Source organism: Enterobacter sp. PL_is511, assembly GCF_055816065.1.
This window is the reverse complement of the sequence record NZ_JBVPGP010000024.1, coordinates 343,331-458,087: the sequence shown is the minus strand read 5'-3', so window position 1 is coordinate 458,087 and position 114,757 is coordinate 343,331. Positions and strand designations below refer to the sequence as shown.

General features: G+C 54.8%; 110 protein-coding genes and 11 tRNA genes (2 of these 121 cut by a window edge). 68 read left to right on the top strand and 53 right to left on the bottom strand.

Features of this window, described 5'->3' with window-relative positions; genetic code table 11:
* From galT to gpmA, 4 genes are all read left to right on the top strand, one after another.
* Positions 1 to 436 carry the 3' portion of a galactose-1-phosphate uridylyltransferase gene (gene galT, locus AC0TN7_RS17625; RefSeq protein WP_473702312.1) on the top strand. Its footprint begins 611 nt before the window's first position, so the window shows 436 of its 1,047 coding nt (coding positions 612–1,047); its start codon lies beyond the left edge, outside the window; the stop codon is at positions 434 to 436.
* A gap of 4 nt (positions 437 to 440) precedes the next feature.
* Entirely contained in the window at positions 441 to 1,589 is a 1,149-nt protein-coding gene (gene galK, locus AC0TN7_RS17620; RefSeq protein ID WP_157188783.1) for a galactokinase, read from the top strand.
* Positions 1,583 to 2,623, top strand: a complete 1,041-nt coding sequence (gene galM, locus AC0TN7_RS17615) for a galactose-1-epimerase (RefSeq protein WP_473702311.1) — start codon at positions 1,583 to 1,585, stop codon at positions 2,621 to 2,623. Before galK ends, galM begins: the two co-directional genes overlap by 7 nt.
* 206 nt (positions 2,624 to 2,829) lie before the next feature.
* Positions 2,830 to 3,582, top strand: a complete 753-nt coding sequence (gene gpmA / locus AC0TN7_RS17610; protein WP_023310804.1) for a 2,3-diphosphoglycerate-dependent phosphoglycerate mutase — start codon at positions 2,830 to 2,832, stop codon at positions 3,580 to 3,582.
* A gap of 61 nt (positions 3,583 to 3,643) precedes the next feature.
* Here the strand turns inward: gpmA and aroG are convergent, their stop codons facing one another.
* Positions 3,644 to 4,696: a 3-deoxy-7-phosphoheptulonate synthase AroG gene (gene aroG, locus AC0TN7_RS17605; RefSeq protein ID WP_128347827.1), complete on the bottom strand. Its 1,053-nt coding sequence runs from the start codon at positions 4,694 to 4,696 to the stop codon at positions 3,644 to 3,646.
* 304 nt (positions 4,697 to 5,000) lie between these two features.
* On the opposite strand from aroG, the gene AC0TN7_RS17600 reads away from it, so the two are divergent.
* Both AC0TN7_RS17600 and zitB read left to right on the top strand, forming a co-directional pair.
* Positions 5,001 to 5,381: a protein YbgS gene (locus AC0TN7_RS17600; RefSeq protein WP_032649499.1), complete on the top strand. Its 381-nt coding sequence runs from the start codon at positions 5,001 to 5,003 to the stop codon at positions 5,379 to 5,381.
* Positions 5,382 to 5,487: 106 nt separating this feature from the next.
* Positions 5,488 to 6,426 carry a CDF family zinc transporter ZitB gene (gene zitB / locus AC0TN7_RS17595; RefSeq protein WP_032649502.1) on the top strand — a complete coding sequence of 313 codons (939 nt, stop codon included), beginning with the start codon at positions 5,488 to 5,490 and terminating at the stop codon, positions 6,424 to 6,426.
* On the opposite strand, the gene pnuC is transcribed toward zitB, so the two are convergent.
* The 26 genes from pnuC to sdhC all read right to left on the bottom strand — a co-directional run bounded on the left by pnuC (position 6,423) and on the right by sdhC (position 28,473).
* On the bottom strand, positions 6,423 to 7,142 hold the full coding sequence (gene pnuC / locus AC0TN7_RS17590) for a nicotinamide riboside transporter PnuC (RefSeq protein WP_024908791.1): 720 nt from the start codon (positions 7,140 to 7,142) through the stop codon (positions 6,423 to 6,425). The two genes, zitB and pnuC, sit on opposite strands and share 4 nt — an antisense overlap.
* 22 nt (positions 7,143 to 7,164) lie before the next feature.
* Positions 7,165 to 8,208: a quinolinate synthase NadA gene (nadA, locus tag AC0TN7_RS17585; protein ID WP_008501105.1), complete on the bottom strand. Its 1,044-nt coding sequence runs from the start codon at positions 8,206 to 8,208 to the stop codon at positions 7,165 to 7,167.
* A 191-nt stretch (positions 8,209 to 8,399) separates the two neighbouring features.
* Positions 8,400 to 8,475, bottom strand: a tRNA-Lys gene (locus AC0TN7_RS17580).
* A gap of 24 nt (positions 8,476 to 8,499) precedes the next feature.
* Positions 8,500 to 8,575, bottom strand: a tRNA-Lys gene (locus tag AC0TN7_RS17575).
* 146 nt (positions 8,576 to 8,721) lie between these two features.
* Positions 8,722 to 8,797: transfer RNA gene (locus AC0TN7_RS17570), tRNA-Lys, on the bottom strand.
* Between the two features lie 3 nt (positions 8,798 to 8,800).
* Positions 8,801 to 8,876, bottom strand: a tRNA-Val gene (locus AC0TN7_RS17565).
* 26 nt (positions 8,877 to 8,902) lie between these two features.
* Positions 8,903 to 8,978: transfer RNA gene (locus AC0TN7_RS17560), tRNA-Lys, on the bottom strand.
* A gap of 161 nt (positions 8,979 to 9,139) precedes the next feature.
* Complete coding sequence (cpoB, locus tag AC0TN7_RS17555; protein WP_024908792.1) at positions 9,140 to 9,931, bottom strand: cell division protein CpoB; 792 nt, start codon at positions 9,929 to 9,931, stop codon at positions 9,140 to 9,142.
* Positions 9,932 to 9,940: 9 nt separating this feature from the next.
* Positions 9,941 to 10,462, bottom strand: a complete 522-nt coding sequence (gene pal, locus AC0TN7_RS17550; RefSeq protein WP_003858578.1) for a peptidoglycan-associated lipoprotein Pal — start codon at positions 10,460 to 10,462, stop codon at positions 9,941 to 9,943.
* A gap of 35 nt (positions 10,463 to 10,497) precedes the next feature.
* A complete protein-coding gene (gene tolB / locus AC0TN7_RS17545; RefSeq protein WP_032649508.1) occupies positions 10,498 to 11,790 on the bottom strand; it encodes a Tol-Pal system beta propeller repeat protein TolB in 1,293 nt (430 codons plus the stop codon).
* A gap of 134 nt (positions 11,791 to 11,924) precedes the next feature.
* Positions 11,925 to 13,226, bottom strand: a complete 1,302-nt coding sequence (tolA, locus tag AC0TN7_RS17540; RefSeq protein ID WP_048990051.1) for a cell envelope integrity protein TolA — start codon at positions 13,224 to 13,226, stop codon at positions 11,925 to 11,927.
* Between the two features lie 28 nt (positions 13,227 to 13,254).
* On the bottom strand, positions 13,255 to 13,683 hold the full coding sequence (tolR, locus tag AC0TN7_RS17535) for a colicin uptake protein TolR (RefSeq protein ID WP_003858589.1): 429 nt from the start codon (positions 13,681 to 13,683) through the stop codon (positions 13,255 to 13,257).
* A 3-nt stretch (positions 13,684 to 13,686) separates the two neighbouring features.
* Positions 13,687 to 14,379: a Tol-Pal system protein TolQ gene (gene tolQ, locus AC0TN7_RS17530; protein ID WP_008501101.1), complete on the bottom strand. Its 693-nt coding sequence runs from the start codon at positions 14,377 to 14,379 to the stop codon at positions 13,687 to 13,689.
* Entirely contained in the window at positions 14,376 to 14,780 is a 405-nt protein-coding gene (gene ybgC, locus AC0TN7_RS17525; RefSeq protein ID WP_003858593.1) for a tol-pal system-associated acyl-CoA thioesterase, read from the bottom strand. Before ybgC ends, tolQ begins: the two co-directional genes overlap by 4 nt.
* A 148-nt stretch (positions 14,781 to 14,928) precedes the next feature.
* Positions 14,929 to 15,219, bottom strand: a complete 291-nt coding sequence (gene ybgE / locus AC0TN7_RS17520) for a cyd operon protein YbgE (RefSeq protein WP_008501100.1) — start codon at positions 15,217 to 15,219, stop codon at positions 14,929 to 14,931.
* The gene (cydX, locus tag AC0TN7_RS17515; RefSeq protein WP_003858598.1) at positions 15,219 to 15,332 is read right to left on the bottom strand and encodes a cytochrome bd-I oxidase subunit CydX; all 114 of its coding nucleotides are present in this window, start codon (positions 15,330 to 15,332) and stop codon (positions 15,219 to 15,221) included. Before cydX ends, ybgE begins: the two co-directional genes overlap by 1 nt.
* Before the next feature lie 14 nt (positions 15,333 to 15,346).
* On the bottom strand, positions 15,347 to 16,486 hold the full coding sequence (cydB, locus tag AC0TN7_RS17510) for a cytochrome d ubiquinol oxidase subunit II (protein WP_023334940.1): 1,140 nt from the start codon (positions 16,484 to 16,486) through the stop codon (positions 15,347 to 15,349).
* 15 nt (positions 16,487 to 16,501) lie between these two features.
* On the bottom strand, positions 16,502 to 18,070 hold the full coding sequence (gene cydA, locus AC0TN7_RS17505; protein ID WP_048990050.1) for a cytochrome ubiquinol oxidase subunit I: 1,569 nt from the start codon (positions 18,068 to 18,070) through the stop codon (positions 16,502 to 16,504).
* A gap of 730 nt (positions 18,071 to 18,800) precedes the next feature.
* Positions 18,801 to 19,670, bottom strand: a complete 870-nt coding sequence (gene sucD, locus AC0TN7_RS17500; RefSeq protein ID WP_008501094.1) for a succinate--CoA ligase subunit alpha — start codon at positions 19,668 to 19,670, stop codon at positions 18,801 to 18,803.
* Positions 19,670 to 20,836: an ADP-forming succinate--CoA ligase subunit beta gene (sucC, locus tag AC0TN7_RS17495; RefSeq protein WP_006809579.1), complete on the bottom strand. Its 1,167-nt coding sequence runs from the start codon at positions 20,834 to 20,836 to the stop codon at positions 19,670 to 19,672. The genes sucD and sucC overlap by 1 nt, the downstream gene beginning before the upstream one ends.
* A gap of 117 nt (positions 20,837 to 20,953) precedes the next feature.
* Positions 20,954 to 22,174: a 2-oxoglutarate dehydrogenase complex dihydrolipoyllysine-residue succinyltransferase gene (odhB, locus tag AC0TN7_RS17490; protein WP_008501093.1), complete on the bottom strand. Its 1,221-nt coding sequence runs from the start codon at positions 22,172 to 22,174 to the stop codon at positions 20,954 to 20,956.
* A 14-nt stretch (positions 22,175 to 22,188) separates the two neighbouring features.
* Positions 22,189 to 24,996 carry a 2-oxoglutarate dehydrogenase E1 component gene (gene sucA / locus AC0TN7_RS17485; protein ID WP_032649515.1) on the bottom strand — a complete coding sequence of 936 codons (2,808 nt, stop codon included), beginning with the start codon at positions 24,994 to 24,996 and terminating at the stop codon, positions 22,189 to 22,191.
* A gap of 233 nt (positions 24,997 to 25,229) precedes the next feature.
* Positions 25,230 to 25,946 carry a succinate dehydrogenase iron-sulfur subunit SdhB gene (gene sdhB, locus AC0TN7_RS17480; RefSeq protein ID WP_008501090.1) on the bottom strand — a complete coding sequence of 239 codons (717 nt, stop codon included), beginning with the start codon at positions 25,944 to 25,946 and terminating at the stop codon, positions 25,230 to 25,232.
* A gap of 15 nt (positions 25,947 to 25,961) precedes the next feature.
* Entirely contained in the window at positions 25,962 to 27,728 is a 1,767-nt protein-coding gene (gene sdhA / locus AC0TN7_RS17475; protein ID WP_024908800.1) for a succinate dehydrogenase flavoprotein subunit, read from the bottom strand.
* Entirely contained in the window at positions 27,728 to 28,075 is a 348-nt protein-coding gene (sdhD, locus tag AC0TN7_RS17470; RefSeq protein WP_008501088.1) for a succinate dehydrogenase membrane anchor subunit, read from the bottom strand. Before sdhD ends, sdhA begins: the two co-directional genes overlap by 1 nt.
* Complete coding sequence (gene sdhC / locus AC0TN7_RS17465) at positions 28,069 to 28,473, bottom strand: succinate dehydrogenase cytochrome b556 subunit (protein ID WP_020684965.1); 405 nt, start codon at positions 28,471 to 28,473, stop codon at positions 28,069 to 28,071. The genes sdhD and sdhC overlap by 7 nt, the downstream gene beginning before the upstream one ends.
* A 639-nt stretch (positions 28,474 to 29,112) precedes the next feature.
* Between sdhC and AC0TN7_RS17460 the strand changes: the two genes are divergently transcribed.
* Positions 29,113 to 30,396, top strand: a complete 1,284-nt coding sequence (locus tag AC0TN7_RS17460) for a citrate synthase (protein WP_023334930.1) — start codon at positions 29,113 to 29,115, stop codon at positions 30,394 to 30,396.
* Between the two features lie 96 nt (positions 30,397 to 30,492).
* Here the strand turns inward: AC0TN7_RS17460 and nei are convergent, their stop codons facing one another.
* The 7 genes from nei to AC0TN7_RS17425 form a co-directional block, all read right to left on the bottom strand.
* Complete coding sequence (nei, locus tag AC0TN7_RS17455; RefSeq protein ID WP_463726959.1) at positions 30,493 to 31,284, bottom strand: endonuclease VIII; 792 nt, start codon at positions 31,282 to 31,284, stop codon at positions 30,493 to 30,495.
* Positions 31,285 to 31,302: 18 nt separating this feature from the next.
* On the bottom strand, positions 31,303 to 32,043 hold the full coding sequence (gene pxpA, locus AC0TN7_RS17450; protein WP_248163601.1) for a 5-oxoprolinase subunit PxpA: 741 nt from the start codon (positions 32,041 to 32,043) through the stop codon (positions 31,303 to 31,305).
* Complete coding sequence (gene pxpC, locus AC0TN7_RS17445; protein ID WP_024908804.1) at positions 32,030 to 32,962, bottom strand: 5-oxoprolinase subunit PxpC; 933 nt, start codon at positions 32,960 to 32,962, stop codon at positions 32,030 to 32,032. Before pxpC ends, pxpA begins: the two co-directional genes overlap by 14 nt.
* Positions 32,956 to 33,612, bottom strand: coding sequence for a 5-oxoprolinase subunit PxpB (pxpB, locus tag AC0TN7_RS17440; protein WP_417927096.1), 657 nt, complete (start codon positions 33,610 to 33,612; stop codon positions 32,956 to 32,958). The genes pxpC and pxpB overlap by 7 nt, the downstream gene beginning before the upstream one ends.
* Positions 33,613 to 33,626: 14 nt before the next feature.
* Entirely contained in the window at positions 33,627 to 34,370 is a 744-nt protein-coding gene (locus tag AC0TN7_RS17435; RefSeq protein ID WP_024908806.1) for a type 2 GTP cyclohydrolase I, read from the bottom strand.
* Positions 34,371 to 34,380: 10 nt separating this feature from the next.
* Positions 34,381 to 35,793, bottom strand: a complete 1,413-nt coding sequence (gene phrB / locus AC0TN7_RS17430) for a deoxyribodipyrimidine photo-lyase (RefSeq protein WP_463726960.1) — start codon at positions 35,791 to 35,793, stop codon at positions 34,381 to 34,383.
* A 593-nt stretch (positions 35,794 to 36,386) separates the two neighbouring features.
* Positions 36,387 to 36,593, bottom strand: coding sequence for a YbfA family protein (locus AC0TN7_RS17425; RefSeq protein ID WP_008501079.1), 207 nt, complete (start codon positions 36,591 to 36,593; stop codon positions 36,387 to 36,389).
* A gap of 309 nt (positions 36,594 to 36,902) precedes the next feature.
* Here AC0TN7_RS17425 and kdpF point away from each other — a divergent pair, with 309 nt between their 5' ends.
* The 9 genes from kdpF (at position 36,903) to potE (ending at position 48,834) form a co-directional block, all read left to right on the top strand.
* Entirely contained in the window at positions 36,903 to 36,992 is a 90-nt protein-coding gene (gene kdpF, locus AC0TN7_RS17420) for a K(+)-transporting ATPase subunit F (RefSeq protein ID WP_014069365.1), read from the top strand.
* Positions 36,992 to 38,671 carry a potassium-transporting ATPase subunit KdpA gene (gene kdpA, locus AC0TN7_RS17415; protein ID WP_463726961.1) on the top strand — a complete coding sequence of 560 codons (1,680 nt, stop codon included), beginning with the start codon at positions 36,992 to 36,994 and terminating at the stop codon, positions 38,669 to 38,671. Before kdpF ends, kdpA begins: the two co-directional genes overlap by 1 nt.
* Positions 38,672 to 38,689: 18 nt before the next feature.
* Positions 38,690 to 40,738, top strand: coding sequence for a potassium-transporting ATPase subunit KdpB (kdpB, locus tag AC0TN7_RS17410; protein ID WP_024908809.1), 2,049 nt, complete (start codon positions 38,690 to 38,692; stop codon positions 40,736 to 40,738).
* A 12-nt stretch (positions 40,739 to 40,750) separates the two neighbouring features.
* Positions 40,751 to 41,326: a potassium-transporting ATPase subunit KdpC gene (kdpC, locus tag AC0TN7_RS17405; protein ID WP_463726962.1), complete on the top strand. Its 576-nt coding sequence runs from the start codon at positions 40,751 to 40,753 to the stop codon at positions 41,324 to 41,326.
* Positions 41,327 to 44,014 (top strand): two-component system sensor histidine kinase KdpD, encoded by a 2,688-nt coding sequence (kdpD, locus tag AC0TN7_RS17400; protein ID WP_024908811.1) that lies wholly within the window; start codon positions 41,327 to 41,329, stop codon positions 44,012 to 44,014.
* Complete coding sequence (gene kdpE, locus AC0TN7_RS17395) at positions 44,011 to 44,688, top strand: two-component system response regulator KdpE (protein ID WP_024908812.1); 678 nt, start codon at positions 44,011 to 44,013, stop codon at positions 44,686 to 44,688. The genes kdpD and kdpE overlap by 4 nt, the downstream gene beginning before the upstream one ends.
* A gap of 278 nt (positions 44,689 to 44,966) precedes the next feature.
* The gene (gene speFL / locus AC0TN7_RS17390) at positions 44,967 to 45,071 is read left to right on the top strand and encodes a leader peptide SpeFL (RefSeq protein ID WP_003858645.1); all 105 of its coding nucleotides are present in this window, start codon (positions 44,967 to 44,969) and stop codon (positions 45,069 to 45,071) included.
* 254 nt (positions 45,072 to 45,325) lie between these two features.
* A complete protein-coding gene (speF, locus tag AC0TN7_RS17385) occupies positions 45,326 to 47,524 on the top strand; it encodes an ornithine decarboxylase SpeF (protein WP_463726963.1) in 2,199 nt (732 codons plus the stop codon).
* Complete coding sequence (potE, locus tag AC0TN7_RS17380; RefSeq protein WP_248163596.1) at positions 47,521 to 48,834, top strand: putrescine-ornithine antiporter; 1,314 nt, start codon at positions 47,521 to 47,523, stop codon at positions 48,832 to 48,834. The genes speF and potE overlap by 4 nt, the downstream gene beginning before the upstream one ends.
* 104 nt (positions 48,835 to 48,938) lie before the next feature.
* On the opposite strand, the gene pgm is transcribed toward potE, so the two are convergent.
* On the bottom strand, positions 48,939 to 50,579 hold the full coding sequence (pgm, locus tag AC0TN7_RS17375) for a phosphoglucomutase (alpha-D-glucose-1,6-bisphosphate-dependent) (protein ID WP_032649535.1): 1,641 nt from the start codon (positions 50,577 to 50,579) through the stop codon (positions 48,939 to 48,941).
* Positions 50,580 to 50,603: 24 nt separating this feature from the next.
* Positions 50,604 to 51,152 carry a replication initiation negative regulator SeqA gene (gene seqA / locus AC0TN7_RS17370; protein WP_008501070.1) on the bottom strand — a complete coding sequence of 183 codons (549 nt, stop codon included), beginning with the start codon at positions 51,150 to 51,152 and terminating at the stop codon, positions 50,604 to 50,606.
* Between the two features lie 183 nt (positions 51,153 to 51,335).
* Here seqA and ybfF point away from each other — a divergent pair, with 183 nt between their 5' ends.
* The 4 genes from ybfF to fur all read left to right on the top strand — a co-directional run bounded on the left by ybfF (position 51,336) and on the right by fur (position 53,948).
* Positions 51,336 to 52,109 (top strand): esterase, encoded by a 774-nt coding sequence (ybfF, locus tag AC0TN7_RS17365; RefSeq protein ID WP_024908815.1) that lies wholly within the window; start codon positions 51,336 to 51,338, stop codon positions 52,107 to 52,109.
* A gap of 128 nt (positions 52,110 to 52,237) precedes the next feature.
* A complete protein-coding gene (gene ybfE, locus AC0TN7_RS17360; protein ID WP_024908816.1) occupies positions 52,238 to 52,525 on the top strand; it encodes a LexA regulated protein in 288 nt (95 codons plus the stop codon).
* 155 nt (positions 52,526 to 52,680) lie between these two features.
* Positions 52,681 to 53,211 carry a flavodoxin FldA gene (gene fldA, locus AC0TN7_RS17355; protein WP_008501067.1) on the top strand — a complete coding sequence of 177 codons (531 nt, stop codon included), beginning with the start codon at positions 52,681 to 52,683 and terminating at the stop codon, positions 53,209 to 53,211.
* Positions 53,212 to 53,501: 290 nt separating this feature from the next.
* Entirely contained in the window at positions 53,502 to 53,948 is a 447-nt protein-coding gene (gene fur, locus AC0TN7_RS17350; protein ID WP_023310771.1) for a ferric iron uptake transcriptional regulator, read from the top strand.
* 96 nt (positions 53,949 to 54,044) lie between these two features.
* Here the strand turns inward: fur and chiQ are convergent, their stop codons facing one another.
* From chiQ to nagE, 4 genes are all read right to left on the bottom strand, one after another.
* Positions 54,045 to 54,374, bottom strand: coding sequence for a ChiQ/YbfN family lipoprotein (gene chiQ / locus AC0TN7_RS17345; protein ID WP_024908817.1), 330 nt, complete (start codon positions 54,372 to 54,374; stop codon positions 54,045 to 54,047).
* A 47-nt stretch (positions 54,375 to 54,421) separates the two neighbouring features.
* Positions 54,422 to 55,819 carry a chitoporin ChiP gene (gene chiP, locus AC0TN7_RS17340; RefSeq protein ID WP_032649540.1) on the bottom strand — a complete coding sequence of 466 codons (1,398 nt, stop codon included), beginning with the start codon at positions 55,817 to 55,819 and terminating at the stop codon, positions 54,422 to 54,424.
* 446 nt (positions 55,820 to 56,265) lie between these two features.
* Entirely contained in the window at positions 56,266 to 57,933 is a 1,668-nt protein-coding gene (gene glnS / locus AC0TN7_RS17335) for a glutamine--tRNA ligase (RefSeq protein WP_061715751.1), read from the bottom strand.
* A 169-nt stretch (positions 57,934 to 58,102) separates the two neighbouring features.
* Positions 58,103 to 60,124: an N-acetylglucosamine-specific PTS transporter subunit IIBC gene (gene nagE / locus AC0TN7_RS17330; RefSeq protein WP_024907027.1), complete on the bottom strand. Its 2,022-nt coding sequence runs from the start codon at positions 60,122 to 60,124 to the stop codon at positions 58,103 to 58,105.
* Between the two features lie 329 nt (positions 60,125 to 60,453).
* Between nagE and nagB the strand changes: the two genes are divergently transcribed.
* The 11 genes from nagB (at position 60,454) to AC0TN7_RS17275 (ending at position 67,215) form a co-directional block, all read left to right on the top strand.
* On the top strand, positions 60,454 to 61,254 hold the full coding sequence (gene nagB, locus AC0TN7_RS17325) for a glucosamine-6-phosphate deaminase (protein ID WP_248272875.1): 801 nt from the start codon (positions 60,454 to 60,456) through the stop codon (positions 61,252 to 61,254).
* Positions 61,255 to 61,309: 55 nt separating this feature from the next.
* Complete coding sequence (gene nagA / locus AC0TN7_RS17320) at positions 61,310 to 62,458, top strand: N-acetylglucosamine-6-phosphate deacetylase (RefSeq protein ID WP_048991079.1); 1,149 nt, start codon at positions 61,310 to 61,312, stop codon at positions 62,456 to 62,458.
* Between the two features lie 8 nt (positions 62,459 to 62,466).
* Positions 62,467 to 63,687, top strand: coding sequence for a DNA-binding transcriptional regulator NagC (gene nagC, locus AC0TN7_RS17315; RefSeq protein ID WP_024907025.1), 1,221 nt, complete (start codon positions 62,467 to 62,469; stop codon positions 63,685 to 63,687).
* A gap of 45 nt (positions 63,688 to 63,732) precedes the next feature.
* The gene (gene nagD / locus AC0TN7_RS17310) at positions 63,733 to 64,485 is read left to right on the top strand and encodes a ribonucleotide monophosphatase NagD (protein WP_023310763.1); all 753 of its coding nucleotides are present in this window, start codon (positions 63,733 to 63,735) and stop codon (positions 64,483 to 64,485) included.
* Positions 64,486 to 64,734: 249 nt separating this feature from the next.
* Positions 64,735 to 66,399 carry an asparagine synthase B gene (gene asnB / locus AC0TN7_RS17305; protein ID WP_014069343.1) on the top strand — a complete coding sequence of 555 codons (1,665 nt, stop codon included), beginning with the start codon at positions 64,735 to 64,737 and terminating at the stop codon, positions 66,397 to 66,399.
* A 226-nt stretch (positions 66,400 to 66,625) separates the two neighbouring features.
* Positions 66,626 to 66,702: transfer RNA gene (locus AC0TN7_RS17300), tRNA-Met, on the top strand.
* An 8-nt stretch (positions 66,703 to 66,710) separates the two neighbouring features.
* Positions 66,711 to 66,795 (top strand) — tRNA-Leu (locus tag AC0TN7_RS17295).
* Between the two features lie 23 nt (positions 66,796 to 66,818).
* Positions 66,819 to 66,893, top strand: a tRNA-Gln gene (locus AC0TN7_RS17290).
* Between the two features lie 17 nt (positions 66,894 to 66,910).
* A tRNA-Met gene (locus AC0TN7_RS17285) sits at positions 66,911 to 66,987 on the top strand.
* Between the two features lie 42 nt (positions 66,988 to 67,029).
* Positions 67,030 to 67,104 (top strand) — tRNA-Gln (locus tag AC0TN7_RS17280).
* 36 nt (positions 67,105 to 67,140) lie between these two features.
* Positions 67,141 to 67,215: transfer RNA gene (locus AC0TN7_RS17275), tRNA-Gln, on the top strand.
* Positions 67,216 to 67,320: 105 nt separating this feature from the next.
* On the opposite strand, the gene ubiF is transcribed toward AC0TN7_RS17275, so the two are convergent.
* Complete coding sequence (gene ubiF / locus AC0TN7_RS17270) at positions 67,321 to 68,496, bottom strand: 3-demethoxyubiquinol 3-hydroxylase (RefSeq protein ID WP_463726965.1); 1,176 nt, start codon at positions 68,494 to 68,496, stop codon at positions 67,321 to 67,323.
* Between the two features lie 135 nt (positions 68,497 to 68,631).
* On the opposite strand from ubiF, the gene miaB reads away from it, so the two are divergent.
* The 10 genes from miaB to rihA all read left to right on the top strand — a co-directional run bounded on the left by miaB (position 68,632) and on the right by rihA (position 78,907).
* Positions 68,632 to 70,056, top strand: coding sequence for a tRNA (N6-isopentenyl adenosine(37)-C2)-methylthiotransferase MiaB (miaB, locus tag AC0TN7_RS17265; RefSeq protein ID WP_024907023.1), 1,425 nt, complete (start codon positions 68,632 to 68,634; stop codon positions 70,054 to 70,056).
* Between the two features lie 163 nt (positions 70,057 to 70,219).
* Positions 70,220 to 71,266: a PhoH family protein gene (locus AC0TN7_RS17260; RefSeq protein ID WP_202772248.1), complete on the top strand. Its 1,047-nt coding sequence runs from the start codon at positions 70,220 to 70,222 to the stop codon at positions 71,264 to 71,266.
* On the top strand, positions 71,263 to 71,730 hold the full coding sequence (gene ybeY, locus AC0TN7_RS17255) for an rRNA maturation RNase YbeY (protein WP_032649547.1): 468 nt from the start codon (positions 71,263 to 71,265) through the stop codon (positions 71,728 to 71,730). Before AC0TN7_RS17260 ends, ybeY begins: the two co-directional genes overlap by 4 nt.
* Before the next feature lie 89 nt (positions 71,731 to 71,819).
* Complete coding sequence (gene corC, locus AC0TN7_RS17250) at positions 71,820 to 72,698, top strand: CNNM family magnesium/cobalt transport protein CorC (RefSeq protein ID WP_021242574.1); 879 nt, start codon at positions 71,820 to 71,822, stop codon at positions 72,696 to 72,698.
* Positions 72,699 to 72,703: 5 nt separating this feature from the next.
* Positions 72,704 to 74,242, top strand: coding sequence for an apolipoprotein N-acyltransferase (lnt, locus tag AC0TN7_RS17245; protein WP_473702310.1), 1,539 nt, complete (start codon positions 72,704 to 72,706; stop codon positions 74,240 to 74,242).
* A gap of 402 nt (positions 74,243 to 74,644) precedes the next feature.
* Positions 74,645 to 75,550, top strand: a complete 906-nt coding sequence (locus AC0TN7_RS17240; RefSeq protein ID WP_014883004.1) for an amino acid ABC transporter substrate-binding protein — start codon at positions 74,645 to 74,647, stop codon at positions 75,548 to 75,550.
* 155 nt (positions 75,551 to 75,705) lie between these two features.
* The gene (gene gltJ, locus AC0TN7_RS17235; protein WP_008501048.1) at positions 75,706 to 76,446 is read left to right on the top strand and encodes a glutamate/aspartate ABC transporter permease GltJ; all 741 of its coding nucleotides are present in this window, start codon (positions 75,706 to 75,708) and stop codon (positions 76,444 to 76,446) included.
* Positions 76,446 to 77,120, top strand: a complete 675-nt coding sequence (gene gltK, locus AC0TN7_RS17230) for a glutamate/aspartate ABC transporter permease GltK (protein ID WP_032649550.1) — start codon at positions 76,446 to 76,448, stop codon at positions 77,118 to 77,120. Before gltJ ends, gltK begins: the two co-directional genes overlap by 1 nt.
* Positions 77,120 to 77,845 carry an amino acid ABC transporter ATP-binding protein gene (locus tag AC0TN7_RS17225; protein ID WP_014883001.1) on the top strand — a complete coding sequence of 242 codons (726 nt, stop codon included), beginning with the start codon at positions 77,120 to 77,122 and terminating at the stop codon, positions 77,843 to 77,845. The genes gltK and AC0TN7_RS17225 overlap by 1 nt, the downstream gene beginning before the upstream one ends.
* A gap of 120 nt (positions 77,846 to 77,965) precedes the next feature.
* Positions 77,966 to 78,907 carry a pyrimidine-specific ribonucleoside hydrolase RihA gene (gene rihA / locus AC0TN7_RS17220; protein ID WP_024907020.1) on the top strand — a complete coding sequence of 314 codons (942 nt, stop codon included), beginning with the start codon at positions 77,966 to 77,968 and terminating at the stop codon, positions 78,905 to 78,907.
* Positions 78,908 to 79,054: 147 nt separating this feature from the next.
* Here rihA and AC0TN7_RS17215 read toward each other — a convergent pair whose 3' ends face one another.
* Positions 79,055 to 79,537, bottom strand: a complete 483-nt coding sequence (locus AC0TN7_RS17215) for a zinc ribbon-containing protein (RefSeq protein ID WP_023617134.1) — start codon at positions 79,535 to 79,537, stop codon at positions 79,055 to 79,057.
* A 214-nt stretch (positions 79,538 to 79,751) separates the two neighbouring features.
* Here AC0TN7_RS17215 and leuS point away from each other — a divergent pair, with 214 nt between their 5' ends.
* The 14 genes from leuS to lipA all read left to right on the top strand — a co-directional run bounded on the left by leuS (position 79,752) and on the right by lipA (position 94,715).
* Entirely contained in the window at positions 79,752 to 82,334 is a 2,583-nt protein-coding gene (gene leuS / locus AC0TN7_RS17210) for a leucine--tRNA ligase (protein WP_473702309.1), read from the top strand.
* Positions 82,335 to 82,348: 14 nt separating this feature from the next.
* Positions 82,349 to 82,918: an LPS assembly lipoprotein LptE gene (lptE, locus tag AC0TN7_RS17205; RefSeq protein ID WP_407859583.1), complete on the top strand. Its 570-nt coding sequence runs from the start codon at positions 82,349 to 82,351 to the stop codon at positions 82,916 to 82,918.
* Positions 82,918 to 83,949, top strand: coding sequence for a DNA polymerase III subunit delta (gene holA, locus AC0TN7_RS17200; protein WP_473702524.1), 1,032 nt, complete (start codon positions 82,918 to 82,920; stop codon positions 83,947 to 83,949). Before lptE ends, holA begins: the two co-directional genes overlap by 1 nt.
* Positions 83,942 to 84,607, top strand: coding sequence for a nicotinate-nucleotide adenylyltransferase (gene nadD / locus AC0TN7_RS17195; RefSeq protein ID WP_048989993.1), 666 nt, complete (start codon positions 83,942 to 83,944; stop codon positions 84,605 to 84,607). The genes holA and nadD overlap by 8 nt, the downstream gene beginning before the upstream one ends.
* A gap of 269 nt (positions 84,608 to 84,876) precedes the next feature.
* Positions 84,877 to 85,194 carry a ribosome silencing factor gene (rsfS, locus tag AC0TN7_RS17190; RefSeq protein WP_023334893.1) on the top strand — a complete coding sequence of 106 codons (318 nt, stop codon included), beginning with the start codon at positions 84,877 to 84,879 and terminating at the stop codon, positions 85,192 to 85,194.
* 3 nt (positions 85,195 to 85,197) lie between these two features.
* On the top strand, positions 85,198 to 85,665 hold the full coding sequence (gene rlmH / locus AC0TN7_RS17185; RefSeq protein WP_003858701.1) for a 23S rRNA (pseudouridine(1915)-N(3))-methyltransferase RlmH: 468 nt from the start codon (positions 85,198 to 85,200) through the stop codon (positions 85,663 to 85,665).
* 28 nt (positions 85,666 to 85,693) lie between these two features.
* Positions 85,694 to 87,595, top strand: coding sequence for a peptidoglycan DD-transpeptidase MrdA (gene mrdA / locus AC0TN7_RS17180; RefSeq protein ID WP_032649564.1), 1,902 nt, complete (start codon positions 85,694 to 85,696; stop codon positions 87,593 to 87,595).
* Between the two features lie 2 nt (positions 87,596 to 87,597).
* Positions 87,598 to 88,710 carry a peptidoglycan glycosyltransferase MrdB gene (mrdB, locus tag AC0TN7_RS17175; protein WP_008501037.1) on the top strand — a complete coding sequence of 371 codons (1,113 nt, stop codon included), beginning with the start codon at positions 87,598 to 87,600 and terminating at the stop codon, positions 88,708 to 88,710.
* Positions 88,711 to 88,726: 16 nt separating this feature from the next.
* Positions 88,727 to 89,839: an endolytic peptidoglycan transglycosylase RlpA gene (rlpA, locus tag AC0TN7_RS17170; protein ID WP_473702308.1), complete on the top strand. Its 1,113-nt coding sequence runs from the start codon at positions 88,727 to 88,729 to the stop codon at positions 89,837 to 89,839.
* Positions 89,840 to 89,978: 139 nt separating this feature from the next.
* Positions 89,979 to 91,190, top strand: coding sequence for a D-alanyl-D-alanine carboxypeptidase DacA (gene dacA / locus AC0TN7_RS17165; RefSeq protein WP_014069323.1), 1,212 nt, complete (start codon positions 89,979 to 89,981; stop codon positions 91,188 to 91,190).
* A gap of 106 nt (positions 91,191 to 91,296) precedes the next feature.
* Complete coding sequence (gene ybeD / locus AC0TN7_RS17160; RefSeq protein WP_003858718.1) at positions 91,297 to 91,560, top strand: DUF493 family protein YbeD; 264 nt, start codon at positions 91,297 to 91,299, stop codon at positions 91,558 to 91,560.
* A 95-nt stretch (positions 91,561 to 91,655) separates the two neighbouring features.
* Positions 91,656 to 92,297 carry a lipoyl(octanoyl) transferase LipB gene (gene lipB / locus AC0TN7_RS17155; RefSeq protein ID WP_024907014.1) on the top strand — a complete coding sequence of 214 codons (642 nt, stop codon included), beginning with the start codon at positions 91,656 to 91,658 and terminating at the stop codon, positions 92,295 to 92,297.
* Positions 92,298 to 92,588: 291 nt separating this feature from the next.
* Positions 92,589 to 93,542: a YbeF family transcriptional regulator gene (locus AC0TN7_RS17150; RefSeq protein WP_024907013.1), complete on the top strand. Its 954-nt coding sequence runs from the start codon at positions 92,589 to 92,591 to the stop codon at positions 93,540 to 93,542.
* A 207-nt stretch (positions 93,543 to 93,749) separates the two neighbouring features.
* Positions 93,750 to 94,715 carry a lipoyl synthase gene (gene lipA, locus AC0TN7_RS17145; protein ID WP_024907012.1) on the top strand — a complete coding sequence of 322 codons (966 nt, stop codon included), beginning with the start codon at positions 93,750 to 93,752 and terminating at the stop codon, positions 94,713 to 94,715.
* An 81-nt stretch (positions 94,716 to 94,796) separates the two neighbouring features.
* On the opposite strand, the gene tatE is transcribed toward lipA, so the two are convergent.
* Both tatE and AC0TN7_RS17135 read right to left on the bottom strand, forming a co-directional pair.
* Positions 94,797 to 95,000: a twin-arginine translocase subunit TatE gene (gene tatE / locus AC0TN7_RS17140; protein ID WP_023310742.1), complete on the bottom strand. Its 204-nt coding sequence runs from the start codon at positions 94,998 to 95,000 to the stop codon at positions 94,797 to 94,799.
* 125 nt (positions 95,001 to 95,125) lie between these two features.
* A complete protein-coding gene (locus AC0TN7_RS17135; RefSeq protein WP_248272881.1) occupies positions 95,126 to 95,914 on the bottom strand; it encodes a deaminated glutathione amidase in 789 nt (262 codons plus the stop codon).
* 67 nt (positions 95,915 to 95,981) lie between these two features.
* On the opposite strand from AC0TN7_RS17135, the gene crcB reads away from it, so the two are divergent.
* Entirely contained in the window at positions 95,982 to 96,365 is a 384-nt protein-coding gene (gene crcB / locus AC0TN7_RS17130) for a fluoride efflux transporter CrcB (RefSeq protein WP_024907010.1), read from the top strand.
* A 219-nt stretch (positions 96,366 to 96,584) separates the two neighbouring features.
* Here crcB and cspE read toward each other — a convergent pair whose 3' ends face one another.
* Positions 96,585 to 96,794, bottom strand: coding sequence for a transcription antiterminator/RNA stability regulator CspE (cspE, locus tag AC0TN7_RS17125; RefSeq protein WP_002439184.1), 210 nt, complete (start codon positions 96,792 to 96,794; stop codon positions 96,585 to 96,587).
* A gap of 190 nt (positions 96,795 to 96,984) precedes the next feature.
* Complete coding sequence (gene pagP, locus AC0TN7_RS17120; protein ID WP_080350496.1) at positions 96,985 to 97,602, bottom strand: lipid IV(A) palmitoyltransferase PagP; 618 nt, start codon at positions 97,600 to 97,602, stop codon at positions 96,985 to 96,987.
* Between the two features lie 393 nt (positions 97,603 to 97,995).
* Here pagP and dcuC point away from each other — a divergent pair, with 393 nt between their 5' ends.
* Both dcuC and rna read left to right on the top strand, forming a co-directional pair.
* A complete protein-coding gene (gene dcuC, locus AC0TN7_RS17115; RefSeq protein WP_032649567.1) occupies positions 97,996 to 99,363 on the top strand; it encodes an anaerobic C4-dicarboxylate transporter DcuC in 1,368 nt (455 codons plus the stop codon).
* A gap of 94 nt (positions 99,364 to 99,457) precedes the next feature.
* Complete coding sequence (gene rna / locus AC0TN7_RS17110; protein WP_024907007.1) at positions 99,458 to 100,267, top strand: ribonuclease I; 810 nt, start codon at positions 99,458 to 99,460, stop codon at positions 100,265 to 100,267.
* Here the strand turns inward: rna and AC0TN7_RS17105 are convergent.
* Entirely contained in the window at positions 100,261 to 100,878 is a 618-nt protein-coding gene (locus tag AC0TN7_RS17105; protein ID WP_148769598.1) for a flavin reductase family protein, read from the bottom strand. The genes rna and AC0TN7_RS17105 overlap by 7 nt on opposite strands.
* 246 nt (positions 100,879 to 101,124) lie before the next feature.
* Between AC0TN7_RS17105 and rnk the strand changes: the two genes are divergently transcribed.
* Both rnk and yldA read left to right on the top strand, forming a co-directional pair.
* Positions 101,125 to 101,535: a nucleoside diphosphate kinase regulator gene (gene rnk, locus AC0TN7_RS17100; protein ID WP_024907006.1), complete on the top strand. Its 411-nt coding sequence runs from the start codon at positions 101,125 to 101,127 to the stop codon at positions 101,533 to 101,535.
* Positions 101,536 to 101,674: 139 nt separating this feature from the next.
* Positions 101,675 to 101,764, top strand: coding sequence for a small membrane protein YldA (gene yldA / locus AC0TN7_RS17095; RefSeq protein WP_008501020.1), 90 nt, complete (start codon positions 101,675 to 101,677; stop codon positions 101,762 to 101,764).
* Between the two features lie 10 nt (positions 101,765 to 101,774).
* On the opposite strand, the gene AC0TN7_RS17090 is transcribed toward yldA, so the two are convergent.
* Positions 101,775 to 103,013 (bottom strand): zinc-dependent alcohol dehydrogenase, encoded by a 1,239-nt coding sequence (locus AC0TN7_RS17090; RefSeq protein WP_024907005.1) that lies wholly within the window; start codon positions 103,011 to 103,013, stop codon positions 101,775 to 101,777.
* 180 nt (positions 103,014 to 103,193) lie between these two features.
* Between AC0TN7_RS17090 and uspG the strand changes: the two genes are divergently transcribed.
* On the top strand, positions 103,194 to 103,622 hold the full coding sequence (gene uspG, locus AC0TN7_RS17085; protein WP_023310731.1) for a universal stress protein UspG: 429 nt from the start codon (positions 103,194 to 103,196) through the stop codon (positions 103,620 to 103,622).
* A gap of 60 nt (positions 103,623 to 103,682) precedes the next feature.
* Here the strand turns inward: uspG and ahpF are convergent, their stop codons facing one another.
* Together ahpF and ahpC are read right to left on the bottom strand one after the other, a co-directional pair.
* On the bottom strand, positions 103,683 to 105,248 hold the full coding sequence (ahpF, locus tag AC0TN7_RS17080; protein ID WP_024907003.1) for an alkyl hydroperoxide reductase subunit F: 1,566 nt from the start codon (positions 105,246 to 105,248) through the stop codon (positions 103,683 to 103,685).
* Between the two features lie 187 nt (positions 105,249 to 105,435).
* Positions 105,436 to 105,999 carry an alkyl hydroperoxide reductase subunit C gene (gene ahpC / locus AC0TN7_RS17075; RefSeq protein WP_008501015.1) on the bottom strand — a complete coding sequence of 188 codons (564 nt, stop codon included), beginning with the start codon at positions 105,997 to 105,999 and terminating at the stop codon, positions 105,436 to 105,438.
* A 622-nt stretch (positions 106,000 to 106,621) separates the two neighbouring features.
* Between ahpC and citR the strand changes: the two genes are divergently transcribed.
* The 3 genes from citR to AC0TN7_RS17060 all read left to right on the top strand — a co-directional run bounded on the left by citR (position 106,622) and on the right by AC0TN7_RS17060 (position 109,530).
* Positions 106,622 to 107,521 (top strand): DNA-binding transcriptional repressor CitR, encoded by a 900-nt coding sequence (citR, locus tag AC0TN7_RS17070; RefSeq protein ID WP_024907002.1) that lies wholly within the window; start codon positions 106,622 to 106,624, stop codon positions 107,519 to 107,521.
* 174 nt (positions 107,522 to 107,695) lie between these two features.
* Positions 107,696 to 108,919: a phosphoadenosine phosphosulfate reductase gene (locus AC0TN7_RS17065; RefSeq protein ID WP_473702307.1), complete on the top strand. Its 1,224-nt coding sequence runs from the start codon at positions 107,696 to 107,698 to the stop codon at positions 108,917 to 108,919.
* Entirely contained in the window at positions 108,904 to 109,530 is a 627-nt protein-coding gene (locus AC0TN7_RS17060) for an IbrB-like domain-containing protein (RefSeq protein ID WP_473702306.1), read from the top strand. Before AC0TN7_RS17065 ends, AC0TN7_RS17060 begins: the two co-directional genes overlap by 16 nt.
* Here AC0TN7_RS17060 and AC0TN7_RS17055 read toward each other — a convergent pair whose 3' ends face one another.
* On the bottom strand, positions 109,531 to 110,691 hold the full coding sequence (locus tag AC0TN7_RS17055; protein ID WP_473702305.1) for a pyridoxal phosphate-dependent aminotransferase: 1,161 nt from the start codon (positions 110,689 to 110,691) through the stop codon (positions 109,531 to 109,533). It lies immediately after the preceding gene.
* A gap of 123 nt (positions 110,692 to 110,814) precedes the next feature.
* On the opposite strand from AC0TN7_RS17055, the gene AC0TN7_RS17050 reads away from it, so the two are divergent.
* Genes AC0TN7_RS17050 through AC0TN7_RS17040 form a run of 3 tightly spaced genes read left to right on the top strand, consistent with a single transcriptional unit; the run spans position 110,815 to position 112,654 of the window.
* Complete coding sequence (locus tag AC0TN7_RS17050) at positions 110,815 to 111,429, top strand: methylthioribulose 1-phosphate dehydratase (protein ID WP_061715768.1); 615 nt, start codon at positions 110,815 to 110,817, stop codon at positions 111,427 to 111,429.
* Positions 111,426 to 112,115 carry an acireductone synthase gene (gene mtnC, locus AC0TN7_RS17045; protein WP_024906997.1) on the top strand — a complete coding sequence of 230 codons (690 nt, stop codon included), beginning with the start codon at positions 111,426 to 111,428 and terminating at the stop codon, positions 112,113 to 112,115. Before AC0TN7_RS17050 ends, mtnC begins: the two co-directional genes overlap by 4 nt.
* Positions 112,112 to 112,654, top strand: a complete 543-nt coding sequence (locus tag AC0TN7_RS17040) for a 1,2-dihydroxy-3-keto-5-methylthiopentene dioxygenase (protein ID WP_023315605.1) — start codon at positions 112,112 to 112,114, stop codon at positions 112,652 to 112,654. Before mtnC ends, AC0TN7_RS17040 begins: the two co-directional genes overlap by 4 nt.
* A 96-nt stretch (positions 112,655 to 112,750) precedes the next feature.
* On the opposite strand, the gene AC0TN7_RS17035 is transcribed toward AC0TN7_RS17040, so the two are convergent.
* Both AC0TN7_RS17035 and mtnA read right to left on the bottom strand, forming a co-directional pair.
* Entirely contained in the window at positions 112,751 to 113,221 is a 471-nt protein-coding gene (locus AC0TN7_RS17035; RefSeq protein WP_473702304.1) for an SRPBCC family protein, read from the bottom strand.
* 42 nt (positions 113,222 to 113,263) lie between these two features.
* Positions 113,264 to 114,280: an S-methyl-5-thioribose-1-phosphate isomerase gene (gene mtnA / locus AC0TN7_RS17030; RefSeq protein WP_048990025.1), complete on the bottom strand. Its 1,017-nt coding sequence runs from the start codon at positions 114,278 to 114,280 to the stop codon at positions 113,264 to 113,266.
* 103 nt (positions 114,281 to 114,383) lie between these two features.
* Here mtnA and mtnK point away from each other — a divergent pair, with 103 nt between their 5' ends.
* Positions 114,384 to 114,757, top strand: the 5' end (the start) of a protein-coding gene (mtnK, locus tag AC0TN7_RS17025; RefSeq protein WP_473702303.1) for an S-methyl-5-thioribose kinase. Its footprint extends 826 nt past the window's final position; only the first 374 of its 1,200 coding nucleotides appear in the window; the start codon lies at positions 114,384 to 114,386; its stop codon lies off the right edge, out of view.

Sequence of the window (114,757 nt, the reverse complement as noted above, 5' to 3'; positions counted from 1 at the left end):
TGAGCTGGCCGACGGCAGCCGCACCGTGGTGGAAACCGAACACTGGCTGGCCGTCGTGCCTTACTGGGCTGCCTGGCCGTTTGAAACGCTGCTGCTGCCGAAAGCGCACGTACAGCGCATCACCGATCTCAGCGACGCGCAGCGTGACGACCTTGCTCTGGCGCTGAAAAAGCTGACCAGCCGTTACGACAACCTGTTCCAGTGCTCCTTCCCGTACTCCATGGGCTGGCACGGCGCCCCGTTTAACGGCGAAGGGAATCTACACTGGCAGCTGCACGCCCATTTCTATCCGCCGCTGCTGCGCTCTGCGACGGTGCGTAAATTTATGGTGGGCTATGAAATGCTGGCGGAAACCCAGCGTGACCTGACGGCGGAACAGGCGGCAGAACGTCTGCGTGCCGTTAGCGACGTCCACTATCGCGAATCAGGAGTCTAAAAAAATGAGTCTGAAAGATAAAACACAATCCCTGTTTGCTGAAAAATTTGGCTACCCTGCCACCCACGTTATCCAGGCCCCTGGCCGCGTCAACCTGATTGGTGAACACACCGACTATAACGACGGTTTCGTCCTGCCGTGCGCCATCGATTACCAGACGGTGATCAGCTGTGCGAAGCGCGACGACCGCCAGGTTCGCGTGATTGCAGCGGATTACGGTAATGAGACGGACGCGTTTTCCCTCGATGCCCCAATCGTGACGCACGACAGCCAGCAGTGGTCAAACTACGTGCGCGGCGTGGTGAAGCATCTACAGAAGCGTAACAAAAACTTTGGCGGTGCGGATTTAGTGATCAGCGGCAACGTGCCGCAGGGCGCGGGCTTAAGCTCCTCTGCGTCTCTGGAAGTCGCGGTGGGTACCGTGTTCCAGCAGCTTTATCATTTACCGCTGGATGGCGCGCAAATCGCCCTGAATGGTCAGGAAGCGGAAAACCAGTTCGTGGGCTGTAACTGCGGCATTATGGACCAGCTGATCTCCGCACTGGGCAAAAAAGAACACGCGCTGCTGATCGACTGCCGCTCGCTGGGCACTAAAGCCGTTCCCCTGCCAAAAGGCGCGGCTGTGGTAATCATCAACAGCAACTTTAAGCGCACGCTGGTGGGCAGCGAGTACAACACCCGCCGCCAACAGTGCGAAACCGGTGCCCGCTTCTTCCAGCAGCCCGCCCTGCGCGACGTAACGCTCAATGAATTTAACAAAGTGGCGCACGAGCTGGATCCGGTCGTCGCCAGGCGCGTTCGTCACGTGCTGACGGAAAATGCCCGTACCGTTGAAGCCGCCTCCGCGCTGGCGAAAGGTGACCTGAAACGCATGGGTGAGCTGATGGCGGAATCTCACGCCTCCATGCGCGATGATTTTGAAATCACCGTTCCGCAAATCGATACCCTGGTGGACATCGTCAAAGCCACCATCGGCGACAAAGGTGGCGTGCGCATGACGGGCGGCGGTTTTGGCGGCTGCATCGTTGCGCTGGTGCCTGAAGAGCTGGTTCCTGCCGTACAGGATGCCGTGGCGAAGCAGTACGAAGCAAAAACGGGTATCAAAGAAACCTTCTATGTTTGCAAAGCATCACAAGGAGCCGGACAGTGCTAAACGAAACGCCTACCCTCGCACCGGATGGTCTGCCGTATCGCCTGTTAACCCTGCGCAACCGCGCAGGGATGGTCGTTACGGTGATGGACTGGGGTGCTACCCTTCTTTCTGCCCGCGTACCGATGCCTGACGGCAGCGTGCGCGAGACTCTGCTGGGCTGCGCCTCGCCTGAGCAGTACGTCAATCAGTCCGCCTATCTGGGCGCGTCCGTTGGGCGCTATGCTAACCGAATCGCGAAGAGCCGTTTTGAGCTCGACGGCGTGCAGTACGCCCTGCTTCCAAGCCAGGGTGAGAACCAGCTGCACGGCGGACCGGACGGGTTTGATAAACGCCGCTGGAAGATTGTTCGTCAAAACGACGGGGAAGTGCTGTTCTCGCTGGATTCGCCTGATGGGGATCAGGGGTTCCCGGGGAATCTTATCGCGTCCGCGCGCTTTACGCTGACCGACGACAACCGTATCGCCATTGAATACCGTGCGACGGTCGACAAGCCGTGTCCGGTCAACCTGACCAATCACGCGTACTTTAATCTGGACGGTAACCAGTGCGACGTGCGTAACCACAGGCTGCAGATCCTGGCGGATGCCTGGCTGCCGGTTGACGAGATGGGCATTCCGCATCAGGGCCTCAAAGACGTGAGCGGCACCAGCTTTGACTTCCGCAGCGCGAAAACGATCGCCCAGGATTTCCTGAGCGATGACGATCAGCGCAAGGTGAAAGGTTACGACCACGCGTTCCTGCTACAGGCCAAAGGTGATGTGAAACAACCTGCCGCGCAGGTCTGGTCTGCGGATGAGAAGCTGCAGATGACGGTGTATACCACTGCCCCTGCCCTGCAGTTCTACTCAGGTAACTATCTCGGCGGCACAACGGCGCGCGAACACGAAGAGTATAGCGACTGGCAAGGCCTGGCGCTGGAGAGCGAGTTCCTGCCGGACAGCCCGAACCATCCGGAATGGCCGCAGCCGGACTGCGTGCTGCGCCCGGGTAAAGAGTACGTTAGCGTCACAGAGTATCATTTTATTCCGCATTGATTTCCAGCCCTCCCATCGGAGGGCTTTTTTCTGCGCGCCTTGCTGAAAATAGCGCCGATCGCAGACAAAATCATAACCCTGGATTCACAAGCATCTTACACTCAGAGACTATTTTCGCTATGGTTAGGGTTAAGCGTTGCTGGTGGCACGGCCACGGCAATATAATGAGAATTGTTATCATTCTAAAAATGCTTGAGGAGTAAGAGATGGCTATAACTAAGCTGGTCCTGGTGCGTCACGGCGAAAGCCAGTGGAACAACGAAAACCGCTTTACCGGTTGGTACGACGTTGATCTGTCTGAGAAAGGCGTAAGCGAAGCAAAAGCAGCAGGTAAACTGCTGAAGGAAGAAGGCTTCAGCTTTGATTTTGCTTACACCTCTGTGCTGAAACGTGCCATCCACACCCTGTGGAACGTGCTGGACGAACTGGATCAGGCCTGGCTGCCGGTTGAGAAGTCCTGGAAACTGAACGAACGTCACTACGGTGCGCTGCAGGGCCTGAACAAAGCGGAAACCGCTGAGAAATACGGCGACGAGCAGGTTAAACAGTGGCGTCGCGGCTTCGCAATCACCCCGCCAGAGCTGACCAAAGATGACGAGCGCTACCCGGGCCACGACCCGCGTTACGCGAAGCTGACCGACGCTGAGCTGCCAACCACCGAGAGCCTGGCGCTGACCATCGACCGCGTTGTGCCTTACTGGAACGAAACCATTCTGCCACGCCTGAAAAGCGGCGAGCGCGTGATCATCGCTGCTCACGGTAACTCCCTGCGCGCGCTGGTGAAATACCTGGACAACATGGGTGAAGACGAAATTCTCGAACTGAACATCCCAACTGGCGTACCGCTGGTGTATGAGTTCGACGAAAACTTCAAGCCAATCAAACACTACTATCTGGGTAACGCGGAAGAGATCGCGGCGAAAGCAGCGGCTGTCGCGAACCAGGGTAAAGCGAAGTAATTTTCGCCAGACATAAAAAAAGCGCGGAGCCTTCCGCGCTTTTTTATTTGTGCCTGATAATTCAGCCGCGACGCGCTTTTACCGCATTCGCCAGCTGACGCAGGATGGTATCGGTATCCTCCCAGCCGATGCAGGCATCGGTCACGCTTTTGCCATACACCAGCGGTTCGCTGCCTTCCAGATTTTGGTTACCTTCAACCAGATGGCTTTCGATCATCACCCCAATCACCGCCTTCTCACCGCCGGCAATCTGCTGACAGACGTCTGCACCCACTTCCATCTGCTTTTTAAACTGCTTGCTGGAGTTGGCGTGGCTGAAATCGATCATCACCTGCGGTGGCAGCCCGGCTTTTTCCAGCCCGACCTTCACTTCTGCCACGTGTTTTGCGCTGTAGTTCGGCTCTTTGCCGCCGCGCAGAATGATATGGCAGTCGCCGTTACCGCTGGTGTTAACGATGGCGGAATGACCCCATTTGGTCACCGACAGGAAGCAGTGCGGTGCACCTGCAGCATTGATAGCGTCAATGGCGACCTTGATGGTGCCGTCAGTGCCGTTTTTGAAGCCCACCGGACAAGAGAGACCGGACGCCAGCTCGCGGTGCACCTGAGATTCAGTGGTACGGGCACCAATTGCGCCCCAGCTCATCAGGTCTGCCAGGTATTGTGGCGTAATCATGTCCAGGAATTCACCGGCTGCAGGCAGGCCGCTGTCGTTGATCTCCAGCAGCAGCTTGCGCGCAATGCGCAGACCGTCGTTGATCTGGAAGCTGTTATCCATGTGCGGATCGTTAATCAGCCCTTTCCAGCCCACAGTGGTGCGCGGTTTTTCAAAGTAGACGCGCATGACGATTTCAAGCTCGTCCTTCAGCTCTTCACGGAGGGTGAGCAGACGGGCTGCGTACTCTTTCGCGGCTGCAGGATCGTGAATGGAGCACGGGCCAATCACCACCAGAAGACGATCGTCATTACCTTTCAGGATCTTATGGATCGCTTTACGAGCATGAGAAACCGTGTTTGCGGCATTTTCAGTGGCGGGGAATTTCTCAAGGAGCGCTACAGGAGGTAATAACTCATTGATCTCTTTGATGCGTAAATCGTCGTTCTGATAATTCATTTTCTTTCCAGCTCTGCCATATCTTTAGTAATGAAAGCAATCCTTTCAATCTATCTTGTCGACCAGGAAGTGTAAACACGGTTTTACACTTCACGCAGATAATTCCTGGAATTCGCCTAAAAATCGCCACAAAATAGCGAAAAATGAGATCTAACCTAAGCTTTTTAACTGTAACAACCAATTTTACACGCTTAAACGCGATTCCCTACTGACGTAAGTCCGTAAGGCGGAATCTTTCGCCTCTGAAAAAGATGCACTGTTGGAGAATGTTATCCAGCGTAACGACAAGAACAGGAGCACCATGATGAAAATGACAAAACTGGCAACCCTCTTCCTGACCGCCACACTCACTCTGGCCAGCGGCAGCGTCCTGGCCGCGGAAACGGGCACATCAGACAGCAACGGGGATGCAAATGCGGCTGCGGCTGCAGGCCAGCCCGCCCCAGACGCGAAACAGAATATCGCCCCGAATAATGTCGACAACAACCAGATCAATACCGGGAACACCAACACCGGCGGCACGATGCTGCATCCCAACGGCAGCGGTTCCGGTACCATGAATCATGACAATATGAGTTCGGATGAGGTTCATAAGAACTCGATGTGTAAGGACGGCAAATGCCCGAACCCTAACGACAAAGTGGGTAACGACGCCAATACCAAAACTGATGGCACCACCCAGTAATTTGTTATGAACCGTCAGAAAAAGGAGAGCCCAGGCTCTCCTTTCTTTTTGGAGTAACCTATTAAAAACGCTACACTAAAAACAATAACACTTCAGGAAAGCAGACATGGCGCACTCCCATTCCCACTCGCATTCTCCCGGCAACGACAACGCTAAACGACTGATGCTGGCCTTTGGCGTCACGGCAACGTTTATGATTATCGAGGTCATTGGCGGCCTGGTTTCCGGCTCTCTGGCGCTTCTGGCCGATGCCGGACATATGCTGACCGATGCCGCCGCCCTGCTCTTCGCCCTGCTGGCGGTGCAGTTCGCGCGTCGTCCACCAAATGCGCGCCACACATTCGGCTGGCTGAGGCTGACCACCCTGGCCGCGTTTGTTAACGCCATTGCGCTGGTGGTCATTACCGTGCTTATCGTCTGGGAGGCCGTACAGCGCTTCCGGCATCCTCAGCCGATCGCCGGAGCGACCATGATGGTGATTGCCGTGGCAGGGCTGCTGGCGAATATCCTGGCCTTCTGGATTCTGCACCGCGGCAGCGGAGAAAAGAACCTCAACGTGCGCGCGGCAGCGCTGCATGTTCTGGGGGATTTACTCGGTTCCGTCGGGGCGATTGTCGCCGCGCTGGTGATCCTCTATACCGGCTGGACGCCTGTCGATCCGATTCTGTCCGTGCTGGTGTCGTGTCTGGTCTTACGCAGTGCCTGGCGGCTGTTGAAGGAGAGCGTGAATGAACTGCTCGAAGGGGCACCGGCATCCATGGATATTGACGAACTGAAGCGCAACTTGCGCCGTTCAGTCCCGGAAGTCCGGAATGTTCATCATGTGCACGTCTGGCTGGTGGGGGAAAAACCGGTCATGACGCTGCACGTCCAGGTGATCCCGCCTCACGACCACGATGCGCTGCTGGAACGCATCCAGCATTTTCTTGAGCATCACTACGAAATAGGCCACTCCACCATCCAGATGGAGTATCAGCCCTGTAACGGGCCGGACTGCCACCTTAACGAGGCGCAGTCCGGACATTCACATCATCATCACCACTAGCTGGAAAGCGCGTGAGAGCCTCGCTCACGCGCGCTGTTAATCCACATCCGGCTGCCGTTCAGCGCAATGAAGGTCAGCAGCAGATATTCCAGCGACATCGCATAGACGCCCTGCAGAGCGAAGATCGCCACGCTGATCACGTTGATGATGACCCACAGCAGCCAGTTCTCAACGTATTTACGGGTCATCAGGATCATCGCCGCAATCGACAGCACCATCATGCAGGAATCCCAGAACGGGAAAGCATCCGGCTGCAGCTCTGGCATCGTCACGTTCAGGCCGATACCGGACATGACCGAAACGGCGACGCGGGTCAGGAACGCAAACACCGGGTTGATGTAGACAGTCATTAAGCCAATGGCCACCACGCAGGCGACGAACCAGGCGATGGCTTTCGGCAAGGGCAGCCAGCGGATCTGCAGCTCTGCCTCCTGCTGGCTGTTCTGACGCGACCACGCGTACCAGCCGTAGATATTGGCGGCGAAGAAGAACAGCTGTAAAAGCAGGCTGGCGTAAAGCTGGATCTGGAAGAAGATAATCGCAAACAGCGTGACGTTAATCAGCCCGAACGCATAGTTGCTGATCTTCTCCAGGCTTGCCAGCCAGATACAGAGTAAACCCGCCAGCGTGCCAACGGCCTCAATCCATGACAGGTCATAGCCACCTGCACCAATCGGTATATGAACCAGAATGTTATGTGTGCTAAAAAAATCCATCTTTTCTCCGCGGCGTGTTGAATTAAGTACGTAGTGTAGCCGCAAAATCCAGCATGCGGTTAAGCGGAATCAACGCACCTTCACGCAGAGCGGCATCCACATGGATTTCATGTGCTGCACCGCCTGTCTCGAGCCCTTCGGCAATGGCCTTCAGGCCGTTCATCGCCATCCACGGGCAATGGGCACAGCTGCGACACGTTGCGCCCTCACCCGCCGTTGGCGCTTCAAGGAGCTCTTTCTCCGGCACGGCCTGCTGCATCTTATAGAAGATACCGCGATCGGTCGCCACGATGAGCTGCTTGTGAGGCAACGTCCTGGCCGCGTTGATAAGCTGGCTGGTTGAGCCCACGGCATCCGCCATGTCGACAATTGACTGCGGTGACTCAGGGTGAACAAGAATGGCGGCGTCAGGATAAAGTGCCTTCATGCGCGCCAGCGCCTGGGTTTTGAATTCATCATGCACGATGCAGGCGCCCTGCCAGCAGAGAACGTCAGCCCCCGTCTGCTTCTGGACATAATTTCCAAGATGACGGTCAGGCGCCCAGATAATTTTCTCTCCCAGGCTATCCAGATGTTCAATCAGCTCAACGGCGATGCTCGACGTGACTACCCAGTCGGCCCGCGCTTTTACCGCCGCAGAGGTGTTGGCGTAAACCACCACGGTCCGATCGGGGTGGGCGTCACAGAAGGCCGTGAATTCGTCAATCGGACAGCCCAGATCCAGCGAACACTCTGCGTTAAGCGTGGGCATCAGGATGGTTTTTTCAGGGCTCAGGATCTTTGCCGTTTCGCCCATAAAACGCACGCCAGCAACCAGTAGCGTGGAAGCGGGGTGTCGTGCACCGAAGCGTGCCATCTCCAGTGAGTCAGAAATGCAGCCTCCGGTCTCTTCAGCCAGCTGCTGAATTTCCGGGTCGGTGTAGTAATGGGCCACCATTACCGCATCGCGCTCTTTAAGAAGACGTTTGATCTTCTCGCGGTAGAATTGCTTTTCATCCTGGCTCAGCGGGACAGGCTTTGGCGGAAACGGATAGATTGCGGCTTCAGGATCAAACATCACACTCATTATGGCTTCTCGTTTTACTGGCTTAACAATATTGCCTTTCTTTTGCCTGACATAGCAAAACGCGTGGCAATTGTGTTTTGTATACTAAACAAGATAGCGAATCTGGAGTGAAAAGTCACCGGGAATAGATGGGCGGAGCATTTGTTGTACCGCAGATAGCAAAAAGGCGCCTTTAGGGCGCCTTTCTACACTGGTGGGTCGTGCAGGATTCGAACCTGCGACCAATTGATTAAAAGTCAACTGCTCTACCAACTGAGCTAACGACCCCTTGCGGGATTTTTTTCTTCGAAGTGGTGGGTCGTGCAGGATTCGAACCTGCGACCAATTGATTAAAAGTCAACTGCTCTACCAACTGAGCTAACGACCCATTCGGGTGCTGACTTCGAAGATTTTTACTCGGTACCACCGGAGAGTGGTGGGTCGTGCAGGATGACTCGGCTTCGTCTCGCCCTTCGGGCCGTTGCTAAAGCAACGTTATCCTTCACGTTTAATATCTGAGTAAGATATTAAAATTGGTGGGTCGTGCAGGATTCGAACCTGCGACCAATTGATTAAAAGTCAACTGCTCTACCAACTGAGCTAACGACCCGAGTGGTGGGTGATGACGGGCTCGAACCGCCGACCCCCTCCGTGTAAAGGAGATGCTCTACCAACTGAGCTAATCACCCACTCTGTACTGCCGGTATGCGTTAAGTGGTGGGTCGTGCAGGATTCGAACCTGCGACCAATTGATTAAAAGTCAACTGCTCTACCAACTGAGCTAACGACCCACTTTTACGCTGTTTTCACGTTGTTTGATATCCCGTGGCAACGGCGGCATATATTACTGATTTAAGAATTCTGCGCAACAAAAATTTCGATGAAGATCACTTAACTGCTTAGTAATCATGCTGCACGACCAGAAATAACGCGATTTCTGGTCATGCGATAATCATCCCATCGAATTCAGACGTTTTTGCGCCTGCTTAGCACCTTCGGTACCCGGGAATTTAGAGACCACCTGCTGATAAACCGCTTTGGCTTTCGCAGTGTCGCCTTTGTCCTGCATGATGACGCCCACTTTGTACATCGCATCAGGCGCTTTTGGCGATTTCGGGTAGTTTTTTACCACGGAGGCAAAATAAAACGCCGCATCGTCCTTTTTACCCTTGTTGTAATTCAGCTGACCGAGCCAGTAATTCGCATTTGGCTGATAAGTAGAATCAGGGTATTTCTTAACAAAGTTCTGAAACGCAGCAAGCGCGTCATCCTGACGAGATTGATCCTGCACCAGGGCAATGGCCGCGTTGTAGTCCGTATTCGCGTCACCGCTCTGTACAGGCGCACCTGTTGAAGCAGAAGCATCCGCAGCCGGAGCTGATGTCGCTGCACCGCTCTGATCGCCCGCGGCTGGCTGTGCTTGTGCTGCACTACCACTGCTCAGGCTATCCATCTGCAGCAAAATCTGCTTCTGACGTTCCACAACCTGGTTAAGCTGATACTGGCTTTCCTGAATCTGACCGCGGAGAGCGTCAATATCATTCTGGTTATCGGAGAGCTGTTGCTGGAGTTGGGTTAAAAGCTGGCTGTGAGCGTTAGAAATACGCTCGAGTTGAGTGACCCGGTCTTCTACCGAGCCTGAGCCGACACTACTGATTGGTGCCTGAGCAAAAGCGGCCCAGGGGGCCGCTATTCCAACCAGTAACGACAGACTCAACAGATGATGTCTGAAGTTACTGCTCATGCAATTCTCTTAGTAAACCAGTACGGCACGACGGTTTTTGGAGTAAGCCGCTTCGTCGTGACCCAGTACTGCAGGTTTTTCTTTACCGTAAGAAACGATGGAGATCTGGTCAGCAGAAACGCCTTTACCCTGCAGGTACATTTTAACAGCGTTAGCACGACGTTCACCCAGGGAGATGTTGTACTCTGGAGTACCACGTTCGTCCGCGTGACCTTCTACGGTGACTTTGTAAGATGGGTTGCTACGCAGGAAGTTAGCGTGCGCATCCAGCATCGCAGCGAAGTCAGAACGGATGTCGTATTTATCCAGATCGAAGTAAACGATGTTGTTCTGCTGCAGCTGCTGCATCTGAAGACGCGCTTGCTCTTCAGAAGACATGTTGCCATTGCCGTTCGCGTCCATACCGGTGCCGGCACCCATCATGCCTTCGCCGCTCTGGTCATTGCTTGCGTTCTTGTTAGAAGAACACGCTGCGATTGCCATTACAGGCAGAGCGATCATCAGCCCCTTCAGCACTTTGTTCAGTTGCATTTCTATGATTCCTTTAGTAATCAATTAATTATTATTTACAGATACGGCGACCAGGCAGGAGATTTTACCTGTCCATCAGTTGCCGGAATACGCGCTTTGAAACGCCCATCTGTAGAAACCAGATTCAGCACAGATCCCATCCCCTGAGAAGAGCTGTAGATTACCATCGTGCCGTTAGGTGCCAGACTTGGCGTTTCATCCAGGAACGTTGACGACAGAACTTGAACGCCACCCGCTACCAGATCTTGTTTGGCAATGTGCTGCTGCCCACCGTTGGAGCTCACCATTACCATAAATTTACCGTCGCTGCTCACGTCTGAGTTCTGGTTCTGCGAACCTTCCCAGGTAATACGCTGCGGAGCACCGCCGTTGATGTTGACTTTGTAGATTTGTGGACGGCCAGCCTGGTCAGAGGTAAACGCCAGGTTTTGACTGTCCGGGAACCATGAAGGTTCGGTGTTGTTGCTGCGACCGTCGGTCACCTGACGGATCTGGCCAGAGCCAATGTCCATCACGTACAGGTTCAGGCTACCGGTTTTTGACAACGCAAACGCCAGTTTAGAACCGTCCGGAGAGAACGAAGGCGCACCGTTGTGACGTGGGAAAGATGCTACCTGACGAACAGCACCGTTTGCCAGCGTCTGGATAACCAGTGCTGAACGGCCACTTTCGAAGGTGACATACGCCAGTTTAGAACCGTCCGGAGACCAGGCTGGAGACATCAGCGGCTGTGAAGAACGTTTCACCAGGAACTGGTTGTAGCCGTCGTAGTCAGATACGCGCAGCTCATACGGGAACTGACCACCGTTGGTCTGCACCACATAAGCAATACGGGTACGGAACGCACCTTTAATGCCGGTCAGTTTTTCGAATACGGCATCGCTGGCAGCGTGAGCCGCGTAGCGCAGGTACTGCTTAGTGACCTTGTAAGAGTTCTGAGCCAGAACGGTACCCGGTGCACCGCCGGTATCCACCAGCTGCCAGGCCACGTTGTAAGAGCCGTCCGGGTTAGGCGTAACCTGACCCACAACCACGGCATCAATACCCAGCGCAGACCATGCTGCAGGCTGTACTTCCTGCGCGCTACCCGGCTGCTGAGGCAGACGAGAACGATCTAACGGGTTGAATTTACCGCTGTTACGCAGGTCAGCCGCCACGATGCCACCGGCATCTTCAGGTGCAGCGCCAGGACCGGCCCACTGGAACGGAACAACACCGATTGGGCGTGCCGAGTCCACCCCCTGGGTGATCTCGATACGTACTTCTGCGTGCAGTACTGCTGCCCACAGCATTAAAAAACCAAATGCTACACGTAATGCCTGCTTCATCATATCTCCCTTATCCGGGTAACCTTACCCACGATAATTTAGCAGAATGTTAACAAACTCAAATAGACAAAACTACCCGAACCCTGTGACTAAACCTGGTCTATTTTTCCCCGTTTGCACGGGGAAAATGTAACTTAAGGTTTGAAGTCCAGCGGCGCATTTTTGAAGACTTCGTAAACTGCCTGAGACGGCGGTTTCGGCATCTTCGCCTGACGCGCTGCAGCCAGGGCCGCAGTACATAAAGCCGGGTCGCCACCTTCCGACTTGATATCCAGCAGCATGCCGTCCGGAGCCAGTTTTATACGCAACGTACACGTTTTACCGGTATAGGAAGACGCATCATAGAATCGGCTTTCAATAGCGGATTTAATCTGCGCGGCATAACCGTTGATTTCAGCCCCGGTCGCACCGTTACTCTTAGTGTTACCACTTCCGGTCGGCGCTGCGTTGTTTCCTTTCGCCCCACCACCCGTTTTCGGTGCATTCTTACCGGAGCTCAAATCGCCCAGCAGATCGTCAACCCCTGCGGCAGCAGCGGCTTTTTCCGCGGCGGCAGCCTTTTTAGCAGCCGCTTTTTCAGCAGCGGCTTTCTTATCGGCAGCGGCCTTCTCAGCTGCAGCTTTTTTATCAGCAGCGGCTTTTTCCGCGGCAGCTGCTTTTTCTGCTGCCGCTTTCTCAGCAGCAGCCGCTTTCTTAGCGGCCTCGGCAGCAGCTTTCTTCTCTGCGTCCTGAGCGGCTTTCTTCGCGGCTTCCGCTTCAGCTTTCTTCTGAGCATCAGCAGCGGCTTTCTTCGCGGCTTCCGCTTCGGCTTTCTTCTGAGCATCAGCAGCGGCTTTCTTCGCGGCTTCAGCTTCAGCTTTCTTCTGAGCATCTGCAGCAGCTTTCTTCGCCGCTTCCGCTTCAGCTTTCTTCTGAGCATCAGCCGCGGCTTTCTTCGCCGCTTCTGCCGCTAATTTTGCCTGGGCATCAGCCTGTGCTTTCGCGTCCGCTGCGGCTTTTGCTGCCGCCTCTTCCGCCTGCTTTTGCTGTTCCTGTGCTTTCTTCGCGGCCTCTTCGGCTTGTTTCTGCTGTTCCGCCTGCTCTTTCGCAGCTTCCTGCGCCTGCAAACGTTCTTTCTCAAGCTGCTTCAGACGTTCCTGCTCTGCGGCCTGCTTTTCACGCAGCTCTTCCGCCTGCTGTTGCGACTGTTTTTCACGCTGCTCTTCAGCCCGTTTGGCACTCGCCTTCTGCTGTTGTTCGCGATTATAGTTCTGTACTACCGCACCGGGATCCACCATCACGGCATCAATGGAAGAGCCTCCACCGCCGCCGGCTGATGCATCAATATGCTCGTCGAACGAACTCCAGATCAGCGCTGCAAAGAGAATAACGTGCAGCACTGCGGAGACGATTATCGCTCGCTTAAGCTTGTCGTTCTGTTCGGTTGCCTTTGACACTATCGGTTCCCAAAAACTACGCGGATGATCAAATAGGTTGGGTCATTAAGCCAACTGACTTAACACCCGCACTATGTAGCAAGTTCAGCGCTTTAATAATTTCATCGTAGGGTACGTCTTTCGCGCCACCGATTAAGAAGACCGTTTTCGGATTTGACTCCAGGCGACGCTGCGCTTCAGCAATCACCTGCTCAGGCGGCAGCTGATCCATACGATCTTTCTCTACCACGACGCTGTATTGCCCTACGCCGGAAACCTCAATGATAACCGGAGGATCGTCATTGGTGCTCACCGCCTGTGATTCTGTCGCATCCGGCAGATCCACTTCCACGCTCTGGGTAATGATTGGCGCTGTCGCCATGAAGATCAGCAGCAGTACCAACAGGACGTCCAGCAGTGGAACGATATTGATTTCGGACTTGAGCTCGCGACGACCTCGTCCACGCGATCTGGCCATGGTTTACCCCTTGTTGCTCTCGGTGCTGGTAAACGCCTGACGGTGCAGAATCGCAGTGAACTCTTCCATAAAGTTGTCGTAGTTCAGTTCCAGTTTGTTCACACGCTGGTTCAGACGGTTGTAAGCCATAACCGCCGGAATTGCCGCAAACAGACCGATAGCGGTCGCAATCAGTGCTTCAGCGATACCCGGTGCAACCATCTGCAACGTCGCCTGCTTCACCGCGCCCAGCGCGATAAAGGCGTGCATGATCCCCCACACGGTACCAAACAGGCCGATATACGGGCTGATGGAACCGACAGTACCGAGGAATGGAATGTGCGTTTCAAGGTTTTCCAGCTCGCGGTTCATAGAGATGCGCATCGCACGCGAGGCACCTTCCACCACCGCTTCCGGCGCATGATTGTTTGCACGATGCAGACGGGCAAACTCTTTGAAACCGCTATAAAAAATTTGCTCGGAGCCTGTAAGGTTTTCACGGCGTCCCTGGCTTTCCTGATACAGACGAGAAAGCTCAATACCCGACCAGAACTTATCTTCAAACGCTTCGGCTTCACGGCCAGCGGCATTGAGGATACGCGTTCTCTGGATGATGATGGCCCAGGATGCGATTGAAAAACCAATCAAAATCAACATGATAAGTTTAACCAGAAGGCTTGCCTTCAGGAACAAATCAAGGATATTCATGTCAGTCACTGCTTAAACTCCGCGACAATAGACTTAGGAAGCGCACGAGGCTTCATTATGGTTGGATCAACACAAACAATCAGTACTTCAGCTGAGTTCAGTACGGTATTCTCTGCGTTGACTATCCGCTGCGTGAAAACCAGTGAGGTCCCGCGCATTGATGTAATTTCAGTTTGGACTTCGAGCATATCGTCGAGTCTGGCAGGCGCAAAATACTCAAGCGTCATCTTGCGAACCACGAAGGCAACTCGCTCAGCCAACAGTACCTGTTGACTAAAGTGATGATGGCGCAGCATCTCTGTGCGTGCCCGTTCATAAAAAGCAACGTAGCTGGCGTGGTAAACCACACCACCGGCATCGGTATCTTCGTAATAGACACGAACCGGCCATCGAAACAGCGTTGTATTCACTTTACATCCCGGTAATGCAACAAAAGTTAATGCTTTTAAACTTCGCTACTATACGCGCGGGAAAGAGGGTTGGGAATGGGGGAAAGTAAACGGAGAGTAAATTTTTATGGGCTCGGGTAAGCCCATAACGTTAACGGACATTTCTTATTCAGAAGAAGAAGAAAATCAAACCGGCGAGAAGCACCAGATCGGCAATCAGCGGGCAGAAAATTCCCTGCCAGTGAACGGCTTTCGGACGAAAGCCCACGCCGTGGATCACACCTGCGCACACCGCCCACATGATGAGGAAGCCGTGCCAGATTTCAAGCTCGCTGGTTTTCGCTGCAAAGCGCGAAGGGTCCCAGAAGATACAACCTGCCAGCAGTAATGCCATCACTAAAGAAAGCGCCCGTAACGGGCGCTTGTCCATTACCGCGTAAAGTTTCGCGATAATATTCATCAGTGTTTTTCTTCACCCGCTTTGGTCGCTTCTACGTGCTCAAGCGCCAGGGCAGTGATGACACCAAATGCACAGGCAAGAAGCGTCCCTAAAATCCATGCGAAATACCACATATTCAGCTCCTTACTTAGTACATAGAGTGGGTGTTGCTTTCGATATGTTCTTTCGTGATACGACCGAACATTTTCCAGTAACACCAGATGGTGTAGGCCAGAACAATCGGAACGAATACGCAAGCAACATATGTCATCAGGTTCAGCGTCATATGGCTGGACGTTGCATCCCACATGGTCAGGCTAGCATTCAGCATGGTGCTGGATGGCATGACGAATGGGAACATCGCAATACCCGATGTCAGGATGATGCACGCCAGGGTCAGTGATGAGAACACGAACGCCAGAGCGCCTTTCTCCAGACGGGACGTCAACACGGTCAGCAGCGGCAGCAATACGCCCAGAGCCGGAATAGCCCACAGCGCAGGGGTATTGTTAAAGTTCACCAGCCATGCACCTGCCTGACGCGCCACTTCTTTGGTCAGCGGATTAGACGGCGCAGTATGGTTAATCGCAGACGTCACCACGTAGCCATCAATGCCGTACACCACCCACACACCAGCCAGTGCGAAGCAGACCAGCGTGACCAGCGCAGCGACCTGAGCCGTCGCGCGAGAACGCAGGTGCAGTTCACCAACCGTACGCATCTGCAGGTAGGTTGCGCCCTGAGTGATGATCATCGCCACGCTCACTACGCCGGCCAGCAGACCAAACGGATTCAGCAGCTGGAAGAAGTTACCGGTGTAGTAGAGACGCATGTACTCGTCCAGGTGGAACGGCACGCCCTGCAGCAGGTTACCGAACGCCACGCCGATGACCAGCGGTGGAACGAAGCTACCGATGAAGATGCCCCAGTCCCACATGTTGCGCCAGCGGGTGTCTTCAATCTTGGAACGGTAGTCGAAACCGACCGGACGGAAGAATAAAGAAGCCAGCACCAGAATCATCGCCACGTAGAAGCCGGAGAACGCAGCCGCGTAGACCATCGGCCAGGCAGCGAACAGCGCGCCGCCTGCGGTGATCAGCCACACCTGGTTACCGTCCCAGTGTGGGGCGATGGAGTTGATCATGATTCGACGCTCGGTGTCATTACGACCGAGGAAACGGGTGAGCATCCCCACCCCCATGTCGAAACCATCCGTGACGGCGAAACCGATCAGCAGAACGCCGATCAACAGCCACCAGATAAAACGCAATACTTCATAATCGATCATTTGATGACTCCTGTCTTAGCGTGCCGGCTGAGTAGTCGCAGTGGACTGCTCGTAGTGATAGCGACCGGTTTTCAGGCTGCTTGGGCCAAGGCGCGCGAACTTGAACATCAGGAACAGTTCAGCTACCAGGAACAGGGTGTACAGACCACAAATCAGCAGCATGGAGAAGATCAGGTCGCCCGCTGTCAGGGAGGAGTTCGCTACCGCCGTTGGCAGTACCTCACCAATCGCCCATGGCTGACGGCCATACTCCGCCACAAACCAGCCGGATTCGATTGCGATCCACGGCAGTGGAATACCGTACAGCGCAGTGCGCAGCAGCCATTTTTTCTCGCCGATGCGGTTGCGAATCACGGACCAGAAGGACGCCGCAATGATCAGCAGCATGATGATGCCGCAGCCCACCATGATACGGAATGCGAAGTACAGAGGCGCAACGCGTGGAATCGAGTCTTTGGTTGCCATCTGGATCTGTGCTTCTGTCGCATCAGACACGTTCGGGGTATAGCGCTTCAGCAGCAGACCGTAACCCAGATCTTTCTTCACGTTATTGAACTGGTCGCGAACGGCCTGGTCGGTAGAACCGGCACGCAGCTGTTCCAGCAGCGAGTAGGCTTTCATACCGTTACGGATACGCTCTTCGTGCTGAACCATCAGCTCTTTCAGCCCCGTCACCTGCTTATCAACAGAACGGGTGGCGATGATACCCAGCGCGTAAGGGATCTGAATCGCGAAGTGGTTTTGCTGCGCGTCCTGATCCGGAATACCGAACAGCGTAAAGGCCGCAGGCGCCGGTTGGGTTTCCCATTCGGCTTCGATGGCGGCCAGTTTGGTTTTCTGCACGTCACCCATTTCGTAACCGGATTCATCACCCAGAACGATAACAGAGAGGATTGCAGCCATACCGAAGCTTGCCGCGATAGCAAAGGAGCGCTTAGCAAACGCGAAGTCACGACCGCGCAGCATGTAGTAAGAACTGATACCCAGGATAAACATTGCGCCGCACACATAGCCAGAAGCGACGGTGTGAACGAATTTAACCTGCGCAACCGGGTTCAGGACCAGCTCGGCAAAGCTGACCATCTCCATACGCATGGTTTCGAAGTTGAAATCAGACGCGATCGGGTTCTGCATCCAGCCGTTCGCCACCAGGATCCACAGCGCGGACAGGTTCGAACCTAATGCCACCAGCCAGGTCACCGCCATATGCTGGACTTTACCCAGACGGTCCCAACCGAAGAAGAACAGACCTACAAAGGTGGATTCGAGGAAGAATGCCATCAGACCTTCAATGGCCAGCGGCGCACCGAAGATATCCCCTACATAGTGGGAATAGTAAGACCAGTTAGTCCCGAACTGGAACTCCATAGTCAGACCGGTTGCCACGCCCAGTGCGAAGTTGATACCAAACAACTTGCCCCAGAACTTGGTCATATCTTTATAAATCTGTTTGCCGGAGAGAACGTATACCGTTTCCATGATGGCCAGCAGGAACGCCATACCGAGCGTCAGTGGCACAAAAAGGAAGTGGTACATCGCGGTCAAGGCAAACTGTAAGCGCGACAGTTCGACTATATCTAACATCATGACTCCTTGCTCATCGCATGAAGACTCCGAGAGTGAACCCCGTCAGAAAGAGATCCACACGCATGCCCCAATACAAATTATTCGCATCCTTGTCGTCGTTATTACCCTAAAGGAGGATAAAAACGATGACGTGAGGTTACAAATACGTTAATAAAAAACTCAAATTGATCCCGCAAATATAATACGCTGCAAAACCCTTACAATAAACAGGTTTTTATTGAATCACATTTACGTTTTTCGACGGTGATCAATTTATAGCAAAATTACCACTTTTCGGCCATTTTGATCGGGGACAATTTAGCGCCTTTTGGTGTGTTTTTCCAAACATTAAACATTGATTTAAATCAAAAACAGTCTGTTATGTTAATTGTGTTTTGATGCGGTGAACATAGTAAAGACCATGTTAAAGATATGTATATAAAATACAATTAAGGTTATCGAATCGACGGGTGAATATAAACAGAAGTGATTTTTATTAACTTAGTAGTCTGAATGCCGATTTATTCAGGACATAAATTTTAGTGGGTTTTTCGTTTTTTTCCATCTGCTCTCTTTAAGGCAAATAAATAACAATTATTTTACTTTTACATCCTCTCTAATTAACACCTATTTGTGACTATTGCATGACGCCCGGCAGGCAATAAAAAAGGCCGCTTTACAGCGGCCAACCATGTCGAAACGGACATTTTTATACTTCAACGCTCCCCTTTCGGGGAGCAGAGAGGACTTACTTAATGATGGATTTCAGTGCTTCGCCGATATCCGCCAGGCTGCGAACGGTTTTCACGCCTGCGGCTTCCAGCGCTGCGAATTTCTCATCAGCCGTACCCTTACCACCGGCGATGATCGCGCCTGCGTGACCCATACGCTTGCCTTTCGGCGCAGTCACACCCGCGATGTAACCCACAACTGGCTTGGTCACGTGTTCTTTGATGTAAGCAGCCGCTTCTTCTTCCGCGCTACCACCGATCTCACCGATCATCACGATCGCTTCGGTCTGTGGATCTTCCTGGAACAGCTTCAGGATGTCGATGAAGTTAGAGCCCGGGATCGGGTCACCGCCGATGCCCACGCAGGTGGACTGGCCGAAGCCGTAGTCGGTGGTTTGCTTAACGGCTTCATAGGTCAGGGTACCGGAACGGGACACGATGCCCACTTTGCCCGGCTTGTGAATGTGGCCCGGCATGATGCCGATTTTGCATTCGCCCGGGGTGATAACGCCAGGGCAGTTCGGGCCGATCATGCGCACTCCTGCTTCATCCAGCTTTACCTTCACGGTCAGCATATCCAGCGTCGGGATGCCTTCTGTGATGGTGATGATCAGTTTGATGCCTGCGTCGATCGCTTCCAGAATAGAGTCTTTGCAGAACGGCGCCGGAACGTAGATCACGGTCGCGGTTGCGCCCGTCGCTTCTACGGCTTCACGCACGGTATTGAACACCGGCAGGCCCAGGTGGGTGGTGCCGCCTTTACCTGGCGTTACGCCGCCAACCATCTGCGTGCCGTAAGCAATCGCCTGTTCGGAGTGGAAAGTCCCCTGGCTACCGGTGAAGCCCTGGCAGATAACCTTGGTATCTTTATTAATTAAAACTGACATTATTTCCCCTCCACTGCGGCAACAACCTGCTGAGCTGCATCCGTCAGACTTTTCGCTGCAATAATATTCAGGCCGCTGTCAGCCAGTTTTTTCGCGCCGAGTTCAGCGTTGTTACCTTCCAGACGCACAACAACCGGAACGTTAACACCCACTTCTTCTACCGCACCGATGATACCGTCGGCGATCAGGTCGCAACGGACGATACCGCCGAAGATGTTAACCAGAACGGCCTTCACGTTGTCATCAGAGAGAATGATTTTGAACGCTTCGGTTACGCGCTCTTTGGTTGCGCCACCGCCCACGTCGAGGAAGTTTGCTGGCTCACCGCCGTGCAGCTTAACGATGTCCATGGTGCCCATCGCCAGGCCCGCACCGTTAACCATGCAGCCGATGTTGCCGTCCAGCGCCACGTAGTTCAGCTCCCACTGTGCAGCCTGCGCTTCACGCGGATCTTCCTGAGACTGATCGCGCATTTCGCGCAGATCCGGCTGGCGGAACAGCGCGTTGCCGTCAGCGCCCAGCTTGCCGTCGAGGCAGATCAGGTCGCCCTGAGTGGTGATCACCAGCGGGTTAATTTCGATCAGCGCCAGATCGCGCTCCAGGAAGATGGTTGCCAGACCCATGAAGATCTTGGTGAACTGCTGAACCAGTTTACCTTCCAGACCCAGTTTGAACGCCAGCTCGCGACCCTGGTAAGGCATTGGGCCCGCCAGCGGATCGATAGCCACTTTGTGGATCAGGTGCGGGGTCTCTTCCGCCACTTTTTCGATTTCCACGCCGCCTTCGGTAGACGCCATGAACACCACGCGACGGGAGCTACGGTCAACAACCGCGCCCAGGTACAGTTCTTTCGCGATGTCGGTCGCCGCTTCAACCAGGATCTGGTTAACCGGCTGGCCGTTCGCGTCTGTCTGGTAGGTCACCAGACGCTTGCCGAGCCAATGTTCAGCAAACGCACGAATCTCTTCTTTACTCTTAACAACCTTCACACCGCCCGCTTTACCACGGCCACCAGCGTGAACCTGACACTTAACTACCCACGGGCCGGAACCGATTTTAGATGCAGCTTCTTCTGCTTCACGCGGGGTAGTACAGGCATAACCCACCGGAGCCGGTAAGCCATACCGGGCAAACAGCTGTTTGGCCTGATATTCATGTAAGTTCATGTGTTCTATCCATCCTTCAGGGTAATCGTTATCTTCAAACCTGTAGACCGGCGCAGTCTGTGTGCCGGATGGCGCTACGCTTATCCGGCCTACAGGGCAGGTGATGCTAAATAGTCACTAGACGTCCAGCAGCAGACGCGTTGGATCTTCCAGCAGCTCTTTAATCGCTACCAGGAAGCCCACGGACTCGCGGCCGTCGATCAGGCGGTGGTCGTAAGAGAGCGCCAGATACATCATCGGCAGGATCTCAACTTTACCGTCTACCGCCATCGGGCGATCTTTAATGGCATGCATACCCAGGATCGCGCTCTGCGGCGGGTTAATGATCGGGGTAGACATCAGCGAGCCGAATACGCCGCCGTTGGTAATGGTGAAGTTACCGCCGGTCAGATCGTCTACGGTCAGCTTGCCGTCGCGGCCTTTAACAGCCAGCTCTTTAATGTTTTTCTCGATGTCAGCCATTCCCAGGGTATCCACATCACGCAGAACCGGCGTTACCAGGCCACGTGGGGTAGAAACCGCCATGCTGACGTCGAAATAGTTGTGGTAAACCACGTCATCGCCATCGATAGACGCGTTCACTTCCGGGTAGCGTTTCAGCGCTTCAACTACCGCTTTCACGTAGAAGGACATAAAGCCCAGACGGATACCGTGACGTTTTTCAAACGCGTCACCGTACTGCTTACGCAGGTCCATGATTGGCTTCATGTTCACTTCGTTGAAGGTGGTCAGCATCGCGGTGGAGTTTTTCGCTTCCAGCAGACGCTCGGCCACGCGCTTACGCAGGCGAGTCATCGGCACGCGTTTTTCGCTGCGGGCGCCCAGAGCAGGCTGAGCTGCTGGTGCTGCCGCAGGGGCTTTCGCTTCTGCCTGAGCAGGCGCTTTCGCCAGGTGTTTGTCGATGTCTTCGCGGGTCAGACGTCCGCCCACACCGGTGCCTTTGATGGCTGCCGGGTCAAGGCTGTGTTCAGCCAGCAGGCGACGGATCGCCGGGCTGAGGGCGTCGTTAGACTGTTCTTCCAGAGAAGCCTGCTGGCGCTGAGCCGGCGTAGAGGCTTTCTCTTCAGACTTCGCGCTGGACTCTTTGCCCGCGCTGTTGCCTTCACGCAGGCGACCCAGGATCTGACGAGAGGTGACGGTGGTACCTTCATCTTCCAGCACCGCGTCCAGAACGCCATCCGCCGAAGCCGGTACTTCCAGTACCACTTTGTCAGTTTCGATTTCTACCAGCACTTCATCGCGCTTAACGGCATCGCCTGGTTTTTTGTGCCAGGTAGCGACGGTCGCATCTGCTACGGATTCAGGCAGGTCGGGAACAAGAATATCTACGCTACTCATTTTGTATCCTTTAATTAATCGACGTTCAGCGCGTCATTGACCAGATCTTGTTGCTGCTTCTGGTGAACGGACATATACCCTACCGCCGGAGAGGCGGAGGCCGGGCGACCTGCATAACGCAGGGCTGACCCAAATGGAATCACTTCACGGAAATGATGCTGGCTGCAGTACCATGCGCCCTGGTTGAGCGGCTCTTCCTGGCACCAGACAAAATCATGTACGTGAGCATATTGTTTCAGCACTTCCTGCATCGCCTGATGCGGGAACGGATAAAGCTGTTCGATACGCACGATGGCGACATCTTTCTGATCGTTCTTGCGGCGCTGTTCCAGCAGGTCGTAATAAACCTTACCAGAACACATCACCACGCGCTTCACGCCCTGCGGATCCAGCTCGTCAATTTCACCAATGGCCGGCTGGAAGGTACCGTTCGCCAGTTCTTCCAGGCTGGACACCGCCAGCGGATGACGCAGCAGGGATTTTGGCGACATCACCACCAGCGGACGGCGCATACCGCGCAGCGCCTGACGACGCAGCATGTGGTACACCTGAGCCGGAGTAGACGGCACGCAGACCTGCATGTTCTGCTCGGCGCAGAGCTGCAGATAACGTTCCAGACGCGCGGAGGAGTGCTCAGGACCCTGGCCTTCATAGCCGTGCGGCAGCAGCATAACCAGGCCACACATACGGCCCCACTTCTGCTCGCCGGAGGAGATGAACTGGTCGATAACCACCTGCGCGCCGTTGGCGAAGTCACCAAACTGCGCTTCCCAGATGGTCAGGGTGCGTGGTTCAGCGGTGGCGTAGCCGTATTCGAAAGCCAGTACCGCTTCTTCAGACAGCACGGAGTCCCAGACCTTGAACTGGCCCTGACCGTTGTGCACGTGCTGCAGCGGGGTGTAGGTTGAACCGTTGGACTGGTTGTGAACAACCGCGTGACGGTGGAAGAAGGTCCCACGGCCCGCATCTTCACCGGACAGACGAACAGGAATGCCTTCGTCAACCAGCGTTGCGTAAGCCAGCGTTTCCGCGCCGCCCCAGTCGAACAGCTTCTCGCCTGCCGCCATGGACTGACGGTCAGCGTAGATTTTCTGCACGCGAGACTGCATCTCGATAGCGTCCGGTACGGTGCTGATGCGTTTAGCCAGCTCCTGCAGGCGCTTCATCTCAACCTTGTTCGGGTAGCTCTCATCCCACTCGTGGTTGAGGTACGGCGACCAGGTAAAGGAGTGCATGTTCATCGGACGCAGCTCTTTCACCACGCATTCACCCGCATCCAGCGCGTCGCGGTAGAGGTTGACCATTTCGGTCGCATCTTCCAGCGTCGCCACTTTGTCGCTCTCCAGCTTGTCAGCATAGATTTTGCGCGGGGTTGGGTGTTTTTTGATTTTCTGGTACATCAGCGGCTGGGTTGCACTTGGCTCATCCGCTTCATTGTGGCCGTGACGGCGGTAGCAGAAGAGGTCAATGAACACATCGCGTTTAAAGGTATTACGGAAGTCCAGCGCCAGACGGGTAACGAAAGCAACGGCTTCCGGGTCATCCGCGTTAACGTGGAAGATCGGCGCCTGCACCATCTTACCGATGTCGGTGCAGTACGGGGTAGAACGCGCATCCAGCGGGTTAGAGGTGGTGAAGCCCACCTGGTTGTTAATCACGATGCGAACGGTACCGCCCACTTCGTAACCACGCGCTTTCGACATGTTCAGGGTTTCCTGAACCACGCCCTGCCCTGTTACCGCCGCATCACCGTGGATGGTGATTGGCAGCACTTTATTGCTGCTTGGCTCGTCCAGACGATCCAGACGCGCACGTACGGAACCGATAACCACCGGGCTGACGATTTCCAGGTGTGACGGGTTAAACGCCAGCGCCAGGTGAACCAGACCGCCTTCGGTTTCGATATCAGACGAGAAGCCCATGTGGTACTTCACGTCGCCGGTGCCGAGGTGTTCTTTATGTTTGCCCGCGAATTCGTCGAACAGGTCCTGTGGTTTTTTACCCAGCACGTTGACCAGTACGTTCAGACGACCGCGGTGCGCCATACCCAGTACCACTTCACGGGTACCGCTCTTGCCTGCGTGACGAATCAGCTCTTTCAGCATCGGCACCAGCGCGTCGCCGCCTTCCAGCGAGAAGCGTTTTGCGCCCGGGAATTTCGCGCCCAGATAGCGCTCAAGCCCTTCCGCTGCGGTCAGTTCGTTCAGGAAGCGTTTTTTCTCGTCAGCTGAGAAGGTCGCGTGGCCCGCTACGGATTCGATGCGCTGCTGGATCCAGCGTTTCTCTTCGGTAGAGGTAATGTGCATATATTCCGCGCCGATGGAGCCGCAGTAGGTTTGCTTGAGCGCGTCAATCAGATCGCCCAGCTTCATCGTGTCTTTGCCGATGGCAAAGGAACCTACGTTAAAGCTTTCCTGGAAATCGGCCTCGGTCAGATCGTGATACGCCGGATCGAGATCGGCCACACGGTCTTGTTTCCACAGTCCCAGCGGATCGAGATTCGCATGCTGGTGACCGCGGAAGCGATAAGCGTTGATAAGCTGCAGGACTTTAACCTGCTTCGCATTGGTGTCAGGGTCGGAAATCGCAGAAGAGTAACGTGAGGCATCCTTCGCCAGACGACGGAAATAATCACGTGTTTTGGAATGGAATTGATCCGGTTTGACCCCTGTGCCAGGCAACTGCTGGAACATGGAACGCCAGTTTGCGTCCACTGAGTCAGGATCGGTTAAGAAGTCTTCATAGAGCTGTTCTATCCAGCTCTGGTTCGCACCAGAGAGGTAAGAAGAGTCCAGCCAGGCTTTCATTGCGCCGTTCTGCATCGTGATCCCTTAAGCATTTTTATGCTTACTTTCGCCGTAGAAACTACCACGCACACCGCGTGTACGTGCCGGGGTTCACCTGCGAGCTCTTTTCATTTGGCCCGCGAAGGAACCTTTAGAAACTGTCTGGACTTCAGGGTAGTACAGGGCAGTTTTTAAAGGTTTCTGCAATCTGTTCCCTCTCCCTTTGGGAGAGGGTCAGGGTGAGGGGAACAGCGCTCCCCTCTCACTACTTACGCACTGCGCTGCAGCAGCATCGACTTAATATGGCCGATGGCGCGCGTCGGGTTCAGCCCCTTCGGACACACACTGACGCAGTTCATGATGCTATGGCAGCGGAATACGCTGAAAGCGTCACTCAGTCCTTCCAGACGGCTGTCGGTTTCGGTGTCGCGGCTATCGATCAGGAAGCGATAGGCAGCCAGCAGACCGGCCGGGCCGATAAACTTGTCCGGGTTCCACCAGAACGACGGGCAGGACGTTGAACAGCATGCGCAGAGAATACACTCGTACAACCCATCGAGTTTTTCACGCTGCTCTGGAGACTGTAAGTGCTCGCGAGCGGGTGGATTTTGCCCATTATTCAATAAGTAAGGCTTAATCTTCTCATATTGTGCATAGAATTGCCCCATGTCTACCACCAAATCACGCACAACCGGCAGGCCTGGCAGAGGACGGATAACAATTTTCTGACCAGGACGCTGCAGCGCTGAAATTGGCGTGATGCAGGCCAGGCCATTTTTGCCGTTCATGTTCACCCCGTCAGAGCCACACACCCCTTCACGGCAGGAGCGGCGGAACGACAGCGTTGGATCTTTTTCTTTCAGCTGGATTAACGCATCCAGCAGCATCATGTCGCGACCTTCTTCCGCTTCCAGGGTGTAGTCCTGCATGCGCGGAGCGTCATCAACATCCGGGTTATAACGATAAACTGAGAATTCGAGTTTCATTATCCTGTCTCCGCATTAGTAAGTACGAATCTTCGGCGGGAACGCCGGACGCAGTTTCGGTTCCATATTGACGCTACGACGCGTCATGGTTTCCGACTCTGGCAGATACAGGGAATGGCACAGCCAGTTTTCGTCATCACGCTCCGGGAAGTCGAAGCGGCTATGCGCGCCACGGCTTTCGGTACGGAAGTTTGCCGACATTGCCGTCGCGAACGCGGTTTCCATCAGGTTATCCAGCTCCAGGCACTCAACGCGCTGGGTGTTGAACTCGCTGGAGGTGTCGTCCAGACGGGCATTTTTGAGACGCTCGCGGATAGCTTTCAGCTGCTCAAGGCCTTTGGCCATCGCATCGCCTTCACGGAATACCGAGAAGTTGTGCTGCATGCATTCCTGCAACGCTTTACGGATTTCCACCGGATCTTCGCCGTTACGGTTACCGTTCCAGCGGTTGAGGCGCTCAAGAGAGGCATCAATTTCGTCATCGGTCGCGTCACGCAGCGCGCCCTGCTCGGCAATAGATTCCTGCAGATGCAGACCCACTGCGCGACCAAACACTACCAGGTCCAGCAGGGAGTTACCGCCCAGACGGTTTGCGCCGTGTACGGATACGCAGGCAATTTCGCCTACCGCGAACAGGCCAGGAATAACCACGTCTTCGCCCTGCTCGTTCACGGTCAGCGCCTGACCGGTCACTTTGGTCGGAATACCGCCCATCATGTAGTGGCAGGTTGGGATAACCGGAATCGGCTCTTTCACCGGGTCGACGTGTGCAAAGGTGCGGGAGAGTTCCAGGATGCCCGGCAGACGGGATTCCAGCACTTCTTTACCCAGATGGTCGAGTTTCAGCTTCGCGTGTGGACCCCATGGGCCATCACAGCCGCGGCCTTCACGGATTTCGATCATGATGGAACGCGCCACCACGTCACGACCCGCCAGGTCTTTCGCATTCGGGGCATAACGCTCCATGAAGCGCTCGCCGTGTTTGTTCAGCAGGTAACCACCTTCACCGCGGCAACCTTCTGTTACCAGAACGCCCGCACCGGCGATACCGGTTGGGTGGAACTGCCACATCTCCATATCCTGCACCGGCACGCCCGCGCGGATAGCCATACCGACACCGTCACCGGTGTTGATGTGGGCGTTAGTGGTGGACTGATAGATACGGCCTGCGCCGCCGGTCGCCAGCACGGTCGCGCGGGCTTTGAAGTAAACCACTTCACCGGTTTCGATGCACAGCGCGGTACAACCAACAATTGCGCCATCGGCGTTTTTCACCAGATCCAGCGCATACCACTCGGAGAAGATGGTGGTGTGGTTTTTCAGGTTCTGCTGATACAGGGTGTGCAGCAGTGCGTGACCGGTACGGTCAGCCGCCGCCGCGGTACGTGCCGCCTGCTCGCCGCCGAAGTTTTTCGACTGGCCGCCAAACGGACGCTGATAGATAGTGCCATTTTCCAGACGGGAGAACGGCAGACCCATATGGTCCAGCTCCAGAATCGCTTCCGGGCCGGTTTTACACATATATTCGATGGCATCCTGGTCGCCGATGTAGTCGGAACCTTTTACCGTGTCATACATGTGCCATTCCCAGTTGTCTTCATGGGAGTTACCCAGCGCAACGGTGATACCGCCCTGCGCAGACACGGTGTGGGAACGGGTCGGGAATACTTTAGAGAGCAGCGCACAGGTCTGGCCGCTCTGGGAAATTTGCAGTGCGGCACGCATACCTGCGCCACCGGCACCAATCACAACAGCATCAAATTCTCTGACTGGCAGTTTCATTACACACCCCACACCACAACGAATCCATAAATAACGTAAACCACCAGTGCAACCACAATGGCCAGCTGCAGCGGGAGGCGAATCGCCAGCGGTTTAACGTAATCGGTCAACACCTGCCACATACCAATCCAGGCATGAATAAGGATGGAGAACAGAGCCAGCAGGGTGAACACTTTGGTGAAGGCGGATCCGAAGAACCCACTCCAGATTTCCCACGTCAGCGTGCCGCTGGTCGCGAAGAAACCGATCATATAGATGATGTAAAGGGTGAGAACGATGGCGGTAGCACGGACCAGGATGAAGTCATGTACGCCGTTGCGTCCTAATGCGGAGGCGTTGCTTACCATACGAGAACTCCTGCGAGAAGTGAAAGCACGACTGTAATCACAAATGAAATGTTAGCGGAGCGTTTCCCGGCTTCGAAAGTCTCTTCCAGATAGCCAAAGTCCATCAGCATATGGCGAACACCCACGACGACGTGGTACGCCAGCGCGGTCAGAATGCCCCACATGATGAATTTCACGAAGAAGCTGTTCATGATGGCAGAGGCCTGGAGGAATCCTTCAGGGGAAGAGAGGCTGGTGCCCAGTAACCACAGCAAAATACCGACCGCCACAAACGTAATCACACCAGAAACACGGTGCAGAATGGACGCTATTGCTGTTACAGGGAACCGGATCGTTTTGAGATCCAGATTGACAGGTCTTTGTTTTTTCACATTTCTTATCATGAATAACGCCCACATGCTGTTCTTATTGTTTCCTTCCTCCGGACTGCGATGCGGGTCAAGCAGCGTTCCTTTTCTATAACTGCGCGTCATGCAAAACATTGCTTCCAGATGCTAAAACGACACGTTACAACGCTGGGTGGCTCGGGATTGCAGGGTGTTCCGGAGACCTGGCGGCAGTATAGGCCGTTCACAAAATCATTACAATTAACCTACATACAGTTTGTCGGGTTTTCTCTGGAACAGTGATCAGGGTCACGATAACAACATCTTTTTAATTTTTAATCATCTGATTTGACAAATGTTAAACAATATTGTTACAAACGTCATCAGAAAAGGCATATAATGCGCAAAAGTTATGAGGTCTCACTTTCACCTGACAAATAGTTATGTAACAGTGTGATGGTATTGACCGAAGTTATCAGGACAGTTATTAGTGATATACAGGTTTGAATAATTCGGACTGCAAAAACGCTGATTTGCTGTTGTTTCACTGATATTTCATTCGTTTACCTGCAAGGCGCCATAGCTCTGTACCCTGGTTTGTCCTCGTGAGCTGAGCGGTAAGCCAAATAACAATCTGGTAACGGTGATTTACAGCTGAAAGCAAATCCGGTGAAGCGCAGTCTTAAGCATAAGGCGCTAAGGAGACCGTAAATGGCTGATACAAAGGCAACGCTCACCCTAAATGGTGACACTGCTATTGAACTGGATGTGCTAAAAGGCACGCTCGGTCAGGATGTTATTGATATCCGTACGCTGGGTTCTAAAGGTGTGTTCACCTTTGACCCTGGATTTACCTCTACCGCATCTTGCGAATCCAAAATCACCTACATTGACGGTGACGAAGGTATCCTGCTCCATCGCGGCTTCCCCATCGATCAGTTAGCCACCGAATCCAACTATCTGGAAGTGTGCTACATCCTGCTGAACGGCGAAAAACCGACGCAGGCACAGTACGATGAATTCAAAACCACCGTGACCCGTCACACCATGATCCATGAGCAGATTACCCGTCTGTTCCATGCGTTCCGTCGTGACTCTCACCCTATGGCGGTGATGTGCGGGATTACCGGTGCGCTGGCGGCGTTCTACCACGACTCCCTTGACGTGAATAACCCGCGTCACCGTGATATCGCGGCGTTCCGCCTGCTGTCCAAAATGCCTACCATGGCGGCGATGTGCTACAAATACTCCATCGGCCAGCCGTTTGTGTATCCGCGCAACGACCTCTCCTACGCGGGTAACTTCCTGCGCATGATGTTCTCCACGCCGTGCGAAGAGTACGAAGTGAACCCGGTACTGGAACGTGCGATGGACCGTATTCTGATCCTGCACGCTGACCACGAACAGAACGCCTCTACCTCTACCGTCCGTACCGCGGGCTCTTCAGGCGCGAACCCGTTCGCCTGTATCGCTGCGGGTATCGCCTCCCTGTGGGGACCGGCGCACGGCGGCGCGAACGAAGCGGCACTGAAGATGCTGGAAGAGATCAGCACCGTTGAGCACATTCCTGAGTTCGTGCGTCGTGCGAAAGACAAGAATGACTCCTTCCGCCTGATGGGCTTCGGTCACCGTGTTTACAAAAACTACGACCCGCGCGCCACCGTCATGCGTGAGACCTGCCACGAAGTGCTGAAAGAGTTGGGTACCAAAGATGACCTGCTGGAAGTGGCGATGGAGCTGGAACACATCGCGCTGAACGACCCGTACTTCATCGAGAAGAAACTCTACCCGAACGTCGATTTCTACTCTGGCATTATTCTGAAAGCGATGGGCATTCCGTCTTCCATGTTCACCGTCATCTTCGCCATGGCCCGTACCGTAGGCTGGATTGCGCACTGGAACGAAATGCACAGCGAAGGCATGAAAATCGCCCGTCCTCGTCAGCTGTATACCGGCTACGAGCAGCGTGATTTTAAGTCTGATATTAAGCGCTAACAGACGTTGGGTGCGGCCTGATGCCTTCACCCCGGCCCTCTCCCACAGGGAGAGGGAGAAAACATTAAAACGGCAACTTTCGTTGCCGTTTTGCTTTTATTTCTGGCAGTGCGGGCACCAGTAAAAGGGTCTCGAAGAGAGCATAATCTTGTCGATAATCCCGCCGCATCGCTCGCACATTTTCCCCTCCCGATGAAACGCCTTGAACCGGAACAGCGCCCCGTGATGCTTGTTCTCATCCACCACGCCGCGCGTGTTATACGACAGCCGCGGAATATCCAGCAGCGCGTGGGATAACGCCTCCAGCTGTTCATCATTCAGCTGAGACGCTTTGTGCTGCGGCGCCAGCCCGACTTCCCAGAGGATCTCCACCCGCAGGTAGTTGCCGAGCCCGGCCAGAAACGCCTGGTCAAGGAACAGGCCGGAAAACTGCCGGTTACGGAATTTAGGTGATAACAGCCGGGCCTTCACATCGCTCGCCGTCAGGCGCATGTCCAGCACGTCCGGCCCGACCCGCTGCAGAAACGGGTGCGTCAGCAGCTGCTCCGGCGTTAACATTTCGATATCCGACGCGCTGTAAAGCAGGATCGCTTTATCCGCCGTTTGCAGCCTGACGCGCAGCACGCGGGTGGTTTGCGGCTGCTCCTCCGCCTCCACCACGCGCCAGACGCCGTAAAGCTGGTTATGGCTATATAACGTCAGGTTATGGGAAAAATGCGTGAGCAACGCTTTGCCGCGCGTTTCAATATGGGTCACCGTCTGCCCCACCAGCTGTGATTCAAACGGCTTTAGCTGAGGAAAAGCAAACCAGACATGCGTCAATGGTTTGCCCTTTATCGCCGCCTCCAGGCTATCCGCCGCGCGGCGGATCTCCGGACCTTCTGGCATGTTATTGTCCTTTCATGATTATTCTGCGCTGACCAGAATGCCCTCTTCAGAGAACGCCGCCCGCAAGCGGCGCGCGAACTGGAGCGCATGCTCGCCGTCGCCGTGTAAACATACCGTATCAGCCTGAACGTTTGCCTGTGTGCCATCCACGGCGGTCACCCGCCCGGCGCGCACCATCTCCAGCGTCTGCGCCAGCGCTTTAGCTTCGTCGGTAATCAGCGCCCCGGCCTGTGTACGTGGAACCAGGCTGCCGTCCGGCAGGTATCCCCGGTCGGCAAACACTTCCTGACGGGTGGTCAGGCCCAGCCGCTGTCCGGCACGAATAAGCTCGCTACCCGCAAGGCCTACCAGAATCAGCTGCGGATTACAGTCCCGCACCGCGCGGGCAATCGCCTCCGCCAGCGCCGGATCTTTTGCCGCCTGGTTGTAGAGCATACCGTGCGGCTTCACGTGGCGCAGCACGCCGTTCTCAGCGCGCACCATCGCCTCCAGCGCGCCGATCTGGTAGAGCACCTGAGCGTAGACCGTCTCCGGCGGCAGATCCATCGCCGTGCGGCCAAAGTTTTCCCGGTCAGGGAAGCTCGGATGAGCGCCAATCGCGACGCCGTTTTTGATGGCATTACGCACGCTCTCCAGCATGGTTTGCGCATCGCCCGCGTGAAAGCCACAGGCGATGTTGACTGAGGTGACAAGCGTCATCAGCGCCGCATCGGCGCTGCTGCCCTCGCCCAGATCGGCATTCAAATCAATCTTTACCATCAAGCCTCCACGCCAGCTGTTCGAGATAACGCTGCTGATCCTGCCGCGCCTTCAGCGCCTCTTCCAGTGAACACTGCACGAAGTGAATCGGCTGCCCGAGGGGAATTTGCGCCAGATGGTAGCGATCGGCTTCTATGATGCAGGCAATTCGCGGGTAACCGCCGGTCGTCTGCGCGTCGTTCATTAACACGATCGGTTGCCCGTTGCCTGGAACCTGAATAACCCCAGGCAGTAAACCGTGGGAGAGCAGTTCCCGGTCAGTCGTGCGGGTCAGCGGTTGCCCCTGAAGACGGTAGCCCATGCGGTTACTCTGCGGACTGAGCTTCCACGGCGAGCGCCAGAAGGACTCTTTGGAAGCCTCGTCAAACTCATGATATTCCGGCCCCGGTAAGGCGCGGATCTGGTTTCCCCACAGCAGCTGTTTTACGCCCTGCGCGGTCGAGAAATGGCGTGCCGAGGGCTTGATTGCCAGCCGGTCGCCGTCGCGCAGCAAACGTCCTTCATGACCGCCGATCCCGGCTTTCTGATCGGTACTGGATGAGCCCAGCACCTCAGGCACGTCGATGCCGCCCGCCACCGCGAGATAGCTACGCACACCGTGCAAAGGACGCTTTAAGGTCAGACGCTGTCCGGCTTTCGCCCGCAGCCGCCAGCCGGTCCAGACCGCTTTGCCATCCAGCGTCGCATCACACCCCGCGCCGGTTAAGGCAAACCAGGTCTCCTGACTAAACTCAATGACGCACTGGCCGAGCGTAATTTCGAGCGCGGCCGTATTGCCGGGGTTGCCCACCAGCACGTTAGCAATCTCCAGCGCAGGCCTGTCCAGCGCGCCACAATAGCTCACGCCAGACTGGCGCATACCAAAGCGGCCCGCATCCTGTACGGAGGTATAAAGCCCGGCGCGAATAAGCGTTAACATACCCCCTCCTTCTGCGGGATAAAGCGAAGGGTATCGCCGGGACGCAGGAGTATTGGCGTCTCCAGCCCCGGGTCAAATAACGGTGTGGTGGTATGCCCAATAAGCTGCCAGCCGCCGGGCGATGTCAGCGGATAAACGCCGGTCTGCTCGCCGCCGATAGCCACCGTCCCCGCCGGTACGCTCAGGCGCGGTTCGGCACGACGTGGCGTATGCAGCTGAGGGGATAATCCGCCCAGATACGGGAATCCGGGCTGAAACCCCAGGAACCAGACCACGTAGTCAACCGAGCTGTGCAGCTCAACAACCTGCTTTGCTGTTAAACCACAGTGGTCCGCCACCACGCCAAGATCCGGTCCCCCCGTACCGCCATACACGACCGGGATCTCGATGGCACGCGATTCCGGCTCCAGCGCCTCACTCTCTTCCCACCAGCGCTGCAAACGTTCGATGGCATCTAGCGCCAGCGTATGCGGGTTACGCAGCACCACGGTGATGTTATTCATCCCCGGAATGGCTTCAACCACTTCCGGCAGATCGACCAGACGCTGGGTTAGCCGCCAGATACGCTTTTGCGTGGCAAGGGTCACCGGCGGCTCGAGCTCCAGAACCACTGCCGTTTCTCCCAGAAGATAACAACGCGCTCGCTGCACTCAGGCACCTCTCATCAGGCCGGGTTAGGGATATCAATAAAGGTCACATCCAGATCGGTGTTTTCCGTCAGCCACTCGCTGAGGGCGCGAATGCCGCCGCGCTCGGTGGCATGATGGCCTGCCGCGTAAAAATGCAGCCCCTGCTCACGCGCCGAATGAATAGTCTGCTCGGACACCTCGCCGGTGATAAAAGCATCGACACCAAAACGCGCGGCGCTGTCGATAAAGCCCTGCCCGCCACCGGTACACCAGGCCACACGCTTCACCGTATCCGGGCCGGTATCACCGCTCCATAGCGGACGACGCCCCAGGCGCGCTTCAATCCACGAGGCCAGCTCCAGCCCCGGAACCGGCATCGCCAGTTCGCCCCACGGCACCAGCGGCTCAATCTCGCCCATCACGGTAATGCCCAGTAGCTGCGCCAGCTGGACGTTGTTACCGAGCTCCGGGTGCGCATCCAGCGGCAGGTGGTAACCGTACAGGTTAATGTCATTTGCCAGCAGCGTTTTCAGGCGGTTGCGCTTCATGCCGCGAATAATCGGCGATTCGTTTTTCCAGAAGTAACCGTGATGGACAATCACCGCATCAGCGTTCTGACGGACCGCCTCGTCCAGCAGCGCCTGGCTTGCCGTGACGCCGGTGATAATTTTTTGCACCGTTTCGCGTCCTTCGACCTGGAGCCCGTTCGGGCCGTAATCGCTGAAGGAGGCGCTGTTCAGTTTTTCGTTAATCAGGCGTTCCAGTTCGCTGTTTTTCATCATCACTCTCTTATGCTTTGCGGGCCGCTTCGTACGCAGCCAGCGTGGCGACACGCGCCTGTTTATGATCGACAATCGGACGGGGATAATTCAGTTTTACACGCTGTTTATCCGCCCATGCCCACGGTTCGTGGATCGCTTTAGCCGGTATCTCTTTAAGTTCAGGGATCCAGCGGCGGATAAACTCGCCGTCCTCATCAAATTTTTGTCCCTGAGTGGTTGGATTAAAAATCCGGAAATAGGGAGCCGCATCGGTGCCCGTTGAGGCTGCCCACTGCCAGCCGCCGTTATTCGCGGCAAGATCGCCATCGATCAGCTGAGAGATAAAATAGCGCTCTCCGATACGCCAGTCGATAAGCATATCCTTCACCAGAAAGCTGGCGGTAATCATTCTTAGGCGGTTGTGCATCCACCCGGTTTCATTCAGTTGGCGCATCGCGGCATCGACTATCGGGTAGCCCGTCTGCCCTGTTTGCCAGGCCTGTAAAAGTGCCTCATCGTGCTGCCATTTTACGTTGTCGGTCCAGGGAATGAACGGACGATGCTTACAGAGATCGGGATGATACGTCATCAGATGGCGGTAGAACTCACGCCAGATAAGTTCGTTAAGCCAGACAGAACCGGCTCCCCCTTCCAGCGCCTGCGGCTGCTCCGCCAGCAGACGGTGTAAACACTGACGAGGAGAGATCGCGCCCAGTGCCAGACAGGCCGACAGGCGGCTGGTGCCCTCGATGGCGGGAAAATCCCGACGCGCGTCGTAGTTGGCCGCATCCTGTTTGCAGAACTGGCGCAGTTGGGCGATGGCCGCTTTCTCATCGGCGGGGAACAGCGCTTTATCAAACGGCTGCTGAGGATAATCGAACGTCAGTTCAGGCAGGTCCTTCAGGGGTTCGCCCCTCGCGGCAGGCGCAGCAACGCACTCCGGCAACGCCTCTTTCAGACGTTTGATAAAGGCATTTTTAAACGGTGTGAAAACTTTATACATCTCACGGTTGCCGGTCATCACGCTGCCCGGTGCCAGCATCACGCTGTCATCAAACCCTTCACAGACCACATCTTCCAGTATCTTCTCCAGCTGACGGTCGCGCTGCTGCTCGTTGAATTCGTACTGATAGTTGTAAAAAAGATGCGTGACGTTGTGCTGCTTACAGGTCTCCTGCACCGTCTGCAGCTGTGCGGCAAAATCACTTACCTCTTTATAAATCAGCGGTATGCCTTTTCCGGCAAGCGAATGCTGCAGATCGGTCAGATACGCCCGCAGCAAGGCCGCCTGGCGTGGCGCCATATCATGCTGCCGCCACTGCTCGGGCGTAGCCACAAACAGAGCCAGTACGTTAGCGTCTTTGGCGCGGCAGGCCGCCGCGAGGGCGATGTTGTCATGTACGCGAAGATCCGCGCGAAACCAAACCAGATGGGTGGGCATAAAACTCCAGGCAAATATCCATTATGTCCGTAAGGGCATGCCGTAAAAGGAAAAAGCATGCATTGAACTACTTTGCCATGAAGTGTAGACGGGATGAAATAAAAAAGGCCGCCCAAGGCGGCCTTAACGCTACTTGTCCTGCGCTATCGTTCTAAATGCAACAAACCCGATCGGTTCATCACTTTTGACAACGAGTACGCTGGCGACAATGAACGCGATGCAAAAATAGCGTTTCATTATGCGGTCCCTGCTGCTAACCGCTCCACCGTTCACCACCGGTGATAAGTCGGTGGACACAAGCTCTGACGAGAGCCTGACTTACGGTTGTGGTCACGCCTTTCCCGGGACCGGTGCCCATGTGCGAGATGGCGGAAAGGGACGCTGCATAGTAGTTGGCCCTGGCGTAAAACGTAATCCACCGAAAAGGTTTTTAAGAATATATTTAGGGAGTTGCAGTTTGATTACTTAAGGACCCGAGATATTCTTTTAAGCCTCTGACGAGGGCTTGAAGACCACCCAACGGACCGCGAATCCCGAGGGACAAAAAAACCGCCACATTGCTGTTGGCGGTTTTTTTATTGCTGCGTGTAGTCTTAGTAGAAGTCGCAGGTCGCTTTCTCGGCCTGATCCATCCACACCGGCTTCTCGCTGGTTTTCGCCCAGACGCGGTGCAGATAGCTGTAAAAACGTGCGCGATCTTTCCAGAACAGCATCACCGGCAGAGCCAGCACGCCAGCCACTACGGCGAAAGCGCGGCGCATGAACACGATATGAGCCGGAAACTCTTTATAAAGATCCATATTTTTCTCCCCTATAGTTGGCCGGAAATGTCATCCGGAAAATTCAAAATCTGTGACCTGGCTAAAATAATATCGCTTTGTTTGTAATTTTACTACTCATCCGACCACTTATTTTCGTCCGTTTAGCAAAAATTTACACTCACACCGTAATTAAGTTACAAAAAAGTTAACGATTTACTTATCAATAGTTAAATTGTGGGCTTTGCCATTTTTATACTTTTTTTACACCCGCCCTTCTCATTTTTGCGAAATCTTTGCGCCATAAATCCTACCGTTAGCACAACAACAAAAGTCACCCGGAGGTGGATTGTGAGTGCAGGTCTTATTGCCGGCATCGTGCTGGTGTTCCTGTTATTGGGTTATTTGGTTTATGCCCTGATTAATGCGGAGGCATTCTGATGGCTGCTCAGGCGTTTTTGCTTATTGCCAGTTTCTTAGTGGTGTTGTTCGTCCTGGCAAGGCCGCTGGGCTCGGGGCTGGCACGGCTAATCAATAACGTTCCCCTGCCCGGCACGGGAAGCGTTGAAAAAGGGATCTGGCGCGTACTGGGAATAGACGATCGGGAGATGAACTGGCGTGACTATCTGATCGCCATTCTGCTGCTGAATATTGTTGGGCTCATTGCGCTTTTTGCCATGCTGATGTTGCAGGGCATTCTGCCGCTGAATCCGCAACAATTACCGGGCCTGTCCTGGCATCTTGCGCTGAACACGGCTGTCAGTTTTGTCACCAACACCAACTGGCAGTCCTATTCCGGTGAAACCACGCTCAGCTACTTCAGCCAGATGGTCGGGTTAACCGTGCAGAACTTCCTCTCTGCCGCGAGCGGTATTGCGGTGATCTTCGCGCTGACGCGTGCGTTTGCGCGCCAGAAAGTGAGCACGCTGGGTAACGCGTGGGTGGATCTGACGCGCATTACGCTGTGGATCCTGCTGCCGATTGCGCTGCTGATCGCGCTGTTCTTTATTCAGCAGGGCACCCTGCAAAACCTGATGCCTTACACGCCTTATACCTCGCTGGAAGGCGCAAAACAGCTCCTGCCGATGGGGCCGGTGGCGTCGCAGGAAGCCATCAAAATGCTCGGGACGAACGGCGGGGGCTTCTTCAACGCCAACTCCTCGCACCCGTTTGAAAACCCTACCGCCCTGACCAATTTTGTGCAGATGCTGGCGATTTTCCTGATCCCCGCCGCGCTCTGCTTTGCCTTTGGCGACGTAGTCAACGATCGCCGTCAGGGGCGCACCCTGCTCTGGACGATGTCGCTTATCTTCGTGGTCTGTGTTGCGCTGGTGATGTGGGCCGAATGGCAGGGTAATCCGCACTTCCTGACACTGGGTGCCGACAGCGCAATCAATATGGAAGGTAAAGAGAGCCGCTTTGGCATTCTTGCCAGCAGCCTGTATGCGGTGGTCACCACGGCTGCCTCGTGCGGGGCGGTCAACGCCATGCACGATTCCTTTACGACGCTGGGTGGCATGATCCCGATGTGGCTGATGCAGATTGGCGAGGTGGTGTTTGGCGGCGTAGGCTCGGGTCTTTACGGCATGCTGCTGTTCGTGCTGCTGGCGGTGTTTATTGCCGGTCTGATGATTGGCCGCACCCCGGAATATCTGGGTAAAAAAATCGACGTTCGCGAGATGAAATTAACCGCGCTGGCGATTCTGGTCACCCCGGCGCTTGTGCTGCTCGGCACCGCGCTGGCGCTGATGACCGAGGCCGGACGCAGCGGCATCTTTAACCCTGGCATTCACGGTTTCAGTGAAGTGCTGTATGCCGTCTCCTCTGCCGCCAACAACAACGGCAGCGCCTTTGCAGGCTTAAGCGCCAACTCACCGTTCTGGAACTGCCTGCTGGCGTTTTGCATGTTCGTGGGTCGCTTCGGGATCATTGTGCCGGTTATGGCGATTGCCGGATCGCTGGTGAACAAAAAAATCCAACCGACCACCACCGGGACGTTACCGACCCACGGCGCGCTGTTTATCGGCCTGCTGACGGGCACCGTGTTACTGGTTGGCGCCCTGACCTTTATCCCCGCCCTCGCGTTAGGCCCGGTCGCGGAATACCTCTCTTTACGCTGATTTTGCGGAGAAATTGTCATGAGTCGTAAACAACTGGCCCTGTTCGAACCGTCATTAGTTCGTCAGGCGCTCATGGATGCGGTGAAAAAGCTGAGCCCGCGCGTGCAGTGGCACAACCCGGTGATGTTTATTGTCTGGGCGGGAAGCGTCCTGACCACCGGCCTGGCGATTGCCATGGGAACGGGCCACATGCCGGGGAATGCGATGTTTACCGGTGCCATCAGCCTGTGGCTGTGGTTTACCGTGCTGTTCGCCAATTTTGCGGAAGCGCTGGCGGAAGGCCGGAGTAAAGCCCAGGCCAACAGCCTGAAAGGGGTGAAAAAAACCGCCTTCGCGCGCAAGCTACGTGAACCGAAATACGGCGCGCAGATGGACCACGTTCCGGCGGATGAACTGCGTAAAGGCGATGTGGTGCTGGTGGAAGCCGGTGACATCATCCCTTGCGACGGCGAAGTCATTGAAGGGGGCGCATCGGTGGATGAAAGCGCCATCACCGGCGAATCCGCGCCGGTGATCCGTGAGTCCGGCGGCGATTTCGCCTCCGTGACGGGCGGGACGCGCATTCTCTCCGACTGGCTGGTGATCCAGTGTAGCGTTAACCCGGGTGAAACCTTCCTCGACCGGATGATCGCCATGGTGGAAGGCGCCCAGCGCCGTAAAACGCCAAACGAAATTGCCCTGACCATCCTGCTGGTGGCCCTGACCATTGTCTTCCTGCTGGCAACCGCGACGCTGTGGCCATTCTCTGCCTATGGCGGTACCGCGGTCACCGTCACGGTACTGGTGGCGCTGCTGGTTTGTCTGATCCCAACCACCATTGGCGGCCTGCTGTCGGCCATCGGCGTGGCCGGCATGAGCCGTATGCTCGGTGCCAACGTTATCGCCACCAGCGGGCGTGCGGTGGAAGCCGCCGGTGACGTGGACGTCTTGCTGCTGGATAAAACCGGGACCATCACCCTCGGTAACCGTCAGGCGTCAGATTTCTTACCCGCCCCGGGCGTGGATGAAAAAACGCTGGCAGATGCCGCACAGCTCTCTTCGCTTGCCGATGAAACCCCGGAAGGCCGCAGTATCGTGATCCTCGCCAAGCAACGCTTTAACCTGCGCCAGCGCGACGTTCAGAGCCTGCACGCCACGTTCGTGCCCTTCACGGCGCAAACCCGCATGAGCGGCATTAACATTCAGGATCGCATGATCCGTAAAGGCTCGGTTGACGCCATCCGCCGCCACATCGAGGCTAACAACGGTCACTTCCCGCCGGAAGTGGACAGCCTGGTCGAAAGCGTGGCCCGTCAGGGGGCGACGCCGCTGGTGGTGGCCGAAGGGGCCCATGTGCTGGGGGTAATTGCGCTGAAGGATATCGTCAAAGGCGGCATCAAGGAGCGCTTTGCCCAGCTGCGTAAGATGGGGATCAAAACGGTAATGATCACCGGGGATAACCGTCTTACCGCCGCGGCGATTGCCGCCGAAGCGGGCGTGGATGATTTCCTTTCCGAAGCCACCCCGGAAGCCAAGCTGGCACTGATTCGTCAGTATCAGGCGGAAGGCCGTCTGGTGGCGATGACGGGTGACGGGACCAACGATGCCCCTGCCCTGGCGCAGGCCGACGTGGCGGTGGCAATGAACTCCGGTACCCAGGCGGCAAAAGAGGCGGGCAATATGGTCGACCTCGACTCTAACCCGACCAAGCTGATCGAAGTGGTACACATCGGCAAGCAGATGCTGATGACGCGCGGGTCGCTGACCACGTTCAGTATCGCCAACGACGTGGCGAAGTATTTCGCCATCATTCCGGCCGCGTTTGCCGCGACCTATCCGCAGTTAAACGCCCTGAACGTGATGCACCTGCACTCTCCGGCCTCGGCCATTCTGAGCGCAGTCATCTTTAACGCCCTGATTATTGTCTTCCTGATCCCGCTGGCGCTGAAGGGCGTGAGCTACAAGCCGCTCACGGCGGCCGCCATGCTGCGCCGTAACCTGTGGATTTACGGCCTGGGCGGGCTGGTGGTGCCCTTCGTCGGTATCAAGGTTATCGACCTGCTGTTGACGCTGTTCGGCCTGGTTTAAAAGGTGAATCAAATGACCATGTTACGCCCCGCTATACTTCTGTTTATTCTGCTGTCTCTCATTACCGGCGGGCTGTACCCGCTGGTGACCACCGCGCTGGGCCAGTGGTGGTTTAAGGATCAGGCTAACGGCTCGCTGATACTGCAAAACGGTGAAAACCGCGGTTCTCGCCTGATTGGTCAGAACTTTACGGATGCCCGCTACTTCCAGGGACGCCCTTCCGCCACTGCCGAAAGCCCGTATAATCCGATGGCATCCGGCGGCAGCAACCTGGCGGGCAGCAACCCGGAGCTGGACAAAGCCGTCGCTGAGCGCGTGGAAACCCTTCGCGCCGCGAATTCACAGGCCAGCCGGGAAGTACCCGTGGAGCTGGTGACCGCCTCGGCCAGCGGGCTGGACTACAGCCTGACGCCGGCAGCCGTGGCATGGCAGATCCCGCGCGTCGCCGCCGCCCGCCAGCTAACCGTCGAACAGGTGAGCCAGCTGGTTGCAGAGCACACGCAAAAGCCGCTGGTCAGCTTCATCGGCATGCCCGTGGTAAATATTGTTGAGCTGAATCTGGCGCTGGACGCGCTAAGGAAAAACTAAATGACCGACGAGCCCATGCGCCCGGATCCGGACAGGCTGCTTGAACAGACGGCTGAAGCCCATCGTGGCAAACTGAAAATTTTCTTCGGCGCCTGCGCGGGCGTCGGGAAAACCTTCGCCATGCTGACGGAAGCCCAGCGGCTTCGGGCGCAGGGGCTCGATATTTTGATCGGCGTGGTTGAAACCCACGGACGTAAAGAGACGGCATCGCTGCTGAAGGGGCTGGCTACCCAGCCGCCCCGCCGCATCAGCCATCGCGGTCGGTTAGTCACCGAATTCGATCTCGATGCCGCCCTCGCCCGCCGTCCCGCCCTTATCCTGATGGACGAACTGGCGCACAGCAATGCGCCAGGCTCACGCCACCCAAAACGCTGGCAGGATGTTGAAGAGCTACTTGAAGCCGGTATCGATGTGTTCACCACGGTTAACGTTCAGCATCTCGAAAGCCTGAACGACGTGGTCAGCGGCGTGACCGGCATTCAGGTGCGCGAGACGGTGCCCGACCCCTTCTTTGATTCCGCGGACGAGGTGGTGCTGGTCGACCTGCCCCCCGATGATTTGCGCCAGCGCCTGCACGAAGGCAAAGTGTATATCGCCGGCCAGGCCGAGCGCGCCATCGAACATTTCTTCCGTAAAGGCAACCTGATAGCCCTGCGCGAGCTGGCCCTGCGCCGAACCGCCGACCGGGTGGACGATCAGATGCGCGCCTGGCGCGACCTGCAGGGCCAGGAACGCGTCTGGCACACGCGGGATGCCATCCTGCTGTGCGTCGGCCACGGCAGCGGCAACGAAAAGCTTGTCCGCACCGCCGCGCGCCTCGCTGCCAAATTTGGCAGCGTCTGGCATGCGGTGTATGTCGAAACGCCGCAGCTGCACGCGCTGCCCGAAAACCAGCGTCGCGCGATCCTGAGTTCGCTGCGCCTGGCGCAGGAGCTGGGTGCCGAAACCGCGACGCTTTCCGATCCGCAGGAAGATAAAGCCATTCTGCGCTACGCGCGCGAGCACAACCTGGGGAAAATCGTCATTGGCCGTCGCCAGCATCGCCGCTGGTTTAGCCGCGAATCCTTTGCCGACAAGCTGGCTCGTCGTGCGCCGGATCTGGATCTGGTGATCGTGGCGCTGGATGACAAACCTACCCCCTTACCGAATCGCGCGCCGGACAGCCGCACCTTCAGCGATAAATGGCGCATTCAGCTTCGCGGCTGTCTTGTCGCCGTCGTGCTCTGCGCCCTGATTACCGTCATTGCCAGCCAGTGGCTGATTGCGTTTGATGCCGCCAACCTGGTGATGATCTACCTTCTTGGCGTGGTGGTGGTGGCGCTCTTTTACGGGCGCTGGCCGTCGGTACTGGCGACGGTTGTCAACGTCATCAGCTTCGATCTGTTCTTTATTGCTCCCCGCGGGACGCTCGCCGTCTCGGACGTACAGTACATTCTCACCTTTGCGGTGATGCTCACCGTCGGGCTGGTGATCGGGAATCTGACGGCGGGCGTGCGCTACCAGGCGCGCATCGCCCGCTACCGCGAACAGCGTACGCGCCATCTCTATGAGATGTCGAAATCGCTGGCGGTGGGCCGTACGCCGCTGGATATCGTGCAGACCAGCGAGCAGTTTATTCGCTCGACGTTTCATGCCAGCAACCTGATTTTACTCCCGGACGAACACGGTAAGCTGCGCCCGCTGACCTCGGCCAGCGGCATGACGCCCTGGGACGAAGCCATCGCGCGCTGGAGCTTTGACAAAGGCTTACCGGCGGGCGCAGGGACCGACACCCTCCCCGGCGTGCCCTATCAAATTCTGCCGCTGCGCAGTGCCGATAAAAATCAGGGGCTGGTCATCGTAGAGCCTTCCAACCTGCGCCAGCTGATGATCCCCGAACAGCAGCGTTTACTGGAGACGTTTACGCTGCTGGTTGCCAGCGCGCTGGAACGACTGGCCCTTACCGCCAGCGAGGAACAGGCCCGTCTGGCGAGCGAGCGTGAAAGCATTCGTAACTCGCTGCTGGCGGCGCTCTCTCACGATCTGCGGACCCCGCTCACCGTCCTGTTTGGTCAGTCAGAAATCCTGACGCTTGACCTGGCGGCGGAAGGCTCTAAACACGCCCTTCAGGCCAGCGAGATCCGCCAGCATGTGCTGAATACCACGCGCCTGGTGAATAACCTGCTCGATATGGCGCGTATCCAGTCAGGCGGTTTTAACCTCAAAAAAGAGTGGCTCACGCTGGAAGAGGTGGTGGGCAGCGCCCTGAAAATGCTCGAACCCGGCCTGGGTGGGCGACATATCGCGCTGAACATGCCCGAGCCTCTGACGTTAATTCACGTCGACGGTCCGCTGTTTGAGCGGGTGCTGATCAACCTGCTGGAGAACGCCGGCAAATATGCGGGCTCCAGCGCCCGGATTGGGGTGGATGCGACGGTGGACGATGGTACGCTTCGTCTTGACGTCTGGGATACCGGCCCCGGCATCCCAGCCGGGCAGGAGCTGGCTATTTTCGAAAAATTCGCACGCGGCAATAAGGAGTCGGCCATTCCAGGCGTCGGGCTGGGGCTGGCGATTTGCCAGGCGATCATTGACGTCCATGGCGGGACCATTTCCGCAGAGAATCGTCCGGAAGGCGGCGCGCGGTTTTGTGTTACACTTCCTCTGGAAACCCCGCCAGAACTTAATGAATTACCAGAGGATTTGTGATCAACGTTCTGATTGTTGAAGATGAGATCGCCATTAGCCGTTTTCTGCGCGCTGCGCTGGAAGGAGACGGTCTGCGCGTTCATGATGCGGGTACGCTTCAGCGGGGTTTAATTGAAGCCGCTACCCGCAAGCCGGACCTGGTGATCCTCGATCTTGGCCTACCGGACGGTGACGGCATCGATTTTATCCGGGAAGTCCGTCAGTGGAGCCAGATGCCGATCCTCGTGCTCTCCGCCCGTACTGAAGAGACGGATAAAATCGCGGCGCTGGATGCCGGGGCGGATGACTATCTGATTAAACCTTTTGGGATCGGCGAACTACAGGCCCGCCTTCGCGTGGCCCTGCGTCGCCACAGCGCAACCACGCCTGCTGACCCAACCTACACGTTTGGGGATATCCGGGTTGACCTGGCCGCGCGGCGCATTGTGCGCGGCGATGAGGAGATTCACCTCACGCCGATAGAATTTCGCCTGCTCGCCGTACTGCTCAACAACCACGGTAAGGTTCTCACCCAACGCCAGCTGTTAAGTCAGGTGTGGGGACCCAACGCTGTGGAACATAGTCATTATTTACGCATATATATGGGACATCTTCGTCAGAAACTCGAAGTCGACCCCGCTCGCCCTCGCCATCTATTAACTGAAACCGGTATCGGTTATCGGTTTATGCTTTGAATAACTATTCATTTTATTTCTAAATAAAACTAAATCCCTCAGAAAATATTTCACAAATAACCCATACGTTATTTTTACGGGTTATTTTTGCTCATTTAAAACATTGATAACACAACCCATTAACGCAGCATCAACAAATCAGAATTTTGATCTGCGATATTCATCTAAAACGAATATTTATTTCTGATTTGATCGATTATCGGTGATCTACCTCACGGTTAATCGCCTTTTCCTGGATAAAATGACCATGCTTTCAATTACTGAAAGGAAAATGAATCATGGAAAACAACAATCGCTTAATGCCCCATATAAGGCGGACAACACATATCATGATGTTTGCCCACCGAAACTGCTTTGACTTTCATCTCTTTAATGCCCGGTAGTCCTTCGACTTCTGGCGCACTCGCTTACAGGTCATCCTGAAACATCTTATTTTACAGGCTTTTGCCTGTGAACCCGTGCGCTCATTCATCTTGATTCAGACTCATCCGCACCGGGCGGACTGAATTTCAATCATCAAAAAAGCAATTCACTGATTTAAATCAGCGGCCACCCTTTGCTTTTTTTCCGGAAAATTATCGATTTCTTTCTTGCAAGAAATCGAGGGACGCTTATTACCTAAAATAAAGAGAGAAAGATGAAAAGTTTAAAAATCGCAGCCAGCCGTGCCTGTCCGGATTGCTTTACCACCCAGCGTGAACTGGTGGATGTCCGCGCTTCTGATTATATTGATGTTGCCGCCATTGTTCTGGCGGTAACGGATATTGCCAGCGGTATCCTGGACGAAATAGAAGCCACCGGTTTTGGCATTCCTGTTTTTGTCGCGACGCATAAAGAAGAGATCATTCCGGCAGACTATTTATCGCGCATTCATGGCGTATTTGAGTATTCAGACACCAGCAACGACTTTTATGGACGCCAGCTGGAAGCAGCGGCCCTGAAGTACGAAACCCAGCTGCGTCCGCCGTTTTTCCGCGCCCTGGTCGACTATGTGAAGCAGGGTAACAGCGCGTTTGACTGTCCTGGGCATCAGGGCGGTCAGTTCTTCCGCCGTCATCCTGCCGGTAATCAGTTTGTCGATTTCTTTGGTGAGACGCTTTTCCGCTCCGATCTGTGTAACGCCGACGTCGCAATGGGCGATCTGCTGATTCACGAGGGCGCGCCGTGCATTGCGCAGCAACATGCGGCGAAGGTCTTTAATGCCGATAAGACCTACTTCGTGCTGAACGGCACCTCGTCATCCAACAAAGTGGTGCTTAACGCCCTGCTTACCCCGGGCGACCTGGTGCTGTTCGACCGTAACAACCACAAATCTAACCATCACGGTGCCCTCCTCCAGGCTGGCGCAACGCCGGTCTATCTCGAAACCGCGCGTAACCCGTACGGCTTCATTGGTGGCATTGACGCCCACTGCTTTGAAGAAAGCTATCTGCGCGAGCTGGTAGCAGAGGTGGCGCCGGGCCGTGCACGCGATGCGCGTCCGTTCCGTCTGGCGGTGATCCAACTGGGTACCTACGATGGCACCATCTATAACGCCCGTCAGGTGGTGGATAAGATTGGGCACCTGTGTGATTACATCCTGTTTGACTCGGCCTGGGTGGGTTACGAGCAGTTTATTCCGATGATGGCCGACTGCTCGCCGCTGCTGCTGGAGCTGAACGAAAACGATCCGGGGATTTTGGTTACCCAGTCCGTGCATAAACAGCAGGCAGGCTTCTCCCAGACCTCGCAAATTCACAAGAAAGACAGCCACATCAAAGGCCAGCAGCGCTATGTCCCGCATAAGCGGCTGAATAATGCCTTTATGATGCACGCCTCCACCAGCCCGTTCTATCCGCTGTTCGCTGCGCTGGACATTAACGCCCGTATGCATGAAGGCCAGAGCGGCCGCAACATGTGGATGGACTGCGTGGTGAACGGTATCGAAGCGCGCAAGCTGATCCTGGAGAACTGCCAGTATCTGCGTCCCTTCGTGCCGGAGACGGTGGATGGTCGTCCGTGGGAAAGCTGGGACACGGCGGAGATTGCAACCGATCTGCGCTTCTTCCACTTCGTACCGGGTGAAAACTGGCACGCTTTTGAAGGCTACGCAGAGCATCAGTATTTTATCGACCCATGCAAGCTCCTGCTGACCACGCCGGGCATTAACGCCCGCACCGGGGAGTATGACGACTTCGGCGTGCCCGCCACTATCCTCGCCAACTTCCTGCGTGAAAACGGCATCGTGCCGGAAAAATGCGATCTCAACTCGATCCTGTTCCTGCTCACGCCTGCGGAAGATATGGGCAAACTGCAGCAGCTGGTGGCGCAGCTGGTGCGCTTCGAAAAACTGCTCGAGAGCGATGCTCCGCTGAAAGAGGTCCTGCCTTCTCTCTACAAACAGCATCCGGAACGTTACGCGGATTACACCCTGCGCCAGATCTGCCAGGAGATGCATGACCTGTACGCCCGCCACAACGTGAAACAGCTGCAGAAAGAGATGTTCCGCAAGTCTCACTTCCCACGCGTGATGATGAACCCGCAGGACGCGAACTACGCCTATCTGCGCGGTGAAGTTGAGCTGGTCTCCCTGCGCGACGCGGAAGGCCGCATCGCCGCCGAAGGCGCCCTTCCTTATCCGCCGGGGGTACTGTGTGTTGTCCCAGGGGAAGTCTGGGGCGGTTCCGTGCTGCGCTACTTTGCCGCCCTGGAAGAAGGCATCAACCTTCTTCCGGGCTTCGCGCCGGAGCTGCAGGGTGTGTACGTCGAGGAGTGTGAGGGCCGCAAACAGGTTCGCTGCAATGTCATCAAACAACCCACCGCTCAGTCCACGCTGCTGAAAGGAGAGAAATTATGAGTAAGTCCAATAAGATGGGCGTGGTGCAGCTGACCATCCTCACCATGGTGAACATGATGGGCTCCGGGATTATCATGCTGCCCACCAAGCTTGCAGAGGTGGGTACCATCTCTATCATCTCCTGGCTGGTGACGGCAGTCGGTTCAATGGCGCTGGCGTGGGCGTTCGCCAAGTGCGGGATGTTCAGCCGTAAGTCAGGCGGGATGGGGGGCTATGCCGAATACGCCTTTGGCAAGTCGGGCAACTTTATGGCCAACTACACCTACGGCGTGTCGCTGCTGATCGCCAACGTGGCGATTGCCATCTCCGCCGTAGGTTACGGTACGGAGCTGTTTGGCGCGACGCTCAGCCCGGTACAAATTGGGCTGGCGACCATCGGGGTTCTGTGGATCTGCACCGTAGCTAACTTTGGCGGCGCGCGTATCACCGGACAGCTCTCCAGCATCACCGTCTGGGGTGTGATTATCCCGGTTGTCGGCCTGTGCATCATCGGCTGGTTCTGGTTCAGCCCGACGCTGTACGCCAACTCCTGGAACCCGCACCATGTGCCGTTCTTTACCGCTGTGGGCTCTTCTATCGCTATGACGCTCTGGGCTTTCCTGGGGCTGGAATCCGCCTGCGCGAACGCGGAAGTGGTGGACAATCCTGAAAAGAACGTGCCGATTGCGGTCCTTGGCGGAACGCTGGGCGCGGCGGTGATCTATATCGTCTCGACTAACGTCATTGCGGGCATCGTACCGAATATGGATCTGGCTAACTCCACGGCGCCGTTCGGGCTGGCCTTCGCGCAGATGTTCACTCCGGAAGTCGGGAAAGTGATCATGGGTCTGATGGTGATGTCCTGCTGCGGTTCACTCCTTGGGTGGCAGTTCACCATCGCACAGGTGTTTAAATCCTCCGCTGATGAAGGTTACTTCCCAAAAATCTTCTCCCGCGTGACCAAAGCGGATGCGCCGGTGCAGGGCATGCTGGCGATTGTTATCTTCCAGAGCGGATTGTCGCTGATGACCATTAGCCCGTCGCTGAACAGCCAGTTCAACGTGCTGGTCAACCTGGCGGTCGTGACAAATATCATTCCGTATATTCTGTCGATGGCGGCGCTGGTGATTATTCAGAAAGTCGCGAAGGTGGATCCACGCAAGGCGCGTGCGGCGAATATCGTGGCGCTGATTGGCGCGATTTACAGCTTCTACGCGCTCTACTCATCCGGTGAGGAAGCGATGCTGTATGGCGCGATGGTGACCTTTATGGGCTGGACGCTGTACGGTCTGGTGTCACCACGGTTTGAATTGAAGAATAAGCACAGTTAGGTAAAAGCAAAACGGCAACCCAAGGGTTGCCGTTTTTATTGTTTTCTCCCTCTCCCTGTGGGAGAGGGCCGGGGTGAGGGCATCAGCCCGCACACAAACCGCACTTACGCGTTTTTCAGCACTTCGCTGACAATCTCTACCGCTTCTTTCTCAATCTGCTGACGGTGCTCAGCGCCGAGGAAGCTTTCGCAATAGATTTTATACGCATCTTCCGTACCGGATGGACGCGCGGCGAACCAGCCGTTTTCGGTCATCACTTTCAGCCCACCAATGGAGGCGCCGTTGCCCGGTGCCGCCGTCAGACGCGCGGTGATCGGGTCACCTGCCAGGGTGCTTGCGCTGACCATCTCCGGAGAGAGTTTGGACAGGGCCGCTTTCTGAGCTGACGTCGCGCTGGCCTGAATACGGTTATAGCTTGGTGCACCAAAGCGTGCCGCCAGATCATTGTAATGTTCCTGCGGGTTCTTACCGGTGACCGCGGTGATCTCCGCCGCCAGCAGGCACATGATGATGCCGTCTTTATCGGTTGACCATGGCGTGCCGTCGAAACGCAGGAAAGAGGCCCCCGCGCTCTCTTCTCCACCGAAACCAAAGCTGCCGTCGTGCAGACCGTCAACGAACCATTTGAAGCCCACCGGCACTTCCACCAGCTTGCGGCCCAGCGCCTCGACCACCCGGTCGATCATCGCCGAGGAAACCAGCGTTTTACCGACGGCCACCTCTTTGCCCCACTGCGGACGGTGCTGGAACAGGTAGTTAATCGCAACCGCCAGATAGTGGTTCGGGTTCATCAGCCCGGCAGGGGTGACGATACCGTGACGGTCATAATCCGGGTCGTTAGCAAACGCCAGATCGAATTTATCACGCAGCGCCAGCAGGCCCGCCATTGCGCACTCGGAAGAGCAGTCCATACGGATCGCGCCGTCTTTATCCAGGTGCATAAAACGGAAGGTCTGATCGACGTGATCGTTCACGATGGTCAGATCCAGCTTGTAGTGCTCGGCGATACGCTTCCAGTATTCGATACCAGAGCCGCCCAACGGATCCACGCCCAGCTTCAGGCCGGCTTTCTGAATGGCCGCCATATCGACGATATCCGCCAGCCCTTCCACGAACGGCTGAACCAGATCCTGCTCTTTTACGTGGCCGGACGCCATGGCCGCATCCAGAGAAATGCGCTTCACGCCTTTCAGGCCGTCAGCCAGCAAGGCGTTCGCACGATCTTCGACCACTTTGGTGACGTTGGTGTCCGCCGGGCCACCGTTAGGCGGGTTGTATTTGATGCCACCGTCTTCCGGCGGGTTGTGGGATGGCGTGATAACGATACCGTCAGCCAGCGCGCCACCTTTTTTGTTGTGTACCAGGATGGCGTTAGAGACCGCAGGCGTTGGGGTGAAGCCATTGTTCTCCTGAACAATGACATCGACGCCGTTTGCAGCCAGCACTTCCACAACAGAGATGAACGCCGGTTCAGACAGGGCATGGGTATCTTTCCCCACGTAGCACGGACCGGTAACGCCGTTTTTAGCGCGCTCTTCCGCAATGGCCTGAGCAATGGCCAGAATGTGCGGTTCGTTAAAGCTGTGGCGCGCCGCGCTGCCGCGGTGACCAGATGTACCAAACTTCACTGCGTGTTCTGCGTTGCCCACGACCGGCTTCAGCACGTAATACTGCGCGGTCAGCTGAGCGACGTTAATCAAATCGCTTTGTTGTGCAGGTTGGCCTGCACGGCTGTGATTTGCCATTACCGGGTCCTTCTGATGCAAGGGTTAAATTGTACCGCAAACCTTTTCAATCAATTCCGCCGGGAACTGCATGGACTGCATGATGTGTTCAATCATGCTGCACTTGCGGCCCGTATTGGTATTGGTTATCACCCAGTATGGGGTGCCAGGAACATGTTTGGGTTTGGTTTGATTGCCATTTTGCAGCAGCGTCTGCTCGTCGCCCGCGAAATAGACGCGAGTACGACCGTGCAGCGACTCGGTCGCTTCAGCAAACGCTTTGTTATCCAGTGAATAAAGTGTAGACAGCACCAGCATAAAGCGGTTAACCGCCTTTTTCTGCTCCGCGTATTCATCGGAGAGCAGCAGCTCGCGCATCGCGCGCACTTTATCTTTTGCCGGCGTCACGGCAGGTTTTGCTTGTGCAACAACGCTTGGCTGAGACACGACATCTTTGGTGACTGGGGTAGCAGGCTGTGAAGCGGCGGAAATTTTAAGCATGCGCCGTAAAATGTCGGACGCGCTCTCCCCGATATGCCGCGTCTGGCTGGCAATATACTGATAGAGTTCGTCATCAACTTCGATTGTTTTCATCTTAATCCAGTGCGATATCTTATCTGAATACAAGTCATTGGGATTATAAGGTCAAATCCCAACAGCGGATAGCGTCAAACCAGGTTGGCGGCAAAAGTCAGATTAAACTGGAACCTTGCAGCCGGGCGGCAGAATGGTCAACATGATACCCTAACCTGACATACGTAAAAAAAGAACTTTGCCATGAAATTGAATACCCGAGCGCAAACTGCACAATCGCCGAACAATAATTCTCCCATCGTACTGGTTCACGGGCTTTTTGGCAGCCTGGATAACCTGGGCGTGCTGGCACGTGATCTGGTTACCGACCACGATATTTTACAGGTCGATATGCGCAATCACGGTCTTTCCGGGCGTTCCGACGAGATGACCTACGCGGCGATGGCGCAGGATCTGCTGGATACGCTGGACGCACATAGCCTGCAGAAGGTAACGCTGATCGGGCATTCAATGGGTGGTAAAGCGGTGATGGCCCTGACGGCACTGGCCCCGGACCGTATTAGCGGCCTGGTGGTAATTGACGTCGCGCCCGTGGATTATGACGTCCGTCGTCACGACGAGATTTTTGCCGCCATTAATGCGGTCACAGAAGCGGGTGTCGCGACACGCCAACAGGCGGCTGCCGTCATGCGTGAGCATCTTGATGAAGAAGGCGTCGTGCAGTTCCTGCTGAAGTCGTTTGTTGACGGGCAATGGCGTTTTAACGTGCCGGTGCTCTGGGACCAGTACAACAACATCGTGGGCTGGAAAACCGTCCCCGCCTGGCCGCACCCTACCCTCTTTATTCGCGGCGGAAACTCACCTTACGTAACCGACGCGTACCGCGACACGCTGCTGGCCCAGTTCCCGCAGGCTCGCGCCCACGTTATTGCCGGTGCCGGGCACTGGGTGCATGCGGAAAAACCTGACGCCGTGCTGCGCGCCATTCGCCGCTATCTTGCTGATACTGCAAATTGATTAAAAAGAGAGCGACTGGAAGGCTGCAGGCGTCCAGTCGTTGGCGTGCCGTTTTTGGTGATGTATGATGGCGCGCTTATCGCCCGGGCATTAGCAGGGCGGCGTGTTTCCCCCGAAGTCTCAGAATCATGGCCAAAGAACAAACGGACCGTACGACACTAGATCTGTTCGCGAATGAGCGTCGCCCGGGACGACCCAAGACGAATCCGCTTTCGCGCGATGAACAGCTGCGTATCAATAAACGCAACCAGCTTAAACGCGATAAAAATCGTGGGCTTAAGCGTGTCGAACTGAAGCTTAACGCCGACGCCGTCGATGCGCTGAACGAGCTGGCCGACGCGCGAAATATCAGCCGCAGTGAACTCATTGAAGAGATGTTGATCGCTCAGCTTGAAACGTTACGCGGCCAGGCATAAGTCTGAAAATCCCCTTTATCGCCCTTTTCATGTAGCACAGAGTGCAGTCCTGCGCGATAGCTGTTTCCGCAGGGTTGCCAGTTCTGCTATTATTGCCCTTATCCGTGGCCGAATTGCGCCACCATACTATTAAGTTTCAAGAGGTTATTTTACTCATGGCAATCATCGGCATTTTCTTTGGCAGTGATACCGGCAATACCGAAAATATCGCAAAAAACATTCAAAAACAGCTCGGTAAAGACGTTGCTGATGTGCATGACATCGCCAAGAGCAGCAAAGAAGATCTGGAAGGCTATGACATTTTGCTGCTGGGTATCCCAACCTGGTACTACGGTGAAGCCCAGTGCGACTGGGATGATTTCTTCCCGACGCTGGAAGAAGTCGACTTCAACGGTAAGCTGGTCGCCCTGTTTGGCTGTGGCGATCAGGAAGACTACGCCGAATACTTCTGTGACGCGCTGGGCACCATCCGCGACATCATTGAGCCGAATGGCGCGGTTATTGTAGGCCACTGGCCGACCGCCGGTTACCACTTCGAAGCGTCTAAAGGCCTGGCCGATGACGATCACTTCGTGGGTCTGGCCATCGACGAAGACCGTCAGCCAGAACTGACCGCCGAGCGTGTTGAGAAGTGGGTGAAGCAGATCCGTGAAGAACTGCACCTGGACGATATTCTGAACGCCTGATTATTTCGCGGCGCAACTGCGGTTGCGCCCATGCCCCAGGTCAAACCGATTAAATTAATCGCTACAATCTTTTAACTTTTTCGCCCAGACCTGTACAATGTCTCCCTGATAAAATGTGGTTTTCCATTGAGCAAGTTTGTTGGTGATACCCCATTTTTATAAGCATATTTTGCCTGAGACTTGCAGTTTTCATTTAGCCATGGCAGTTCTATAATGAGACGCATTATCCCAGGTGCATTTTCTGTCACTTCCTACAGAAGTGAATCGTTTAGCAACAGGACAGATTCCGCATGACTGACAACAATACCGCATTAAAGAAGGCTGGCCTGAAAGTTACGCTTCCTCGGTTAAAAATCCTTGAAGTGCTTCAGGGTCCAGACAATCACCATGTCAGTGCGGAAGACCTTTATAAACGTCTTATCGACATGGGTGAAGAGATTGGGCTGGCTACCGTCTATCGCGTGCTGAACCAGTTTGATGACGCGGGCATTGTTACCCGTCATAATTTCGAAGGCGGTAAATCTGTTTTCGAACTGACCCAGCAGCAGCACCACGATCACCTGATCTGCCTCGATTGCGGCAAGGTCATTGAATTCAGCGATGATTCCATCGAATCACGCCAGCGTGAAATCGCCGCGCGTCATGGCATCCGCCTGACCAACCACAGCCTGTACCTTTACGGTCATTGTGCTGAAGGCGATTGCCGCGAAGACGACCACGCGCACGACGCGAAATAAACAAGTGTTCATACTCTGAGCCAGCCGTAAGGTTGGCTTTTTTTTGCCTAAAAAAATGCCCGGTGGCGCAGCGCCACCGGGCATGATAACAGCGAGTTACTTACTGTTATTGCTTCGAATTTCTTTCCAAATCTGGTCGCAACGCTTCGCCACTTCCTGATCGTTACCGGTTTTACGCGCCTGGATACAGGCCTGGTAATCCATTACGCGGACATTTTCCTGCGTCGCGAACTGCTCATGCGCTTTCTCTTTCTTCAGCACGTTTAGCACGCTCTGACAGGCTTCAATTTTTTCCGGCGAACCTTCCGCAGTATTAATGCAGGCGCTATATGCCTCCTTCAGGCGGGAGTCCTCTTTTGGTGCCTGAGTCTGCGCACACGCCACCAGCCCTGATGCCAGCAACGCGACGACTACGATTTTTTTCATCATATACAGTCTCCATACCGGCGGGACTCAGCCCGCCAGTGCGTTTATCAGAAGATGGTGAATGGGGCGATAACCATGAATTTCACGTCACGTTCATCCTGGAAGATGTTGCCGTAACCGCCCGCATAGCTCGGGATATCGGAGTGGTTGTCATACTGGGTGAAGTGCAGTTTGAACATCGTGCCTTTCGCGCGGCCATCCTGCAGGGTATAGATTGCATCCAGGCTGTAGGAAGACTCTTTCAGGCGATAGTTGGGATCGTAGTATGCGTCCGGTGTTGCCATATCGGCAGGTTTTGCGTCCCAGGCGTAAGCGTAAGAAGCGCCCACCGCCCAGCCAGGCAGGTTCCAGTTTTTCAGGTCGTACATTGCACCGAAGAAGACCGCTTTCTCGCCGTCGGCGTTGAAGTCTGAGCGGTTATCCCACCAGATATCAAGACGGCCGTTGGAGGAGGCGTAGGTCGGAGTCATACGCTGCAGGAAGTAGCCCTGCTGCCCTTCCGCCTTCACCCATGTGCCTTCCAGACGCAAATCAACCTGGCCAACCTTATAGCCGAAGGTGAGTGCCTGCAGCCACGCGGTGCCGTCATAAATGTCATTGACCCCACCGTTACTGACTTTATCGCGCGTACCGTAGAACTGGTAGCTAGTACTCAGCGGGCTACCCGCGACATCAAACTTATAGCTGGCCTTGGCAAAGTACTGATCGATATAGCCTTGTGCCTGACCAAATGCCGCTTCAAGCACCAGATCGTTTTTGAAGTCGTATTTCGCGCCCAGCGAGTGCAGGTAATCGACTTTGGTTTTTTTATCGTTCTGGTAGAACTTGTCCATCTCGATGTGCCAAGGCGCTTTGTACTCGTTGGTCCACATATAGGAGAAGCTCAACGCACCCGCATCACCGTAGTCAAAGTTAGCCCCCGCTTCCGCACCCTGATAGGTACCCGGCATAAAGCTCCAGTGCGGCGCTAACAGAGTCTGGCCAGTTGGCTGAATATAACCGCCGCGCGCCCATACCGGACCGTATTTAAATTTCGCCGCGGCTTTGTAAAGGCTTATACCGCTCTTATCCCCGGACCAGTCTTCATCATAGGCTTTGTTGCTGGAGGAGAAGGCGATTTCGTTCGGGTGGCCGCTGTCGCCGTTTTCCGCCATTTCAATCGCGGTGAACGCAGCAATATCCAGACCGAACATATCCGCGGCATAGCCTGACTGGAAGTCCAGGTTGGCGTTCCAGGTGGAGTGAGAAAGGTTGGTTTTGTATTTATCTTCAGTGACGTCTTTACGGTCACGCTCACGCTGCCAGTAATAAATACCGCCCGTGAGGGTAGAATCTTCGATGAAACCCGCTGCTTTTGCCTCTGGCGCAATCACCAGGCCCGACATTGCTGTCACACCGGCAATAGCCAGCGCCAGCGCACTACGTTTGCCACTGAACGTACGCATAGATTATTCCTCTTTGACGAATTAAAACGCCTGAAACGGCGTAAATAAAAAAGACCAAATGGTCAGGGGTAGTTTTAAATACCCTCGAATTAACTACCGTCTTTAGGTTATTTTTCGCGACGCGAATTATCAATGCTTTTTAGCGGACAAAAGTCAGGATTATGACGAAGTGCACATAATTGGTAGTGCTTTGTAACATTTACGGGAAGGCGAGGAATGACGGGGAATTATCAGGTATTTCAGTGGGTAGACGTGGAATCTTTTTCCATTTATGTAACATTTTTGATTTTCGCAATGGCACAAACTTTTTTTTAAAAAATAAGTAGCACCTCATTGACCTGATATTTTCATGACGCCTCTTTAAGCCCTGGCTTAATACTCTGATCGTTAAATAAAAAAACGCCGCACAGTGCGGCGTTTGTCTCTCATTGACCAGAGCAGCAATATTATTCGCCGATCTTCGTCCAGGTATCACGCAGACCTACAGTACGGTTAAATACTGGTTTTTCCGCGGTGCTGTAACGGCTGTCCAGGCAGAAGTAACCTTCACGTTCGAACTGGAACGCTTTGCCCGCTTCAGCGGCTTTCAGAGAAGGTTCCGCATAACCCTGCTTGATCACCAGCGATTCCGGGTTGATGGTCGCCAGGAAGTCTTCCGCCGCACCCGGGTTAGGCACGCTGAACAGACGATCGTACAGACGAATTTCTACCGACAGCGCGTGGGATGCGCTCACCCAGTGGATAACGCCCTTCACTTTACGGCCGTCAGCAGGATCTTTGCTCAGCGTTTCAGCGTCATAAGAACAGAAGATGGTGGTGATATTCCCTTCCGCATCTTTTTCAACGCGCTCGGCTTTGATGACGTAAGCATTACGCAGACGCACTTCTTTACCCAGCACCAGACGCTTGTACTGCTTGTTGGCTTCTTCGCGGAAGTCAGCGCGGTCAATCCAGATCTCGCCGCTGAACGGCACGTCACGGCTTCCCATTTCCGGTTTGTTCGGATGGTTAGGCATGGAGACCAGCTCGCTTTCACCCTGCGGATAGTTTTCGATGACCAGTTTCACCGGGTCGATAACCGCCATCGCGCGCGGGGCGTTTTCGTTGAGATCTTCACGAATGCAGGATTCCAGGGAAGCCATCTCAATGGTGTTATCCTGTTTGGTCACGCCGATACGTTTGCAGAACTCACGAATAGACGCGGCAGTGTAACCACGACGACGCAGACCAGAAATGGTAGGCATACGCGGGTCATCCCAGCCCTCAACGTGCTTGTCGGTCACCAGCAGGTTCAGCTTACGCTTGGACATCACGGTGTATTCCAGATTCAGACGAGAGAACTCGTACTGGCGCGGGTGCACAGGAATGGTGATGTTATCCAGCACCCAGTCGTACAGACGACGGTTATCCTGGAACTCCAGCGTACACAGCGAGTGAGTGATGCCTTCCAGCGCATCGCTGATGCAGTGGGTAAAGTCGTACATCGGGTAGATGCACCACTTGTTACCGGTCTGGTGGTGTTCTGCGAACTTGATACGGTACAGCACCGGATCGCGCATCACGATGAACGGAGACGCCATGTCAATTTTGGCACGCAGGCACGCTTTGCCTTCCTCGAAGCCGCCAGCACGCATTTTTTCAAACAGCGCCAGGTTCTCTTCCACGCTGCGATCGCGGAATGGGCTGTTTTTGCCCGGCGCGGTCAGCGTACCGCGGTATTCGCGGATTTCGTCAGCAGACAGCTCGTCGACATACGCCAGACCTTTGTTGATAAGCTCTACCGCATAGGCGTACAGCTGATCGAAATAGTCAGAGGAGTAGCAGATGTCGCCAGACCAGTTGAAGCCCAGCCACTGCACGTCGTTCTTAATGGACTCAACGTATTCGATGTCTTCTTTTACTGGGTTGGTGTCATCGAAACGCAGGTTGCACTGGCCCTGGTAGTCCTGGGCAATGCCAAAGTTCAGGCAGATAGATTTTGCATGCCCGATGTGCAGGTAGCCGTTCGGCTCCGGCGGGAAACGGGTATGGATTGTGGTGTGCTTACCACTGGCCAGATCTTCATCGATGATCTGACGAATAAAGTTACTCGGGCGGGCTTCTGCCTCACTCATCGTGGATTCCTCAAAGCGTAAACAACGTATAACGGCGTATGATCTTATAAGCCGGACGTAGTGACAACCCTTAAAACGTCTCTGAAGAAAATAATGGGGGCATTTGCTGCAAAAAAAAGCGGCGGAGGATATCCCCCGCCGCTTAAGGCATGACTCTACTCAGGAGCGATTACTTGCCTTTAATCTCATACAGCGGTGTTTGACCCGCAACAACCTGACCTTTAGCCTGGATAACCAGACCGCTGAAGTCGTCAATGTTGCTGCAAACAACCGGGCTTATCATGGAGCGTGCGTTGGCGTTCAGGAAGTCCAGATCCATTTCCAGAATCGGCTGCCCTGCCACCACTTCAGCGCCCTCTTCCACCAGGCGAGTAAAGCCCTGACCGTTCAGCGCAACGGTATCGATACCCATATGGACAACGATCTCCGCACCATTTTCGGTTTCGAGGCAGAACGCGTGGTTGGTGTTGAAGATTTTCACGATGGTACCGGCCGCCGGAGACACAACGGTTTTTTCCGTTGGTTTCACCGCCACACCGTCACCGACCGCTTTGCTGGCGAAGGCTTCGTCAGGCACTTGCTCAATCGCAACGACTTCACCTGTTACCGGTGAAACCAGCGCGGCTACCGTTTTGGCGTTAGGTACTGCCTGCGGTTTTGCAGCCGCTGGCGCGGCGGCAGGTGCGGCAGAAGCTTCTGCTGCGGCTACCGGACCGGTGGTTTTCATGGCGTTAGCAATTTTCTCTGCCACGAAGCCAACGATAATCTGCACGCTGGTTTTGTTCAGGCGGATAACACCGGAGGCACCCAGACGTTTGGCCAGCGCTTCGTTCACCAGGGAAGAATCTTTCACGTTCAGACGCAGACGGGTGATACAGGCGTCGATACCGGTCAGGTTGTCAGAACCGCCAACAGCGGCGATGTACTGACGCGCCAGACCTGAAACGTCCTGATCCTGAGCACCGCTCACGTTCACATCCTGACCATCCGCTTCGCTACCGGCCACGGCCAGCTCACGACCCGGGGTCATCAGGTTGAATTTGGTGATAGTGAAACGGAACACCATGTAGTAGATCGCGAAGAACACCAGACCTTGTGGAATCAGCATCCACCAGTGTGTTGCCAGCGGGTTACGGGAAGAAAGCACCATATCCACCAGACCCGCACTGAAGCCGAAACCGGCAATCCAGTGCATGCTGGCAGCGATGAACACGGAGATACCGGTCAGCACAGCGTGGATCACATACAGAACTGGCGCCACGAACATGAAGGAGAACTCCAGCGGCTCGGTGATACCGGTGAAGAAGGCCGCGAACGCCCCCGCCATCATGATACCCAGCACTTTCGCTTTGTTCTCTGGACGTGCGCAGTGGTAGATAGCCAGCGCAGCTCCCGGCAGACCAAACATCATGATCGGGAAGAAGCCAGCCTGGTAACGACCGGTGATACCGACAACCGCTTTACCTGCTTCGATGGACTGTGCGCCACCCAGGAAGTTAGGAATATCGTTAATACCGGCAACATCGAACCAGAATACAGAGTTCAGCGCGTGGTGCAGACCGACCGGGATCAGCAGACGGTTAAAGAACGCGTACACGCCCGCACCGACAGAACCCAGTTTCTGGATGTGCTCACCGAAGTTCACCAGACCGTCGAAGATCATCGGCCAGACGTACATCATGATGAACGCAACAACGATCATCACAAACGAGGTCAGGATGGGGACCAGACGGCGGCCGCTAAAGAAGGAGAGCGCTTTTGGCAGCTCTACGCTGCTGAAGCGGTTATACAGTTCAGCGGAGATGATACCCACAAGGATACCGACAAACTGGTTACTGATCTTACCAAATGCCGCCGGAACCTGGTCCGCCGGGATTTTTTGGATCATGGCCACCGCTGCCGGTGAGCAGAGAGTGGTTAACACAAGGAAACCGACAAAACCGGTCAGCGCAGCGGCGCCGTCTTTGTCTTTGGACATACCATAAGCCACACCAATAGCAAACAACACGGACATGTTGTCGATAATGGCAGAGCCCGACTTGATAAAGAACGCCGCCAGCGCGCTGGTATTACCCCAGCCGTTGGGGTCGATCCAGTAGCCGACACCCATCAGGATGGCTGCGGCAGGCAGCGTGGCGACCGGCACCATCAGTGCGCGACCAACCTTTTGTAAATAACCTAGAATACTCACTTTCTTCCCCCTATGAGACCCCGTTTAAGGCATGTTCTCAGCTCTGTTTTTTTATTGTGTCACGAACTATAGATACAGTTGATGATTCACTGGCATTGTGAGTGTGTGAAAAATTAATTCGTATCGCAAATTAAACGCGTACTTTTTGTGATTTTTGTCACCAAATATCGTTATTCACCCTCCCTTATACTGGCTAACAGCGAAAACTTATTTTATCATTCAAAAAATCAAGACGGATTGATCCGGCCTGAAAGTTTCCAGGTTACGCTTAAGTATCAGGTTCCGATAGCCATCCGCCCACTCTTCTACTTTAACTCTCGAGGTGAACAATGAGACTGATTCCCCTGGCAACTGCTGAACAAGTTGGTAAATGGGCCGCTCGCCATATCGTAAACCGCATTAACGCATTCAAGCCGACTGCCGATCGTCCTTTCGTTCTTGGACTTCCAACAGGCGGCACGCCGCTGACAGCCTATAAGGCGCTGGTTGAGATGCATAAAGCAGGCCAGGTTAGCTTCAAACATGTTGTCACCTTCAATATGGATGAATACGTTGGCTTACCGAAAGACCACCCGGAAAGCTACCATAGCTTTATGCACCGCAATTTCTTTGATCACGTTGATATTCCATCTGAAAATATTAACCTGCTGAATGGAAACGCGCCGGATATTGACGCAGAATGCCGTCAGTATGAAGAAAAAATCCGTTCTTACGGTAAGATCCACCTGTTCATGGGTGGTGTAGGTAATGATGGTCATATCGCGTTTAACGAACCGGCGTCATCTCTGGCTTCCCGCACCCGTATTAAAACGCTGACCCATGACACGCGCGTGGCAAACTCCCGCTTCTTTGACGGCGATGTTAACCAGGTTCCAAAATACGCCCTGACCGTAGGCGTAGGCACCCTGCTGGATGCCGAAGAAGTGATGATTCTGGTGCTGGGCGGCGTGAAAGCGCAGGCGCTCCAGGCTGCCGTTGAAGGCAACGTTAACCATATGTGGACCATCAGCTGCCTGCAGCTGCATCCGAAATCCGTCATCGTCTGTGACGAACCGTCCACGATGGAGCTGAAGGTAAAAACGCTGAAATACTTCAACGAGTTAGAAGCCGAGAATATCAAAGATCTGTAATTGAATAACCGCCTCTTCATCAGGAGGCGGCCGCTTTTTTTAACCGGGGGTCGTTATGTACGCTTTAACCCACGGTCGGATTTATACCGGCCATGAAATTCTGGATGACCATGCGATTGTTATCGCTGATGGCCTGATTGAACGTGTTTGCCCGCTGGCAGAACTGCCGCCGGAGATTGAACAGCGCTCACTCAATGGAGCAGTAATCTCCCCCGGTTTCATCGACGTTCAGCTCAACGGCTGCGGCGGTGTGCAATTCAATGATACCGCCGAGGCGGTAACGGTCGAAACGCTGGAGATCATGCAAAAAGCCAATGAGAAATCGGGCTGCACCAGCTATCTGCCAACGCTCATCACCAGCAGTGATGAGCTGATGAAGCAGGGTATCCGCGTGATGCGTGAATATCTGGCCAAACATCCTAATCAGGCGCTGGGTCTGCACCTTGAAGGGCCATGGCTGAACATGGTCAAGAAAGGAACGCATAACCCGAATTACGTGCGTAAGCCTGATGCGGAGCTGGTTGACTACATGTGTGCCAACGCCGATGTGATCACCAAAGTGACGCTGGCACCTGAAATGACGGGTACGGATGTCATCAGCAAACTTGCTGCCGCCGGGATTATCGTTTCAGCCGGTCACTCAAACGCGACGCTGAAAGAAGCGAAAGCCGGTTTCCGCGCGGGCATTACCTTCGCGACGCACCTTTACAACGCCATGCCGTATATCACAGGCCGTGAACCGGGTCTGGTCGGGGCGATTCTGGATGAGCCAGACGTCTACTGCGGTATTATTGCTGACGGCTTACACGTTGATTACACCAACATTCGCAATGCTAAGCGGCTGAAAGGTGACAAGCTTTGTCTGGTGACGGATGCCACTGCACCGGCAGGTGCAAATATTGAGCAGTTCATTTTTGCCGGTAAAACAATATACTACCGCAATGGACTGTGTGTGGATGAAAACGGTACGCTGAGTGGTTCCTCTTTGACCATGATTGAAGGGGTGCGTAACCTGGTTGAGCATTGCGGGATTGCGCTTGATGAAGTCCTGCGTATGGCAACCCTTTATCCGGCTCGCGCAATGGGCGTGGATAAACAGCTCGGCGGAATTGCACCAGGTATGGTTGCAAACCTGACGGCATTCACACACGATTATAAAATTATTAAGACCATCGTTAATGGTAACGAGGTCGTCACTGAGTAAGTAAAAGTATGACACCTGGCGGACAAGCTCAAATCGGTAATGTCGATCTCGTTAAACAACTTAACAGTGCGGCGGTATATCGCCTGATTGACCAACACGGACCCATCTCGCGAATTCAGATAGCCGAACAAAGCCAGCTTGCACCCGCCAGCGTGACAAAAATTACCCGCCAGCTTATTGAGCGCGGTCTGATCAAAGAAGTCGATCAGCAGGCCTCCACCGGCGGCCGTCGCGCCATCTCCATTATTACTGAAACCCGTAATTTTCAGGCAATTGGCGTCCGTCTGGGCCGTCATGACACCACGCTCACGCTATACGATCTGAGCAGTAAAGCCATCGCGGAAGAGCACTACCCTCTTCCGGAGCGCACCCAGGAGACGCTGGAGCATGCGCTGCTGAATACCATCGCGCAGTTTATTGAAAGCTGTCAGCGCAAGATCCGCGAACTCATCGCTATCTCCGTAATTCTGCCCGGCCTGGTCGACCCGGAAAGCGGCGTGATCCGCTATATGCCGCACATTCCGGTTGAAAACTGGGGGCTGGTCGATGCGCTGGAAAAGCGTTTTAAAGTGACCTGCTTTGTGGGCCACGATATTCGCTCGCTGGCGCTGGCGGAGCACTACTTTGGTGCGAGTCAGGACTGTGAAGACTCTATTCTGGTGCGCGTTCACCGCGGAACGGGCGCGGGCATTATCTCTAACGGCCGTATTTTTATTGGTCGCAACGGTAACGTCGGTGAGATTGGCCACATTCAGGTTGAGCCCCTTGGGGAGCGCTGCCACTGCGGCAATTTCGGCTGTCTTGAAACCATCGCCGCCAACACGGCCATCGAGCAGCGCGTCCGCCATCTGCTTGAACAGGGTTACCAAAGCCGCGTCACGCTGGACGACTGCAAAATAGGCACCATCTGCAAAGCCGCTAATAAAGGCGACGCGCTGGCCTGTGAAGTAATCGAGCAGGTGGGGCGCCATCTGGGGAAAACTATCGCCATCGCCATTAACCTGTTTAACCCACAAAAAGTGGTGATCGCCGGTGAAATTGTGGAAGCGGAAAAGGTGCTGCTCCCCGCGATTGAAGGCTGTATTAACACCCAGGCGCTGAAAGCATTCCGCCAGAATCTTCCGGTGGTTCGTTCAAAGCTTGACCATCGCTCGGCGATTGGCGCGTTCGCGCTGGTCAAACGCGCCATGCTCAACGGAATTCTGCTGCAGCATTTGCTGGAAAGTTGATCGGACCTTATAGTAACGCCTTCTTTTTTTAATGTCGGACTGTCCATGACCATTAAGAATGTAATTTGTGATATCGACGGCGTGCTGATGCACGACAACGTTGCCGTGCCGGGTGCAGCGGAGTTTCTTCACCGCATCATCGACAAAGGAATGCCTCTGGTTCTTCTCACGAACTACCCTTCTCAGACCGGTCAGGATCTGGCAAACCGTTTTGCCACGGCAGGTGTCGATGTCCCGGACAGCGTGTTTTATACCTCGGCGATGGCCACTGCGGATTTTCTGAAGCGTCAGGAAGGGAAAAAAGCCTACGTGGTGGGTGAAGGTGCGCTGATCCATGAACTATACAAAGCGGGCTTTACCATCACCGACGTCAACCCGGACTTTGTGATTGTTGGCGAAACGCGATCCTTTAACTGGGAGATGATGCATAAAGCTGCATACTTTGTCGCCAGTGGCGCACGCTTTATCGCCACCAACCCGGATACCCACGGCCGCGGTTTTTATCCGGCCTGTGGCGCGCTGTGTGCCGGTATCGAAAAAATCTCTGGCCGTCAGCCGTTCGTTGTCGGGAAACCGAGCCCGTGGATCATTCGTGCCGCGCTAAACAAGATGCAGGCCCACTCAGAAGAAACCGTTATTGTCGGCGACAACCTGCGCACCGATATTCTGGCCGGTTTCCAGGCGGGTCTGGAGACAATTCTGGTCCTCTCTGGCGTCTCTCAGCTTGATGACATTGATTCGATGCCGTTCCGGCCAAGCTGGATTTACCCCTCCGTCGACGAAATCGACATTATCTGATTCCGAACCACGCCTCAGGGCGTGGTTTTTTATTTTCTCGCCTGTAAAACACAACTGCATCTAACGGAAAAGCACTTTCATTGCATAATCATCAATAAAAGCGCTCACGACATACGCATTTTTCACAGATCGGCAACCGCCATTGCACTATTTACGTTTTCACCCGTAAAACGCTTGCGCGCCCTGCCCCTTTGCGGCATTTTCATAAGCAAGCAACATTACAAAGCAACAGGGTTAACGGAGAAGGTTATGTGTTCAATTTTTGGCGTACTGGATATTAAAACTGACGCAGGTGAACTGCGTAAAAAGGCACTCGAACTGTCCCGCCTGATGCGCCATCGCGGACCGGACTGGTCAGGCGTTTACGCCAGTGACAAAGCGATTCTGGCTCACGAACGTCTGTCTATTGTTGACGTCAACGCCGGTGCACAGCCGCTCTATAACGAGAAAAAAACGCACGCGCTGGCTGTCAACGGTGAGATCTACAACCACCAGGCGCTGCGCGCCGAATACGGCGACCGCTACGCGTTCCAGACCGGTTCTGACTGTGAAGTGATCCTGGCGCTTTATCAGGAGAAAGGGCCTGAGTTCCTGGACGACCTGCAGGGCATGTTCGCCTTCGCGCTGTACGACAGCGAAAAAGACGCTTACCTGATTGGCCGCGACCATATCGGCATTATCCCGCTGTACATGGGCCACGATGAGCATGGCAACTTCTACGTTGCCTCTGAAATGAAAGCCCTGGTACCGGTCTGCCGCACCATCAAAGAGTTCCCGGCAGGCAGCTACCTGTGGAGCAAAGACGGCGAGATCCGTCAATATTATCAGCGTGACTGGTTCGATTTCGACGCGGTAAAAGACAACGTCACGGACAAAGCCGAGCTGCGTCAGGCGCTGGAAGATTCCGTGAAAAGCCACCTGATGTCCGACGTGCCGTACGGCGTGCTGCTCTCCGGCGGTCTGGACTCCTCCGTGATCTCCGCGATCACCAAGAAATTCGCGGCCCGTCGCGTGGAAGATCAGGAGCGCTCAGAAGCCTGGTGGCCACAGCTGCACTCCTTTGCCGTGGGCCTGGAAGGCGCGCCTGACCTGAAAGCCGCGCAGGAAGTGGCAAACCACCTCGGCACCGTGCACCATGAAATTCACTTCACCGTGCAGGAAGGTCTGGATGCGATCCGCGATGTGATCTATCACATTGAAACCTATGACGTGACCACCATCCGCGCCTCGACCCCGATGTACCTGATGTCACGTAAGATCAAAGCGATGGGCATCAAGATGGTGCTCTCCGGTGAAGGTTCTGACGAAGTGTTTGGCGGCTACCTGTACTTCCACAAAGCGCCGAATGCCAAAGAGCTGCACGAAGAGACCGTGCGCAAACTGCAGGCGTTGCACATGTTCGACTGTGCGCGTGCCAACAAAGCGATGTCCGCCTGGGGCGTGGAAGCGCGCGTGCCGTTCCTGGATAAGAAATTCCTCGACGTGGCGATGCGCATCAACCCGCAGGACAAGATGTGCGGCAACGGCAAAATGGAAAAACATATCCTGCGTGAATGTTTTGAATCCTACCTGCCGGCGAGCGTGGCGTGGCGTCAGAAAGAGCAGTTCTCTGATGGCGTAGGTTATAGCTGGATCGACACCCTGAAAGAGGTCGCGGCGAAACAGGTTTCTGACCAACAGCTGGAAACCGCAAGCTTCCGCTTCCCGTACAACACGCCGGGTTCGAAAGAAGCATATCTCTACCGTGAAATTTTTGAAGAATTGTTCCCGGTACCGAGCGCTGCGGAGTGTGTGCCGGGTGGCCCGTCCGTCGCCTGCTCGTCTGCCAAAGCGATTGAATGGGATGAATCGTTCAAATCCATGAACGATCCGTCAGGACGTGCGGTAGGCGTTCACCAGTCAGCCTACAAATAATCGCGTATTTCATCATCAGGCCCTGCGGGGCCTGATTTTTTTTGCCCCGCTTTTGCACAGCTAAAAACGATTAATAACCAATAATTGCCGAATATTCGGTCACGCTGTTCGCAACCTAACCAAACAGTCACATTCCGGCTATTTTCGTTGAAAAAGGTGTTGACGCTGCAAGGGTCTATACGCATAATGCGCCCCGCAACGCCGATAAGGTAACGCGAAAAAAGATGGCTACGTAGCTCAGTTGGTTAGAGCACATCACTCATAATGATGGGGTCACAGGTTCGAATCCCGTCGTAGCCACCATCTTTTTTGCGGGAGTGGCGAAATTGGTAGACGCACCAGATTTAGGTTCTGGCGCCGCAAGGTGTGCGAGTTCAAGTCTCGCCTCCCGCACCATTCCCGGGTAAGCGTTGCACGGATGGGGTATCGCCAAGCGGTAAGGCACCGGTTTTTGATACCGGCATTCCCTGGTTCGAATCCAGGTACCCCAGCCATCGAAGATTGCAGTACTGGCTACGTAGCTCAGTTGGTTAGAGCACATCACTCATAATGATGGGGTCACAGGTTCGAATCCCGTCGTAGCCACCAAATTTAGATTATCGATGTTGTTCGGTAATGAAAAAAAATTGTTGGGGTATCGCCAAGCGGTAAGGCACCGGATTCTGATTCCGGCATTCCGAGGTTCGAATCCTCGTACCCCAGCCAATTTAAAAAGTCGTTAAGCAGTTTGTTTAACGCAATTGGGGTGTCGCCAAGCGGTAAGGCTCTGGTTTCTGATACCAGCATTCCGGGGTTCGAATCCCTGCACCCCAGCCACTTAGTAACAAAAAAGCCCGCTCTGCGGGCTTTTTTGTTTTGTACAGAATTGTGCGGCCTGATGCCCTCACCCTGGCCCTCTCCCACGGGGAGAGGGAAAAAAGTTTAGAGTCCGAGGGCGTACTTCAGGGCCTGACGCTTCAGACCACCGGCGCGTTCCGCTGCCATCAGGCCAATATTACGCAGAATGCGCACCGGGGCCAGGTCATTGCTGAACCCGGCATAGAACAGATCCATTCCCGACTGCATGATGAAATTGTCCGCCATGCGCCGCGTCTGATAACGCTTTAGCACCTGATGGCTGGCCCAGTTTTCCGCGTGTCCGCGGGCGCTGCCCAGCACATCCAGTAATGCATCGACGTCGCGATACCCCAGGTTCACGCCCTGCCCGGCCAGCGGATGAATGGTGTGTGCCGCATCGCCCACCAGCGCCAGCCCTTCACGGGCATACTGCAAAGCGTGACGGCGCGTGAGCGGGAACGCCCCGGCGGCGGCCGGCGTAACGTTGCCCAGGCGGCTCGGGAAGTGCAGGCGGATTTCCCGCTGCAATTGTTCCATTGAAAGCCCCTGCAGCTGGCGAATACGCGCCGGTTTGTCGTACCACACCAGCGACGCCCAGTTATCAAACAGCGGTAAAAAGGCGTGCGGGCCGTTCGGCGTAAAGTGCTGCCAGGTGCTTTCTCCCGGTGCATTCTCGCACTCAACGGTAATCAGCATGCAGGACTGCTCATACTGCCAGGCATGAACCCCAATACCCGCCATCTGTCTGACCTGCGAGTTAGCGCCGTCCGCCCCAACGACCAGCTTCACGGCCAGTTCATCGCCGCTGTCGAGCGTCAGTAGATAGCCGCTCTCGTGAGGATGCAGTGCCTTAATCGAGGCCGGAAAACGCAGCGTCACCTTCGGATGTGTCTCCAGCGCCTGCCAGAGCGCCAGCTGGAGCACGTTGTTTTCCACCATATAACCCAGGCGCGGCAGCTTCAGCTCAGCGGCATCAAACGCAACGTGGGCATTTTCCCACTCCCAGGTTTCAAGACGGCTGTAAGGATGGGCGCGCATTGCCAGCACCGCCTCCCAGACGCCCAGCCCGCGTAGCAGATCGACGGAAGCCGCGCTGATCGCGGAAATGCGCACATCCGGTTTGCTAGCGGGATCGAAGGCCGGCGGAGCCGCCTGTTCGATTACCGTTACCTCAAATCCCTGCTGCGCCAGCCCCAGCGCCAGCGCGCCGCCGACCATACCGCCGCCGACAACGGCAACTTCGGTGTGTAGGAGTGTCATGGTCAATTTTCCTTATTGGAGAATCCCTTAAGTTTACCGGATTTTTGCGGTCCTGAGACACATAACCTTCATACTGGTCACAACCCCACCAAAGCATTACAATACGCGGCTTGCAATCCTGAGCTGAGCAAGTCGATGACTAAAAAACTCCATATAAAAACCTGGGGCTGTCAGATGAACGAATACGATTCATCCAAGATGGCCGATCTGCTGGATTCAACCCACGGATACCAGCTGACAGAAAATGTGAAAGAAGCGGACGTGCTGCTGCTGAACACCTGTTCGATTCGTGAAAAAGCGCAGGAAAAAGTCTTTCACGTGTTAGGCCGCTGGAAGCTTCTCAAGCGAAAAAATCCGGACCTGATCATCGGCGTGGGTGGCTGCGTTGCGTCGCAGGAAGGCAAGCTGATCCGCCAGAGAGCCCCGTATGTGGATATTGTCTTTGGCCCTCAGACCCTGCACCGCCTGCCCGAGATGATCAACCAGGTTCGCGGCAACCGCAGCCCGGTCGTTGACGTCAGCTTCCCGGAAATCGAAAAGTTTGACCGTCTGCCTGAGCCGCGCGCCGATGGCCCGACCGCCTTCGTCTCGATCATGGAAGGCTGCAACAAATACTGTACTTACTGCGTGGTACCGTACACCCGTGGTGAAGAGGTCAGCCGCCCGGCAGATGACATTCTGTTTGAAATCGCACAGCTTGCCGCGCAGGGCGTTCGCGAAGTGAACCTGCTGGGCCAGAACGTTAACGCCTGGCGCGGGGAAAACTACGACGGCACCACCGGCAGCTTTGCCGAACTGCTGCGTCTGGTGGCCGCGATTGACGGTATCGACCGCATTCGCTTTACCACCAGCCATCCGATGGAATTTACCGACGACATTATTGACGTCTATCGCGATACGCCAGAGCTGGTGAGCTTCCTGCACCTGCCGATTCAGTGCGGCTCTGACCGCGTGCTGAACCTGATGGGCCGCCCGCATACGGTGCTGGAGTACAAGTCCACCATCCGCAAGCTGCGTGAAGCGCGTCCGGATATCCAGATTAGCTCCGACTTTATCGTCGGCTTCCCTGGCGAAACCGCTGATGACTTCGAGCGCACCATGAAGCTCATCGGTGAAGTGAATTTTGACGTCAGCTACAGCTTCATCTTCTCTGCGCGTCCGGGAACACCGGCGGCCGATATGGTTGACGATGTTCCGGAAGAAGAGAAGAAACAGCGTCTGTATATTCTGCAGGAGCGTATCCTTCAGCAGGCCAACGCCTGGAGCCGCCGCATGCTCGGCACCGTTCAGCGCATTCTGGTGGAAGGCACCTCACGCAAGAGCATTATGGAACTGTCCGGTCGTACCGAGAACAACCGCGTAGTGAACTTTGAAGGCACCCCGGATATGATCGGTAAATTCGTAGACGTCGAGATTGTCGAAGTGCTGACCAACTCGCTGCGCGCGAAGGTAGTCCGCACCGAGGACGAAATGGGCCTGCGCATTGCCGAGTCACCGGAATCCGTGATCTCGCGTACCCGTAAAGAAAACGATTCTGGCGTTGGGATTTACCAGCCTTAATCCTCATGGCCTGCCCTTCCGGCAGGCCTTGTATTTCCTCTCATCGTCCCCAATATCTTCCGCAACGCTTGCGCCTTTATTCTGTGGCGTGAATAATTTCGGTAATGACCGTTTTATTACGTCCTGTCGCAACGGATCGGTTAACCAATTAAAGAGGAACAGTTTGAACATAGATACGCGTGAAATTAGCCTTGAGCCAGCAGACAACGCTCGCCTGCTGAGCCTGTGCGGGCCGTTTGATGACAATATCAAACAACTGGAGCGACGTCTGGGTATCGAAATCAATCGTCGCGATAATCATTTCAAACTTACCGGACGCCCTATCTGCGTCAACGCCGCTGCGGATATTCTGCGTAGCCTGTATGTTGATACCGCCCCAATGCGCGGTGAAATTCAGGATATCGAACCGGAACAGATCCACCTCGCGATTAAAGAGGCGCGCGTGCTTGAGCAGAGCGCGGAGAGCGTCCCGGACTACGGCAAGGCCATTAACATCAAGACCAAACGTGGCGTCATTAAGCCGCGTACGCCAAACCAGGCGCAGTACATCGCCAATATCCTCGACCACGACATCACCTTCGGGGTGGGTCCGGCGGGGACGGGTAAAACCTATCTCGCCGTTGCCGCGGCGGTCGATGCGCTGGAACGTCAGGAAATCCGCCGTATCCTGCTGACCCGCCCTGCCGTTGAAGCCGGTGAAAAACTGGGCTTCCTGCCAGGCGATCTAAGCCAGAAGGTCGACCCGTATCTGCGTCCTTTATACGATGCGCTGTTCGAAATGCTGGGCTTTGAGAAGGTCGAGAAGCTCATTGAACGTAACGTTATCGAAGTTGCCCCGCTCGCCTACATGCGCGGCCGTACGCTGAATGATGCGTTCATCATTCTCGATGAGAGCCAGAACACCACCATTGAACAGATGAAGATGTTCCTGACGCGTATTGGCTTTAACTCGAAGGCGGTGATTACCGGCGACGTCACTCAGATTGACCTGCCGCGCAGCACTAAATCCGGCCTGCGCCACGCCATTGAGGTGCTGGCCGAGGTCGACGAAATCAGCTTTAACTTCTTCCACAGTGAAGACGTGGTACGCCACCCGGTGGTCGCGCGTATCGTTAATGCCTATGAAGCCTGGGAAGAGGCGGATCAGAAGCGTAAGGCCGAACTGGCCGCAGAACGTAAGCGCGAAGCGCAGGAGCAAGAACAGAAATGAGTCAGGTGATCCTCGATTTACAGCTGGCCTGTGAAAACAATTCCGGCATGCCAGATGAGGCACAGTTTCAGACATGGCTGGATGCCGTTATTCCTCAGTTTCAGGAAGAATCAGAAGTTACGATTCGCCTGGTGGATGAAGCGGAAAGCCATGAGCTTAACCTGACCTATCGCGGGAAAGATAAGCCGACCAACGTGCTCTCTTTCCCGTTCGAAGCGCCGCCGGGCATAGAGATGCCGCTATTGGGCGATCTGATCATCTGCCGTCAGGTGGTTGAGCAGGAAGCCAAAGAGCAGCAAAAGCCGCTTGAGGCCCACTGGGCGCATATGGTGGTACACGGCAGCCTGCATCTGCTCGGCTACGATCATATTGAAGACGACGAAGCGGAAGAGATGGAGTCCCTCGAGACAGAGATAATGCTTGCTCTGGGCTATGAGGATCCGTACATTGCCGAGAAAGAATAGTCCGTCACCTGACGGACTCCCCTGCCGCCACGAAAGGACATCGCGTGGCGGTAAACGTTGAACTAACAAGAGAACCCTTAACAAACGCCATGAGCGACGACAATTCACACAGTAGCGACACGACAACCAGTAAAAAGGGATTTTTCTCCCTCATTCTGAACCAGCTTTTCCACGGCGAACCGAAAAACCGTGATGAACTGCTGGAGCTGATTCGTGATTCCGGGCAGAACGACCTTATCGACGAAGATACGCGCGAAATGCTCGAAGGGGTTATGGACATCGCCGACCAGCGCGTTCGCGATATCATGATCCCCCGCTCGCAGATGATCACCCTGAAACGTAACCAGACGCTGGACGAGTGCCTCGATGTGATCATCGAATCCGCCCACTCGCGTTTTCCGGTCATCAGCGAAGACAAAGATCACATCGAAGGGATTTTGATGGCGAAAGATCTGCTGCCGTTTATGCGCAGCGATGCCGAAGCCTTCAGCATGGAAAAAGTGTTACGCCAGGCCGTGGTTGTGCCGGAAAGTAAACGTGTGGATCGGATGCTGAAAGAGTTTCGCTCTCAGCGTTACCACATGGCGATTGTTATTGATGAATTTGGTGGCGTTTCCGGTCTGGTCACGATCGAGGATATCCTTGAGCTGATCGTGGGCGAAATCGAAGACGAGTACGACGAAGAAGAGGATATCGACTTCCGTCAGCTTAGCCGCCACACCTGGACCGTGCGCGCGCTGGCCTCCATCGAAGACTTCAACGACGCCTTCGGAACCCACTTCAGCGATGAAGAGGTCGATACCATTGGCGGGCTGGTGATGCAGGCCTTTGGCCACCTCCCGGCGCGTGGAGAGACCGTTGACATCGACGGTTACCAGTTCAAAGTAGCCATGGCCGACAGCCGACGTATTATACAGGTTCACGTCAGAACGCCGGACGACTCACCGGTGCCAAAACTGGAAGATTAATGTAAATGGCATTTGCCCCATTGCTTGAACGCCAGCGCGTCCGTTTGCTGCTGGCGCTGTTACTCGGAGCCAGCGCTACGCTGGCTTTTTCTCCTTACGATATCTGGCCCGCGGCCATTCTCTCCCTGATGGGGCTTCAGGGTCTGACCCTGAACCGTCGTCCGGTACAGGCTGCCGCTATCGGCTACTTCTGGGGGCTGGGGCTGTTTGGCTCAGGCATCAACTGGGTTTATGTCAGCATCGCCCAGTTTGGCGGTATGCCTGGCCCGGTAAACGTCTTCCTGGTGGTACTGCTCGCCGCCTATCTCTCGCTCTATACCGGTCTGTTCGCCGGCATCCTTTCTCGCCTGTGGCCCAAAACCAACTGGCTGCGCGTCGCCATTGCCGCGCCGGTGGTCTGGCAGGTAACCGAGTTCCTGCGCGGTTGGGTGCTGACCGGCTTCCCGTGGCTGCAGTTCGGCTACAGCCAGATTGACGGCCCGCTGAAAGGCCTGGCACCGGTAATGGGTGTTGAAGCTATCAACTTCCTGCTGATGGTCGTGAGCGGCCTGCTGGTATTAGCGCTGGTCACGCGCGGCTGGAAACCGCTGGCTGTGGCGCTGGTGCTGTTCGCCCTGCCCTTCCCGCTGCGCTATATCCAGTGGTTCACGCCTGAGCCCGATCGCGCCATGCGGGTTTCCATGGTGCAGGGGAATATCCCGCAGTCCATGAAGTGGGACGAAAAAGAGCTGCTGAATACGCTGAAGATCTACGCCAACGCCACCGAAGAGGTGATGGGTAAATCGCAGCTGATTATCTGGCCGGAGTCTGCGATCCCCGATCTGGAAATTAACCAGCAGCCGTTCCTCAACATGATGAACGACCTGCTGCTGGCCCGCGGCAGCACGCTGATCACCGGGATTGTCGATGCGCGTCTGAATCAGCAGAACCGCTACGACACCTACAACACCATCATTACGCTCGGCAAAGACAGCGAATACAGCTACCACTCCACTGACCGATACAACAAGAACCACCTGGTGCCATTTGGTGAATTTGTGCCGCTGGAATCGATTCTGCGCCCGCTGGCCCCGTTCTTTGATTTGCCGATGTCCTCCTTCAGCCGCGGACCGTACGTTCAGCCTCAGCTGCACGCGCACGGCGCTGCCCTGACGCCGGCTATCTGCTACGAAATCATTCTCGGCGAGCAGGTGCGCGATAACTTCCGCCCGGATACTGACTATCTGCTGACCATCTCCAACGATGCCTGGTTTGGTAAGTCAATTGGCCCGTGGCAGCACTTCCAGATGGCTCGTATGCGCTCCCTGGAGCTGGCGCGTCCGCTGCTGCGCAGCACCAACAACGGCATCACCGCCGTGATTGGTCCTCAGGGTGAAATTCAGGCCATGATCCCGCAGTTTACCCGTGAGGTACTGACCGCTAACGTCACGCCGACCACGGGACTGACGCCATACGCCCGTACCGGCAACTGGTCGCTGTGGATACTGACCGTACTGTTCGGCTTTGGCGCGGTGCTGATGAGCCTGCGTCAGCGTCGTAAATAACCTTCCCTTCTGTTGCCGGGTGGCGGCTACGCCTTACCCGGCCTACATTTTTGCTCCCGTAGGTCGGGTAAGGCGTAGCCGCCACCCGACAATTCCCTCCAAATGCCCATTCTGGCACGCCTATTGCTTTGTTTATTCAGGTAAACGCAGTTTGGCTTGATGTGCAACTTTGTCGCACCAGCGTAGATCATCGGTAGCACCGAAACGGTGCAACGGGAGATATTTGCCTCTGAATGGTGCGGCGCGCTTCGCAAAAATAAACAATAACGCAGCAAAATCTTTACATTAAGCCAGACTAAATGTTAACAAGCTTGCATAACACTGCACTCGCATTGCGCGAGATATAACAACATCACAATGGGTATCAATGCGTCGCTGGCGCTGATAAAAAAGGAGTTGGGTATGCAATTACGTAAACTGGCCACAGCAATGCTGGTTATGGGAATGTCTGCTGGCGTGGTTCACGCTGAAGATGCGCCTGCAGCAGGCAGCACTCTCGACAAGATTGCCAAAAACGGCGTCATCGTGGTCGGCCACCGTGAATCTTCTGTCCCGTTCTCTTACTACGACAACACGCAAAAAGTCGTGGGCTATTCACAGGATTACTCCAACGCTATCGTTGAAGCCGTGAAGAAAAAGCTGAACAAACCTGACCTGCAGGTGAAGCTGATCCCTATCACTTCACAAAACCGTATTCCACTGTTGCAAAACGGCACCTTTGACTTCGAGTGTGGCTCCACCACCAACAACCTTGAGCGTCAGAAACAGGCTGCCTTCTCGGACACCATCTTTGTCGTGGGCACCCGTCTGCTGACGAAGAAAGGCGGCGACATTAAAGACTTCGCTGATCTGAAAGGCAAAGCGGTTGTTGTCACCTCCGGTACCACCTCAGAAGTGCTGCTGCACAAGCTGAACGACGAGAAAAAAATGGATATGCGCATCATCAGCGCGAAAGACCATGGCGACTCCTTCCGTACCCTGGAAAGCGGTCGTGCCGTCGCGTTTATGATGGATGATGCCCTGCTGGCGGGCGAGCGTGCGAAAGCGAAGAAACCTGACAACTGGGATATCGTCGGCACCGCGCAGTCGAAAGAAGCCTACGGCTGTATGCTGCGTAAAGACGATCCGCAGTTCAAAAAGCTGATCGATGACACCATCGCTCAGGTGCAGACCTCCGGCGAAGCGGAAAAATGGTTCGACAAGTGGTTCAAGAACCCGATTCCACCAAAAAATCTCAACATGAATTTTGAACTGTCTGACGACATGAAAGCGCTGTTCAAATCTCCAAATGACAAGGCTCTTAACTAATTAGAACAACAGGGGCGGGATCTCCTGCCCTCTCGATTGTCGGGAAGCATGGACAGACTATACGTTGAGTGGTCGTTCCCCACTCAGCGCGAAAAATGAGCTTCTCACCAATCTTCGAGGGTAGCGCTGCTACCCTTTTTTTTCTGGAGTTTATTATGTCAATCGACTGGAACTGGGGCATATTCCTGCAACAAGCCCCGTTCGGCAACACCACCTATCTTGGCTGGCTGTGGAGCGGCTTTCAGGTCACCGTGGCATTATCGATAACGGCGTGGATCATCGCGTTTCTTGTCGGTTCTTTGTTCGGTATTCTGCGCACCGTCCCTAACCGTTTTCTTTCAACACTCGGCACCCTGTATGTGGAACTGTTCCGTAACGTTCCGCTGATCGTGCAATTCTTTACCTGGTATCTGGTTATCCCGGAACTGCTGCCGGAAAATATTGGCATGTGGTTCAAGTCGGAACTGGATCCGAACGTACAGTTCTTTGTCTCCTCCATGATGTGTCTGGGGCTGTTTACCGCTGCGCGCGTTTGCGAGCAGGTGCGTGCCGCCATTCAGTCATTGCCCCGTGGACAAAAAAATGCGGGTCTGGCGATGGGGTTAACCCTGCCACAGACCTACCGCTACGTGCTGCTGCCTAACGCCTACCGCGTCATCGTTCCGCCGATGACCTCCGAGATGATGAACCTGGTGAAAAACTCGGCCATCGCCTCGACCATTGGCCTGGTCGATATGGCTGCGCAGGCGGGCAAGCTGCTGGATTACTCCGCTCACGCGTGGGAATCCTTCACCGCGATCACGCTCGCCTATGTTCTGATAAACGCTTTCATCATGCTGGTGATGAACCTGGTTGAACGCAAAATTCGCCTGCCGGGCAACATGGGGGGCAAATAATGTACGAATTTGACTGGAGTTCTATCGTTCCATCCATGCCTTACCTGCTTGATGGCCTGATGATTACCTTAAAAATCACCGTTATTGCCATCATCGTCGGTATCGTCTGGGGCACCCTGCTGGCCGTTATGCGTCTGTCGAGCTTTAAGCCGCTCGCCTGGTTCGCGACCGCCTACGTTAACGTGTTCCGCTCTATCCCGCTGGTAATGGTGCTGCTGTGGTTTTACCTGATCGTGCCCGGCTTCCTGCAGAACGTGCTGGGGCTGTCGCCGAAAACCGATATCCGTCTGATCTCGGCGATGGTAGCGTTCTCGATGTTTGAGGCCGCTTACTACTCAGAGATTATCCGAGCGGGCATTCAGAGTATCTCCCGCGGACAGTCCAGCGCCGCGCTGGCGCTGGGGATGACGCACTGGCAGTCCATGCAGCTCATTATTCTGCCGCAGGCGTTTCGCGCCATGGTTCCGCTCCTGCTGACCCAGGGTATCGTGCTGTTCCAGGATACCTCTCTGGTCTACGTTCTGAGCCTGGCAGACTTCTTCCGTACCGCGTCAACCATCGGTGAGCGTGATGGTACGCAGGTTGAGATGGTGCTCTTCGCGGGTGCGGTCTATTTTGTGATTAGTTTAAGCGCGTCGCTGTTGGTCAGCTGGCTGAAGAAAAGGACGGTATAATGATTTCCCTGAAAAATGTTTCTAAATGGTATGGGCACTTTCAGGTGCTGACCGACTGCTCCACCGAAGTGAAAAAAGGCGACGTGGTGGTAGTGTGCGGGCCGTCAGGTTCCGGTAAATCGACGCTGATCAAAACCGTCAACGGGCTGGAGCCAGTGCAGCAGGGTGAGATCGTCGTCAACGGTACTAAAGTCAACGACAAGAAAACCAACCTCGCCCAGCTTCGCTCTCACGTTGGCATGGTGTTCCAGCATTTTGAGCTGTTCCCTCACCTCTCTATTATTGAGAACCTGACCCTGGCGCAGGTAAAAGTGCTTAAGCGTGATAAAAAAGCGTCGCGCGAGAAAGGTCTGAAGCTCCTGGAACGCGTTGGGCTTTCTGCGCATGCCGATAAGTTCCCGGCGCAGCTTTCTGGCGGCCAACAGCAGCGTGTGGCGATCGCCCGCGCGCTGTGCATGGATCCGGTCGCGATGCTGTTTGATGAGCCCACGTCGGCGCTCGATCCAGAGATGATCAACGAAGTGCTGGACGTGATGGTCGAACTGGCGCACGAAGGGATGACCATGATGGTGGTGACCCACGAAATGGGCTTCGCCCGTAAGGTGGCCAACCGGGTGATCTTTATGGACGAAGGGAAAATTGTCGAAGACTCGCCGAAAGAAGAGTTCTTCGCTAACCCGAAATCCGAGCGTGCGAAAGATTTCCTCGCGAAAATCCTGCACTAATCTTCCCGGTGCGCAATCTGCGGATTGCGCACTGCTTCACGCTTTCACTCACTTCCTCTCGTCGGCGTCACATCGCAGCGTTAACCTTGTCACAAAATAACGCTACGTATGGAGAACGCTATGGCACAGCCTATTATTCTCGATTGCGATCCGGGTCATGATGACGCGATCGCGCTCGTCCTTGCACTTGCCTCCCCTGAACTCGACGTCAAAGCCGTCACCTCTTCTGCCGGAAACCAGACGCCGGATAAAACGCTGCGTAACGTTTTGCGTATGCTGACGTTGCTCAAGCGTACCGATATTCCCGTCGCTGGTGGAGCCCTCAAGCCCCTGATGCGTGAATTAATTATCGCGGATAACGTGCATGGTGAAAGCGGGCTGGACGGTCCGGCGCTGCCGGAGCCGGGCTTCGCGCCGCAAAACTGCACCGCCGTGGAGCTGATGGCGAAGGTGCTGCGCGAGAGCATGGAACCCGTGACGCTGGTGGCTACCGGGCCGCAAACTAACGTCGCGCTGCTGCTGAACAGCTACCCTGAACTGCACAGCAAAATAGCCCGTATCGTCATCATGGGCGGGGCCATGGGGCTGGGTAACTGGACGCCGTCCGCAGAATTCAACATTTTTGTCGACCCGGAAGCCGCTGAGATTGTCTTCCAGTCAGGCTTACCGATTGTAATGGCGGGACTGGACGTTACCCATCGCGCGCAGATTATGGCGGACGATATTGAGCGCTTCCGTGCCGTTGGTAATCCGGTCGCGACAACCGTGGCCGAGCTGCTCGACTTCTTTATGGAGTATCACAAAGCCGAGAAGTGGGGCTTCCACGGCGCGCCCCTGCACGACCCGTGCACCATTGCCTGGCTGTTAAAGCCTGAGATATTCACCACGGTTGACCGCTGGGTTGGCGTGGAAACGCAGGGAAAATACACCCAGGGAATGACGGTGGTGGATTATTACTCGCTGACAGGGAATAAGCCGAATACTACCGTGATGGTGGACATCGACAGGGAGGCGTTTGTGGATTTGCTGGCGGAGAGACTGGCTTACTATAGTGCGGCCTGATGCCCTCACCCCGGCCCTCTCCCACGGGGAGAGGGAGCACACACTAAAAACGGCAACAGGGTTGCCGTTTTGCTTTTACCTTGTGCGGCCTGATGCCCTCACCCCGCCCCTCTCCCATGGGGAGAGGGAGCAAACCTGCGCTTTTACCTAGGGCTCAAACGGACGACGCTGGAACTGATCGTGGCCGCATTTTGGGCACAGCGACAGAACCTCCGGCGTATACACCGCAATATGGTGGTGGCAATTCTCGCACACCAGATTTCCCAGCCCGACCACCTCACCGCTGTGGTACACACCATGGTGGTTCAAATCCTGAAAGACCTCGCGCCATTCCAGCTGCGTTTTATCCGTAATATCGGCCAGCTCCTGCCACAGGCTCTCTTTAATCACCCGCATGAAAACGCTGTCCGTGACCTCCTCCTGGCTCTCCTGGTAGCTGCGCGCGAACTCTTCCAGATCGCGACGCACGGCGCGCGTTACCTCTTCCACTTCGGTTCGCGTTAACTCACCCGTTTGCGACACGCGGGCACGCGCCTGCTCCACCAGCGCATCGATATCGCGCTCGCCGTTACGCAGTCGTTCCGTCAGTGTCGCCACCAGTTCGCGGTAAAATTGAGCAACCTTGTTCATCATTTTGCCTCCCGGGTAAGTAACTATTTCTAATAATAGACCTTATTTCATCGCCGCTTTGTCAGGTGAAGCACAGACCCGGTAAATTCCTGCAAAGCGCATTTGTGCGAAAGGCTGTTTTGACGCGGGCGTTTGGGCTATGCTATGCGGATCTGAATGACCACATCCATTGGCTACATTTGTAGCTGTATTGAAAACAGGACCACTGGCTGCCATGCAAGAGCAATACCGCCCGGAAGAGATAGAATCAAAAGTCCAGCAACACTGGGACGAGAAGCGCACCTTTGAAGTAACCGAAGACGAGAGCAAAGAGAAGTATTACTGCCTGTCGATGCTTCCCTATCCTTCTGGTCGACTACACATGGGCCATGTGCGTAACTACACCATTGGCGATGTGATCGCACGTTACCAGCGCATGCTGGGCAAAAACGTTCTGCAGCCTATCGGCTGGGATGCGTTCGGTCTGCCTGCGGAAGGCGCGGCGGTCAAAAACAACACCGCACCGGCCCCGTGGACATACGACAACATCGCGTACATGAAAAACCAGCTCAAAATGCTGGGCTTTGGCTATGACTGGAGCCGCGAGCTGGCAACCTGTACCCCGGAATACTACCGCTGGGAGCAGAAGTTCTTCACCGAGCTGTACAAAAAAGGCCTGGTGTATAAGAAGACCTCTGCCGTTAACTGGTGTCCGAATGACCAGACCGTTCTCGCGAACGAACAGGTTATCGATGGCTGCTGCTGGCGCTGCGACACCAAAGTAGAGCGTAAAGAGATCCCACAGTGGTTTATCAAAATCACCGCTTACGCTGATGAGCTGCTGAACGATCTGGATAATCTGGACCACTGGCCAGATACCGTGAAGACCATGCAGCGCAACTGGATCGGCCGTTCTGAAGGTGTGGAGATTACCTTCAACGTTGAGAACTACGACCAGACTCTGACTGTCTACACCACCCGTCCGGACACCTTCATGGGCGCGACCTACCTGGCCGTGGCTGCAGGTCACCCGCTGGCGCAGAAAGCGGCAGAAAACAATCCGGAACTGGCTACCTTCATCGATGAGTGCCGCAACACCAAAGTGGCCGAAGCCGACATGGCGACGATGGAGAAAAAAGGCGTTGCGACAGGCTTCTATGCTAAGCATCCGCTGACTGGCGAAGCGATCCCGGTCTGGGCAGCGAACTTCGTGCTGATGGAGTACGGTACAGGTGCGGTAATGGCTGTTCCGGGCCACGATCAGCGCGACTACGAGTTTGCCACCAAATACAACCTGCCGATTAAAGCCGTTATTCTGGCCGCCGATGGTTCTGAACCAGACCTGTCCGAAAACGCGCTGACTGAAAAAGGCACCCTGTTCAACTCCGGTGAATTCAGCGGTCTGAGCTTCGAAGAGGGCTTTAACGCCATCGCCGGCAAGCTGGCCTCCCTTGGCGTGGGCGAGCGTAAAGTTAACTTCCGTCTGCGCGACTGGGGTGTTTCCCGTCAGCGTTACTGGGGTGCGCCAATTCCAATGGTGACGCTGGAAGATGGCACCGTGATGCCAACGCCAGAAGATCAGCTGCCGGTGATCCTGCCGGAAGACGTCGTCATGGACGGCATCACCAGCCCGATCAAAGCCGATCCTGAGTGGGCAAAAACCACCGTCAACGGCCAGCCTGCGCTGCGTGAAACCGACACCTTTGACACCTTTATGGAGTCATCCTGGTACTATGCGCGCTACACATGCCCGCAGTATCAGGACGGTATGCTGGATTCCAAAGCGGCAAACTACTGGCTTCCGGTAGACATCTACATCGGTGGTATCGAACACGCCATCATGCACCTGCTCTACTTCCGCTTCTTCCACAAGCTGATGCGCGATGCTGGCATGGTGAACTCTGACGAACCCGCAAAACAGTTGCTGTGCCAGGGCATGGTGCTGGCGGATGCCTTCTATTACGTCGGTGCCAACGGCGAGCGTAACTGGGTTTCTCCGGTTGATGCGATCGTCGAGCGCGACGAGAAGGGCCGTATCGTGAAGGCCAAAGACGCCGAAGGTCATGAACTGGTCTACACCGGCATGAGCAAGATGTCCAAGTCTAAAAACAACGGTATCGATCCGCAGGTGATGGTTGAGCGTTACGGTGCAGATACCGTGCGTCTGTTCATGATGTTTGCTTCTCCGGCGGACATGACGCTGGAGTGGCAGGAGTCTGGCGTGGAAGGTGCAAACCGCTTCCTGAAACGCGTCTGGAAACTGGTTTACGAACACACTGCACTGGGCGATGCCCCGGCGCTGAATGCCGCCGCACTGACTGAAGATCAGCAGGCGCTGCGTCGCGATGTTCATAAAACGATTGCAAAAGTGACCGATGATATTGGTCGTCGTCAGACCTTCAATACCGCAATTGCGGCTATTATGGAACTGATGAACAAGCTGGCGAAGGCTTCGCAGGACGGCGAGCAGGATCGTGCTTTAATGCGTGAAGCGCTGCTGGCCGTTGTTCGCATGCTGAACCCGTTCACGCCGCACGTTAGCTTTACCCTGTGGCAGGAGCTGAAAGGCGAAGGCGATATCGACAACGCGCCGTGGCCGCAGGCTGACGAATCAGCGATGGTGGAAAACACGACGCTGGTCGTGGTCCAGGTGAACGGCAAAGTCCGCGGTAAAATTACCGTGGCGGTCGATGCAACCGAAGAACAGGTTCGCGAGCGCGCGGGCCAGGAACCTCTGGTCGCAAAATATCTTGAGGGCGTTACCGTACGTAAAGTGATCTACGTACCGGGTAAACTGCTCAATCTGGTCGTTGGCTAAGCGCGGGAGGAAACGTGCGACAACTGGCAACAATACTCTTATCACTGGCGGTGCTTGTCACCGCTGGCTGTGGCTGGCACCTGCGCAATACCACGGCGGTGCCCGCTGAGATGAAAACGATGATTTTCGACTCACCAGATCCGAATGGCCCACTCAGCCGGGCCATTCGTAATCAGCTGCGTCTCAACGGCGTAGAGATTGTCGAAAAACAAACCCTGCGCCAGGATGTACCGTCTCTGCGTGTTATAGGTGGCGGCCTGTCGAGAGATACAGCCTCTATCTTCCAGGATGGCCGTACAGCTGAGTATCAGATGGTGTTGACGGTCGACGCGGCAGTCCTGATCCCCGGTAAAGACATCTACCCGATCAGCACGAAAGTATACCGTTCGTTCTTCGATAACCCGCAGACAGCGCTGGCAAAAGATGCCGAACAGCAGATTATCATCAACGAAATGTACGACAAGGCAGCGGAACAGCTGATCCGTAAACTGCCAAGTATTGCAGCGTCAACTAAACAAGGATCTGACATCGTTGAAAAACCGATTGCTGGCACGCTTCCTGCTGCTAACTCTCTGGGTAAATGATGATCAGGCTGTATCCTGAACAACTCCGCGCGCAGCTCAATGAAGGGCTGCGCGCGGCGTATCTGCTTCTTGGAAACGATCCGTTATTACTTCAGGAAAGCCAGGATGCCGTGCGGCATGCCGCCGCCGCGCAGGGCTTCGATGAACACCACACCGTCCAATTGGACAACAACACCGACTGGAACGCCCTCTTCTCGCTTTGTCAGGCGATGAGCCTTTTCGCCTCGCGCCAGACAATTCAGATCCTGCTGCCGGAGAACGGCCCTAACGCGATGATGAACGAGCAGCTCGCTACGCTGGTCAGCCTCTTACACAGCGATCTGCTCCTTATTGTGCGTGGCAACAAGCTGACCAAAGCCCAGGAAAACGCGGCGTGGTTTACCCAGATCGCGACCCACGCGGTGCTGGTCACCTGTCAGACGCCTGAGCAGGCACATCTGCCTAAATGGGTCGCCGCGAGAGCGAAACAGCACAACCTTCAGCTGGATGACGCGGCAAATCAGCTGCTCTGCTACTGCTATGAAGGTAACCTGCTGGCCCTGGCGCAGGCGCTGGACAGACTCTCCCTGCTCTGGCCGGATGGCAAGCTGACCTTGCCGCGCGTCGAGCAGGCCGTTAACGACGCGGCGCACTTCACGCCGTTCCACTGGGTGGACGCGCTACTGTCAGCAAAAAGCAAACGCGCCCTGCATATTCTGCAACAGCTGCGTCTTGAAGGGAGCGAACCCGTTATTCTGCTGCGTACGCTGCAGCGCGAATTACTGCTGCTGATTACGCTCAAGCGCCAGTCTGCCCATATGCCGCTGCGTTCGCTGTTTGATAAACACCGGGTGTGGCAAAATCGCCGGGCTTTGACCACCGAGGCCGTCAACCGCCTGAGTCATGAACAGCTTCGTCAGGCTGTACAGCTTCTGATGCGCGCTGAGCTCACGTTAAAACAAGATTACGGCCAGTCGGTCTGGGCGGAGCTGGAAAGCCTTTCTCTGCTGCTCTGCCACAAGGCGCTGGCAGACGTTTTTATTGATGGATAGTATGCATTCTTTACAGGCCCTGTATGGCGGCACCTTCGACCCGGTACATTACGGGCACCTGAAGCCGGTTGAAATTCTGGCGAATTTGATCGGCCTTCAGCGCGTCACCATCATGCCCAATAATGTCCCGCCCCATCGTCCACAGCCGGAGGCGACCAGCGAGCAGCGAAAAGCGATGCTCGCCCTTGCCATCGAAGATAAACCGCTCTTCCAACTTGATGAGCGTGAGCTGCGTCGCGACACGCCCTCCTGGACGTCACAGACGCTTCAGGAGTGGCGCACAGAACAGGGTCCAGACCAGCCGCTGGCGTTTATCATCGGCCAGGATTCCCTGCTGAATTTACCCACATGGCATCAGTATGAAACCATCCTGGAGAACAGCCATCTGCTCGTCTGCCGCCGCCCTGGCTATCCTCTGACCATGCGTGAAGCGCAGTACCAGCAGTGGCTGGAAGATCATCTCACCGATAATGTTGAAGATCTTCACAATCGGCCTGCCGGGAAGATCTATCTGGCGGAAACGCCGTGGTTCGATATCTCTGCAACCCTCATACGTGAGCGTTTACAGCAGGGTTTAGCCTGTGACGATCTACTGCCAGCCCCGGTGCTGGCGTATATCCATACGCACGGGTTGTATCAGAAAAGCGCAGATGAATAGCCGGAGGGCATAAAAAGCGGCTTATTGTTTATCCTGCCTTGACAGGTTAAGCCATACTGTTATTCTCCGCTGCCAGACTTTCCCGCCGATCATTGCTTTACAGAAATTGTTTTACAAAAATGGCGATGCAATCTCAGGCAGAGGGTGGGATGATACCCGCCTTCAAAAGCCCGGTCGGAGACATTTGTCCCGACACAGGCGTGAGTTCAGGTATACTGTCTGGCTACGAATTCAACGTTTTACAATCTCATTCACCCCAGGGGGAAAACTTGCAGGGTAAAGCACTCCAGGATTTTGTTATTGACAAAATTGATGACCTGAAAGGTCAGGACATCATCGCTATCGACGTTAAGGGTAAATCCAGTATTACCGACTGCATGATCATCTGCACCGGTACCTCTACGCGTCATGTTGTTTCGATTGCCGATCACGTGGTTCAGGAATCGCGTGCAGCAGGACTGTTGCCACTGGGTGTTGAAGGTGAAGCAACGGCTGACTGGGTGGTTGTCGACCTCGGCGATGTGATTGTCCACGTCATGCAGGACGAGAGCCGTCGCCTGTATGAGCTGGAAAAACTCTGGGGTTAATGCGTGAAGTTGCAGCTGGTCGCCGTCGGCACCAAAATGCCGGACTGGGTACAAACCGGTTTTACTGAATATCTGCGTCGTTTTCCAAAAGACATGCCGTTCGAACTGGTGGAAATTCCCGCCGGTAAGCGCGGCAAGAACGCGGATATCAAACGTATTCTCGATAAAGAGGGCGAACTGATGCTGGCTGCCGCAGGCAAAAACCGCATCGTCACCCTCGATATTCCAGGAAAACCCTGGGATACGCCGCAGCTGGCGCACGAACTGGAGCGCTGGAAGCAGGATGGCCGTGACGTCAGTCTGTTGATTGGCGGTCCAGAAGGGTTATCCCCCGCCTGCAAAGCGGCGGCTGAACAAAGTTGGTCCCTCTCCGCGCTGACGCTTCCCCACCCGCTCGTTCGGGTACTGGTGGCAGAGAGCCTCTATCGCGCGTGGAGCATTACTACCAACCACCCCTATCACCGCGAGTAATGACTGACCAGGGTAGATTAAGCAGCGGATGAAACTACAGAATTCTTTTCGCGACTATACGGCTGAGTCCGCGCTGTTTGTGCGCCGGGCGCTGGTCGCCTTTACCGGGATTTTGCTGCTTACCGGCGTGCTGATCGCCAACCTTTACAATCTGCAAATTGTCCGCTTTACCGACTACCAGACGCGCTCAAACGAAAACCGTATCAAGCTGGTGCCTATCGCTCCCAGCCGCGGCATTATTTACGATCGTAACGGCACGCCGCTGGCGTTAAACCGCACCATCTATCAAATCGAGATGATGCCGGAAAAAGTTGATAATGTTCAGGATACGCTGGAAGCGCTGAAAAGCGTTGTCGACCTTAACGATGACGATATCGCGGCCTTCAAAAAAGAGCGCTCCCGCTCTCACCGTTTCACCTCCATCCCGGTTAAAACCAACCTGACGGAAGTCCAGGTAGCCCGCTTTGCGGTAAACCAGTACCGCTTCCCCGGCGTGGAAGTGAAGGGTTACAAGCGTCGCTACTACCCCTACGGCTCCGCGCTGACGCATGTGATTGGCTACGTCTCCAAGATTAACGACAAAGACGTCGACCGCCTTGATAAAGACGGCAAGCTGGCAAACTACGCTGCAACGCACGATATCGGTAAGCTGGGGATCGAACGTTACTACGAAGACGTTTTGCACGGGCAAACCGGCTATGAAGAAGTTGAGGTTAACAACCGCGGCCGCGTGATTCGCCAGCTGAAAGAAGTCCCTCCTCAGGCGGGGCATGACGTCTATCTGACCCTCGACCTTAAGCTGCAGCAGTATATCGAAACCCTGCTGGCGGGCAGCCGTGCAGCCGTTGTGGTCACCGATCCTCGTACCGGCGGCATTCTGGCAATGGTGTCTATGCCCAGCTATGACCCGAACCTGTTCGTTGACGGCATTTCCAGTAAGGACTATTCCGGTCTGCTGAATGACCCGAACACGCCGCTGGTGAACCGCGCGACGCAAGGGGTTTATCCGCCGGCATCAACGGTTAAGCCGTACGTGGCGGTTTCTGCGCTGAGTGCCGGCGTCATTAACCGTAATACCAGTCTGTTTGACCCGGGCTGGTGGCAACTGCCTGGTTCAGATAAACGCTATCGTGACTGGAAAAAATGGGGCCACGGTCATCTGAACGTCACCAAATCGCTGGAAGAATCTGCGGATACCTTCTTCTATCAGGTGGCGTATGACATGGGGATCGACCGCCTGTCAGAGTGGATGAGCAAATTCGGTTACGGGCATTACACCGGCGTTGACCTCTCCGAAGAACGTTCTGGCAACATGCCAACGCGTGAATGGAAGCTGAAGCGCTTTAAAAAACCGTGGTATCAGGGTGACACCATTCCGGTGGGTATCGGCCAGGGCTACTGGACGGCAACACCGCTTCAGATGAACAAGGCCATGATGATCCTCATCAATGACGGCGTGGTAAAAGTGCCTCATCTGCTACAGAGCACGGTTGAAGACGGCAAAAAAGTGCCGTGGAACCAGCCGCATGAGGCCCCGGTGGGTGACATTCATTCCGGCTTCTGGGAAATTGCGAAAGACGGTATGTACGGCGTGGCAAACCGCCCGAACGGTACCGCGCATAAGTACTTCACCGGTACGCCGTACAAAGTGGCCGCAAAATCCGGTACTGCGCAGGTGTTCGGTCTGAAAGCCAACGAAACCTATAACGCGCACCGCATTGCTGAACGTCTGCGTGACCATAAGCTGATGACGGCGTTTGCCCCTTATGATAACCCGCAGGTTGCGGTGGCGATGATTCTGGAGAACGGCGGTGCCGGTCCAGCTGTAGGGACCATCATGCGCCAGATCCTTGACCACATTATGCTGGGTGATAACAACACCGAACTGCCGGCTGAAAACCCGGCCGCCGCTGCGGCGGAGGACCAATAATCATGACGGATAATCCAAATAAAAAATCGCTGTGGGACAAAATCCACATCGACCCAGCCATGCTGCTGATCCTGCTGGCCCTGCTGGTTTACAGCGCCCTGGTTATCTGGAGCGCCAGCGGCCAGGACATCGGCATGATGGAGCGCAAAATTGGCCAGATTGCCATGGGTCTGATCATTATGGTGGTGATGGCGCAGATCCCGCCGCGCGTCTACGAAGGCTGGGCGCCCTACCTCTACATCTTCTGTATTATTTTGCTGGTTGCGGTAGATGCGTTTGGCGCCATTTCAAAAGGGGCGCAGCGCTGGCTGGATTTGGGGATTGTCCGCTTCCAGCCCTCGGAGATTGCCAAAATCGCCGTGCCACTGATGGTGGCACGCTTTATCAACCGCGACGTCTGTCCGCCGTCTCTGAAGAATACCGCCATCGCGCTGGTGCTGATTTTCCTGCCAACGCTGCTGGTTGCGGCACAGCCTGACCTTGGCACCTCAATCCTTATCGCGCTCTCCGGCCTGTTTGTCCTCTTCCTGTCGGGCCTGAGCTGGCGCCTGATTGGCATCGCGGTGGTGCTGATAGCGGCGTTCATCCCTATTCTCTGGTTCTTCCTGATGCACGATTACCAGCGCCAGCGCGTCATGATGCTACTCGATCCGGAAACCGATCCGCTGGGCGCGGGCTATCATATTATTCAGTCGAAGATTGCAATTGGCTCCGGGGGCCTGCGCGGTAAAGGCTGGCTGCACGGTACGCAGTCGCAGCTGGAATTTTTACCGGAACGCCACACCGATTTTATCTTTGCCGTACTGGCGGAAGAGCTGGGGCTGGTTGGCATTCTGATACTTCTTGCGCTGTATGTCCTGCTGATCATGCGGGGATTGTGGATTGCAGCGCGTGCACAAACCACGTTTGGTCGCGTCATGGCTGGCGGGTTGATGCTGATTTTATTCGTTTATGTCTTCGTAAATATTGGTATGGTGAGTGGTATTCTGCCGGTGGTAGGCGTACCGCTGCCGCTGGTGAGTTACGGAGGCTCGGCACTGATCGTGTTGATGGCCGGGTTTGGTATCGTGATGTCGATCCATACCCACAGAAAAATGTTGTCAAAAAGCGTATAAAAATAAGGGGATCGGAATGCGTAAGCAGTGGCTGGGGATCTGCATCGCGGCAAGTTTACTTGCGGCCTGCACAAGTGATGATGGTCAGCAACAGGCAACCGTCGCGCCGCCGCAGCCTGCGGTGTGTAATGGCCCGATCGTTGAAATCAGCGGTGCCGATCCCGTTTATGAACCGCTGAATGCCAGTGCCAATCAGGATTACGAGCGCGACGGCAAAAGCTATAAAATTGTTCAGGATCCTTCCCGTTTCAGTCAGGCAGGCTTTGCCGCCATTTATGATGCCGAGCCAGGCAGTAACCTGACGGCTTCCGGGGAGGCGTTCGACCCAATGCAACTGACGGCGGCACACCCAACGCTGCCGATTCCGAGCTACGCCCGTATCACCAACCTGGCGAATGGCCGCATGATCGTCGTGCGTATCAACGATCGCGGCCCGTACGGGAATGACCGGGTGATTTCCCTCTCGCGCGCGTCTGCCGATCGCCTGAACACCTCGAACAACACCAAAGTTCGTATTGACCCGATTATCGTCGCGCAGGATGGTTCGCTCTCCGGACCGGGTACCGCGTGTACAACGGTGGCGAAACAGACCTATGCCCTTCCTGACCGCCCAAATCTTGACGGCGGAATGGGAAGCGTCTCGTCTCCGGCAGAGCCTGCTCAGCCGGGAGGAGAAATACGCCCGATCAGCAATGACACGCTGCAAAGCGAGGATGCTACCGGCGCACCGGTAAAGAGTAGCGGCTTTCTTGGCGCACCGACGACCTTAGCCGCGGGCGTGCTGGAAGGCAGTGAACCCACTCCAGCCCCTGCTCCCGTCGCTGCGCCAGCGACCCAGCCGGCTCCCGTAACGGCACCAGCGGCCACGCAAAGTGCGGCGGTGGCAGCTCCAGCAGCGGCCAGCGGAAACTATGTGGTTCAGGTAGGCGCAGTGAGCGATCAGGCCCGGGCCAAACAGTATCAACAGCGTCTGAGCCAGCAGTTTGGCGTACCAGGACGCGTTGAGCAGAACGGCGCGGTCTGGCGCATTCAGATGGGGCCGTTTGCCAGCAAATCGCAGGCAGCCTCCCTGCAGCAGCGTCTGCAGAATGAAGCTCAACTTCAGTCATTTATCGCTGTTGCGAAATAATTAACCGGCGGTATCCGAATTGTCAGTTAGTGTAAAACACATTCACAAACTCATGCTTAAAGTCGGATGCCTGCCTGAATAGCATTTGCTATAGTAAGGCACTTTTTTTAATTCCATCACGGATGTCGTAGTTCTGACCATGAAGACCACTTTTTCTGCTCGTTTTGTGCAGCGCATGGCGCTGACCACGGCCCTTTGCGCGGCTGCTCTTTCTGCAGCTCACGCCGATGACCTGAATATCAAGACCATGATCCCTGGCGTTCCGCAAATCGATGCGGAATCCTACATCCTGATCGATTACAACTCTGGCAAAGTGCTGGCAGAACAGAATGCCGATGCCCGCCGTGATCCGGCCAGCCTGACCAAAATGATGACCAGCTACGTTATCGGCCAGGCGATGAAGGCAGGTAAATTCAAAGAATCGGATCTGGTCACCATCGGTAACGATGCGTGGGCAACCGGGAACCCTGTCTTCAAAGGTTCCTCTCTGATGTTCCTGAAGCCGGGTATGCAGGTTCCTGTTTCCCAGCTGATTCGTGGTATCAACCTGCAGTCGGGTAACGATGCCTGCGTGGCGATGGCCGATTTCGCCGCCGGTAGCCAGGATGCCTTCGTGGGTCTGATGAACAGCTACGTTACCGCGCTGGGTCTGAAAAACAGCCACTTCCAGACCGTACACGGCCTGGACGCAGACGGTCAGTACAGCTCCGCACGTGATATGGCCCTGATTGGTCAGGCGCTGATCCGCGATGTCCCTAACGAATACTCTATCTACAAAGAAAAAGAGTTCACCTTCAACGGGATTCGTCAGACCAACCGTAACGGTCTGCTGTGGGATAACAGCCTGAACGTTGACGGCATTAAAACTGGCCATACCGACAAAGCGGGCTACAACCTGGTGGCCTCTGCTACTGAAGGTCAGATGCGTCTGATCTCTGCCGTGATGGGCGGCCGCACCTTTAAAGGTCGTGAAACAGAAAGCAAGAAGCTGCTGACCTGGGGCTTCCGCTTCTTCGAAACCGTGAATCCACTGAAAGCAGGCAAAGAGTTTGCGTCTGAACCCGTCTGGTTCGGCGACAACGACCGTGCTTCTCTCGGCGTTGATAAAGACCTCTACCTGACCATTCCGCGCGGTCGTATGAAGGATCTGAAAGCCAGCTACGTGCTGAACAGCACCGAGCTGCACGCCCCGCTGCAGAAAAACCAGGTTGTAGGCACGATCAACTTCCAGCTGGATGGAAAAACGATCGATCAGCGTCCGCTGGTTGTCCTGCAAGAAATTCCTGAAGGCAATTTCTTCGGCAAAATCATTGATTACATTAAATTGATGTTCCACCACTGGTTTGGTTAAAAATTGAACACTTGAAAGTGTGATTTTGATCCCCATATACTAAGTATCCTGATAACTCCCACCTGACGTGGGAGTTATTATTTTTTGACGTTACGCCGGAGCTGACATGAAAACCAAACTTAACGAACTGCTTGAATTCCCTACCCCATTTACCTACAAAGTAATGGGTCTGGCGAAACCTGAGCTGGTTGATCAGGTGGTTGAAGTGGTACAGCGCCATGCGCCGGGTGACTACTCTCCGTCAGTAAAACCAAGCAGCAAGGGCAACTACCACTCGGTTTCTATCACCATCACTGCGACACACATTGAGCAGGTTGAGACGCTGTACGAAGAGCTCGGCAATATCGAAATCGTTCGTATGGTACTGTAGTCCCTTTGCGGTTACCCGGTTTGCCGGGTAACCCTTCTCCCCGCTGTGATATACTCCCCCCACACTTTTTGTCCCTCGTCTTCGGAGACGCAGTTTTGTATCAGGATAAAATTCTGGTCCGTCACCTCGGGCTGCAACCTTATGAGCCTGTCTCCCAGGCCATGCATGACTTCACCGATTCACGCGATGACAGCACCCCAGATGAAATCTGGCTGGTCGAACACCTGCCGGTATTTACGCAGGGTCAGGCGGGTAAAGCAGAACATCTATTAATGACGGGAGATATCCCGGTTATTCAGAGCGATCGCGGCGGTCAGGTCACGTACCATGGGCCCGGGCAGCAGGTGATGTACGTCCTGCTCAATCTGAAACGCAGAAAGCTGGGCGTGCGTGAACTGGTCACTTTACTGGAACAAACCGTCGTCAACACGCTGGCGGAATATGGTATTGACGCGCATCCGCGTGCCGATGCGCCGGGCGTTTACGTTGGGGAAATGAAGATCTGCTCCCTGGGGCTGCGTATTCGAAAAGGCTGTTCATTCCATGGCCTGGCATTGAATATCAATATGGATCTCGCGCCGTTCCAGCGCATAAACCCCTGCGGCTACGCCGGCATGGAAATGACGCAAATGCGCCAGTGGGTAGAAGCCGCTACGCCCGAACATATTCGTCCCGTGCTTTTGAAGAACGTGTTAGCGCTACTTAACAATCCCCCACACGAATATATCCCTGCTTAATATATCGTACAACAGGGCTCGATAATTTGACGGGCCACTGTTTATTTACCGCTTTTGCACTTTACAATAATCCACAGATTCTATATTTTCGAAGCGCCCGAATATTACCGCTACATATTATTTAGCCTCCAGCAAGCTCGGCAAACACGGCATAAGTAACGTGAGCAATTATCACACAACTGTTTGCTTTTGATAAACAAGTGAAACAAAACCAACACTTTACGAATCTCTACAAGCATAATAAATAAATTCAACTATCATTCATATTGTGAATGTATACGGGGTGAAAGCGTGGAGTATAATAATTTACCAGCCAAACGACTGAATGAACCTGGTGGCGAAGACAAGCCGCAAATTTTTCGGACTTTACGTAATATTGATCTCAATTTACTGACTATTTTTGAGGCAGTATATGTCCATAAAGGTATCGTTAACGCTGCGAAAATTCTTAATCTCACGCCATCAGCAATAAGTCAGTCAATCCAAAAGCTACGCGCTATATTTCCTGACCCGTTATTTATTCGTAAGGGCCAGGGGGTAACGCCGACGGCTTACGCCACGCATCTCCACGAGTACATCAGCCAGGGGCTGGAGTCGATTCTGGGCGCACTGGATTTAACCGGGAGCTATGATAAGCAGAGAACCATCACCATCGGCTGCTCCCCTTCTGTGGGTGTGCTGGTGATGCCGGCGATCTTCCAGGCCGTGAAAGAGCATGCTCCGCAGCTCCTGCTTCGTAATGTGCCGCTCAATGAACCTGACATTCAGCTTGCCCAGTTCCAGACGGACCTGATTATTGAAAGCGGCAGCTTCAGTGCCAGAGCGCTGGGTCAAAATGTGCTCTATTCGGATAACCTGGTGCTGGTTTGCCGGCAGCAGCATCCGGTTCTCAGCGAACCGCTGACCATCGAAAACCTGCGCAACTACGACCACTCGTCTTTCATGACCGAAGGGCAGTCTAACCACGCCCTTCGTCAGCGTATTGATGAAATTTTCCCGGAACGTCAGATCAGCTTCAGCAGTTACAATATGTTTACCACCGCATCGCTGATTGGCAGCAGCGATATGCTGTGCGTTATGCCATCACGCCTGTACAGCCTGCTACAAAAATGCTGGCCGCTGGAGAGCATTCCACTCAGTCAGCTTAATGCGGAATCAATCGAGATTTCACTGCATTACAACAAGCTGAGTTTACGCGACCCGGTTCTGGAAAACGTCATCCGCATTATCCGTCAGGCCTTCTGACAGGTTTAGCCAGCACAAGCCCCTGCAACAGGCAGGGCGAAAGGCACAAAACAACAACTATTTTACAAATTGGCGATCTGGCAGGCTGCTTTAACGACCGTTTCAATGATATACTGCCTGTCGTTCGTTCAAAAATAGTTGATAAATACAACATTCCCTTGAATTGAAACGCTTTCCTTCGATATTCGCAACTGGAACACGCACGCTATGAGTAAACCCATTGTGATGGAACGCGGTGTTAAATACCGCGATGCCGATAAAATGGCCCTTATCCCGGTTAAAAACGTGGCTACAGAGCGCGAGGCGCTGTTAAGAAAACCGGAATGGATGAAAATCAAACTTCCGGCCGACTCTTCGCGTATCCAGGGGATCAAAGCGGCGATGCGCAAGAATGGCCTTCACTCCGTATGTGAAGAAGCCTCTTGTCCGAACCTTGCTGAATGTTTCAATCACGGTACCGCGACGTTTATGATTCTGGGTGCTATCTGTACCCGCCGCTGCCCGTTCTGCGATGTTGCTCATGGCCGTCCGGTTGCACCTGATGCTAACGAACCCCAGAAACTGGCGCAGACCATTGCTGACATGGCGCTGCGCTATGTGGTTATCACCTCCGTTGACCGTGACGATCTGCGTGACGGTGGTGCTCAGCACTTCGCCGACTGTATTACGGCCATTCGCGAGAAAAGCCCTAACATCAAAATCGAGACGCTGGTGCCTGACTTCCGTGGCCGTATGGACCGCGCGCTGGATATCCTGACCGCAACGCCGCCAGATGTGTTTAACCACAACCTGGAGAACGTGCCGCGTCTCTACCGTCAGGTCCGCCCGGGTGCTGACTATAACTGGTCTCTGAAACTGCTGGAGCGTTTCAAAGAAGCGCATCCGCATATTCCGACCAAGTCTGGTCTGATGGTGGGGCTGGGTGAAACCAATGAGGAAATCATTGAGGTGATGCGCGATCTTCGCCGCCACGGTGTGACCATGTTGACCCTGGGGCAGTATCTGCAGCCAAGCCGTCACCACCTGCCGGTACAGCGCTACGTTAGCCCGGATGAGTTCGATGAAATGAAAGCCGAAGCGATGGCGATGGGCTTCACCCACGCAGCCTGCGGCCCGTTCGTTCGCTCCTCATACCACGCCGATATGCAGGCAAAAGGCGAAGAAGTTAAATAATGCTGTAATATTCTTTTACAGTAATACAAAAAAACCGGCCTCATGAGCCGGTTTTTTTTCGCAAGCCCTCAGGCGTTGCTGTCACTCTTTGTGAGAAAGCTTGTCTGCCGGGACGTCATCCTCGGCGCTTTTCTTCGCTGCTGCATCATCGTCGTTCATCGCTTTCTTAAAGCCTTTGATGGCAGCCCCCAGGTCACCACCCAGCGTGCGTAACTTCTTGGTACCAAACAGCAGGACGACCAGTGCGGCAACCACCAGCAGTTTGGTAATACTAATCTCACCCATAGATACCTTCTTTACTTAAAACAGGCTGCATTCAGCGCCAAAACCTGATTGTATTAACGGTCATTTAGCGCGTGCACACAATAGCAATCTGTAACAAGGTGAATCAAGCATTGTTGAAAAAAACATCACAATAATTGCGGTGGCGCAAACCGACGATTGCGAAGAACAGGTAGTTGCTGACGTGCAAGCGTAATTCTCTCTAAGTTTATCTCCGCCACCAGCAAATGCGGGGCTTCAGCGGCGGCGGCGATCGTCACCCCCAGCGGATCGACCACCCTGCTTTGCCCGATGTTTTTCGTGCCACATTCCCCTGCGGCAACCACATAGCAGGTTGTATCCAGCGCACGCGCCGCAAGCAGCGTTGCCCAGTGGTGCTCTTTTAACTGCCCGCGAACCCACGCGGCAGGGAGTACCAGTACGTCCGCACCCTGCAGCGCCAGATGGAGCGCCAGCTCGGGAAAACGCAGGTCATAGCAGGTCATCAACCCGATCTTAAATCCGTCAATCTCCAGAAGCGGTGGGATACTGTCTCCGGGGTCAACGCGCCGCGACTCCTGAATGCTGAACGCATCATAGAGATGCAGCTTGGCGTAGCGTGCGACAATGGCCCCGCCACGGATAGCCACAAGCGTATTGACTGCGCGACCCAGCGTGGAGGGGACATGGATCGTTAAGATCGTCGTCATCGTATTGCCCACGCTCTGGGCGAGCAGTTGCTGCAAGAATTCGCCGTCCAGCGACTGCGCGGACTTCACCGATAAATCCGGGTCATTATCATCCCTGGCCAGCAGCGCTTCAGGGAGAACCAGCAGCGACGCGCCTTTCTGCCGGGCCTGCATCATCAGGTTGACGCATGTTATCGCGTTCGCCTGCCAGTCAGGCGTGACCGCAAATTGCCCTACCGCAACATACATATTTGTCCCCTCATCATAAACGGCGTTAAACTCGCTTCTCTTACACATCAAATAGCAGGTATTTAGCGTGTTACAACTACTTTTAGCCGTTTTTATTGGTGGGGGAACGGGTAGCGTTGCGCGATGGTTTCTGAGTATGCGGTTTAATCCTCTTCATCAGGCGATTCCTATGGGGACACTGGCCGCTAACCTGATTGGTGCCTTTATCATTGGCATGGGTCTGGCCTGGTTTAACCGAATGACGCACATCGACCCGATGTGGAAAGTCCTGATTACGACGGGTTTCTGCGGCGGGTTAACCACCTTCTCGACGTTCTCCGCAGAAGTCGTGTTTCTCTTTCAGGAAGGCCGTATCGGCTGGGCACTGGCGAACATCGCGATTAACATGCTCGGCTCGTTTGCGATGACGGGGATCGCATTTTGGCTCTTTTCCTCCGCAAGCACGCATTAACCGTCGAACCGTTAATGTTGGCTTAATTTTTCTCTGTCACTCTGAATGCAGAACTGAACGAGGGTGACAGAATGAAACAGAGTCTGATGAGCGCAGGCATGGTGTTGTTAAGCGTGCTGATCGTTGCCAGCTTCCTGAAAATGTATCTGCTTGGCTGATTCAAAACGAAAAAAACCCGCTCAGGGAGCGGGTTTTGAAATTCTTGCTGACGCGTCTGAATTACAGAGCGATTACGTTAGCAGCAGAAGGGCCTTTGGCACCGTTAGTGATTTCGAACTCTACACGCTGACCTTCAGCCAGAGTTTTGAAACCATTAGACTGGATTGCAGAGAAGTGTACGAACACGTCTTTGCTGCCATCTTCAGGAGTAATGAAACCGAATCCTTTGGACTCATTAAACCACTTAACGTTACCTTTAATCTTAGACATCAAAATTACCTTTACATTAAAAAACGACACAAATGCTGTGTCGGTTACCAGTACATCAATTGTGGGACCTTTTGTCCAGCGGATCTTTGATAAAAAGTGACTAAAGTCGCGTTAATTTTCACTGGCAGATTTTTATCGTTTATGAATCAACGCCTGCGCGTTTTTTCACCACTATGTAACGTTTTGTCAGTTAAAACTGAAAACGCATCCAGGCGAAGTAAACGTTTCCGTTGTTGTACGTACCCGGGATGTAGGTCATCTGGAACGTTGCGGGGCCATAGCCAATAGAGGCCAAAGGCAGCAGCACCGGGATCGGGATGTAGTTCCAGTTGTCACGTGCAGTGACCCCGGCGGTATAGCCCAAACCGACGTGGAAGTTCTCGTCCGCTAGCGGACGCCAGGTTTTCTCCCAACCATATCCCCCAATCGGCTCCCATTTATTAAACGAGTCTTTGAAGGCCATCAGATAGATGCCATGCCAGTTTCCCTTTTCGTCCCAGCGAGACTGACCAAAACCCGCGCCCCACGGACGCTCGTTGTATTTATCGGTTTTCTCTTTGTCATAAGCAAAACGCGCATGCCACGTTATTGCCGGAACATAGAGATCATAATGTTCAGGAGCCGTCCAGGTCTGGGAAACATTATCCGTAAAGGTGGAGAACCAGCCTTTGTCCGTCGCGTTGCCTTCTGCCTGTGCAACAGAAGAAAACGTTAACTGCCCAAAAATAAACAACAAAACAGAGAAAAATGTATTACGTACGATCACAATGCAATTACCATTCTTAGTATTCGAGGCAAAGTTTACCATAAAATAGTTGAATCAAGGCTTAACGGCATCGGCGTTATTCCTAATTATTCGGCCATTTTCCGGGAATATTCTTAAAGAAATCGGGGGATATGCTCAAATAAGCCTACAAGAGGTGTGACTTTTCCCATTTAGCGTTCGTAATCAGTGACATGCAAAACCACACAAAACATTAACAATTTGTTATCATTATTGGGACACATTGCGCCATTTCTGATGGTCAAGACCCTCATGGTATAAATGTATGGGCCATGGCAAAAACACGCTTGTTCTGTTCTCTAGTCGTCTGTTTATTGATTTTAATCAGCAAGAACAGGCCAATTATTCGGCACATTTCCATCCTTCTTTTTTTATTGATTTTTTGTGCTCCACTGCAGCAGAGATACAGGGGAAATCATGCTTACGCTATTCGAACTCCTTATTGGAGTCGTCGTCATTGTCGGCGTCGCGCGCTACATCATTAAAGGCTACTCGGCCACGGGCGTATTATTTGTTGGCGGTTTAACGCTGTTGATTATCAGCGCACTGATGGGGCACCAGGTGTTACCTGCCAGCGCCACGAGCACCGGTTACACCGCTACAGATATTGTTGAATACATTAAAATATTGCTCATGAGCCGCGGCGGCGATCTGGGCATGATGATCATGATGCTGTGTGGTTTTGCGGCCTACATGACCCACATCGGCGCCAACGACATGGTCGTTAAACTTGCCTCAAAACCCCTGCAGTACATTAACTCGCCGTATCTGCTGATGGTCGCCGCCTATTTCCTCGCCTGCCTGATGTCGCTGGCCGTTTCGTCGGCTACCGGACTTGGCGTACTGCTGATGGCGACCCTGTTCCCGGTCATGGTAAACGTCGGTATCAGCCGCGGCGCGGCAGCAGCCATTTGCGCGTCTCCGGCCGCGATTATTCTTTCCCCTACCTCCGGCGACGTCGTGCTGGCGGCAAAGGCAGCGGAGATGTCGCTCATCGACTTCGCCTTTAAAACCACACTGCCGATCTCCATTGTTGCCATTGTCGGCATGGGTATCGCGCATTTCTTCTGGCAGCGCTATCTCGATAAGAAAGAAAACATCAGCCATGAAATGATGGACGTGAGTGAAATCACCACTACCGCTCCCGCGTTTTATGCCATTCTGCCCTTCACGCCGATTATCGGGGTGCTGATTTTTGACGGCAAATGGGGTCCGCAGCTGCACATCATCACCATTCTGGTTATCTGCATGCTGCTGGCTGCCGTGCTGGAATTTGTGCGTGGTTTTAATACGCAAAAGGTGTTCTCGGGTCTGGAAGTTGCCTATCGCGGTATGGCGGATGCCTTCGCTGGCGTGGTGATGCTGCTGGTGGCAGCAGGCGTTTTTGCCCAGGGTCTGAGCACCATCGGCTTTATCCAGAGCCTGATCTCTATCGCCACCTCGTTCGGATCGGCCAGTATTATCCTGATGCTGGTTCTGGTGGTGCTCACCATGCTGGCGGCGATGACCACGGGTTCCGGTAATGCGCCTTTCTACGCTTTCGTTGAGATGATCCCGAAACTGGCTCACTCCTCTGGTATTAACCCGGCCTATCTCTCCATACCCATGCTGCAAGCGTCGAACCTGGGCCGTACCATCTCCCCGGTATCAGGCGTGGTGGTCGCCGTTGCCGGGATGGCGAAAATCTCACCATTCGAAGTGGTAAAACGTACCTCAGTGCCCGTTATGGTTGGCCTGATTATCGTGATTATCGCCACGGAAGTGCTGGTTCCCGGCGCGGCCTAAGCTAAATTAGGGATATCCAAAAAGCGCCTGCGGGCGCTTTTTATGCTTTAATAACCCTCAGAAATTAATCACGCTCATTCGATCAGGAAATCATATGTTCAGGAAGGATATCGTCATCCCGTCTGGCGCAATGGCGCTTGCACTCTGTATCTTCTCCGCACAGGCGGAACCGCTGAAGGCAACCCAGTATGGCGATTTCGATCGCTATGTGCTGGCTTTGTCCTGGCAAACCGGGTTTTGCCAGAGCATGGTCGAGCGCAACCGTAATGAACCTGACGAATGTCGCCTGCAAAAAGAGCGCGAGAATAAAGCCGATTTTCTGACCGTTCACGGGTTATGGCCCGGCCTGCCGAAATCTATTGCCGCACGCGGCGTGGATGACCGTCGATGGATGCGTTTTGGCTGCGCCACACGCCCCATTCCGAACATGCCGGAAGTGAAGGCCAGCCGCAAATGCGATGCCGCCGAAACCGGACTGTCGCTTTCCGCTGCCGCAAAGCTCAATGACGTGATGCCGGGCGCGGGCGGGAATTCCTGCCTGGAACGCTACGAATATGCCAAACACGGCGTCTGCTTTGGTTTTGACCCGGATGCCTATTTCGGCACGATGGTACGGATGAATCAGGAGGTTAAAAACAGTGCGGTCGGAAAATTCCTCGCCGATAACTACGGGAAATCCGTCAACCGTAGTGATTTTGACAGTGCCGTGGCCAAAAGCTGGGGCAACGAGAACGTCAAAGCGTTCAAGCTGACCTGCAACGGCAATCCGGCGTATCTCACCGAGATGCAGATTTCGCTGAAGGCAAACGCCATTAACAACCCGCTTTCTGCGACCTCATTTGCCCCGCAGCCACATCCGGGTAACTGCGGAAACCAATTCGTGATTGATAAAGCCGGCTACTGATCCGCGCCCGGGCGCACCATATCAAACCGGTTTTCATCGCTGATGCCATAGTACGCCGTCGGCCCACCCGCACGCAGGATGGGCTGCGCTTTCGCCGTCTGGTATATTCCCTCTTCCAGCAGCGTTTCGGCAATATGGATACCGACCACCTCCCCCAACACCAGCCACGTCTCCACCGGCGTACCGTCGGCACCGGTAAGCTGAATGCACTGCGACAGTCGACACTCAAAATTCACCGGGCTTTCTGCAACGCGTGGGGCGTTAACCAGCTGGCTGGCCGCTGGCGTGAGTCCGGCAAAGCTAAATTCATCCCGATCGTGGGGAAGCATCGCGGAGGTTTGGTTCATCGCTTGCGCGAGATCGCGCGTCGCCAGATTCCAGACAAACTCTTTTGTCTCAGTAATATTACGCACGCTGTCCTTCCAGCCGTTGCTGGAAAAGCCGATGATCGGTGGGCGATAGTTAAAGCAGTTAAAGAAACTATACGGCGCAAGGTTCAGCTGACCGGCCTTATCGCATGAGGAGATCCAGCCTATCGGACGTGGGCCAATAATGGCGTTCAGCGGGTCATGCGGCAGGCCGTGCCCCTGAGACGGTTGGTAGAAGTACATAATGCTCTCTCGTTGGCGGGCAACGCCCGGATTCAGGACACTCAGCGTAACGTATTCCGCCAGGAATGAAGACTGAATAAATTTCAGCGAAAATTCATATGGACCATGAATGTGACTTTCATCACTTCAAACTTGCGCGCTCAGCCAGTATCATCGGGAGAGTTAAACCCTCGCTGCCAGACGGCGAGGGTTTTCTTTTGGATCAGTTTCTGCGTTAGACGCAGCATTAACGACATGGAGTAAAAAATGTCCAGACCTACCATTATCATCAATGAGCTCGACGCAGAACGTATCGACAGGCTGCTGGAAAAAGCAGAATTTGCCTCGCTCCCCGTGGCCGACGCCCTGAATGAAGAACTCGACCGGGCACAGATGTGCACGCCTGAGACGATGCCGCATGACGTAGTCACCATGAACAGCCAGGTGAAATTCCGCAATCTGACCACCGGTGAAGAGCTGACCCGCACGCTGGTTTACCCGGCGCAGATGACCGACAGCAGCGCACAGCTTTCTGTGCTTGCGCCTGTGGGTGCCGCACTGCTGGGACTGCGTACGGGGGATACGATCCACTGGGAATTGCCGGGCGGCGCTTCAACCCATCTGGAAGTGCTGGAGCTGCTCTACCAGCCAGAAGCCGCAGGCGATTACCTGCGTTAATCTCTTCTGAATAAGCGCCTATCCGCTTTGCACAGAGGATGCCGCCGCATCCTCTTTCCGCAAATTCACACGATTTTCCTATACCGCGCAAAATGGCCTTAATCCACGCTTAATCTGTTTTGGTGCCGCGGGGACGGTCATGAGTGAGATAGGCGTTATCACACTTATCTTTCTGATTTTTGTGGCGATTATCGTCACGGCAGTGCTCTATCTTGAACGCCACTGGTAAGCGAACATTCTCAAGCCACCCCACCCGGGAAGGCATTCACCAGGCCCTTGACGGTCTGCTCTGCGGCTTCGGGGGTCTCTGCGCCCGGGACCAGAATCACCTTCCGGCACTCCTCCTCCCGTTTTTCGAAAATCTTATAGGCGCGTTCCGCATCCGCAAGGGGGAGATAATGGGTCACGATCTCTTCCGGCGTAAGCAGCCCTTTTTCGATCAGCGGTAACAGTTCACCCAGCCAGGCATGGACGTGCGTCTGACCCATCTTAAACGTCAGCCCCTTATCAAAGGCATCGCCAAACAGGAAGCCATGGATAAACCCGGCGTACACGCCGGGTACGCTAACTACCCCACCGCGCCGCACGGCAGCAATGCATTGACGCAACGCTTTGCCGCTGCTGCCTTCAATTTTTAGATTGCTGAGGATCGTTTCCGTGGTGCTGCCTTTCGCTTCAAACCCGACCGCATCAATCACGGCGTCAACGCCGCGCTGGCCCGCGGTCTGCTCGATGATTTTTTCCGCGGCGTCGTTGTCATCATCAAAGTTGATGGGAATTGCGCCGTATCGTGCCTCGGCAAATCGCAACCGGTACGGGTGGTGATCGATAACAAAGATCTGCTCAGCCCCCAGCAGCCGTGCGCAGGCAATGGTCAGTAGCCCCACCGGCCCGGCGCCGAAAACGGCTACGCTTGAACCTTTTGCAATCTGCGCATTTTTTGCCGCCTGCCAGGCCGTGGGCAAAATGTCGGAAAGGAAAAGTGCTTTATCATCAGAAAGAAGCTGCGGGACTTTAAACGGCCCGACGTTCCCCTTCGGCACGCGAACGTATTCCGCCTGTCCCCCCGGCACACCGCCGTAGAGGTGGCTATAGCCAAACAGCGCGGCCGGCGCGGGGATTTGCTTTTTGTTCAGCGCGGCGCCCTGCCCGGCATTGGTATTCTCACAGGCCGCGTATTGCTGCAGACGACAGAAGAAACAGTCCCCGCATGCGATGACAAAGGGGATCACCACGCGATCGCCTTTTTGCAAATTCTTTACCTCTGCACCGCACTCGACGATTTCCCCCATAAACTCATGGCCAAAAATATCGCCGTGCTGCACCTTCGGGATCTTTCCGCGATAGAGATGCAAATCGGAGCCGCAGATCGCCGTGGCCGTGACGCGCAGAATGATATCGTCGGGCTGTTCGATGATGGGGTCAGGGACATTCTCGACGCGAACATGGTGTGGACCGTGATACGTAAGTGCTTTCATGCGACCTCCGAAAGGTTCCAGGTAAGTCTATAAGGGTAGCTACCCATGAAGGTCTGCCCCGGAATACGGGTCTTTTGAGATTTATCCTGGCGAGATAAGAAAACTGACGGGGCGCTTACAGAAACCATTAATATTTTGTGGTTGAATGAGTACAGCGTTTATAAACAAGGAGAAACGGGTATGTATCAGAGAATCATTATGCCGGTTGATGTTTTTGAGATGGAGTTGAGCGACAAGGCCGTTCGCCACGCGGAGTTCCTGGCGCAGCAGGACGGTGTCATCCATCTGTTGCACGTGCTCCCGGGATCAGCCAGCCTGAGCCTGCACCGCTTCGCTGCCGATGTGCGCCGCTTCGAGGAGCATTTGCAGCATGAAGCGGAAACGCGTCTGCAAACCATGGTCAGCCACTTCAGTATTGACCCTTCACGGATCAAAACGCACGTCAGATTCGGCAGCGTACGTGATGCGGTAAATGAACTGGCGAACGAGTTGAAGGCAGACGTGGTGGTCATCGGTTCGCGCAACCCTTCCATTACCACACATCTGCTGGGCTCTAACGCCTCCAGCGTGATCCGCCACACACACATACCGGTGATGGTCGTCAGATAAAAAAAGAGGCCACCTTTCGGTGGCCTCTCGCTATTGCAGGTATCGCCTTACTTTCTTTTCTTATGCGGTTTTGGTGCGAATCAGATAGTCAAACGAACTCAGCGACGCCTTCGCCCCTTCGCCCGTGGCGATGATGATCTGTTTGTACGGCACGGTAGTACAGTCACCCGCCGCAAACACGCCCTTCACGCTGGTTTCACACTTCGCATCGATGATGATTTCGCCCATGCGGTTGCGCTCAATCGCGCCTTCCAGCCAGGTGGTGTTTGGCAGCAGACCAATCTGCACGAAGATCCCTGAAAGCTGCACGCTGTGAACGTCGCCGCTCACGCGGTCACGGTATTCCAGACCGGTCACCTTGCTGCCGTCGCCCTTCACTTCCGTGGTCTGCGCGTTCAGTATGATGTCGACGTTTTTCAGGCTGCGAACTTTGTCCTGCAGAACCTGGTCGGCCTTCATCTCTGGTGCGAACTCCAGAAGGGTGACGTGTTCAACAATCCCCGCCAGGTCGATAGCCGCTTCCACGCCGGAGTTACCGCCGCCGATCACCGCCACGCGTTTACCTTTAAACAGCGGGCCGTCGCAGTGCGGGCAGTAGGTCACGCCTTTGGTGCGATACTGATCTTCACCCGGGACGTTCATGTTGCGCCATTTCGCACCGGTGGCAATGATGATGCTGCGCGCTTTCAGCACCGCGCCGGAGGCGGTTTCAATGTGGTGTAAACCACCCTCAACAGCAGCAGGTACCAGCCTGCTGGCGCTCTGGCTGTCGATCACGTCCACGTCGTAGTCGCTGACGTGCGCCTTCAGCGCCCCCGCCAGCTTCTGACCTTCGGTTTTCGGCACGGAGATATAGTTTTCAATGTCCACGGTATCCAGTACCTGGCCACCGAAGCGCTCGCCCATCAGGCCAGTGCGGATCCCTTTACGCGCGGAGTACACCGCCGCCGCCGCGCCCGCCGGACCGGAACCGACGATCAGCACGTCGTAGGCATCGCGTTTGTTCAGTGCTTCCGCCGCACGTTTTTCGGCGCCGGTATCCACTTTGGCAACGATTTCCGTCAGCGTCATACGACCCTGACCGAATTCCTGACCGTTCAGATACACCGCCGGAACGCCCATCACGTTGCGATCGGTGATTTCATTCTGGAAGGTACCGCCGTCAATTGCCGTGTGCTTGATGCGCGGGTTGAGGACCGACATCAGGTTCAGCGCCTGCACCACGTCCGGGCAGTTATGGCAGGAGAGCGAGTAATAAGTTTCAAACTCGAAATCGCCGTCGATATCGCGGATCTGCTCCAGCAGCGCCTGCGCCTCTTTCGACGGATGACCACCGGTCCACAGCAGCGCCAGCACCAGCGAGGTAAATTCGTGACCCAGCGGCGAGCCGGCAAAGCGCGGCCCCAGCTCAGAGCCTGGGTTAGTAATCAGGAAAGAAGGCTTACGGACGTTAAGCGAATTATCTTCTTTGAAGGTCACTTTTGGCGACAGTTCGGCGATCTCAACCAGCAGTTCCTTGATCTCTGCCGATTTCGCGCTGTCGTCCAGCGTGGCAATCAGCTCAACGGGTTTGGTCAGTTTCTCAAGATAGGCCTTGAGCTGGGTTTTCATATTAGTGTCGAGCATTATTCTTCCCTCTCTTAAAACGTCATCATGCAAGCTGCCTTACACAGGCGGCCTGAATGCAACTTGCATCATGGTGCTGGAATGAAATGGGCGCGGGGGCGCCCATTGATTGCCGGGTGGCACTTCGTTTACCCGGCCTACGATACTGTAGGCCTGTGCAAGCGCAGCCCCGCCAGGCTTTACAGACTTAGATCTTGCCGACCAGGTCTAAGGATGGAGCGAGAGTCGCTTCGCCTTCTTTCCATTTCGCCGGGCACACTTCGCCTGGGTGAGAAGCCACGTACTGCGCTGCTTTCACTTTACGCAGCAGGTCAGACGCATCACGGCCGATACCTTCAGCGGTAACTTCGATAGCCTGGATAATACCCTGCGGGTCAACAACGAAGGTGGCGCGGTCAGCCAGGCCTTCATCTTCACGCATGTTGTCGAAGTTACGGGTCAGGGCGCCAGTCGGGTCGCCGATCATCGCGTATTTGATTTTTGCGATGGTTTCAGAGCTGCTGTGCCATGCTTTGTGGGTGAAGTGGGTATCGGTAGACACAGAGTAAACGTCTACGCCCAGCTTCTGCAGTTCGTCATAATGGTCAGCCACGTCGCCCAGTTCGGTCGGGCAAACGAAGGTGAAGTCAGCCGGATAGAAGAAGAAGACGCTCCAGCGACCTTCGGTATCTTTCTCGGTTACTTCGATGAACTCACCGTTTTTGAACGCCTGGTTTTTGAAAGGTTTAATTTTAGTGTTAATCAAAGACATCTGTACTTCCTCCGTGTTTTCGTTGAGATGTAAGGTAACCAACTTTATCCATCGGGGCTAATGCGTATGCTTTATCAAATCAATCAGCCAAACCTTACAACGTCGACAAGACAACAAGGTGAACCTTTTACAGGAAAGCCTGAAAGTAAAAAGGCCGCCTCAACGGGCGGCCCTGATACCTGAATTCCCCGCAGGTACATTCAGTGCCAGCCGAAGCTGGCGTTGCGTTGCGCTCTACAACCCTTTATATCAAGGGGTAACAGCCCTTTGATTACACCACCCGTTCAGGAATTGGGCAATCCATAAGAGAGGTATTCCTGCCTATGGCTGCGATAGGTTTTGCCAAACATCATTTCGGGACGTTATAAATTTATTTTCATTATAAAAATACCTCAATATATAAATGACAATTGTTATTTAAAATGCTCACTCCAACATCTGAGATAAAATTATCTTAATGTTCATTGAAGCACTATTTCAATAATCTGGCGTCATGATATATTAAGGTGAATTTAATTTAAATTTAAGAGGGTTAATCGAAAGGATTGTAAATGGTTAACTTCAAACTATAGTTATCAGTGATGTGATAACCACAGCAAACACAGCATCCTCAGGACGAAACATGGCAAACCTCTACGACCTTAAAAAATTCGATCTTAATCTGTTAGTCATTTTCGAGTGCATTTATCAACATCTTAGTATCAGTAAAGCCGCCGAGACGCTGTATATCACACCCTCTGCCGTGAGTCAGTCACTGCAACGCCTGCGAGGACAACTCAACGATCCTCTGTTTATCCGTTCCGGTAAAGGGATCACGCCCACGACCGTCGGCGTCAATTTGCATCATCATCTGGAACAGAACCTGAACCAGCTTGAGCAGACTATCAATATCATGCACAGCAGCGGGTTGAAGAAGAATTTTGTCATTTACTGCCCGCAGTTTATGAGCACCAAAACGATGCTTGAGCCAATGAAACTGCTCATGAACAAGTATAACTATTCGATTGAATTACATGATGTTTTTCTTGCCCCTGATTCAGCAGAAGATCTCCTGGCTTACCGAAAAGCCGACCTGATATTTTCTTTTTCCTCCTCAAGCAGCCGCTCAATTGCCTCCAGCCTTTTCCATAAGCTGCCTTTTGTGCTCGTTTGCCGGAATGATCATCCCCGCTTGAGCGGAAATCCCACGCGTGAAGAGATTCTGAATGAACAGTTCACCGCCTACCTGAGCGATGAGAACAGCGTCAAAGACTACCAGGAAAAAGCCGAGAGCCTGTTAACCGAAAGAAATATCGTTTATCGAAGCGACTCTTTTATATCCCTTCTGTCGGTGATCAGTTCATCCGACCTCATAGGGTTAGCGCCCACGCCGGCCTTTGAACAATATGGTCCAGCGCTTAACCTGCGCAAAGTAGAGACAGACATTCAATTTCCCAGCATTGATATTTACATGATGTATAATCGCTCCGCACTGAATAGCTCAGCATTCGCGAGTTTTATTGAAGAAATAACTTTACCGTGAGATGTTAGCGTGGTTTTCACACAGGATGGGAACCACCTTTTCCAGAAACATACACCATCGTTATATAAACATTCAGCATTAACTTTATACACATCATAAATTATTGACTGATATCATTCTCACTCTAGTATTGACACTAACGTCTGGTATTTATTCCTCAGGATGAGAACAAATATGTCAATTTATAAGTATCCTCTTAATCAGGATGTTCTTTCTGCGGCTCAGGAACGAATAAAATGGACTCTCGAAAATTTACCGAGGATCTGTGTCTCTTTTTCAGGAGGTAAAGACTCCACCACCATGCTGCACCTGGTTGCCCGGCAGGCGCGACAGATGAATATAAAAATAGACGTTCTCTTTATCGACTGGGAAGCGCAGTTTAGCCATACCATCACCCATGTTGAACGTATGCGCGAGTTATACAGCGATATCATCGGCCATTTCTGGTGGGTCGCGCTTCCCCTGACAACGCAAAATTCCCTGTCGCAATTTCAGCCGGAATGGCAATGCTGGGAACCCGGCACCCGATGGGTCCGCCAGCCCCCTGACGGTGCGATAACCGATCCCGCTTTTTTTCCCTTCTACCAGCCCGGCATGACGTTTGAAACTTTTGTTCGCAGCTTCTCCGACTGGTTCTCTCACAATCGCCCGGCGGCGGTGATGATTGGCATCCGCGCCGATGAATCTTACAACCGTTTTCTGGCTATCGCGTCAGCGCGTAAACAACGGTTTGCCGATGATAAACCCTGGACAACCGTCGCCCCGGGGGGACATGCCTGGTATATCTACCCTCTCTATGACTGGAAAACCGCCGATATCTGGACCTGGTTCGCCAAATCGGGATGTTGCTATAACCCACTCTATGACCTGATGTTCCAGGCTGGCGTGCCGCCCCGCTATATGCGTATTTGTGAGCCCTTTGGTCCGGAGCAGCGTCAGGGATTATGGCTCTACCATGTTGTTGAGCCCGATCGCTGGGCGGCCATGTGCGAGCGCGTGAGCGGCGTGCGCAGCGGAGGAATTTACGCCGGGCACGATAACCACTTTTATGGTCACCGGAAAATCCTGAAACCCGATCACCTCTGCTGGCGCGAATATGCCCTGCTGCTGCTCGACAGCATGCCGCAAAATACGGCTGAGCATTACCGCAATAAAATCGCCATTTATCTGCGCTGGTATCAGAAGAAAGGCATAGAGGATATTCCCGACACCCAGGACGGTGATATCGGTGCCAAAGACATTCCCTCATGGCGCCGTATTTGCAAGGTTATCCTTAATAACGACTACTGGTGCAGAGCGCTGTCGTTCAGTCCAAATAAACCCAAACATTATCAGCGCTACAGTGAAAGAGTGAAGGCGAAACGCAAGGAGTGGGGCATATTATGCGACAACGATTAATCACCGAGATCGAAACGTACCTGCAGTCTCTTCCCGAAGAGGATCGGATTAACGCCATCAATGCTTTTCGTGAAGCGATCCATAAAAACAGTCCTTTTCGTGAGCAACCGATAGACTGCGTGCTTTGGATCAAACAGGACGCGATTACCGCTAACGACTACAACCCCAACAACGTTGCCCCTCCAGAAAAACGGCTGCTCAGCAAGTCGCTGGAACTCGATGGATTCACCCAACCTATTGTCGTAACGGAAAGTGAACCGCAACATTACGAAATTGTGGATGGTTTCCACCGCCATGAAATCGGCAAAAATCGGGCGGCGTTGAAGCGCCAGCTCAAGGGATATCTCCCCGTCACCTGCCTGCGCCAGGACCGACAGGAAAAGCATGACCGTATGGCCGCCACGATCCGTCACAACCGGGCGCGGGGTCGGCACCAGATTAACGCCATGTCAGAGATCGTGCGCGAACTGGCACAGCTCAGCTGGAATGATGAGCGAATTGGCAAAGAGCTCGGAATGGACAGCGACGAGGTGCTGCGCCTCAAGCAAATCAACGGTCTGCTGGCGCTGTTTGCAGACCGTCGCTATTCCGAAGCCTGGACGGTAAAATAATCAGAGCGTGTTCAAACGCTCTGCCGCCGCCAGCAGCGTCGATTCCTGCTTGGCAAAGCAAAGACGGATCAGCTTGTGTGGGAAGGGATCGGCGCAGAATACCGACAGCGGAATGGCGGCCACCCCCACCTCTTTTGTCAACCACTGACAAAAGCTGACGTCATCCAGATCGGAAATCGCGCTGTAGTCCGCGAGCAGGAAATAGGTTCCTTCAGACGGCAAAATTTCCAGGCGGCTTTTACTCAGCGCCGTCACGAACAGATCCCGACGTTCACGATAAAAACGCGGCAGCGCGCGATAATGCTCGGGCTCCGCGCGCAGCATATCCGCCAGGGCTAGTTGAGCCGGCGTGTTCACAGCAAAGGTCAGGTACTGATGTACCTTGCGCAGCTCAGCGCTAATGGCGGCCGGTGCGACGCAGTAACCCACTTTCCAGCCGGTCATATGGTAGGTCTTACCGAACGACGAGACGGCGATAGCGCGCTCGCGAAGCTGCGGATGGGCCAGCACGCTGGCGTGTCCCTCTTCTGCAAAGCAGATGTGCTCGTAAACTTCATCGCTCAGCACGTAGATTTCACGTTCGGCAATCGCCTGCCACAGCGCGGCGAAGTCCGTTTTCTGCCACACCGTCGCGGACGGGTTGTGCGGGGTATTCAGGATCACCAGACGGGTTTTGTCGCTCAGCAGCGCAGCAAACGCCTGCCAGTCAGGGCGGAAATGCGGTGGCTGTAACGCCACGCGTTTCACCACGCCGCCGGAGAGTTCAACCGCAGGCGCATAGCTGTCGTAGCTCGGGTCAAAGCAGATGACTTCATCGCCCGCCCGCACCAGGGCGGTGATGGCCGCATACAGCGCTTCGGTCGCCCCTGCCGTCACCGTAATGTCGCTGTTCGCATCGGGCCTATGGCCATACAGCTCAGCCGTTTTATCCGCAATGGCTTCCCGCAGCGCCTGCACGCCCGTCATTGGCGCATACTGATTCGCCCCCTGCGCCACGTGGTACGCCAGACGCTCCTGCAGATAGGTCGGCCCGTCGAAATCCGGAAATCCCTGAGAAAGGTTAATGGCGTTGTGCTGCTGCGCCAGGGCGCTCATCTGCGTAAAGATGGTGGTACCTAGATTGGGAAGTTTACTTTGCGGAATCAATGCGTTAATGCTCATTGTGCTGTGCCTGCTTGTAATACTTATGTTGCTGCCACTATAACACGATGTTAGTCTTTGGCAATCAAGACGCTTAGACGTCTAAACAATATGAATATTCCTGTCCGAGAGGGTAAAAGGAAAATGACAGACAACCTGCAACTCACGCATCTGGTCGACGCCTGCCGCTGGATTGGCGCCAAAGGCTGGGCACCCGCCACCGGGGGCAATATGTCGGTGCGTCAGGACGAACGCCTCTGCTGGCTCAGCGAATCGGGCAAAGACAAAGGCAGCCTGACGACGGAGGATTTTCTCCAGGTGGAGATCGCCACCAACCGCGCGCCGTCTGGCCGCAGACCGTCGGCGGAGACCGGGCTGCACACCCTTATCTATCGTCTGTTTCCTGAGGCCAACGCCGTCCTGCACGTTCATACGGTCAACGCCACGGTGCTCTCGCGTCTGGTCAAAGAAGCCGAGCTCAACATCAGCGGCTTTGAGATGCAAAAATCCCTCACCGGGCAGACCACGCATCTGGATACGGTGGCTATCCCGGTCTTCGATAACGACCAGGACATTGACGCCCTCGCCTCGCGAATCGCCCATTACGCGCAGGAACGCCCGCTTAATTATGGTTTTCTTCTGCGCGGCCATGGCTTAACCTGCTGGGGACGCGATGTGGCCGAAGCCCGCCGTCATCTGGAAGGACTGGAATTCCTGTTTGAATGTGAAATGCGTTTACGACAACTGGAGAGAGTATGATTCGCGCGATTGTGACGGATATTGAAGGCACCACCAGCGATATTCGTTTTGTCCATGATGTTTTGTTCCCCTACGCGCGTGAGCGGCTGGCGGCCTTCGTGACCGCGCAGCAGTACGCCGAGCCGGTCACATCCATTCTGGACAACCTGCGTGATGAAATCGGTAATCCGCACGCCAGCGTCAGCGAGCTTATCGACGCCCTGTTTGCCTTTATGGATGAAGACCGCAAATCTACCGCGCTAAAAGCGCTGCAGGGGATCATCTGGCACGACGGCTACGTCAACGGCGACTTTACCGGCCATCTCTACCCGGACGTGCTGCCCGCGCTGGAAAAATGGAAAGCGCAAGGGATTGATCTCTATGTTTATTCCTCTGGTTCCGTTGCTGCGCAGAAACTGTTATTTGGCTACAGCGACGAAGGTGATATTACTCATCTGTTCAGCGGCTATTTCGACACCCACATCGGCGCCAAGCGCGAGGTGCAGTCGTATCAGAACATTGCGGCGCAAACGGGCATCGCCCCGTCGCAGATCCTGTTCCTCTCCGATATTCATCAGGAGCTGGACGCAGCTGAACAGGCAGGTTTTCGTACCCTGCAGCTGATTCGCGGTGATGATGACGGCGCAAGCCACCATCATCAGGTCCACCAGTTTGACGAGATTAACCCGGAGCAGATCCCTTCATGAGCGCATTGACCATTTATTCCGATAAAGACGCCAGTCAGCACCAGTGGCACAGTACCGACGCCGCCGAGATTGCCCAACAGCTCAACGCGAAAGGCGTGCGGTTTGAACGCTGGGCGGCGGATCGCGATTTAGGACACGATCCCGCGCCTGAAGCCGTGATCGCGGCGTATCAACATGCGATCGACAAACTGGTCGCAGAGAAGGGTTACCAGAGCTGGGACGTGATCAGCCTGCGTGCCGACAATCCGCAGAAAGAGGCGCTGCGCGCGAAGTTCCTGAACGAACACACCCACGGCGAGGACGAAGTACGCTTTTTCGTGGAAGGCGCAGGGCTGTTCTGCCTGCACATTGGCGATGAGGTGTATCAGGTACTGTGCGAGAAAAACGACCTGATCTCCGTTCCTGCGGGCACGCCGCACTGGTTTGATATGGGCTCAGAGCCGAACTTTACCGCCATTCGTATTTTCGATAACCCGGAAGGCTGGGTGGCCCAGTTTACGGGTGATGCGATCGCGGACGCGTATCCACGGCTGGCATAGGTAAAAGCAAAACGGCAGCTATAGCTGCCGTTTTTAGTGTTTGCTCCCTCTCCCTGTGGGAGAGGGTCGGGGTGAGGGCATCAGGCCGCTCGAGCTTCAACGCTTCAATCCCTTCACATACTCAACCAGCTGATCCAGCACAATCCCCCACCCTTCGTGGAAGCCCATCTGCTCGTGCTGCTCGCGGATGTCCTTCGTGGGGTGACGCGCAATCGCCGTATAGCGCGTTTTGCCCTCCCCGACATCTTCCAGCAATAAAATCGCCGTCATAAACGGCTTCTCGGCCGGTTTCCAGCCTTCGGTATAGCTGTCGGTAAAGACCAGCTTTTTCCCCGGGTCGATTTCAAGGAAGACACCCCGGTTATCCATCCGCTGCCCATCCACCTCAAACACGGTGTTGAACCGTCCGCCCACCCGCAGATCGAGGTCGCATTCGGTCACCTTATGGGGAGCAGGAATGAAGAAGTTTTTGATGTGTTCGGGCGTAGTCCAGCAAAGCCACAGCAGGTCGCGCGGGGCATCCACCACGCGCTCCAGTTTTAAGTCTGTTTCAGGATCGAGCGTCACGATATTGTCCTCTCAGGGAAACCCCTTAAAGAATAGCCCGACTCAGGCGAATTTCCCGTTTGCCACCGCGTCCGGCGTGACCACGCCCGTATCCAGCACCCAGCCGCTAATCAGCGAGGCTGGCGTAACGTCAAACGCCGGGTTGTAGACCTGCGCGTTTTCCGGCGCCCACTGCACCGCGCCAAAGCTTCCGGCGACGCCCGTCACCTCGCTTGCGGCGCGCTGCTCAATCGGGATCGCATCACCGTTCGGGCAGTCCGGATCGAGGGTCGTTTGCGGCGCGGCCACATAGAACGGAATGCCGTGGAATTTCGCCAGCACCGCCAGAGAATAGGTGCCGATCTTATTCGCCACGTCGCCGTTAGCCGCAATGCGGTCTGCGCCCACCCACACGGCATCCACCAGCCCTTTCGCCATCAGGCTGGCGGCCATGGAATCGGTAATCAGCTGATACGGTACGCCCAGCTCGCCAAGCTCCCACGCGGTCAGTCTGCCACCCTGCAGCAGCGGACGGGTTTCATCCACCCAGACGTTGCTGACCTTGCCCTCCTGATGCGCGCGAGCAATCACGCCCAGCGCCGTACCGACGCCCGCCGTTGCCAGCCCGCCGGTGTTGCAGTGGGTCAGCAGGCGGCTGCCGGGCTTCACCAGCGCGCTGCCCGCTTGCGCAATGGCGTCACAGAGCCGTTTGTCTTCGTCGATCAGGCGCAGCGCCTCCGCGACCAGCGCCGGAACATACTCTTCCTGCCACAGCGCAATCTTCATGCGGTCAAGGTTGTTCATCAGGTTCACCGCCGTCGGGCGGGATGCGCGCAGGGTTTCCAGCGCCACCGCCAGCTCGTCACGGCTTTTGCCGTTTTCCGCCAGCAGCGCCAGCAGCAGACTTGCAGAGAGACCGATCAGCGGCGCGCCGCGCACCCGCAGGGCGTGAATATGCCCCACCAGCGCCTCTACCGTTGAGGCATCCAGCCAGCGTTTCTCCTGCGGAAGGGCCTGCTGGTCGAGAATAAAGAGCTGATTATCCGCTACCCGCAGGCTGGTCGTCTGTAATGTCTGCATGTCGTTAATTCCCTGTTGCGTTGTTGTAGCACATTGTGTCAGGATGAAATCCAGATGTATAGACGTCTACATGTCTTTATTAGCAAACCGTGAGGAGCAGGCCATGTCGCAATACCGTACCTTTACCGCTCAGGACGCCGTGGAGTATGCCAGGCAGTTTGGCGGCCTTGACGATCCTTCATCGCTGGTGGAGGCGCAGGAGGTAGGCGACGGCAACCTCAATCTGGTCTTTAAAATTTTCGACAGCGCGGGCGTGAGCCGCATCATCGTTAAGCAGGCGCTGCCCTACGTGCGCTGCGTCGGCGAGTCCTGGCCGCTGACGCTGGACCGCGCCCGTCTGGAGGCGCAAACCCTGGTCGAGCACTACCGGCACAGCCCGCAGCACACGGTGAAAATCCACCACTTCGACCCGGAGCTGGCGGTGATGGTGATGGAAGATCTCTCCAGCCATCGCATCTGGCGCGGCGAGCTGATCGG

Bases quoted from the DNA above. Each gene is read 5' to 3' on its own strand.
- galK (WP_157188783.1), top strand. From the start codon at position 441: ATGAGTCTGAAAGATAAAACACAATCCCTGTTTGCTGAAAAATTTGGC.
- gpmA (WP_023310804.1), top strand. From the start codon at position 2,830: ATGGCTATAACTAAGCTGGTCCTGGTGCGTCACGGCGAAAGCCAGTGG.
- aroG (WP_128347827.1), bottom strand. From the start codon at position 4,696: ATGAATTATCAGAACGACGATTTACGCATCAAAGAGATCAATGAGTTA.
- AC0TN7_RS17600 (WP_032649499.1), top strand. From the start codon at position 5,001: ATGAAAATGACAAAACTGGCAACCCTCTTCCTGACCGCCACACTCACT.
- zitB (WP_032649502.1), top strand. From the start codon at position 5,488: ATGGCGCACTCCCATTCCCACTCGCATTCTCCCGGCAACGACAACGCT.
- pnuC (WP_024908791.1), bottom strand. From the start codon at position 7,142: ATGGATTTTTTTAGCACACATAACATTCTGGTTCATATACCGATTGGT.
- nadA (WP_008501105.1), bottom strand. From the start codon at position 8,208: ATGAGTGTGATGTTTGATCCTGAAGCCGCAATCTATCCGTTTCCGCCA.
- cpoB (WP_024908792.1), bottom strand. From the start codon at position 9,931: ATGAGCAGTAACTTCAGACATCATCTGTTGAGTCTGTCGTTACTGGTT.
- pal (WP_003858578.1), bottom strand. From the start codon at position 10,462: ATGCAACTGAACAAAGTGCTGAAGGGGCTGATGATCGCTCTGCCTGTA.
- tolB (WP_032649508.1), bottom strand. From the start codon at position 11,790: ATGAAGCAGGCATTACGTGTAGCATTTGGTTTTTTAATGCTGTGGGCA.
- tolR (WP_003858589.1), bottom strand. From the start codon at position 13,683: ATGGCCAGATCGCGTGGACGAGGTCGTCGCGAGCTCAAGTCCGAAATC.
- ybgE (WP_008501100.1), bottom strand. From the start codon at position 15,219: ATGAATATTATCGCGAAACTTTACGCGGTAATGGACAAGCGCCCGTTA.
- cydX (WP_003858598.1), bottom strand. From the start codon at position 15,332: ATGTGGTATTTCGCATGGATTTTAGGGACGCTTCTTGCCTGTGCATTT.
- cydB (WP_023334940.1), bottom strand. From the start codon at position 16,486: ATGATCGATTATGAAGTATTGCGTTTTATCTGGTGGCTGTTGATCGGC.
- cydA (WP_048990050.1), bottom strand. From the start codon at position 18,070: ATGTTAGATATAGTCGAACTGTCGCGCTTACAGTTTGCCTTGACCGCG.
- sucD (WP_008501094.1), bottom strand. From the start codon at position 19,670: ATGTCAGTTTTAATTAATAAAGATACCAAGGTTATCTGCCAGGGCTTC.
- sucC (WP_006809579.1), bottom strand. From the start codon at position 20,836: ATGAACTTACATGAATATCAGGCCAAACAGCTGTTTGCCCGGTATGGC.
- odhB (WP_008501093.1), bottom strand. From the start codon at position 22,174: ATGAGTAGCGTAGATATTCTTGTTCCCGACCTGCCTGAATCCGTAGCA.
- sucA (WP_032649515.1), bottom strand. From the start codon at position 24,996: ATGCAGAACGGCGCAATGAAAGCCTGGCTGGACTCTTCTTACCTCTCT.
- sdhB (WP_008501090.1), bottom strand. From the start codon at position 25,946: ATGAAACTCGAATTCTCAGTTTATCGTTATAACCCGGATGTTGATGAC.
- sdhA (WP_024908800.1), bottom strand. From the start codon at position 27,728: ATGAAACTGCCAGTCAGAGAATTTGATGCTGTTGTGATTGGTGCCGGT.
- sdhD (WP_008501088.1), bottom strand. From the start codon at position 28,075: ATGGTAAGCAACGCCTCCGCATTAGGACGCAACGGCGTACATGACTTC.
- sdhC (WP_020684965.1), bottom strand. From the start codon at position 28,473: ATGTGGGCGTTATTCATGATAAGAAATGTGAAAAAACAAAGACCTGTC.
- AC0TN7_RS17460 (WP_023334930.1), top strand. From the start codon at position 29,113: ATGGCTGATACAAAGGCAACGCTCACCCTAAATGGTGACACTGCTATT.
- nei (WP_463726959.1), bottom strand. From the start codon at position 31,284: ATGCCAGAAGGTCCGGAGATCCGCCGCGCGGCGGATAGCCTGGAGGCG.
- pxpA (WP_248163601.1), bottom strand. From the start codon at position 32,043: ATGGTAAAGATTGATTTGAATGCCGATCTGGGCGAGGGCAGCAGCGCC.
- pxpC (WP_024908804.1), bottom strand. From the start codon at position 32,962: ATGTTAACGCTTATTCGCGCCGGGCTTTATACCTCCGTACAGGATGCG.
- AC0TN7_RS17435 (WP_024908806.1), bottom strand. From the start codon at position 34,370: ATGAAAAACAGCGAACTGGAACGCCTGATTAACGAAAAACTGAACAGC.
- phrB (WP_463726960.1), bottom strand. From the start codon at position 35,793: ATGCCCACCCATCTGGTTTGGTTTCGCGCGGATCTTCGCGTACATGAC.
- AC0TN7_RS17425 (WP_008501079.1), bottom strand. From the start codon at position 36,593: ATGGATCTTTATAAAGAGTTTCCGGCTCATATCGTGTTCATGCGCCGC.
- kdpA (WP_463726961.1), top strand. From the start codon at position 36,992: ATGGCTGCTCAGGCGTTTTTGCTTATTGCCAGTTTCTTAGTGGTGTTG.
- kdpB (WP_024908809.1), top strand. From the start codon at position 38,690: ATGAGTCGTAAACAACTGGCCCTGTTCGAACCGTCATTAGTTCGTCAG.
- kdpC (WP_463726962.1), top strand. From the start codon at position 40,751: ATGACCATGTTACGCCCCGCTATACTTCTGTTTATTCTGCTGTCTCTC.
- kdpD (WP_024908811.1), top strand. From the start codon at position 41,327: ATGACCGACGAGCCCATGCGCCCGGATCCGGACAGGCTGCTTGAACAG.
- speFL (WP_003858645.1), top strand. From the start codon at position 44,967: ATGGAAAACAACAATCGCTTAATGCCCCATATAAGGCGGACAACACAT.
- speF (WP_463726963.1), top strand. From the start codon at position 45,326: ATGAAAAGTTTAAAAATCGCAGCCAGCCGTGCCTGTCCGGATTGCTTT.
- potE (WP_248163596.1), top strand. From the start codon at position 47,521: ATGAGTAAGTCCAATAAGATGGGCGTGGTGCAGCTGACCATCCTCACC.
- pgm (WP_032649535.1), bottom strand. From the start codon at position 50,579: ATGGCAAATCACAGCCGTGCAGGCCAACCTGCACAACAAAGCGATTTG.
- seqA (WP_008501070.1), bottom strand. From the start codon at position 51,152: ATGAAAACAATCGAAGTTGATGACGAACTCTATCAGTATATTGCCAGC.
- ybfF (WP_024908815.1), top strand. From the start codon at position 51,336: ATGAAATTGAATACCCGAGCGCAAACTGCACAATCGCCGAACAATAAT.
- ybfE (WP_024908816.1), top strand. From the start codon at position 52,238: ATGGCCAAAGAACAAACGGACCGTACGACACTAGATCTGTTCGCGAAT.
- fldA (WP_008501067.1), top strand. From the start codon at position 52,681: ATGGCAATCATCGGCATTTTCTTTGGCAGTGATACCGGCAATACCGAA.
- fur (WP_023310771.1), top strand. From the start codon at position 53,502: ATGACTGACAACAATACCGCATTAAAGAAGGCTGGCCTGAAAGTTACG.
- chiQ (WP_024908817.1), bottom strand. From the start codon at position 54,374: ATGAAAAAAATCGTAGTCGTCGCGTTGCTGGCATCAGGGCTGGTGGCG.
- chiP (WP_032649540.1), bottom strand. From the start codon at position 55,819: ATGCGTACGTTCAGTGGCAAACGTAGTGCGCTGGCGCTGGCTATTGCC.
- glnS (WP_061715751.1), bottom strand. From the start codon at position 57,933: ATGAGTGAGGCAGAAGCCCGCCCGAGTAACTTTATTCGTCAGATCATC.
- nagB (WP_248272875.1), top strand. From the start codon at position 60,454: ATGAGACTGATTCCCCTGGCAACTGCTGAACAAGTTGGTAAATGGGCC.
- nagA (WP_048991079.1), top strand. From the start codon at position 61,310: ATGTACGCTTTAACCCACGGTCGGATTTATACCGGCCATGAAATTCTG.
- nagC (WP_024907025.1), top strand. From the start codon at position 62,467: ATGACACCTGGCGGACAAGCTCAAATCGGTAATGTCGATCTCGTTAAA.
- nagD (WP_023310763.1), top strand. From the start codon at position 63,733: ATGACCATTAAGAATGTAATTTGTGATATCGACGGCGTGCTGATGCAC.
- asnB (WP_014069343.1), top strand. From the start codon at position 64,735: ATGTGTTCAATTTTTGGCGTACTGGATATTAAAACTGACGCAGGTGAA.
- ubiF (WP_463726965.1), bottom strand. From the start codon at position 68,496: ATGACACTCCTACACACCGAAGTTGCCGTTGTCGGCGGCGGTATGGTC.
- miaB (WP_024907023.1), top strand. From the start codon at position 68,632: ATGACTAAAAAACTCCATATAAAAACCTGGGGCTGTCAGATGAACGAA.
- ybeY (WP_032649547.1), top strand. From the start codon at position 71,263: ATGAGTCAGGTGATCCTCGATTTACAGCTGGCCTGTGAAAACAATTCC.
- corC (WP_021242574.1), top strand. From the start codon at position 71,820: ATGAGCGACGACAATTCACACAGTAGCGACACGACAACCAGTAAAAAG.
- lnt (WP_473702310.1), top strand. From the start codon at position 72,704: ATGGCATTTGCCCCATTGCTTGAACGCCAGCGCGTCCGTTTGCTGCTG.
- AC0TN7_RS17240 (WP_014883004.1), top strand. From the start codon at position 74,645: ATGCAATTACGTAAACTGGCCACAGCAATGCTGGTTATGGGAATGTCT.
- gltJ (WP_008501048.1), top strand. From the start codon at position 75,706: ATGTCAATCGACTGGAACTGGGGCATATTCCTGCAACAAGCCCCGTTC.
- gltK (WP_032649550.1), top strand. From the start codon at position 76,446: ATGTACGAATTTGACTGGAGTTCTATCGTTCCATCCATGCCTTACCTG.
- AC0TN7_RS17225 (WP_014883001.1), top strand. From the start codon at position 77,120: ATGATTTCCCTGAAAAATGTTTCTAAATGGTATGGGCACTTTCAGGTG.
- rihA (WP_024907020.1), top strand. From the start codon at position 77,966: ATGGCACAGCCTATTATTCTCGATTGCGATCCGGGTCATGATGACGCG.
- AC0TN7_RS17215 (WP_023617134.1), bottom strand. From the start codon at position 79,537: ATGAACAAGGTTGCTCAATTTTACCGCGAACTGGTGGCGACACTGACG.
- leuS (WP_473702309.1), top strand. From the start codon at position 79,752: ATGCAAGAGCAATACCGCCCGGAAGAGATAGAATCAAAAGTCCAGCAA.
- holA (WP_473702524.1), top strand. From the start codon at position 82,918: ATGATCAGGCTGTATCCTGAACAACTCCGCGCGCAGCTCAATGAAGGG.
- nadD (WP_048989993.1), top strand. From the start codon at position 83,942: ATGGATAGTATGCATTCTTTACAGGCCCTGTATGGCGGCACCTTCGAC.
- mrdA (WP_032649564.1), top strand. From the start codon at position 85,694: ATGAAACTACAGAATTCTTTTCGCGACTATACGGCTGAGTCCGCGCTG.
- mrdB (WP_008501037.1), top strand. From the start codon at position 87,598: ATGACGGATAATCCAAATAAAAAATCGCTGTGGGACAAAATCCACATC.
- rlpA (WP_473702308.1), top strand. From the start codon at position 88,727: ATGCGTAAGCAGTGGCTGGGGATCTGCATCGCGGCAAGTTTACTTGCG.
- dacA (WP_014069323.1), top strand. From the start codon at position 89,979: ATGAAGACCACTTTTTCTGCTCGTTTTGTGCAGCGCATGGCGCTGACC.
- ybeD (WP_003858718.1), top strand. From the start codon at position 91,297: ATGAAAACCAAACTTAACGAACTGCTTGAATTCCCTACCCCATTTACC.
- lipA (WP_024907012.1), top strand. From the start codon at position 93,750: ATGAGTAAACCCATTGTGATGGAACGCGGTGTTAAATACCGCGATGCC.
- tatE (WP_023310742.1), bottom strand. From the start codon at position 95,000: ATGGGTGAGATTAGTATTACCAAACTGCTGGTGGTTGCCGCACTGGTC.
- AC0TN7_RS17135 (WP_248272881.1), bottom strand. From the start codon at position 95,914: ATGTATGTTGCGGTAGGGCAATTTGCGGTCACGCCTGACTGGCAGGCG.
- cspE (WP_002439184.1), bottom strand. From the start codon at position 96,794: ATGTCTAAGATTAAAGGTAACGTTAAGTGGTTTAATGAGTCCAAAGGA.
- pagP (WP_080350496.1), bottom strand. From the start codon at position 97,602: ATGGTAAACTTTGCCTCGAATACTAAGAATGGTAATTGCATTGTGATC.
- dcuC (WP_032649567.1), top strand. From the start codon at position 97,996: ATGCTTACGCTATTCGAACTCCTTATTGGAGTCGTCGTCATTGTCGGC.
- rna (WP_024907007.1), top strand. From the start codon at position 99,458: ATGTTCAGGAAGGATATCGTCATCCCGTCTGGCGCAATGGCGCTTGCA.
- AC0TN7_RS17105 (WP_148769598.1), bottom strand. From the start codon at position 100,878: ATGTACTTCTACCAACCGTCTCAGGGGCACGGCCTGCCGCATGACCCG.
- rnk (WP_024907006.1), top strand. From the start codon at position 101,125: ATGTCCAGACCTACCATTATCATCAATGAGCTCGACGCAGAACGTATC.
- yldA (WP_008501020.1), top strand. From the start codon at position 101,675: ATGAGTGAGATAGGCGTTATCACACTTATCTTTCTGATTTTTGTGGCG.
- AC0TN7_RS17090 (WP_024907005.1), bottom strand. From the start codon at position 103,013: ATGAAAGCACTTACGTATCACGGTCCACACCATGTTCGCGTCGAGAAT.
- uspG (WP_023310731.1), top strand. From the start codon at position 103,194: ATGTATCAGAGAATCATTATGCCGGTTGATGTTTTTGAGATGGAGTTG.
- ahpF (WP_024907003.1), bottom strand. From the start codon at position 105,248: ATGCTCGACACTAATATGAAAACCCAGCTCAAGGCCTATCTTGAGAAA.
- ahpC (WP_008501015.1), bottom strand. From the start codon at position 105,999: ATGTCTTTGATTAACACTAAAATTAAACCTTTCAAAAACCAGGCGTTC.
- citR (WP_024907002.1), top strand. From the start codon at position 106,622: ATGGCAAACCTCTACGACCTTAAAAAATTCGATCTTAATCTGTTAGTC.
- AC0TN7_RS17065 (WP_473702307.1), top strand. From the start codon at position 107,696: ATGTCAATTTATAAGTATCCTCTTAATCAGGATGTTCTTTCTGCGGCT.
- AC0TN7_RS17060 (WP_473702306.1), top strand. From the start codon at position 108,904: ATGCGACAACGATTAATCACCGAGATCGAAACGTACCTGCAGTCTCTT.
- AC0TN7_RS17055 (WP_473702305.1), bottom strand. From the start codon at position 110,691: ATGAGCATTAACGCATTGATTCCGCAAAGTAAACTTCCCAATCTAGGT.
- AC0TN7_RS17050 (WP_061715768.1), top strand. From the start codon at position 110,815: ATGACAGACAACCTGCAACTCACGCATCTGGTCGACGCCTGCCGCTGG.
- mtnC (WP_024906997.1), top strand. From the start codon at position 111,426: ATGATTCGCGCGATTGTGACGGATATTGAAGGCACCACCAGCGATATT.
- AC0TN7_RS17040 (WP_023315605.1), top strand. From the start codon at position 112,112: ATGAGCGCATTGACCATTTATTCCGATAAAGACGCCAGTCAGCACCAG.
- mtnA (WP_048990025.1), bottom strand. From the start codon at position 114,280: ATGCAGACATTACAGACGACCAGCCTGCGGGTAGCGGATAATCAGCTC.